At 72.4% G+C, this 113,144-nt stretch carries 110 protein-coding genes and 1 pseudogene (1 of these 111 running past the window's edge); 82 read left to right on the plus strand and 29 right to left on the minus strand.

The genetic code is table 11. The annotated features are described in order from the left end of the window. Positions 1–162 precede the first annotated feature (162 nt). From ACE3QY_RS12845 to ACE3QY_RS12860, 4 genes are read right to left on the minus strand one after another with little or no spacing between them, the layout of a single operon-like run. Complete coding sequence (locus ACE3QY_RS12845; RefSeq protein ID WP_374456422.1) at positions 163–558, minus strand: universal stress protein; 396 nt, start codon at positions 556–558, stop codon at positions 163–165. After that, positions 555–2,123, minus strand: a complete 1,569-nt coding sequence (locus tag ACE3QY_RS12850) for a tripartite tricarboxylate transporter permease (RefSeq protein WP_374456423.1) — start codon at positions 2,121–2,123, stop codon at positions 555–557. Before ACE3QY_RS12850 ends, ACE3QY_RS12845 begins: the two co-directional genes overlap by 4 nt. Then, positions 2,123–2,650 (minus strand): tripartite tricarboxylate transporter TctB family protein, encoded by a 528-nt coding sequence (locus ACE3QY_RS12855; protein WP_374456424.1) that lies wholly within the window; start codon positions 2,648–2,650, stop codon positions 2,123–2,125. The genes ACE3QY_RS12850 and ACE3QY_RS12855 overlap by 1 nt, the downstream gene beginning before the upstream one ends. Then, positions 2,647–3,642 carry a Bug family tripartite tricarboxylate transporter substrate binding protein gene (locus ACE3QY_RS12860; RefSeq protein WP_374456425.1) on the minus strand — a complete coding sequence of 332 codons (996 nt, stop codon included), beginning with the start codon at positions 3,640–3,642 and terminating at the stop codon, positions 2,647–2,649. The genes ACE3QY_RS12855 and ACE3QY_RS12860 overlap by 4 nt, the downstream gene beginning before the upstream one ends. A gap of 115 nt (positions 3,643–3,757) precedes the next feature. On the opposite strand from ACE3QY_RS12860, the gene ACE3QY_RS12865 reads away from it, so the two are divergent. From ACE3QY_RS12865 to ACE3QY_RS12880, 4 genes are all read left to right on the plus strand, one after another. Next, complete coding sequence (locus ACE3QY_RS12865; protein WP_374456426.1) at positions 3,758–5,401, plus strand: ATP-binding protein; 1,644 nt, start codon at positions 3,758–3,760, stop codon at positions 5,399–5,401. Next, positions 5,398–6,072 (plus strand): response regulator, encoded by a 675-nt coding sequence (locus ACE3QY_RS12870; protein ID WP_374456427.1) that lies wholly within the window; start codon positions 5,398–5,400, stop codon positions 6,070–6,072. The genes ACE3QY_RS12865 and ACE3QY_RS12870 overlap by 4 nt, the downstream gene beginning before the upstream one ends. A gap of 78 nt (positions 6,073–6,150) precedes the next feature. Beyond that, a complete protein-coding gene (locus ACE3QY_RS12875) occupies positions 6,151–7,629 on the plus strand; it encodes an AlkA N-terminal domain-containing protein (RefSeq protein ID WP_374456428.1) in 1,479 nt (492 codons plus the stop codon). A 1-nt stretch (position 7,630) separates the two neighbouring features. After that, on the plus strand, positions 7,631–8,113 hold the full coding sequence (locus ACE3QY_RS12880; RefSeq protein ID WP_374456429.1) for a methylated-DNA--[protein]-cysteine S-methyltransferase: 483 nt from the start codon (positions 7,631–7,633) through the stop codon (positions 8,111–8,113). A gap of 7 nt (positions 8,114–8,120) precedes the next feature. On the opposite strand, the gene ACE3QY_RS12885 is transcribed toward ACE3QY_RS12880, so the two are convergent. Next, positions 8,121–8,705 carry a TIGR03086 family metal-binding protein gene (locus tag ACE3QY_RS12885; protein ID WP_374456430.1) on the minus strand — a complete coding sequence of 195 codons (585 nt, stop codon included), beginning with the start codon at positions 8,703–8,705 and terminating at the stop codon, positions 8,121–8,123. A 180-nt stretch (positions 8,706–8,885) separates the two neighbouring features. Beyond that, positions 8,886–9,608, minus strand: coding sequence for an IclR family transcriptional regulator (locus tag ACE3QY_RS12890; protein ID WP_090972091.1), 723 nt, complete (start codon positions 9,606–9,608; stop codon positions 8,886–8,888). A gap of 76 nt (positions 9,609–9,684) precedes the next feature. Between ACE3QY_RS12890 and leuC the strand changes: the two genes are divergently transcribed. The 3 genes from leuC to ACE3QY_RS12905 all read left to right on the plus strand — a co-directional run bounded on the left by leuC (position 9,685) and on the right by ACE3QY_RS12905 (position 12,539). Further along, positions 9,685–11,097: a 3-isopropylmalate dehydratase large subunit gene (leuC, locus tag ACE3QY_RS12895; RefSeq protein WP_374456431.1), complete on the plus strand. Its 1,413-nt coding sequence runs from the start codon at positions 9,685–9,687 to the stop codon at positions 11,095–11,097. Between the two features lie 48 nt (positions 11,098–11,145). Then, positions 11,146–11,745, plus strand: coding sequence for a 3-isopropylmalate dehydratase small subunit (gene leuD, locus ACE3QY_RS12900; RefSeq protein WP_374456432.1), 600 nt, complete (start codon positions 11,146–11,148; stop codon positions 11,743–11,745). A 116-nt stretch (positions 11,746–11,861) separates the two neighbouring features. Beyond that, positions 11,862–12,539 carry an HU family DNA-binding protein gene (locus ACE3QY_RS12905; protein ID WP_374456433.1) on the plus strand — a complete coding sequence of 226 codons (678 nt, stop codon included), beginning with the start codon at positions 11,862–11,864 and terminating at the stop codon, positions 12,537–12,539. Between the two features lie 29 nt (positions 12,540–12,568). Here the strand turns inward: ACE3QY_RS12905 and cofC are convergent, their stop codons facing one another. After that, positions 12,569–13,243, minus strand: coding sequence for a 2-phospho-L-lactate guanylyltransferase (gene cofC, locus ACE3QY_RS12910; protein WP_374456434.1), 675 nt, complete (start codon positions 13,241–13,243; stop codon positions 12,569–12,571). Between the two features lie 133 nt (positions 13,244–13,376). Between cofC and ACE3QY_RS12915 the strand changes: the two genes are divergently transcribed. Further along, positions 13,377–14,162, plus strand: a complete 786-nt coding sequence (locus ACE3QY_RS12915; RefSeq protein WP_374456435.1) for a lysophospholipid acyltransferase family protein — start codon at positions 13,377–13,379, stop codon at positions 14,160–14,162. Then, the gene (locus ACE3QY_RS12920; protein ID WP_374456436.1) at positions 14,159–15,160 is read left to right on the plus strand and encodes an NAD(P)H-dependent glycerol-3-phosphate dehydrogenase; all 1,002 of its coding nucleotides are present in this window, start codon (positions 14,159–14,161) and stop codon (positions 15,158–15,160) included. The genes ACE3QY_RS12915 and ACE3QY_RS12920 overlap by 4 nt, the downstream gene beginning before the upstream one ends. Positions 15,161–15,354: 194 nt before the next feature. Here ACE3QY_RS12920 and ACE3QY_RS12925 read toward each other — a convergent pair whose 3' ends face one another. Continuing rightward, positions 15,355–16,443, minus strand: coding sequence for a PLP-dependent aspartate aminotransferase family protein (locus ACE3QY_RS12925; protein ID WP_374456437.1), 1,089 nt, complete (start codon positions 16,441–16,443; stop codon positions 15,355–15,357). A gap of 32 nt (positions 16,444–16,475) precedes the next feature. Between ACE3QY_RS12925 and ACE3QY_RS12930 the strand changes: the two genes are divergently transcribed. Beyond that, positions 16,476–17,621, plus strand: coding sequence for a D-alanine--D-alanine ligase family protein (locus ACE3QY_RS12930; RefSeq protein WP_374456438.1), 1,146 nt, complete (start codon positions 16,476–16,478; stop codon positions 17,619–17,621). A gap of 13 nt (positions 17,622–17,634) precedes the next feature. On the opposite strand, the gene ACE3QY_RS12935 is transcribed toward ACE3QY_RS12930, so the two are convergent. Together ACE3QY_RS12935 and ACE3QY_RS12940 are read right to left on the minus strand one after the other, a co-directional pair. Continuing rightward, a complete protein-coding gene (locus tag ACE3QY_RS12935; RefSeq protein WP_374456439.1) occupies positions 17,635–18,147 on the minus strand; it encodes a DUF3515 domain-containing protein in 513 nt (170 codons plus the stop codon). A 20-nt stretch (positions 18,148–18,167) separates the two neighbouring features. Then, positions 18,168–18,404, minus strand: a complete 237-nt coding sequence (locus ACE3QY_RS12940; protein WP_091196254.1) for an Lrp/AsnC family transcriptional regulator — start codon at positions 18,402–18,404, stop codon at positions 18,168–18,170. Between the two features lie 118 nt (positions 18,405–18,522). On the opposite strand from ACE3QY_RS12940, the gene ACE3QY_RS12945 reads away from it, so the two are divergent. After that, positions 18,523–19,485, plus strand: coding sequence for a thiamine-phosphate kinase (locus ACE3QY_RS12945; RefSeq protein ID WP_374456440.1), 963 nt, complete (start codon positions 18,523–18,525; stop codon positions 19,483–19,485). 54 nt (positions 19,486–19,539) lie between these two features. Here the strand turns inward: ACE3QY_RS12945 and rpmB are convergent, their stop codons facing one another. Continuing rightward, on the minus strand, positions 19,540–19,725 hold the full coding sequence (gene rpmB, locus ACE3QY_RS12950) for a 50S ribosomal protein L28 (RefSeq protein ID WP_056602600.1): 186 nt from the start codon (positions 19,723–19,725) through the stop codon (positions 19,540–19,542). Between the two features lie 234 nt (positions 19,726–19,959). On the opposite strand from rpmB, the gene ACE3QY_RS12955 reads away from it, so the two are divergent. From ACE3QY_RS12955 to ACE3QY_RS13015, 13 genes are all read left to right on the plus strand, one after another. Beyond that, the gene (locus tag ACE3QY_RS12955) at positions 19,960–21,609 is read left to right on the plus strand and encodes a DAK2 domain-containing protein (protein WP_374456441.1); all 1,650 of its coding nucleotides are present in this window, start codon (positions 19,960–19,962) and stop codon (positions 21,607–21,609) included. Positions 21,610–21,625: 16 nt separating this feature from the next. Further along, the gene (locus tag ACE3QY_RS12960) at positions 21,626–23,833 is read left to right on the plus strand and encodes an ATP-dependent DNA helicase RecG (protein WP_374456442.1); all 2,208 of its coding nucleotides are present in this window, start codon (positions 21,626–21,628) and stop codon (positions 23,831–23,833) included. 10 nt (positions 23,834–23,843) lie between these two features. After that, positions 23,844–24,413: a 16S rRNA (guanine(966)-N(2))-methyltransferase RsmD gene (gene rsmD / locus ACE3QY_RS12965; RefSeq protein WP_374456443.1), complete on the plus strand. Its 570-nt coding sequence runs from the start codon at positions 23,844–23,846 to the stop codon at positions 24,411–24,413. A gap of 42 nt (positions 24,414–24,455) precedes the next feature. Further along, positions 24,456–24,941 (plus strand): pantetheine-phosphate adenylyltransferase, encoded by a 486-nt coding sequence (gene coaD / locus ACE3QY_RS12970; protein ID WP_374456444.1) that lies wholly within the window; start codon positions 24,456–24,458, stop codon positions 24,939–24,941. Positions 24,942–25,050: 109 nt separating this feature from the next. Continuing rightward, entirely contained in the window at positions 25,051–25,617 is a 567-nt protein-coding gene (locus ACE3QY_RS12975; RefSeq protein WP_374456445.1) for a DUF177 domain-containing protein, read from the plus strand. 48 nt (positions 25,618–25,665) lie between these two features. Then, positions 25,666–25,851, plus strand: a complete 186-nt coding sequence (rpmF, locus tag ACE3QY_RS12980; RefSeq protein WP_056906555.1) for a 50S ribosomal protein L32 — start codon at positions 25,666–25,668, stop codon at positions 25,849–25,851. Beyond that, the gene (rnc, locus tag ACE3QY_RS12985) at positions 25,806–26,582 is read left to right on the plus strand and encodes a ribonuclease III (RefSeq protein ID WP_374456446.1); all 777 of its coding nucleotides are present in this window, start codon (positions 25,806–25,808) and stop codon (positions 26,580–26,582) included. Before rpmF ends, rnc begins: the two co-directional genes overlap by 46 nt. Before the next feature lie 4 nt (positions 26,583–26,586). Then, entirely contained in the window at positions 26,587–27,444 is an 858-nt protein-coding gene (mutM, locus tag ACE3QY_RS12990) for a bifunctional DNA-formamidopyrimidine glycosylase/DNA-(apurinic or apyrimidinic site) lyase (RefSeq protein WP_374456447.1), read from the plus strand. Between the two features lie 103 nt (positions 27,445–27,547). Then, a complete protein-coding gene (locus ACE3QY_RS12995; protein ID WP_374456448.1) occupies positions 27,548–27,739 on the plus strand; it encodes a hypothetical protein in 192 nt (63 codons plus the stop codon). A gap of 57 nt (positions 27,740–27,796) precedes the next feature. After that, positions 27,797–29,038: an MFS transporter gene (locus ACE3QY_RS13000; RefSeq protein ID WP_374456449.1), complete on the plus strand. Its 1,242-nt coding sequence runs from the start codon at positions 27,797–27,799 to the stop codon at positions 29,036–29,038. A gap of 39 nt (positions 29,039–29,077) precedes the next feature. Continuing rightward, a complete protein-coding gene (locus ACE3QY_RS13005; RefSeq protein ID WP_374456450.1) occupies positions 29,078–30,439 on the plus strand; it encodes an FAD-binding oxidoreductase in 1,362 nt (453 codons plus the stop codon). A gap of 26 nt (positions 30,440–30,465) precedes the next feature. Further along, a complete protein-coding gene (locus ACE3QY_RS13010; RefSeq protein ID WP_374456451.1) occupies positions 30,466–31,566 on the plus strand; it encodes an alanine--glyoxylate aminotransferase family protein in 1,101 nt (366 codons plus the stop codon). A gap of 50 nt (positions 31,567–31,616) precedes the next feature. Further along, positions 31,617–33,140 carry a hypothetical protein gene (locus tag ACE3QY_RS13015; RefSeq protein WP_374456452.1) on the plus strand — a complete coding sequence of 508 codons (1,524 nt, stop codon included), beginning with the start codon at positions 31,617–31,619 and terminating at the stop codon, positions 33,138–33,140. Positions 33,141–33,168: 28 nt separating this feature from the next. Here the strand turns inward: ACE3QY_RS13015 and ACE3QY_RS13020 are convergent, their stop codons facing one another. Continuing rightward, positions 33,169–33,798, minus strand: a complete 630-nt coding sequence (locus tag ACE3QY_RS13020) for a hypothetical protein (RefSeq protein ID WP_374456453.1) — start codon at positions 33,796–33,798, stop codon at positions 33,169–33,171. Positions 33,799–33,923: 125 nt separating this feature from the next. Here ACE3QY_RS13020 and smc point away from each other — a divergent pair, with 125 nt between their 5' ends. The 5 genes from smc to ftsY all read left to right on the plus strand — a co-directional run bounded on the left by smc (position 33,924) and on the right by ftsY (position 40,398). Then, positions 33,924–37,478 carry a chromosome segregation protein SMC gene (gene smc, locus ACE3QY_RS13025; RefSeq protein ID WP_374456454.1) on the plus strand — a complete coding sequence of 1,185 codons (3,555 nt, stop codon included), beginning with the start codon at positions 33,924–33,926 and terminating at the stop codon, positions 37,476–37,478. 65 nt (positions 37,479–37,543) lie between these two features. Further along, positions 37,544–37,975 carry an acyl-CoA thioesterase gene (locus ACE3QY_RS13030; protein WP_374456455.1) on the plus strand — a complete coding sequence of 144 codons (432 nt, stop codon included), beginning with the start codon at positions 37,544–37,546 and terminating at the stop codon, positions 37,973–37,975. A gap of 103 nt (positions 37,976–38,078) precedes the next feature. Further along, positions 38,079–38,255, plus strand: a complete 177-nt coding sequence (locus tag ACE3QY_RS13035) for a hypothetical protein (protein ID WP_374456456.1) — start codon at positions 38,079–38,081, stop codon at positions 38,253–38,255. Between the two features lie 70 nt (positions 38,256–38,325). After that, the gene (locus tag ACE3QY_RS13040; protein WP_374456457.1) at positions 38,326–39,249 is read left to right on the plus strand and encodes a class I SAM-dependent methyltransferase; all 924 of its coding nucleotides are present in this window, start codon (positions 38,326–38,328) and stop codon (positions 39,247–39,249) included. Between the two features lie 12 nt (positions 39,250–39,261). Further along, positions 39,262–40,398 (plus strand): signal recognition particle-docking protein FtsY, encoded by a 1,137-nt coding sequence (ftsY, locus tag ACE3QY_RS13045; RefSeq protein ID WP_374456458.1) that lies wholly within the window; start codon positions 39,262–39,264, stop codon positions 40,396–40,398. Between the two features lie 15 nt (positions 40,399–40,413). Here the strand turns inward: ftsY and ACE3QY_RS13050 are convergent, their stop codons facing one another. Together ACE3QY_RS13050 and ACE3QY_RS13055 are read right to left on the minus strand one after the other, a co-directional pair. After that, positions 40,414–43,392, minus strand: a complete 2,979-nt coding sequence (locus tag ACE3QY_RS13050; protein ID WP_374456459.1) for a glycosyltransferase — start codon at positions 43,390–43,392, stop codon at positions 40,414–40,416. Beyond that, the gene (locus ACE3QY_RS13055) at positions 43,382–44,326 is read right to left on the minus strand and encodes a rhamnan synthesis F family protein (protein WP_374456460.1); all 945 of its coding nucleotides are present in this window, start codon (positions 44,324–44,326) and stop codon (positions 43,382–43,384) included. Before ACE3QY_RS13055 ends, ACE3QY_RS13050 begins: the two co-directional genes overlap by 11 nt. Positions 44,327–44,529: 203 nt before the next feature. Here ACE3QY_RS13055 and ACE3QY_RS13060 point away from each other — a divergent pair, with 203 nt between their 5' ends. The 6 genes and pseudogenes from ACE3QY_RS13060 to ACE3QY_RS13085 all read left to right on the plus strand — a co-directional run bounded on the left by ACE3QY_RS13060 (position 44,530) and on the right by ACE3QY_RS13085 (position 51,778). Then, on the plus strand, positions 44,530–45,846 hold the full coding sequence (locus ACE3QY_RS13060) for an ammonium transporter (protein WP_374456461.1): 1,317 nt from the start codon (positions 44,530–44,532) through the stop codon (positions 45,844–45,846). Beyond that, positions 45,843–46,181, plus strand: a complete 339-nt coding sequence (locus tag ACE3QY_RS13065; protein ID WP_056906540.1) for a P-II family nitrogen regulator — start codon at positions 45,843–45,845, stop codon at positions 46,179–46,181. Before ACE3QY_RS13060 ends, ACE3QY_RS13065 begins: the two co-directional genes overlap by 4 nt. 81 nt (positions 46,182–46,262) lie before the next feature. Beyond that, a pseudogene (locus ACE3QY_RS13070) lies at positions 46,263–48,497 on the plus strand ([protein-PII] uridylyltransferase); the annotation flags it as partial. A 96-nt stretch (positions 48,498–48,593) separates the two neighbouring features. Beyond that, a complete protein-coding gene (ffh, locus tag ACE3QY_RS13075) occupies positions 48,594–50,159 on the plus strand; it encodes a signal recognition particle protein (protein ID WP_374456462.1) in 1,566 nt (521 codons plus the stop codon). Between the two features lie 14 nt (positions 50,160–50,173). Beyond that, entirely contained in the window at positions 50,174–51,403 is a 1,230-nt protein-coding gene (locus ACE3QY_RS13080) for an aminopeptidase (protein WP_374456463.1), read from the plus strand. A 12-nt stretch (positions 51,404–51,415) separates the two neighbouring features. Further along, positions 51,416–51,778 carry a hypothetical protein gene (locus ACE3QY_RS13085; RefSeq protein WP_374456464.1) on the plus strand — a complete coding sequence of 121 codons (363 nt, stop codon included), beginning with the start codon at positions 51,416–51,418 and terminating at the stop codon, positions 51,776–51,778. A 65-nt stretch (positions 51,779–51,843) separates the two neighbouring features. On the opposite strand, the gene ACE3QY_RS13090 is transcribed toward ACE3QY_RS13085, so the two are convergent. After that, positions 51,844–52,479, minus strand: coding sequence for a hypothetical protein (locus ACE3QY_RS13090; protein ID WP_374456465.1), 636 nt, complete (start codon positions 52,477–52,479; stop codon positions 51,844–51,846). A 167-nt stretch (positions 52,480–52,646) separates the two neighbouring features. On the opposite strand from ACE3QY_RS13090, the gene ACE3QY_RS13095 reads away from it, so the two are divergent. Next, positions 52,647–53,738, plus strand: coding sequence for an amidohydrolase family protein (locus ACE3QY_RS13095; protein ID WP_374456466.1), 1,092 nt, complete (start codon positions 52,647–52,649; stop codon positions 53,736–53,738). A 52-nt stretch (positions 53,739–53,790) separates the two neighbouring features. Here the strand turns inward: ACE3QY_RS13095 and ACE3QY_RS13100 are convergent, their stop codons facing one another. Continuing rightward, positions 53,791–54,321 carry a hypothetical protein gene (locus ACE3QY_RS13100; RefSeq protein ID WP_374456467.1) on the minus strand — a complete coding sequence of 177 codons (531 nt, stop codon included), beginning with the start codon at positions 54,319–54,321 and terminating at the stop codon, positions 53,791–53,793. A 142-nt stretch (positions 54,322–54,463) separates the two neighbouring features. After that, entirely contained in the window at positions 54,464–55,363 is a 900-nt protein-coding gene (locus tag ACE3QY_RS13105) for a VanW family protein (protein ID WP_374456468.1), read from the minus strand. An 80-nt stretch (positions 55,364–55,443) separates the two neighbouring features. Between ACE3QY_RS13105 and ACE3QY_RS13110 the strand changes: the two genes are divergently transcribed. The 15 genes from ACE3QY_RS13110 to ACE3QY_RS13180 all read left to right on the plus strand — a co-directional run bounded on the left by ACE3QY_RS13110 (position 55,444) and on the right by ACE3QY_RS13180 (position 67,039). Next, positions 55,444–56,103 (plus strand): GNAT family N-acetyltransferase, encoded by a 660-nt coding sequence (locus ACE3QY_RS13110; protein ID WP_374456469.1) that lies wholly within the window; start codon positions 55,444–55,446, stop codon positions 56,101–56,103. Between the two features lie 73 nt (positions 56,104–56,176). Continuing rightward, on the plus strand, positions 56,177–56,668 hold the full coding sequence (locus ACE3QY_RS13115; protein WP_374456470.1) for an RNA polymerase sigma factor: 492 nt from the start codon (positions 56,177–56,179) through the stop codon (positions 56,666–56,668). Next, positions 56,658–57,314: a hypothetical protein gene (locus ACE3QY_RS13120; protein ID WP_374456471.1), complete on the plus strand. Its 657-nt coding sequence runs from the start codon at positions 56,658–56,660 to the stop codon at positions 57,312–57,314. The genes ACE3QY_RS13115 and ACE3QY_RS13120 overlap by 11 nt, the downstream gene beginning before the upstream one ends. A gap of 170 nt (positions 57,315–57,484) precedes the next feature. Then, positions 57,485–58,003: a 30S ribosomal protein S16 gene (rpsP, locus tag ACE3QY_RS13125; RefSeq protein WP_374456472.1), complete on the plus strand. Its 519-nt coding sequence runs from the start codon at positions 57,485–57,487 to the stop codon at positions 58,001–58,003. Positions 58,004–58,008: 5 nt separating this feature from the next. Next, positions 58,009–58,251, plus strand: coding sequence for an RNA-binding protein (locus tag ACE3QY_RS13130; RefSeq protein ID WP_090973096.1), 243 nt, complete (start codon positions 58,009–58,011; stop codon positions 58,249–58,251). Positions 58,252–58,483: 232 nt separating this feature from the next. Further along, a complete protein-coding gene (rimM, locus tag ACE3QY_RS13135) occupies positions 58,484–59,056 on the plus strand; it encodes a ribosome maturation factor RimM (protein WP_374456473.1) in 573 nt (190 codons plus the stop codon). Further along, the gene (gene trmD / locus ACE3QY_RS13140; RefSeq protein ID WP_374456474.1) at positions 59,053–60,243 is read left to right on the plus strand and encodes a tRNA (guanosine(37)-N1)-methyltransferase TrmD; all 1,191 of its coding nucleotides are present in this window, start codon (positions 59,053–59,055) and stop codon (positions 60,241–60,243) included. The genes rimM and trmD overlap by 4 nt, the downstream gene beginning before the upstream one ends. 199 nt (positions 60,244–60,442) lie before the next feature. Further along, entirely contained in the window at positions 60,443–60,793 is a 351-nt protein-coding gene (gene rplS / locus ACE3QY_RS13145) for a 50S ribosomal protein L19 (RefSeq protein ID WP_374456475.1), read from the plus strand. 136 nt (positions 60,794–60,929) lie between these two features. Then, on the plus strand, positions 60,930–61,664 hold the full coding sequence (gene lepB, locus ACE3QY_RS13150) for a signal peptidase I (RefSeq protein ID WP_374456476.1): 735 nt from the start codon (positions 60,930–60,932) through the stop codon (positions 61,662–61,664). Positions 61,665–61,726: 62 nt separating this feature from the next. After that, on the plus strand, positions 61,727–62,440 hold the full coding sequence (locus tag ACE3QY_RS13155; RefSeq protein ID WP_374456786.1) for a ribonuclease HII: 714 nt from the start codon (positions 61,727–61,729) through the stop codon (positions 62,438–62,440). After that, the gene (locus ACE3QY_RS13160; protein ID WP_374456477.1) at positions 62,437–62,745 is read left to right on the plus strand and encodes a DUF2469 domain-containing protein; all 309 of its coding nucleotides are present in this window, start codon (positions 62,437–62,439) and stop codon (positions 62,743–62,745) included. The genes ACE3QY_RS13155 and ACE3QY_RS13160 overlap by 4 nt, the downstream gene beginning before the upstream one ends. Positions 62,746–62,885: 140 nt before the next feature. Further along, positions 62,886–63,287, plus strand: a complete 402-nt coding sequence (locus ACE3QY_RS13165) for a YraN family protein (RefSeq protein WP_374456478.1) — start codon at positions 62,886–62,888, stop codon at positions 63,285–63,287. Beyond that, positions 63,287–64,888, plus strand: a complete 1,602-nt coding sequence (locus ACE3QY_RS13170; protein ID WP_374456479.1) for a YifB family Mg chelatase-like AAA ATPase — start codon at positions 63,287–63,289, stop codon at positions 64,886–64,888. The genes ACE3QY_RS13165 and ACE3QY_RS13170 overlap by 1 nt, the downstream gene beginning before the upstream one ends. After that, entirely contained in the window at positions 64,885–66,051 is a 1,167-nt protein-coding gene (gene dprA, locus ACE3QY_RS13175; protein WP_374456480.1) for a DNA-processing protein DprA, read from the plus strand. The genes ACE3QY_RS13170 and dprA overlap by 4 nt, the downstream gene beginning before the upstream one ends. 88 nt (positions 66,052–66,139) lie before the next feature. Next, positions 66,140–67,039, plus strand: coding sequence for a tyrosine recombinase XerC (locus ACE3QY_RS13180; RefSeq protein WP_374456787.1), 900 nt, complete (start codon positions 66,140–66,142; stop codon positions 67,037–67,039). Positions 67,040–67,137: 98 nt separating this feature from the next. Here the strand turns inward: ACE3QY_RS13180 and ACE3QY_RS13185 are convergent, their stop codons facing one another. Further along, complete coding sequence (locus tag ACE3QY_RS13185) at positions 67,138–67,710, minus strand: M23 family metallopeptidase (RefSeq protein ID WP_374456481.1); 573 nt, start codon at positions 67,708–67,710, stop codon at positions 67,138–67,140. Between the two features lie 443 nt (positions 67,711–68,153). Here ACE3QY_RS13185 and rpsB point away from each other — a divergent pair, with 443 nt between their 5' ends. After that, a complete protein-coding gene (gene rpsB, locus ACE3QY_RS13190; protein ID WP_374456482.1) occupies positions 68,154–69,155 on the plus strand; it encodes a 30S ribosomal protein S2 in 1,002 nt (333 codons plus the stop codon). Positions 69,156–69,267: 112 nt separating this feature from the next. After that, the gene (gene tsf / locus ACE3QY_RS13195; protein WP_374456483.1) at positions 69,268–70,080 is read left to right on the plus strand and encodes a translation elongation factor Ts; all 813 of its coding nucleotides are present in this window, start codon (positions 69,268–69,270) and stop codon (positions 70,078–70,080) included. A gap of 77 nt (positions 70,081–70,157) precedes the next feature. On the opposite strand, the gene ACE3QY_RS13200 is transcribed toward tsf, so the two are convergent. After that, the gene (locus ACE3QY_RS13200) at positions 70,158–70,706 is read right to left on the minus strand and encodes a hypothetical protein (RefSeq protein ID WP_374456484.1); all 549 of its coding nucleotides are present in this window, start codon (positions 70,704–70,706) and stop codon (positions 70,158–70,160) included. A gap of 82 nt (positions 70,707–70,788) precedes the next feature. Between ACE3QY_RS13200 and pyrH the strand changes: the two genes are divergently transcribed. The 8 genes from pyrH (at position 70,789) to ACE3QY_RS13240 (ending at position 77,381) form a co-directional block, all read left to right on the plus strand. Then, entirely contained in the window at positions 70,789–71,511 is a 723-nt protein-coding gene (gene pyrH, locus ACE3QY_RS13205; RefSeq protein ID WP_374456788.1) for a UMP kinase, read from the plus strand. A 65-nt stretch (positions 71,512–71,576) separates the two neighbouring features. Further along, complete coding sequence (gene frr, locus ACE3QY_RS13210; protein ID WP_374456789.1) at positions 71,577–72,131, plus strand: ribosome recycling factor; 555 nt, start codon at positions 71,577–71,579, stop codon at positions 72,129–72,131. Between the two features lie 10 nt (positions 72,132–72,141). Then, positions 72,142–73,041, plus strand: a complete 900-nt coding sequence (locus ACE3QY_RS13215) for a phosphatidate cytidylyltransferase (RefSeq protein ID WP_374456485.1) — start codon at positions 72,142–72,144, stop codon at positions 73,039–73,041. Between the two features lies 1 nt (position 73,042). After that, on the plus strand, positions 73,043–73,819 hold the full coding sequence (locus ACE3QY_RS13220) for an NAD(P)-dependent oxidoreductase (protein ID WP_374456486.1): 777 nt from the start codon (positions 73,043–73,045) through the stop codon (positions 73,817–73,819). Continuing rightward, positions 73,816–74,319, plus strand: coding sequence for a histidine phosphatase family protein (locus tag ACE3QY_RS13225; protein ID WP_374456487.1), 504 nt, complete (start codon positions 73,816–73,818; stop codon positions 74,317–74,319). Before ACE3QY_RS13220 ends, ACE3QY_RS13225 begins: the two co-directional genes overlap by 4 nt. A gap of 219 nt (positions 74,320–74,538) precedes the next feature. Then, positions 74,539–74,886, plus strand: a complete 348-nt coding sequence (locus ACE3QY_RS13230) for a hypothetical protein (protein WP_374456488.1) — start codon at positions 74,539–74,541, stop codon at positions 74,884–74,886. A 46-nt stretch (positions 74,887–74,932) separates the two neighbouring features. Then, complete coding sequence (gene rlmN, locus ACE3QY_RS13235) at positions 74,933–76,066, plus strand: 23S rRNA (adenine(2503)-C(2))-methyltransferase RlmN (RefSeq protein WP_374456489.1); 1,134 nt, start codon at positions 74,933–74,935, stop codon at positions 76,064–76,066. Between the two features lie 103 nt (positions 76,067–76,169). Further along, positions 76,170–77,381, plus strand: a complete 1,212-nt coding sequence (locus tag ACE3QY_RS13240; protein ID WP_374456490.1) for a glycosyltransferase family 4 protein — start codon at positions 76,170–76,172, stop codon at positions 77,379–77,381. On the opposite strand, the gene ACE3QY_RS13245 is transcribed toward ACE3QY_RS13240, so the two are convergent. Continuing rightward, complete coding sequence (locus ACE3QY_RS13245) at positions 77,359–78,468, minus strand: LOG family protein (protein WP_374456491.1); 1,110 nt, start codon at positions 78,466–78,468, stop codon at positions 77,359–77,361. The two genes, ACE3QY_RS13240 and ACE3QY_RS13245, sit on opposite strands and share 23 nt — an antisense overlap. A gap of 67 nt (positions 78,469–78,535) precedes the next feature. On the opposite strand from ACE3QY_RS13245, the gene ACE3QY_RS13250 reads away from it, so the two are divergent. Then, on the plus strand, positions 78,536–79,123 hold the full coding sequence (locus ACE3QY_RS13250) for a GNAT family N-acetyltransferase (protein ID WP_374456492.1): 588 nt from the start codon (positions 78,536–78,538) through the stop codon (positions 79,121–79,123). Between the two features lie 10 nt (positions 79,124–79,133). On the opposite strand, the gene ACE3QY_RS13255 is transcribed toward ACE3QY_RS13250, so the two are convergent. Further along, the gene (locus tag ACE3QY_RS13255; RefSeq protein WP_374456493.1) at positions 79,134–80,015 is read right to left on the minus strand and encodes a serine protein kinase RIO; all 882 of its coding nucleotides are present in this window, start codon (positions 80,013–80,015) and stop codon (positions 79,134–79,136) included. 207 nt (positions 80,016–80,222) lie between these two features. Here ACE3QY_RS13255 and ACE3QY_RS13260 point away from each other — a divergent pair, with 207 nt between their 5' ends. From ACE3QY_RS13260 to ACE3QY_RS13295, 8 genes are all read left to right on the plus strand, one after another. Then, positions 80,223–81,683: a M1 family metallopeptidase gene (locus tag ACE3QY_RS13260; protein ID WP_374456494.1), complete on the plus strand. Its 1,461-nt coding sequence runs from the start codon at positions 80,223–80,225 to the stop codon at positions 81,681–81,683. After that, complete coding sequence (locus ACE3QY_RS13265) at positions 81,683–82,273, plus strand: AMP-binding protein (RefSeq protein WP_374456495.1); 591 nt, start codon at positions 81,683–81,685, stop codon at positions 82,271–82,273. Before ACE3QY_RS13260 ends, ACE3QY_RS13265 begins: the two co-directional genes overlap by 1 nt. A gap of 32 nt (positions 82,274–82,305) precedes the next feature. Continuing rightward, positions 82,306–83,391 carry a 1-deoxy-D-xylulose-5-phosphate reductoisomerase gene (gene dxr / locus ACE3QY_RS13270; RefSeq protein ID WP_374456496.1) on the plus strand — a complete coding sequence of 362 codons (1,086 nt, stop codon included), beginning with the start codon at positions 82,306–82,308 and terminating at the stop codon, positions 83,389–83,391. Positions 83,392–83,418: 27 nt separating this feature from the next. After that, the gene (locus ACE3QY_RS13275; RefSeq protein WP_374456497.1) at positions 83,419–84,765 is read left to right on the plus strand and encodes an RIP metalloprotease; all 1,347 of its coding nucleotides are present in this window, start codon (positions 83,419–83,421) and stop codon (positions 84,763–84,765) included. A gap of 208 nt (positions 84,766–84,973) precedes the next feature. Then, positions 84,974–86,122, plus strand: a complete 1,149-nt coding sequence (ispG, locus tag ACE3QY_RS13280) for a flavodoxin-dependent (E)-4-hydroxy-3-methylbut-2-enyl-diphosphate synthase (protein ID WP_374456498.1) — start codon at positions 84,974–84,976, stop codon at positions 86,120–86,122. A 76-nt stretch (positions 86,123–86,198) separates the two neighbouring features. Beyond that, complete coding sequence (locus ACE3QY_RS13285; protein ID WP_374456499.1) at positions 86,199–87,050, plus strand: GNAT family N-acetyltransferase; 852 nt, start codon at positions 86,199–86,201, stop codon at positions 87,048–87,050. Positions 87,051–87,245: 195 nt separating this feature from the next. Then, a complete protein-coding gene (locus ACE3QY_RS13290; protein ID WP_374456500.1) occupies positions 87,246–87,743 on the plus strand; it encodes an RNA polymerase sigma factor in 498 nt (165 codons plus the stop codon). Next, positions 87,740–88,198: a hypothetical protein gene (locus tag ACE3QY_RS13295; protein WP_374456501.1), complete on the plus strand. Its 459-nt coding sequence runs from the start codon at positions 87,740–87,742 to the stop codon at positions 88,196–88,198. Before ACE3QY_RS13290 ends, ACE3QY_RS13295 begins: the two co-directional genes overlap by 4 nt. A gap of 5 nt (positions 88,199–88,203) precedes the next feature. On the opposite strand, the gene ACE3QY_RS13300 is transcribed toward ACE3QY_RS13295, so the two are convergent. Beyond that, the gene (locus tag ACE3QY_RS13300; protein WP_374456502.1) at positions 88,204–89,475 is read right to left on the minus strand and encodes a S8 family serine peptidase; all 1,272 of its coding nucleotides are present in this window, start codon (positions 89,473–89,475) and stop codon (positions 88,204–88,206) included. An 82-nt stretch (positions 89,476–89,557) separates the two neighbouring features. Between ACE3QY_RS13300 and ACE3QY_RS13305 the strand changes: the two genes are divergently transcribed. Beyond that, on the plus strand, positions 89,558–92,143 hold the full coding sequence (locus ACE3QY_RS13305; RefSeq protein ID WP_374456503.1) for a CHAT domain-containing protein: 2,586 nt from the start codon (positions 89,558–89,560) through the stop codon (positions 92,141–92,143). 167 nt (positions 92,144–92,310) lie between these two features. On the opposite strand, the gene ACE3QY_RS13310 is transcribed toward ACE3QY_RS13305, so the two are convergent. Next, a complete protein-coding gene (locus ACE3QY_RS13310) occupies positions 92,311–93,291 on the minus strand; it encodes a hypothetical protein (protein ID WP_374456504.1) in 981 nt (326 codons plus the stop codon). Between the two features lie 122 nt (positions 93,292–93,413). Between ACE3QY_RS13310 and ACE3QY_RS13315 the strand changes: the two genes are divergently transcribed. Further along, positions 93,414–95,192, plus strand: a complete 1,779-nt coding sequence (locus tag ACE3QY_RS13315) for a proline--tRNA ligase (RefSeq protein WP_374456505.1) — start codon at positions 93,414–93,416, stop codon at positions 95,190–95,192. A gap of 2 nt (positions 95,193–95,194) precedes the next feature. Next, positions 95,195–95,911, plus strand: coding sequence for an HAD family hydrolase (locus tag ACE3QY_RS13320; RefSeq protein ID WP_374456506.1), 717 nt, complete (start codon positions 95,195–95,197; stop codon positions 95,909–95,911). A 453-nt stretch (positions 95,912–96,364) separates the two neighbouring features. On the opposite strand, the gene ACE3QY_RS13325 is transcribed toward ACE3QY_RS13320, so the two are convergent. Both ACE3QY_RS13325 and ACE3QY_RS13330 read right to left on the minus strand, forming a co-directional pair. Continuing rightward, complete coding sequence (locus tag ACE3QY_RS13325; protein WP_374456507.1) at positions 96,365–96,793, minus strand: ferritin-like domain-containing protein; 429 nt, start codon at positions 96,791–96,793, stop codon at positions 96,365–96,367. Continuing rightward, entirely contained in the window at positions 96,790–97,293 is a 504-nt protein-coding gene (locus tag ACE3QY_RS13330; protein WP_374456508.1) for a hypothetical protein, read from the minus strand. Before ACE3QY_RS13330 ends, ACE3QY_RS13325 begins: the two co-directional genes overlap by 4 nt. Positions 97,294–97,376: 83 nt before the next feature. On the opposite strand from ACE3QY_RS13330, the gene ACE3QY_RS13335 reads away from it, so the two are divergent. From ACE3QY_RS13335 to ACE3QY_RS13375, 9 genes are all read left to right on the plus strand, one after another. Further along, positions 97,377–100,958 (plus strand): fibronectin type III domain-containing protein, encoded by a 3,582-nt coding sequence (locus tag ACE3QY_RS13335; RefSeq protein WP_374456509.1) that lies wholly within the window; start codon positions 97,377–97,379, stop codon positions 100,956–100,958. 79 nt (positions 100,959–101,037) lie between these two features. Then, the gene (rimP, locus tag ACE3QY_RS13340; protein WP_374456510.1) at positions 101,038–101,526 is read left to right on the plus strand and encodes a ribosome maturation factor RimP; all 489 of its coding nucleotides are present in this window, start codon (positions 101,038–101,040) and stop codon (positions 101,524–101,526) included. Then, complete coding sequence (nusA, locus tag ACE3QY_RS13345) at positions 101,526–102,500, plus strand: transcription termination factor NusA (protein ID WP_374456511.1); 975 nt, start codon at positions 101,526–101,528, stop codon at positions 102,498–102,500. Before rimP ends, nusA begins: the two co-directional genes overlap by 1 nt. 119 nt (positions 102,501–102,619) lie before the next feature. Next, positions 102,620–102,910, plus strand: coding sequence for a YlxR family protein (locus tag ACE3QY_RS13350; protein ID WP_374456790.1), 291 nt, complete (start codon positions 102,620–102,622; stop codon positions 102,908–102,910). Between the two features lie 99 nt (positions 102,911–103,009). Continuing rightward, complete coding sequence (infB, locus tag ACE3QY_RS13355) at positions 103,010–105,793, plus strand: translation initiation factor IF-2 (protein ID WP_374456512.1); 2,784 nt, start codon at positions 103,010–103,012, stop codon at positions 105,791–105,793. Positions 105,794–105,926: 133 nt separating this feature from the next. Continuing rightward, on the plus strand, positions 105,927–106,388 hold the full coding sequence (gene rbfA / locus ACE3QY_RS13360) for a 30S ribosome-binding factor RbfA (protein ID WP_374456513.1): 462 nt from the start codon (positions 105,927–105,929) through the stop codon (positions 106,386–106,388). Beyond that, positions 106,388–107,254, plus strand: a complete 867-nt coding sequence (gene truB, locus ACE3QY_RS13365; protein WP_374456514.1) for a tRNA pseudouridine(55) synthase TruB — start codon at positions 106,388–106,390, stop codon at positions 107,252–107,254. Before rbfA ends, truB begins: the two co-directional genes overlap by 1 nt. Before the next feature lie 46 nt (positions 107,255–107,300). Continuing rightward, on the plus strand, positions 107,301–108,239 hold the full coding sequence (locus ACE3QY_RS13370) for a bifunctional riboflavin kinase/FAD synthetase (protein ID WP_374456515.1): 939 nt from the start codon (positions 107,301–107,303) through the stop codon (positions 108,237–108,239). Next, positions 108,232–109,206: a hypothetical protein gene (locus tag ACE3QY_RS13375; protein WP_374456516.1), complete on the plus strand. Its 975-nt coding sequence runs from the start codon at positions 108,232–108,234 to the stop codon at positions 109,204–109,206. Before ACE3QY_RS13370 ends, ACE3QY_RS13375 begins: the two co-directional genes overlap by 8 nt. 98 nt (positions 109,207–109,304) lie before the next feature. Here ACE3QY_RS13375 and ACE3QY_RS13380 read toward each other — a convergent pair whose 3' ends face one another. The 4 genes in view from ACE3QY_RS13380 to ACE3QY_RS13395 are tightly spaced (at most 54 nt apart) and all read right to left on the minus strand, a layout consistent with a single transcriptional unit that may run on beyond the window. Then, a complete protein-coding gene (locus ACE3QY_RS13380) occupies positions 109,305–109,547 on the minus strand; it encodes an HPr family phosphocarrier protein (RefSeq protein WP_135840713.1) in 243 nt (80 codons plus the stop codon). Positions 109,548–109,601: 54 nt separating this feature from the next. Then, positions 109,602–111,668, minus strand: coding sequence for a fructose-specific PTS transporter subunit EIIC (locus ACE3QY_RS13385; protein WP_374456517.1), 2,067 nt, complete (start codon positions 111,666–111,668; stop codon positions 109,602–109,604). Next, on the minus strand, positions 111,665–112,618 hold the full coding sequence (locus ACE3QY_RS13390; RefSeq protein ID WP_374456518.1) for a 1-phosphofructokinase family hexose kinase: 954 nt from the start codon (positions 112,616–112,618) through the stop codon (positions 111,665–111,667). The genes ACE3QY_RS13385 and ACE3QY_RS13390 overlap by 4 nt, the downstream gene beginning before the upstream one ends. Next, on the minus strand, positions 112,615–113,144 hold the 3' portion of the coding sequence (locus ACE3QY_RS13395; protein WP_374456519.1) for a DeoR/GlpR family DNA-binding transcription regulator. 211 nt of this gene lie beyond the right edge of the window; 530 of the gene's 741 nt are visible here — the last part of the coding sequence; the start codon falls outside the window, past its right edge; the stop codon is at positions 112,615–112,617. The genes ACE3QY_RS13390 and ACE3QY_RS13395 overlap by 4 nt, the downstream gene beginning before the upstream one ends.

A 113,144-nucleotide genomic window follows, 5' to 3' on the forward strand; every position in this document is an offset into this window, starting at 1 on the left:
CCCCAGGTGGGGCCAGCCCTGGGCCCAGCTCCTCCGCGCCCCCTCGACCGCCCGCGTCCACCGGCTCCCACTGAACGCTAGAGCGCGGGGGCCGCACCGTCCTCACCCGTGACGGGCGAGGCGGTACGGCCCCGGCGCTGCGCCTGCTAGGGGCGGACCCGCTCAGGTCTTCGGCTTCACCGCCGTCACCGCACACTCGGCGCCGAGCAGGATCCGCTGGGCGACGCTGCCCATCAGCAGCTTGCCCACCGGCGAGCGGCGGCGCAGGCCGATCACGATGAGGTCGGCGGCAACCTCATCGGCCACCGCCAGCACCTGGTCGCCGACGTCGGCGCCCATCGAGCGGCGTACGTCGACGGTGATCCCGGTGTCGGCGAGCTCCTGGGACAGCCGCGCCAGCTGGTCGCTGTCGGCGTAGCGCTCGTCGACGAGGGCGTCACCGCGGGTGGCGTTGACCACCACGATGCCGCCCTCGCGCAGCCTGGCCTCCTCGACCGCCCGCGCCAGCGCGGCCTCGCCGTACTCGTCGGGCGTCCACCCGACCACGATCGTCGTCATCGCCGTGCCTCCTCGTTGCCCGGGTTGTCGGCTGCGTCGTCCTCGACCCTGCCAGATGCGTCGACGGAGGGCACCACCCCGGCGGGTCGCACCGCGCGGAGCACGATCGGGACGACGACCACGACGGCGACCACGACGTAGATCACCACGCCGAGCGGCTCGCTCCACAGCGCGGAGACGTCGCCACGGGACAGCGTCATCGCCTCCCGCAGCTTCGTCTCCATCAGCGGCCCGAGGATCACGCCGAGGATGAGCGGCAGCACCGGCAGCCCGAACCGCCTCATCATCAGGCCCAGCAGGCCGAGCAGGAGCAGCAGGAACAGGTCGAACGGCTCGATGTTCGCGGCGTACGAGCCCAGGGCCGCGAAGAAGAGGATGCCCGCGTAGAGCTGGGGCCGCGGGATCCGCAGCAGCTTGGCCCAGAGCGGCGCCAGCGGCAGGTTGAGCACGAGGAGCAGGACGTTGCCGATCAGCAGGCTGGCCAGCAGCGCCCACACCAGCTCGGGCTGGTCGGTCATCAGGCTCGGCCCGGGCTCGATGCCGTAGCCCTGGAGCGCGGCGAGCATGACCGCCGACGTCGCCGTCACCGGGAGGCCGAGGGCGAGCAGGGGCACGAAGGTGCCGGCTGCGGAGGCGTTGTTGGCCGCCTCCGGGCCCGCGACGCCCTCGATGGCACCCTGCCCGAACTCGTCGCGGCCCTTGCGGGCGGCCAGTCGCTTCTCGGTGATGTACGACAGGAACGTCGGGATCTCGGCGCCGCCGGCCGGCAGCGCGCCGAACGGGAAGCCGTACGCCGTGCCGCGCAGCCACGGCCCCCACGACCGCCGGAGGTCCTGGCCGTTCATCCACGGACGGCCGACCGGGATGACGTGCGCCGGGTTGCGGCGCAGGTGCGCGGCGACCCACAGCGCCTCGCCCAGGGCGAAGATGCCGACGGCCACGACGACCACGTCGATGCGACCGGCGAGCAGCGGCTGGTCGAAGCTCAGCCGCGTCTGCCCGGTGTTGAGGTCGAGCCCGACCAGGCCGATGGTGAGGCCGAGGAACAGCGAGATGAAGCCCCGCAGGGCAGAGCCGCCGAGCACGCTGGTCACCATGATCATCGCGAGCACCATCAGCGCGAAGTACGACGGTGCGCCGATGTCGACGGCGACCGACGCAAGAGCCGGGGCGAAGAAGACCACCAGCAGGGTGCCGATCGTGCCGGCGATGAACGAGCCGATGGCCGCCGTCGCCAGGGCCTGCGCCGCCCGGCCGGCGCGTGCCATGAGGTTGCCCTCGAGGGCGGTCATCACGGAGGCGGACTCGCCGGGCGTGTTGAGCAGGATCGCCGTCGTCGAGCCGCCGTACATGCCGCCGTAGTAGATGCCGGCGAACATGATGAAGGCCGAGATCGGGTCGAGGCCGTACGTCACCGGCAGCAGCAGCGCGACCGCCATGGCCGGGCCGATGCCGGGCAGGACGCCGACGAACGTGCCGAGGAGCACGCCGATGGCGGCGTAGAGGAGGTTCTCCGGGGTGAGGACGGCGCCGAAGCCGTCCACGAGCAGGCCGAGGTTGTCCATCAGAGCACCCCGTCCAGGATCCCGGCCGGGAGGATCACGCCCAGGCCCTCGTGGAAGAAGTACCAGGTGCCCACCGAGAGCACGAAGCCGACGATGACGTCGCGGACCAGGGTGCGGCTGCCGAGCGACCAGGCCGCCCCGACGAACAGCACCGCTCCGCTGACCGCCCAGCCGAGGAAGGAGACGGTCAGCACGGTGAAGAGCAGCACGCCGGCCAGCTTGGCCACGGTGAGCCAGTCGGCCGGGTGGCGCAGGTCGACGTCCTCGCCGCCCTCGGCCTCCGGCACGTCACCACGGAGCGTGGCCACCACGAGGAGCAGGCCCAGGGCGACCGTGACCGCGCCGATGACGTAGGGGAACAGGCGCGGTCCGACCGGGTCGGCGAAGCCGACCCGCAGCGTGGTGGCGTCGTAGAAGGTGTAGCCGCCCACCACGACCAGCAGTGCCGCGAGGCCGAGCTGCGCGAGGTCCCGGCGTCCGGGCTCCGTGGCGGTGGGGGTGTCGGGGGTGTCGAGTGGTGTGCTCACAGCAGGTCCAGCTCCTCGAGGGTGGTGGCGACGCGCTCGTCCTGCTCCTGCAGGAAGGCGGTGAAGTCGTCGCCGGTCTTGAACTCGTCGATCCAGCCGTTGTCCTCGAGGGCCTGCTGCCACTCGGGGGTCTCGTGCATCTCCTCGAGCATCCCGATGAGCTCCTCGCGTCGCTCGTCGCTGATGCCCGGGGGCGCGAAGACGCCGCGCCAGTTGGTGAAGACCAGGTCGATGCCGGCCTCGGTCAGGGTGGGCGCCTCGCTGATGCCCTCGCCCTCGAGCCTCTCCTCGCCGGACACCGCGAGCAGCCGCAGCTCACCCGAGGACAGCTGGCCCTCGAACTCGCCGACGCCCGAGAAGCCGACGTCGATCTTGTTGCCGAGCAGGGCGGTGGTCAGCGGGCCGCCGCCGTCGTACGGCGCGTAGGTCAGCTCGCGCGGGTCCACGTCGACCGCCGAGGCGAGCTGCATCGGGAAGAGGTGGTCGGGTCCGCCGGGGGAGGAGCCGCCACCGAGGATGACGGCGCCCGGGTCGTCCTGCCAGGCCTCCACGAGGTCGTCGATGGTCTTGAACGGCGAGTCCGCCGGGACCAGCACGCCCTCCTGGTCCTCGATCAGCTGCGCGAGCGGCGTCGCGTCGTCGAGCTTGTAGGGGACGGCGAAGGAGTAGAGCGACCCGACCACGCCGAGGCCGGCGGTCATCATGGTGCGCTCGTCGCCCTCGGCGTTCATCAGCCGCGTCATCGCGACCGAGCCGCCGGCGCCGATCACGTTGGTCACCTCGAACGAGCCACCGGTGATGTCGCCGTCCTCCAGCACCGCGACCGCGGCCCGACCCGTCTGGTCGTAGCCGCCGCCGGGGCTGTTGGGGATCAGCATCGTCATGTTGCTGCTCTGCGGGCCGCGGGTCACCCCGCAACCGGTCGCCAGCACCAGCGCGCTGGCGAGGGCCACGACGGTGGCGAGCGTTCGCCTCGTCCTCTGGCGCACCATGTGCACTCCCATCTCTCAGGTCTGCGGACGGCCACCGACGGGTGGCCGACCAGACGATGGTGGAGACTTCGTGTGGCGGCCGTCACTCTTGGGAAAGCAATGGAGGTTGTGGAACTTGTGGTCACGCTCGCGCTGGTGGCCGGCAACCCTCGCCGGCCAGTTCCTGGTGCTCCAGCTGACGGTGCTGCTCGCCGTCGTCGCAGCGGCGAGCGTGGTCTCGCTGCAGCAGAGCGACGCCGACTTCCAGAACACGCGCGGCGCCCGGCTCCGGGCGGCGGCGGAGGCGATGGCGAACACCGAGCCCGTCCGTGACCCGTTCGTCGACGGCACCGTCGCGAGCCGGCGGGTGTCGCTGATCTCCTACACCCAGCGGGTGCGCAACAACCTCCAGGCCAGCGGGGTCTACCTCGCCGACCCCGACGGCGTCGTCATCGCGAGCAGCGACTTCGTGGGCCGGAACCGTCGCATCGACCTCGACGGCAGCACGGTCCAGCAGGGGCGCCCCTGGACGGGCGACGTCGACGACTTCGGCGAGCCCGCGATCGCGGCCCAGGTGCCGATCATCGACGACGACCTCCAGCTGGTGGGGATCGCGATGGTGGCGCAGACCTACCCGACGTGGGGCGAGCGGATCCGTGGTGTGCTGCCCGACCTGCTGACCTTCGCGGGGCTGGGTCTCGGCCTGGGCGTGGCAGGCTCGCTGCTGCTCTCGCGCCTCATCCGGCGGCGTACGCGGGGGCTGGAGCCCGCCGCCATCGCCGCCCTCGCAGACCAGCGCGAGGCCTTGCTCCACGCGATCCGCGAAGGGGTCGTGGCGGTGGCCACCGACGGCACGGTGACGGTCTTCAGCGACAGCGCCCGCGAGCTCGTCGGCCTCGACGGTCCGGTCGAGGGGCGACGCGTGGACGAGCTCGACCTCGACCCCGCGCTGCGCGGCCTGCTGACCGACGACGCGGAGATCCGCGACCACGTCGTGGTCCTCGGCGACCGGGTGCTGGTGGTGAACCGCAACGCCGTCCACGAGGGCGGCCGGCGGGTGGCCTCGGTGACGACGCTGCGCGACCGCACCGAGCTGCTCGCGCTCCAGAGCGAGCTCAGCGCGCGCGAGTCGATCACCAACACGCTGCGCGCGCAGACGCACGAGTTCCACAACCAGCTCCACACGATCTCCGGCCTCGTCCAGCTCGGGGAGTACGACGAGGTGTCGAGGCTCGTCGGCACCCTGAGCCGGCGTCGCGCCCAGATCACCGACGCGGTCACCGCCCACGTCGAGGACCCGACCGTCGCGGCGTTGCTGATCGCCAAGACCAGCCTCGCCTCCGAGCGGGGGGTCGACCTGGTCGTCACGCCCGACAGCGACCTGCCCCGTCTCGACCCGGAGGCGTCGACCGACGTCGGCACGGTCCTGGGCAACCTGGTCGACAACGCCGTGGACGCCTCGGTCGGTGCCGGCGGGAGCTCCGTCGAGGTCACCCTGCACCACGACGGCGACGTCGCGCAGCTGGCCGTCGCCGACACCGGTCCGGGTGTGCCGCCCGAGCTGGTGGGGGAGATCTTCCGCCGCGGCTGGAGCTCCAAGGCGCCGACCGTCGGCGGGCGGGGTGTCGGGCTGGCGCTCGTGCAGGTGGTCTGCGAGCGTCGGGGCGGCTCCGTCACCGTGCGTGCCGGAGCCGACGGGACAGGAGCCGTCTTCGAGGCGGAGCTGCCCGGTGCCCGGGTCGACGTCGATGCAGGAGCGGATGCAGGGGTGGACGCATGAGCGACCTCGCGGTGCTCGTGGTCGACGACGACTTCATGGTGGCACGGATCCACACGCAGTTCGTCGAGCGCACGCCCGGCTTCAGCGTCGTCGGGGTCGCGAGCACCGGCCAGGCTGCACTCGACGACGTGGCCCGGCTGCGACCCGACCTCGTGCTGCTCGACGTGCACCTGCCTGACATGACCGGCATCGAGGTGCTGCGCCGGCTGCGCGCCGGTGGGGACGACGTCGGCGTGCTGGTCGTGACGGCGGCCCGCGAGGCCGACACGGTGCGCGCGGCCGCCGCCGGGGGAGCGGTCCACTACCTCGTCAAGCCCTTCGACTACGACGACCTCCGCGTGCGGCTGGAGTCCTTCCGCACCGCGCTGCTCGCCCTGAAGGGCGCCTCGGCTCCGGGCCAGGACGACATCGACGCGGTCTTCGGTGCGGCCGCACCTGCTCCCGCGGCCTCGCTGCCCAAGGGCCTCAGCCCGGAGACCGCCGACGCGGTGGAGGCCGCCCTGCGCGACGCCGGCGAGCTCTCGGCTGCCGAGTGCGCCGACGCCGTGGGCATCTCGCGCGTCTCCGCGCGGCGCTACCTCGAGCACTTCGTGGCGCGGGGCGTGGTCGTCGTACGCCTGCAGTACGGCGGGGGCGGACGCCCCGAGCGGCGCTTCCGGGTCACCACCTGACGCACGTGTCCGGAAGACGCGCGTCGTCGTGTCCGTTTTCCGCTGGTACGACGACGCGGCCGGGGTCAGGATTGACCCATGACGCCGACCGGACACCTCGACACCGAGGCCTGCTACCGCGCGGTCCAGAGCCGGGACCGCCGCTTCGACGGGGTGTTCTACACGGCGGTGCGCACGACCGGGATCTACTGCCGCCCCTCCTGCCCGGCGCGGACGCCCGCAGCCGCCAACGTCACCTTCCACGCGACGGCCGCCAGCGCCCACGCGGCCGGCTACCGCGCCTGCAAGCGCTGCCTGCCCGACGCGACACCGGGCAGCCCGGAGTGGGACGTGGCCGCCGACGTGGCCGGCCGGGCGATGCGGCTGATCGCCGACGGCCTGGTCGACCGTGAGGGCGTCGACGGCCTCGCCCGCCGCGTCGGCTACACGCCCCGCCACCTCGGCCGGCTGCTCACCCAGGAGCTCGGTGCGACACCGCTGTCGCTGGCCCGCGCCCGGCGTGCCCAGAGCGCGCGCGTGCTGATCGAGACCACCGACCTCCCGCTCACCGACGTGGCCTTCGCCGCGGGCTTCGCGAGCGTGCGCCAGTTCAACGAGACCCTGCGCGAGATCTACGCCGCCTCGCCCACCGAGCTGCGTGGACGGCGTGGCCGCGTGCCGACCCGTGGCACCGTCACCATGCGGCTGCCGGTCCGCACTCCCTACGACGGCCGCGCGCTCTTCGACTTCCTCGCCGTCCGTGCGGTGCCGGGCGTCGAGGTGGTCCGGGACGGCTTCTACGCCAGGACGCTGCGGCTGCCGCACGGCCACGGCACGGTCGAGCTGCGGCTCCCCGACTCCGACACCGTCGGCGAGACGGCGACGGCCGAGGCGACGTTCGCGCTGAGCGACCTGCGCGACCTGAGCGCCGCCTCCGAGCGCACCCGCCGGCTGCTCGACGCCGACTGCGACCCGGTCGCCGTCGCCGCGGCCCTGGGCGACGACGACGTGCTCGGTCCGGTGGTGCGCAGCGCGCCCGGCCTCCGCGTCCCCGGCCACGTCGACGGCGAGGAGGTGGCGGTCCGCGCGGTGCTCGGCCAGCAGGTCAGCGTCGCGGGCGCCCGCACGGTGGCCGGCCGGTTCGTCGAGCAGTGGGGCGAGCCCGTGGAGACGGACGTGCCCGGGTTGACGCACCTGTTCCCGTCGAGCGCGGCCCTCGCGGCGCAGGACCCCGAGGCGCTGCCGATGCCGCGGGCGCGCGGCCGGGCGCTCGTCGGGATGTGCGCCGCCCTCGCGGCCGGCGACATCGTGCTGGACCGCGGCGCCGACCGCGACGTCGTACGCACCGCGCTGCTGGCCCTGCCAGGGATCGGCCCGTGGACGGCCGACTACATCGCCCTGCGGGCGCTCGGCCACCCCGACGTCTTCCTGCCGACCGACATCGGCATCCGCGACGCACTCCGCGCGCTCGGGCAGGACCCGGGCCGCGCCGCCGACCTCGGCGACCAGTGGCGGCCCTGGCGCTCCTACGCGCAGGTGCACCTCTGGAACACTCTGACCCGGACCAAGGAGAACTGACATGTGGACCGTGATGCCCTCGCCCGTGGGCGACCTGCGGATCGTCGAGCGCGACGGCTCGATCGTGGCGATCGAGTTCTCCCCGTTCCGGCCGCCTGCTGACGGCCGCCCCCTCGGCGAGCGCTCCGACAGCGAGCCGGTGCTCGTGGAGGCAGCGCGCCAGCTGACGGCGTACTTCGCCCGGGAGCTCACCCACTTCGACCTCCCGCTCGCCCCTGCCGGCACCGACTTCCAGCGTCGGGTCTGGCAGCAGCTGGAGAAGATCGAATACGGCGAGACCGCGTCCTACGGCGAGATCGCCGGCCGCCTCGGCATGACCAACGCGGCCTCCCGCGCCGTCGGCCTGGCCAACGGCCGCAACCCGATCCCGATCGTGGTGCCCTGCCACCGCGTCATCGGCGCCAACGGCACCCTCACCGGCTACGCCGGCGGGCTGCCGCGCAAGCAGCAGCTCCTCGAGCTGGAGCAGGACGCCCTGTTCTGACGGCGTTCTAGTCCGCGGACCACTGCGGGTCGCGGCCCGACCTCGCGAGCACCTGCTCGAACGCCGATGCGTCGGGGCCAACGGTCACCGACGGCCCGAACAGGCCGGGGGTGCCGCCCTCGTCGAAGCCACCGACGAACGCCATGCAGGCGCCGGCCGTCGCGTCGTCGCAGTCGTAGGCCTGGCCGGTGGCCCGGGCGAGGTCCCACCCGTGCAGCACGATCTCGTCCAGCGCCACCAGCCCGCCGACCTGTCCCGGCAGGTCGACACCACCGGCGCGGGTCATCCCCTCCCACGCGCCCGGCTCACGCCACGCGGCGACCAGCGCCGGGACGTGCTCGCCCAACGCCTCGCGCCAGCCGGGCGGCGCCTTCGGCCACCCGTCGCCGTCCGGGTTGGTGTCGGTGAGCGGACCAAGGTCCTTCTCGGCGGCCGCCCGGAAGGCCACGACCAGCCCGGTGAGGTGTCCGATCAGCTGGCCGACGGTCCGCCCCTCGCACGGCGTCGGCGCCCCGAGCTGGTCGTCGCCGACGTTGGCGGAGACGGCGAGCAGCCGCTCGCCTGCGGGCCCGAGATCCACGAGGTCTGCCATGCCTCCACCCTGCCCGAGATCCCCGGCCGCCGGAAGGTGGCGGCAGATTGCGACGGAAGCGTGCCTGTGGCTGCGATGTGCCGCCACCCCGGGGTGGTCCGCCGTCAGGGGGTGGCGGCAGATTGCGTCGGAAGTGTGCCTGGGGCTGCGATGTGCCGCCACCTTCCGGCAGCAGGAGGCCTACTCGGACGCCGCGCGACGGAGGGACTCGGAGAGGCGGTCGGCGGCGGCGAGCACGGCGGGTGCGTGCATCCGGCCGGGCTGGCGGGAGAGGCGCTCGAGCGGGCCGGAGACCGACACGGCGGCGATCACCTTGCCGCCGGGGGAGCGGACCGGGGCGGAGACGGAGGCGACGCCCTGCTCGCGCTCGCCGACCGACTGCGACCAGCCGCGGCGGCGGATGCCGGACAGCGCGGTGGCGGAGAAGGCGGCGTTCTGGAGGCCGCGGTGCATCCGCTCCGGGTCCTCCCACGCGAGCAGGATCTGGGCGGCGGAGCCGGCGTTCATGGTGAGCTGCGAGCCGACCGGGATGGTGTCGCGCAGTCCGGAGGGGCGCTCGGCCGCGGCCACGCAGACGCGGTGCTCACCCTGGCGGCGCCACAGCTGGGCGGACTCGCCGGTGATGTCCCGCAGCCGGGCCAGGACGGGGCCGGCGGCGGCGAGCAGCCGGTCCTCGCCGGCGGCGGCGGACAGCTCGGCGAGGCGGGGTCCGAGGACGAACCGTCCCTGCATGTCGCGGGCGACCAGCCGGTGGTGCTCGAGGGCGACGGCGAGACGGTGGGCGGTGGGTCGGGCCAGGCCCGTCCCGGCGACGAGCCCGGCCAGGGTGGCCGGTCCTGCCTCGAGGGCAGCAAGCACGAGGGCGGCCTTGTCGAGTACGCCGACGCCAGATCCGTTGTCCATATGCCGATATTCTCATCTCAGGGAGTGGGATGCAAGCCTAGAGTCGTACCACCGCCTGACCAGAAGGAGATTCGTCGTGGGCAAGACCCTGTCCGAGAAAGTGTGGGACGAGCACGTCGTCCGCAGCGCGGCCGGAGAGCCCGACCTCCTCTTCATCGACCTCCACCTCCTCCACGAGGTGACCTCGCCGCAGGCCTTCGACGGCCTCCGCCTCGCCAACCGCACCGTCCGCCGTCCCGACCTGACCCTCGCCACCGAGGACCACAACGTGCCGACGGTCGACTGGGACAAGCCGATCGCCGACCCGGTGAGCCGCACCCAGGTCGAGACGCTGCGCAAGAACGCCGCCGACTTCGGCGTACGCCTCCACCCGCTCGGCGACGTCGAGCAGGGCATCGTCCACGTCGTCGGTCCGCAGCTCGGGCTCACGCAGCCCGGCATGACGATCGTCTGCGGCGACTCGCACACCTCCACCCACGGTGCCTTCGGCGCCATCGCGTTCGGCATCGGCACGTCGGAGGTCGAGCACGTGCTCGCGACCCAGACGCTGACCCAGGCGCGCCCGAAGACCATGGCCGTGACGGTCAACGGCAGCCTGCCCGAGGGTGTCACCGCCAAGGACCTCGTCCTCACGCTCATCACGCACACCGGCACCGGTGGCGGCCAGGGCTACATCGTGGAGTACCGCGGCCAGGCCATCGAGGAGCTCTCGATGGAGGGCCGGATGACGGTCTGCAACATGTCGATCGAGTGGGGCGCCAAGGCCGGCCTGATCGCGCCCGACCAGACGACCTTCGACTACATCGAGGGCAAGCCCGAGGCGCCGAAGGGCGCCGACTGGGACGCCGCGGTCGCGCACTGGCGGACGCTGCGCACCGACGACGACGCGGTCTTCGACGCGGAGATCGTGCTCGACGCGTCGACGATGACGCCTTTCGTCACGTGGGGCACCAACCCCGGTCAGGGCGCTCCGCTCGGCGCGACCGTCCCGAGCCCCGACGACTTCGACGAGCCCAACGACAAGGTCGCGACCGAGAAGGCCCTGCAGTACATGGGCCTCGAGGCCGGCACCCCGCTGCGCGAGGTCAAGGTCGACACCGTGTTCGTCGGCTCGTGCACCAACGGCCGCATCGAGGACCTGCGCCTCGCGGCGTCGATCCTGGAGGGCCGCCACGTGGCCGCCGACACCCGCTTGCTCGTCGTGCCGGGCTCGGTGCGCGTACGCCTGCAGGCCGAGGCCGAGGGTCTCGACAAGGTCTTCACCGCCGCCGGCGCCGAGTGGCGCGGCGCGGGGTGCTCGATGTGCCTCGGCATGAACCCCGACCAGCTCGCGCCGGGGGAGCGCAGCGCCTCCACCTCCAACCGCAACTTCGAGGGCCGGCAGGGCAAGGGTGGACGTACGCACCTGGTGTCCGTCCCGGTCGCCGCCGCCACCGCGGTCCGCGGCACCCTCTCGTCGCCCGCAGACCTCCCCGCCCTCGGCGGTTGAGGTGCGAGCGCAGCGAGCCTCGAAACCACGTCTGACCAGGAGCAGCTGATGGACAAGTTCACGACCCACACCGGCGTCGGCGTGCCGCTGCGGCGCAGCAACGTCGACACCGACCAGATCATCCCGGCGGTGTACCTCAAGCGGGTCACCCGCACCGGCTTCGAGGACGGCCTGTTCGCGGCCTGGCGCAACGACCCCGACTTCGTGCTCAACGACCCGACGTACGCCACCGGCTCGGTGCTCGTCGCCGGCCCCGACTTCGGCACCGGCAGCTCGCGCGAGCACGCCGTGTGGGCGCTGCAGAACTACGGCTTCAAGGTCGTCATCTCCTCCCGCTTCGCCGACATCTTCCGCGGCAACTCCGGCAAGGCCGGCCTGCTCGCGGCCCAGGTCGACGAGAAGGTCGTGCAGCGCCTGTGGGACTGGCTCGACGACAACCCGGGCGGCGAGATCACCGTCGACCTCGAGAGCCGGACCGTCCGCGCCGGCGCCGGTGAGGACGCGATCGAGGACTCCTTCGACATCGACGACTACACCCGCTGGCGGCTGCTCGAGGGCCTCGACGACATCGGCATCACCCTCGGCCACGAGGAGGACATCGCGTCCTTCGAGGCGGCTCGACCGAGCTGGAAGCCCGCCACACTCTGAAAAAACCCCGGAAAATAAGGGCGATGGTGATTGTCCTCACCCTTCCATGTGCCTAGCGTGCCCAGCAGAGGGTCGAGCACGAGCTCGGCATCCATGGTTCATTGGAAGGGAAGCTAGTGAACAAGTCAGAGCTCATCGACGCGCTCGCGGCGCGTTACGAGGGGAACCGCAAGCAGGCGGCCCACGCACTGGAGTCGGTCCTCGACACCATCACGCGCGAGGTCGCCAAGGGCGAGAAGGTGGCGATCACCGGCTTCGGCTCCTTCGAGAAGGCCGTGCGCAACGCCCGTTGGGTCCGCAACCCGCAGACGGGTGAGCGGATCAAGTCCAAGAAGAAGTCCGTGCCGAAGTTCTCCGCAGGCAAGGAGCTCAAGGACGTCATCTCCGGCGCGAAGAAGCTGCCGAAGCTGACCGCGGCCACCATGCCCAAGCCGCCGAGCGTGCGCGCCGTCGCCGGTGCCGTCACCGGTGCGACCGCCAAGAAGTCCGCGCCGGCCAAGACGGCTCCCCCCGCCAAGACCGCTGCGGCCAAGAAGTCGGCGCCCGCCAAGAAGGCCGCTCCGGCCAAGAAGACCGCGACTGCCTCGAAGAGCACGGCCTCCAAGAGCACCGCGTCGAAGACCGCCGCCAAGAAGGCTCCGGCCAAGAAGGCCACGCCCGCCAAGAAGGCGCCGGCCAAGAAGACCGCCGCTGCCAAGGCCCCCGCCAAGAAGGCGGCCCCGGCCAAGAAGACCGCTGCGAAGAAGGCTCCCGCGAAGAAGGCGCCGGCCAAGAAGACCGCGAAGAAGTCCTGACCCGCAGCTCTCTGCGATCCGTGGGCGGGTCACCCCGAGGGGGTGGCCCGCCTTTCGCTTGCCCGCGAGGTGTGCGGGCCGACCCCGGTGACGAGGGCGGCGCCCAGGTCGGCGAAGTCGTCGACGTCCGTGCGCACGCTGCTCGCGTCGGCGCCGACCTCGACGGCGCCCGCCTCGGCGTGCAGCGCCGCCGAGTCGACCCCGAAGCTCGGCGTGAAGCGGTCGGCTGGCGCGGCGTAGAGCGTCGTCCCCACTCCGGCCCGGTCCCGCACGAACGCCGATCGACCGTCGATGACCAGGCCGACAACGTCGGCGAGCACGACGGCGAGCTCGTCGGGGCGCAGCGCCGGGAGGTCCGCGCACAGCGCGACCGGCACGGCGTGCGGCCAGCGTCGTACGACCTCGGCGGCTCCCTGCACGAGGGTCGCGTTGAGGTCCTCGCTGGCACCGTCGGGCACCACCTCGCAGCCGAGCTCGCGCACCGTCCCGGCCAGCCGGAAGTCGTCGGTGACGACGAGGACGGCCTCGACGCCGGGCGTCGCAAGCGCTGCCTCGACGGTGTCGAGGGCGAACGCCTGGGCCAGCTCGCGGCGTTGGTCGTCGGTGAGCCCGACCAGCCGGGACTTGCCGAACGCGGGCGGCTTGACGGGTACGACGACCACGCAGGGTGGGCGCTCGGCTGCAGGGGTCTGGGGGCTGGACATCACGCCGATCCTCCCATCCGAGACCAGCGCGCCGCTGCGGTCCCCGGGCACGTGGGAGCGAGTAGCCTGCTCGCGACGCAGGGAGCGTCCCGGGCCCGGGGGGGCCCGACGGGAGCAACGGGAGAGGTGACGGGTGCGCGTCAGGAAGCTGGAGCGGAAGCGCGGCTGGGCCTTCACGGTCGCGGCGTCGATCCTCAAGCCGACGTTGCTGACCGCCACCTCCCGCACCTGGATCGACGGCGAGAAGATCCCGGCCACCGGCGGCTGCATCATCGCGATCAACCACATCTCGCACGTCGACCCGCTGTTGTCCGCGCACTTCGTCTACGACCACGGCCGGCTGCCGCGCTACCTCGCGAAGTCCGGCCTCTTCAAGAACAAGTACCTCGGCGGCTTCCTCACCTCCGCAGGCCAGATCCCGGTGGAGCGGCTCACCCGCAACGCGATCGGGGCGTACGACGCCGCGGTGCGCGCGATCGGCGACGGCGAGTGCATCATCATCTACCCCGAGGGCACGCTGACCCGCGACCCCGACCTGTGGCCGATGAAGGGCAAGACCGGCGCCGCCCGGATCGCCCTCGCCACCGGCTGTCCGGTGATCCCGGTCGGGCAGTGGGGTGCGCAGGAGGTCCTGCCGCCCTACACCAAGACACCGCACCTGGTGCCGCGCAAGAACATCGTGATGAAGGCCGGCGACCCCGTGCAGCTCGACGACCTCGTCGCCGGTCCGCACACCCCGGAGGCGACCGCCCGGGCGACTGAGCGGATCATGGCCGCCATCACCGAGCTCGTGGAGGACCTGCGCGGAGGCACCGCGCCGGCCGAGCGCTTCGACCCGCGGCAGCGCGGCGTACGAGAGACCGGGAACCCCAACGATCCGGGGACGTCCAGCAAGACCAGGAGGAAGCGCACCCGATGACGAAGATCGCAGTGTTCAGCGCAGGCTCGTGGGGCACCGCCTTCTCGCTGGTCCTCGCAGACGCCGGCAACGACGTCTCGCTGTGGGCGCGACGCGACGAGGTGGTCGAGGCGATCAACGGTCGCCGCGAGAACACCGACTACCTCCCCGGCATCGAGCTGCCGCCCTCCATCAGCGCGTCGTCCGATCCCGAGCAGGTCGCGAAGGACGCCGACGTCGTGGTGCTCACCGTCCCGTCGCAGAGCCTCCGGGAGAACCTCACCAGCTGGGCGCCGATCATCCCGGAGAAGGCGACGCTGGTCTCGCTGATGAAGGGCGTCGAGCTCGGCACCCTGATGCGGATGAGCGAGGTGATCCACGAGGTGACCGACGCCGATCCCGACCGGATCGCCGTGGTCAGCGGCCCCAACCTCGCCCGTGAGATCGCCCGCCGCGAGCCCGCTGCGTCGGTCGTCGCCTGCACCGACGAGGAGCGCGCCAAGCAGATCCAGGCGATCACCCACGGTCCGTCCTGGCGTCCCTACACCTCCGTCGACGTGCTGGGCTGCGAGATCGGCGGCGCCTACAAGAACGTCGTCGGCCTCGCCGTCGGCATGGCCGTCGGGCTGGGCTTCGGCGACAACACGACCGCCTCGGTGATCACCCGCGGGCTCGCCGAGACCGCCCGCCTTGCCACCGCGCAGGGCGCCAACCCGCTCACCCTCATGGGCCTCGCCGGCCTCGGCGACCTCGTCGCGACCTGCTCCTCGCCCCTCTCGCGCAACCGCACCTTCGGCGAGCGCCTCGGCCAGGGCATGACCACCGAGGAGATCTACGCCTCCACCCGCCAGGTCGCCGAGGGCGCCAAGTCCTGCAAGTCCCTCCTCGCCCTCGCCCAGCAGACCGGCATCGACGCCCCCATCGCCGAGGCGGTCGACGCCGTCGTCGACGGCCGGATGACCGCGCAGGACATGATGAACTCCTTCATCGCCCGCGACACCAAGGCCGAGACGGACTGAAAGGGGCCGCACCGGCCCGGCCTCCCCAGCCCACGCGCTCGGCGCCCGACGTCGTCTGGACTGAGGAGCGAGCGAGTGCGACGAGCGCAGCGAGGCAGCTCGGGAGCGACGAGGGAAGACGACGTCTTCAGGGGCGCCGAGCACGCGCGAGCGGAGCGAGCGCCAAAAAGCACCGTCCCCAGCGCGAAGCAGCCCTAACCCACGCAACCGTCCAACGCGGTGCGGAGGTCGTCCCAGAGGTCTTCCACGTCCTCGACGCCGACGGAGAGGCGGACCAGGCCGTCGGGGATGGTGGCGGCCTCGGCCTTCCAGCGGCGGCGGCGCTCGAGGGTCGACTCGACGCCGCCGAGCGAGGTGGCGTGCACCCAGAGACGCGTCTTGCGGCTGAGGAGGTCGGCGGCCATCTCGCCCTGGGCGAGCACGATGCTGACGATGCCGCCGAAGCCGGGGTAGCGGACCTCGGACAGCGCGGGGTGCTCGGCGAGGCGTCGTACGAGCTCCTGGGCGTTGGCCTGCGCCCGCTCGACCCGGAGGTGGAGGGTGCGCAGGCCGCGGAGGGTCAGCCACGCCTCGAACGGCCCGGGGATGGCGCCGATGAGGTCGCGGCGGCCCTTGAGCACGCCGTACAGCTCGTCGTCGCGGGTGACGATCGCGCCCATCTGCACGTCGGAGTGGCCGGCGAGGTACTTCGTGGCCGAGTGGACGACGAGGTCGACGTCGTCCTCGAGTGGCCGCTGCAGCAGGGGAGTGGCGAAGGTGTTGTCGACGACGACGTAGGCCCCTGCCTCGTGGGCGGCGGCGGTGATCGTCGCGATGTCCGCGACCTCGAGGGCGGGGTTGGTCGGCGACTCCAGCCAGACCAGCGCGGCGTCGGCACACGCGGCCACGACGGCGTCGGTGTCGGTGATGTCGACCAGCTCGGCCCGCAGCCGGCCGCGCGCCTCGAGGTCGGCCAGCTGCATGATCGTGCCGGTGTAGGCGTGCCGGGGCACGACGACCTTGCCGTCGGCGCCGACGAGGTCGAGGACCGTCGCGGCCGCCGCGAGGCCCGAGGCGAACGTGAGGCACCGGCCGCCCTCGAGCGCCCCCAGCGCGTCCTCGAGCGCCGTCCAGGTCGGGTTGCCGTAGCGGCCGTACTCGACGTCCCCACCCGCGACGTAGGTCGCGGCCATCGTGATGGGCGCGTTGAGCGGTGCGTCGGGCGTCTTGTCCGGGCGGCCGGCCGTGACGGCCAACGTGGAGAGGGCCAGCGTCGCGGGCCGGGGCGGAGAGTCTGCAGCCATGCGCGCCAGCGTAGGTGGATAGGGTCGAGGCGATGAACCACACCTCCCCTGACAAGACCCCTGGCCCAACCGCGCGGAAGCCGCGCGTCGCGGTCGTCTTCGGCGGACGCTCGTCCGAGCACGGCATCTCGTGCGTCACTGCGGGCAGCGTGCTGGCCGCGATCGACCGCGACGTGTACGACGTGGTGCCGGTCGGGATCGCCACCGACGGCCGGTGGGTGCTGGAGGCCGACGAGCCCACCCGCCTCGCCATCCGGGGCAGCGAGCTCCCCGAGGTCGACGCGGACCGCTCGCCGGTCGCCCTCATGGGCGCGACGACCGGGACCGACCTGGTGGTCACCGAGCCGTCGAGCGTGCCGTCGGTGATCGGTGAGGTCGACGTGGTCTTCCCGCTGCTGCACGGGCCCTGGGGTGAGGACGGCACGCTCCAGGGGATGCTCGAGATGGCGGCCGTCCGCTACGTCGGGTCCGGTGTGCTCGCCTCGGCCATCGGCATGGACAAGGCCTACATGAAGGTCGTCCTGCAGGCCGCCGGGCTCCCGGTGACGCCCGGCATCGTGGTCACCCGCTCGGAGCTCGAGCAGGACCCCATCGGCGTACGGGCGCGGGTCGAGGAGCTCGGCTTCCCGTCGTTCGCCAAGCCCGCGCGCGCCGGGTCGAGCATGGGGATCAGCAAGGTCCACGACGCCTCGGAGATCGAGGAGGCGCTCGAGGAGGCCTTCCGTCACGACCCCAAGGTGCTCGTCGAGCAGTCGATGGAGGGCGCCCGCGAGGTGGAGTGCGGCGTCCTCGGCACCCTCGAGGGCCCGCCGGAGACCTCCCGCCCCGGTGAGGTGCGCACGGGCGGCGACCACGAGTTCTACGACTTCGAGGCCAAGTACCTCGCCGACCAGCACACCGAGATCGACATCCCCGCCGACCTCCCGGCGGAGACCGAGCAGGAGCTGCGGGCCATGGCGGTCCGCGCGTTCGAGGCGCTCTCCTGCGAGGGCCTTGCGCGCGTCGACTTCTTCGTGATGCCCGATGGGTCGCTGGTGATCAACGAGCTCAACACCATGCCGGGCTTCACGCCGACCTCGATGTACCCCCAGCTCTGGGCCGCTACGGGGATGGCCTACCCCGAGCTCGTCGACCGGCTCGTGCAGCTCGCGCTGAAGCGCGACACCGGGCTCCGCTGAGCCCGAGAAGGGGTCAGAGGCAGGAGAGGCCCTCGCCGAGGTGCTTCTTCAGCACCGGGGCCAGCTCGGCGAGGGCTCGGTCGATGCCCTCGGTGCGGTGGTCCTCGGGCACCAGCACCTCGACGTACGGCGTGCGGCTCAGGGCGATGGCCGTGGCGTCCTCGGTCAGGTCGGAGAGCTGGTCGTCCGGGACGTACCACCCGACTCCCTCGACCACGTTGCACTCCGCGGTCGGCTCGTAGCCCGACGGCTCGGGCACCCCGCACGTGAGGACGTACGCCGGATCGCCCCAGGCCGCGCCCAGTGCGTCGTCCGGGTCGACCGAGCGGCGCACCTCGCCGGCCAGGGTGTCGGGCAGGTCGTCGACCAGCGCCTCGCAGGCCGCGCCGTCGGCGCGGGAGAGGTCCTGCTCCTGGATCGGCACCCGTCCGGGGGAGCAGGCGGCGAGCAGCGCGGTGCCGACGACGGTCGCAGACACGACGACGCCCCGGCCCCAGGAGGAGCCGAGGCGTCGTCGCAGGTGCACGTGTGTCAGATGAGGCGCGCTCAGATGTGGACGACGGGGCAGGTCAGCGTGCGGGTGATGCCGTCGAGGTTCTGCACCTTCGACACCACGAGCTTGCCCAGCTCGTCGACGTTCTTGGCCTCGGCGCGGACGATCACGTCGTAGGGACCGGTGACGTCCTCGGCGAGGGTGACGCCGCTGACCTGGGCGATGGCCTTGGCCACCTCGGCGGCCTTGCCGACGTCGGTCTGGATCAGGATGTAGGCCTGGACGACCATCGTGGACTCCTCGGTCTCGTTTCAGCGGGTGTGACCGGGCCAACCTACCGCGCGACGCGGGCGACCCGACAGGGGCCGGGTGACTGTGGTCACCGGCCCGGTCTGGTGGGATGGACCCATGGCCCTCACACCTGACGCAACCCTTGGTGAGGTCGGCGAGTTCGGCCTGATCTCGGAGCTCATCTCCCAGTTCGGCGAGATCTTCGAGGGCGACGAGCACGTGCTGGTCGGACCCGGCGACGACGCTGCCGTGCTGCGGATCAAGCACGGCCACGTGGTCGTCTCGAGCGACCTCATGGTCGAGGGTCGTCACTTCCGCCGCGACTGGGCGAGCGCGGCCGACGTCGGCCACCGCGCGGCCGCGCAGAACCTCTCCGACATCAACGCCATGGGCGGCACCGCGCGCCACCTCACGATCGGACTCGCCGCCCCCGCCGACCTGCCCGCGGCCTGGGCGCTCGACTTCGCGCGCGGCTTCGCCGAGGAGTGCGCGAGCGTCGGTGCGACCGTGGTCGGGGGCGACCTCACCCGGGCCGACCAGGTGATGATCGCGGTCACCGTGCTCGGCCAATGCTTCCAGTCGCCGGTGCTGCGCTCGGGGGCCCAGCCCGGCGACGTGCTCGCACTCACCGGCCGGCAGGGCTGGGCCGCGGGCGGGCTCGCCGTCCTCGGTCGCGGCTTCCGCTCGCCGCGGGTCCTGGTCGAGGCCTACCGCCGCCCCGAGCCGCCGTACGCCGCAGGCAAGGTGGCCGCCGAGGCCGGTGCCACCGCCCTGATCGACGTCTCCGACGGCCTCGTCTCCGAGGCCGGGCACCTCGCCGAGGCGAGCGGCGTCGCCATCGACGTACGTCGAGACGCCTTCGAGATCCCGGAGCCGCTGCAGGCGGTGGGGGCCGCGCTCGGCGCCGACCCGATGCAGTTCATCCTCTCCGGCGGCGACGACCACGCCCTCCTCGCCACCTTCCCCGACACCGCGTCGGTCCCCGCGGGCTGGCAGGTCGTGGGCGAGGTGCGCGCGGGGGAGGGCGTCACCGTCGACGGCGCGGAGTACGACGGCCCCACCGGCTGGACCCACTTCTGAACGACGAAGCCCCCGCCGCAGAGCGACGGGGGCTTCGACGAAGAATCTGTCAGGTCAGCGCGAGACCTTGCCGGCCTTGAGGCAGCCGGTGCAGACGTTCAGGCGCTTGGGCGTGCCGTTGACGGTCGCCCGGACGCGCTGGATGTTGGGGTTGAAACGACGCTTGGTGATCTTGCGCGACCAGGGACGGTTGTTTCCGAAGCCCGGCTTCTTGGCGCAGATGTCGCAGACGGCAGCCACCGTGCACTCCGATCCGTTCGAGGTTGATAGATGTTCAAGGTCCGTCGCCGCTGGAGGCGGCAACAGGCAACCGCGCAAGAGTAGCCGAGGACCCGCGGCGAGATGAAATCGCAGCAGCGTCGGATCCGGGCACTACCCTGTGGCGCGCACCACAGTGGCGCGAGCGCCACCGCAGTGCAGATCCCATACTGCCCCAGATCCTGCCCAGACCACACCCGGGAGCACACCGACTCGATGGAGCCCGTCACCCACGGCATCACCCTGGAGGGGGTCGCCCGGTTCGTCGACATCGCGACCGACGCCCTGTCCTCGGCGCGTGAGGAGATCGACGCCCTCAACGTCTACCCGGTCCCCGACGGCGACACCGGCACCAACATGTTCCTGACCGTCTCGGCCGCCCGCGACGGGCTGCGCGCGGCTCGCGCGGGCGACCCCGACCTCGGGCTGGGGGAGGCGATGGCGGTCCTGGCCCGCGCGGCGCTGCTGGGGGCGCGCGGCAACTCCGGGGTGATCCTGAGCCAGATGTTCCGCGCCTACGTCCACCACCTCGCCAGTGCCGGGATGCAGGACCGGCCCGCGCAGACCATCGCGGCTGCGATGGCCGAGGCCACCGACGCGAGCTACGCCGCGGTCGGCACGCCGGTCGAGGGCACCATCCTCACCGTCTCGCGGGCGGCCTCCGACGCCGCCGTCGCCGCCGCCGGGCGGCCCGGCGCCCGCACGCGTGACGTGTTCACCGCCGCCGCCGCGGCTGCGCGGGCCGCGCTGGCGAAGACCCCCGAGCAGCTGCCGGTCCTCGCCCAGGCCGGCGTCGTCGACGCCGGCGGGCGTGGGCTGTGCGTGGTGCTCGACGCCGTCGAGACCGCCTCGACCGGTCGCCGGCCGATGCCCTACACGCCGCCCATCGGCACCCACCACATCCCGGTGGTCACGCCTGCGACCTCTCCCGGTGAGGACCTCACCGAGGACGGCCCCTCCTACGAGGTGATGTACCTCCTCGACGCCGACGACGCGGCCGTCGACACCCTCAGGCACACCCTCGCCGGGCTCGGCGACAGCCTGGTGGTCGTCGGCGGCGACGGCCTGTGGAACGTCCACGTCCACGTCGACGACGTCGGTGCCGCCATCGAGGCCGGCATCACCGCCGGCCGCCCGCACCGCATCCGGGTCACGCACTTCGCCGAGCAGGTCGCCGCCGCCCGCCAGCGGGTCTCGACCCGCGCGGGTCGCAAGGTCGTCGCGGTCGCCGCCGGGCAGGGCCTCGCCGAGCTCTTCGAGTCCGCGGGCGCGGTCGTCGTCGCCGGCGGCCCCGGCCAGCGGCCCTCGACCGGGCAGCTGCTCGAGGCGATCACCGCCTGCGGTGCCGCCGAGGTCGTGGTGCTCCCCAACGACGGCGACACCGTGCGCGCGGCCGAGATCGCCGCGCGGACCGCGGAGGCCGAGCACGACGTGTCGGTCGAGGTCATCCCGACCCACGCCCAGGTGCAGGGCCTGGCCGCGATCTCGGTCCACGAGCCGGGCCGCACCTTCGACGCCGACGTGCGCGAGATGACCGCGACCGCGCGCCACGTACGCCATGGAGCCGTCACCATCGCGGCCCGCCAGGCCATCACGATGGCCGGCCCGTGCGAGGCCGGTGACGCGCTCGGCGTCATCGCGGGCGACTTCGCGGTCGTCGGGTCCGACCTCGAGGAGGTCGCCCGCGACGTGCTGGAGCGCCTCCTCGCCGGAGGTGGGGAGCTGGTCACGATCGTGTCCGGCGAGGACGGCGTCGAGCTCGCCGACCGGGTCGCCGCCCACGTCGAGGAGCGCCACCCCACCGTCGACGTCGCGGTGCACGAGGGCGGCCAGCCGCGCTACCCGCTGCTCGTCAGCGTCGAGTGACCGGCAGGATTTCTGCATGGTCGCGATCACTCCGGACAGCCCGATCGGGGCGGTCTTCGGCAACCACCACAAGAAGCGCAAGCTCGCCGAGGAGGGCCTCGGGCTCAAGACCGTCGGCGACCTGCTGCGCCACTTCCCGCGCCGCTACGTCGCGGCCACCGAGCTGTCCGAGGTGGCCACGCCGGTCGTCGGCGAGCAGCTGACGATCGTCGGCGAGGTCCGGTCCTGCGACAGCGCGCCCTTCTTCTCCGGCAACCGCCGCCAGTTCCGTACGACGGTGCGGTTGCGCACCGACGGCCCGGACTTCTCCGTGACGCTGTTCAGCCCCTACCAGGGCCAGGCCGACCGCCACGAGGCCGAGTTCCGGCCGGGCAGCCGCGCGGTCTTCACCGGCAAGGCCAAGCAGTTCCGCGGCTCGTGGCAGCTCGACCAGCCCCACGGCTTCGCGATGGACGGCCCGGAAGGCGCCACCCTGAGCAAGCTGATGCCGGTCTACCCGCTCACCGCCAAGCTCTACACCTGGGACCTCCAGAAGGTCGTCTCCACCGCGCTCGACCTGGTCACCGGCGTCCCCGACGTGTTCACCCCCGAGCTGCGCGAGCGGTTCGAGGTGCTGAGCATCATGCAGGCGCTGCGCTGGATCCACGCACCCGACGAGTGGAGCGAGCTCGGCGCGGCCCAGAAGCGGTTCCGCTTCGAGGAGGCGCTGGTCCTCCAGCTCGTGCTCGCCCGTCGCCGCGCGGCCCACCGCCAGCAGGGGGCCCGGTCCCGGGCGCTGCGGACCGACGGCGTGCTCGCCGCCTTCGACGCGCGGCTGCCCTTCGAGCTGACGCAGGGGCAGCGCGAGATCGGCGACCTCGTCGCCGAGGAGCTCGGGCGCGACCACCCGATGAACCGCCTCCTCCAGGGCGAGGTCGGCTCCGGCAAGACCCTCGTCGCGCTGCGCGCGATGCTCCAGGTCGTCGACGCCGGTGGCCAGGCGGCGCTGCTCGCGCCCACCGAGGTGCTCGCCCAGCAGCACCACCGCTCGATCACGGCGATGCTCGGCGACCTGGCGCAGGGCGGGATGCTCGGCGGCGCCGCCGAGGCGACCACGGTCGTGCTGCTCACCGGCTCGATGGGCAAGGCCGCGCGCCAGGAGGCGATGCTCCGGATCGTCACCGGTGAGGCCGGCATCGTCATCGGCACCCACGCCCTCCTGGAGGACAAGGTCGAGTTCGCCGACCTCGGCCTGGTCGTGGTCGACGAGCAGCACCGCTTCGGCGTCGAGCAGCGCGCAGCGCTCACCGACAAGGCCGGCACCCCGCCCCACGTCCTCGTCATGACCGCGACACCGATCCCGCGCACGGTCGCGATGACGGTGTTCGGCGACCTCGAGACCTCGGTGCTCTCCGAGCTCCCCGCCGGTCGCGCCCCGATCCAGACCAACGTCGTCCCGCTGGCGGAGCAGCCCGCGTGGATCGAGCGGGTCTGGCAACGCGTGCGGGAGGAGGTCGAGAAGGGCCACCAGGTCTACGTCGTGTGCCCCCGCATCTCGGGTGACTCCGGTGAGGAGGGGGAGTCCGACCAGGTCGACCTCGACGAGAGCGGCGCCGAGATCGCGCCGAAGCGTGCCCTGGCCGCGGTCGAGGAGGTGCACGCCGATCTCACCGCCGGTCCGCTGGCCGGGCTGCGCACCGCGATCCTGCACGGCAAGCTCCCGCCGGAGGAGAAGGACCGCACGATGCGTGCCTTCGCCGCCGGCGACGTCGACGTGCTCGTCTCCACGACGGTCATCGAGGTCGGTGTCGACGTGCACAACGCGACCACGATGGTGCTCCTCGACGCCGACCGCTTCGGCGTCTCCCAGCTCCACCAGCTGCGTGGTCGCGTCGGCCGCGGTGGACTCCCCGGGCTGTGCCTCCTGGTCTCCCACGCCGAGGCCGGGTCGCCGGCCCGCGAGCGCCTCGACGCCGTCGCGGCCACCACCGACGGCTTCGAGCTGAGCCGCGTCGACCTCGAGCAGCGGCGCGAGGGCGACGTCCTCGGCGCCAGCCAGTCCGGTTTCCGGTCGGGCCTTGTCTCACTTCGGGTATTGCGCGACGAGAAGACCATCGTCCGTGCCCGCGAGGCCGCGGAGGCGCTACTCTCCGAGGACCCCGGGCTCGCGCAGGCGCCCGACCTTGCCGCGGCGGTCGTCGAGGTCGAACGGTCTGCAGCCTCGGGATTCATGGAGAAGGGCTGAGCGCGACGACATGACTCGGATCATCGGGGGAGCGGCGGGGGGTCGCCGTCTGGAGACGCCCCGCGGCCAGACCACGCGGCCCACGAGCGACCGGGTCCGCGAGGCGCTGTTCTCCGCCGTGGAGTCCCGCACCGGCTCCCTCGACGGGCTGCGCTTCCTCGACCTCTACGCCGGCTCCGGCGCGGTCGGCCTCGAGGCCTGGTCGCGCGGCGCGGGCGTCGTCACGATGGTCGAGCAGGACCGCCGCACGGCCGCCCTGATCTCCCGCAACGCCGCCACCCTGGGGTTCGGCCGGGCCAAGGTCGTCGCCACGTCCGTCGCCACGTTCCTCCAGGCGTCGCCAGCCGCCCCCTACGACGTCGTCTTCTCCGACCCGCCCTACCCGATGTCCGACGCCGACGTCTCCGCCGACCTGGCGGCCCTCGTGGCGCACGGGTGGCTCGTCCCGGGCGCGCTGGTCGTGGTGGAGCGGGCCGCGAAGCGCAGCGAGGTCACCTGGCCCGCGGGCATCGAGGAGGACCGCACGAAGCGCTACGGCGAGACCGCGCTTTGGTACGGTCACGCCACCCCGGCACCCTGACCTTCAGGCGCCCACCCGAGTGCACATCGAAGGGAGACCCGCGTGCGTCGCGCTGTCTGCCCCGGGTCCTTCGACCCCGTGACCAACGGCCACCTCGACATCGTCGGCCGCGCCGCGAAGCTCTTCGACGAGGTCGTCGTCGCCATCGGCGTGAACATGTCGAAGAACCGGCTGTTCACGCCCGACGAGCGCATCGCGATGCTGGAGGAGGCCACCGCCGGCATCCCCAACGTGCGGGTCTCCGGCTTCGACGGGCTGATCGTGGACTTCTGCCGCGAGATCGACGCCGTGGCCATCGTCAAGGGCCTGCGCGGCGCGGGCGACTACGAGTACGAGCTCCCGATGGCCCAGATGAACTCCCACCTCACCGACGTGGAGACCGTCTTCCTGCCGGGCGCCGTCGGCAACGCGTTCGTCTCCTCCAGCCTGATCAAGGAGGTCGCCGCCCTCGGCGGCGACGTCAGCGGGCTGGTCCCGGAGTCGGTGCGGGAGGCGCTCGTACGCCGCCTCGCCGAGCGCCGCGGCTGACCCGGTTCCTGGCCCCACCTGTCACCCCGGACCCACTCGTTTTGCCCCGTCACCCGGGCGGCGGATACGATTCCGAGGTTGTGTTGGTGTCCAGATACGGGAGTTCGACGTGAGCAGCCTGGACCCGAGGGCGCCGCTCGTGCTTGACACGCGCGAGCTCGGGCGCCGCCCGGGGTCCCAGCGTGAGCTCGAGCTCTCCGTTCCGGCACCAGCAGAACTTGGTATCGAAGTCCTCTCTGTCCCCGAAGGATCGCCGGTCGAGCTCGACCTGCGGCTGGAGGCGGTCATGGAGGGAGTGCTGCTCACGGGCACGGCCACGGCCGCGCTCGAGGGGGAGTGCGTACGGTGCCTGGAGCCGATCGAGGACGAGATCCACGCGACGCTGCAGGAGCTCTACGTCTACCCCGACCAGCACGACAAGGCCACGGAGCACGACGACCGTGACCTCGACGACGAGACCAGCCTCCTCGAGGACGACCTGCTCGACCTCGAGCCCCTGCTGCGGGACGCGGTGGTGCTCGCACTGCCGTTCCAGCCGCTGTGCATGGACGATTGCCCCGGGTTGTGCACCGAGTGTGGTGCGCGGCTCGCGGACGACCCGGACCACTCGCACGAGGCACCGATCGACCCGCGCTGGGCAGGACTCGCAGAACTCAAGCAGGATCCCCAGGACTGACCGATTCACCGGGACACCCCCGGCTGAAGCAAGCAACAGGAGACAACCATGGCTGTTCCGAAGCGGAAGATGTCGCGCAGCAACACGCGTCACCGCCGTTCGCAGTGGAAGGCCGTCGCGCCGACCCTCGTGACGTGCGCCAACCCCGCCTGCGGCGCCAAGCACCTCCCGCACCGCGCGTGCGGCCAGTGCGGCCAGTACGGCGCCCGTGCCGACCGTCGCCAGGTCCTCTGACCACCGACGAGCTCCGCGCAGCGCTCGGTGATCCGGTCCTGGATCCCGAGCTGCTGCAGCGTGCGCTGACGCATCGCTCGTTCGCCTACGAGAACGGGCAGATCCCGACCAACGAGCGCCTCGAGTTCCTCGGGGACTCGGTGCTCGGGGTCGTGGTCACCGAGACGCTCTACCGCGCGCACCCGGACTTCTCCGAGGGGCGCCTGGCCAAGCTGCGGGCGGCGGTCGTCAACGCGCGCGCCCTGGCCGAGGTGGCGCGCCGCATCGACCTCGGCCGGCACATCATGCTCGGCCGCGGCGAGGAGACCACGGGCGGCCGCGACAAGGCATCGATCCTCTCCGACACCGTCGAGGCGGTGATCGGTGCCATCCACCTCAGCGGCGGGATGAGCGAGGCCGCCAAGGTCGTCCACCGGCTCTTCGACCCGGTGATGGAGGCCGCCGCGTCCATGGGCGCCGGCCTGGACTGGAAGACCTCCCTCCAGGAGCTCTCCGCCGAGATCGGCCTCGGGGTGCCGGAATACCTCATCGAGGACGACGGGCCCGACCACATGAAGACCTTCGTCGCGCGGGTCCGCGTCGGCGAGCTGGTCCTCGGCAACGGCACCGGCCGCTCCAAGAAGGAGGCCGAGCAGGGCGCCGCCGAGACGGCCTACCACGAGATCCAGGCCTCCCACGGCCGCCCGGCCGAGGCCGTCGAGACGGCCACGCCTGTCGACGCCGACGCCTGAGCCGGTGCCCGAGCTCCCCGAGGTCGAGGTCGTCCGCGCCGGCCTCGAGCGCCACGTCCTCGGCAGCACCATCGAGTCCGTCGAGGTGCTCCACCCGCGGCCCGTGCGCCGCGACCACCGCGGCTCCACCGGCTTCGTGGCCGCGCTCGTCGGCCAGCGCATCGACGCGGTCCGCCGCCGCGGCAAGTACTTCTGGCTCGCCCTCGCCAACGGCGACGCGCTGCTCGGCCACCTCGGCATGAGCGGCCAGATGCTGCTGCACGAGCCCGGCGCGCCCGACGAGCGCCACCTGCGGGTGCGCTTCACGCTCCGCACGCCCGACGGCGGCCGGCTCGAGATGCGGTTCGTGGACCAGCGGATGTTCGGCGGCCTCGCCGTCTCGACCGGCGGCGCCGAGCTGCCCACCGAGATCGTGCACATCGCCCGCGACCCGATCGACCCGGAGTTCGACGACGCCGAGTTCGTGCGTCGCGCCCGGCGGCGTACGTCCGCGGTGAAGCGGCTGCTGCTCGACCAGGGGCTCATCTCCGGCGTGGGCAACATCTACGCCGACGAGGCGCTGTGGCGGTCCCGGCTGCACGGCGAGCGTCCCGGCGACCGGCTCACCGGGCCGGTGCTCCGCGGGCTGCTCGGGCACGTGCGCGAGGTGATGGGGGAGGCGCTCGCCCAGGGCGGCACCTCCTTCGACGCGCTCTACGTCAACGTCAACGGCGAGTCGGGATACTTCGACCGGTCGCTCGACGCCTACGGCCGCGAGGGCGAGCCGTGCCGGCGCTGCGGCGCGCCGATCCGTCGGGTCGCCTTCATGAACCGGTCGTCGTACTTCTGCCCGCGCTGCCAGCGGCCGCCGCGCTCGCGATGAGCCCCGATCGCCCCGCCTGGCCATTGACCGGACCCCGGTGGGGTGCGACTCTTGGAGACGGCCGCTTCGCGGCCCCGAACCCCCTTTTCTCGAAAGGCTCCCCATGGCCAAGGCGCTGATGGGTCATGTGAACAACGACGTACGGACCGCCTCGGTCCTGGCCGTCGAGAACAGCCGGCTCCGGCGCCGGGTCGGGGACCTGGAGACCCTGGTCCTCCGCCTGCAGGCCGAGAACGACCGACTGGCCGCGGCCGCCCGGGACGAGCTCGCGGTCGAGGACCTCCAGCCGGCCTGAGGCCACGCGCATATTCGTGTGCGGCCGCCGAGGCTCGCACCGTAGGCTCACGACCTTGTGAGCACCCTCGTCGAGACCGTCTTCCCGACGCGGCTCGGCACCGGTTTCCGCTGGCTCGTCGCGAGCTCGTGGGCCAGCAACCTCGGGGACGGCCTGATGATGGCGGCCGGTCCCCTCCTGGTCGCGTCTCAGACACGCAACCCGGTCCTGGTCGCCCTCGCCATGATGGCCTCGCAGCTCCCGTGGCTGCTCTTCGGGCTCGTCGCCGGCGCGATCGCCGACAGACTGGACCGCCGCGTCGTCATCATGACGATGAACACCGTGCGTGCCCTGCTCCTCGCCGGCCTGGTCGCGGTCGTGTGGACCGGCCACGTCAACATCTGGCTGGTGCTCGCCGCGCTCTTCGCGATGGGCACGGCGGAGGTCTTCGCCGACACCACGGCCTCGACCCTCGTCCCGATGCTGGTCGACAAGCCCGACCTCGGCATCGCCAACGCGCGGATCATGGCCGGGCTCATCACTGCCAACCAGCTGATCGGACCGGCCATCGGTGCGGTGCTCTTCGCGGTCGGGATGGCTGTCCCGTTCACGCTCCAGGCCGTCTGCGTGGCCCTCGGCGTCCTGCTCGTCTCGCGCATCGGCACGCCGCCGGGCGCCGTGCGCGAGGACGTCGACTCCCACATCCGCCAGGACATCGCCGAGGGCATGCGCTGGCTGATGGGCAACCGCCCGGTCCGCACGCTCGCCCTGGTCATCATCACCTTCAACGTCACCTTCGCGGCGCCGATGTCGGTCCTGGTGCTGTGGGCGCAGGAGCGCGTGGGCGTCGACGAGGCCGGCTTCGGCCTGCTCACCACGGCCAGCGCCCTCGGCGGCATCATCGCGACGGTCAGCTACGGCCGTCTGGAGAAGCGCGTGCCCCTGGCCACGCTGATGCGCGTGGCGCTGCTGTGCGAGGTCGTGTTCCACGTGTCGATGGCGTTCACCACGGCATTCCCGGTCGCGCTGGGGCTGATGGTCTTCTTCGGCGTGTACGCCTTCGTGTGGGGCACGCTGAGCAACGCCGTCCGCCAGCGGGCGGTGCCCACAGAGCTCCAGGGCCGGGTCTCGTCGGTCTACATGATCTGCGTGATGGGCGGGATGCTGCTCGGTGCGCTGCTCGGCGGGCTGATCGCCCGCCAGTGGGGCCTCACGGCGCCGTGGTGGTTCGCGTTCGCGGGTGCGGGGATCACGCTGGCGCTGGTGTGGCGCGAGCTCGGGCACATCGCGCACGCCGACGAGGCCGCGGCCGCCGCTTGATCCGGAGCACGTGGCTGACGTGTCTGGTTCGATGGGCGGATGGATGCCCTCGCCGAGCTCGTCGGCTCCCTGCCCCCTGGTGTCGTCGCCACCGATCCGTCGACCGTGGCGAACTACCGCTTCGACTGGTCCAAGGACACCGGTGCCGGCACGCCTGCCGCGGTCGTCAGGGCGGAGGACGCCGGCCAGGTGCAGACCGCGGTCCGGTGGGCGGCTGCCCACGGCGTGCCCGTGGTCCCACGGGGCGCCGGATCGGGGCTGTCCGGCGGGTCGAGTGCGGTCGACGGCGGCATCGTGCTCAGCCTCGAGCGGATGCGCGCGATCGAGGTCGACACCGACTGCCAGGTCGCGGTCGTCGAGCCGGGCGCCTTCAACGCCGAGGTGAAGCTCGCCGCCCGGGAGCACGGGCTGTGGTACCCGCCCGACCCGTCGTCGTACGAGATCTGCTCGATCGGCGGCAACGTCGCGACCAACGCCGGTGGGCTGTGCTGCGTGAAGTACGGCGTCACCACCGACTACGTCCTCGGCCTCGACGTGGTGCTGGCCGACGGCACGCTGATCACGCTCGGCGGCAAGCGGATCAAGGACGTCGCCGGGCTCTCGCTGCTCAAGCTCTTCGTGGGATCTGAAGGCACCCTCGGCGTCGTCACGCGGGCGATCCTGCGCCTGGTCCCGCTGCCGCTGCCGCCCGCGACGCTGGTGGCGTCGTTCCCGACGGTGGCCGCCGCTGCACAGGCCGTGGTGTCCGTACGCCGCACGATGCGGCCCTCGATGATGGAGCTGATGGACCAGGCCTCCATCAACGCGGTCGAGGACTACTCGCCCCGGGGCCTCGACCGGTCGGCCGGCGCGCTGCTCGTCGTGCAGTCCGACGCGCCGGGCGAGGCGCGCGTCGCGGAGATCACGACCGTCGAGGCGGCCTGCGCGGCTGCCGGCGCGACCGAGGTCGTGGTGACCGACGACCCCGACGAGGGGGAGATGTTCGTCGAGGCCCGGCGGGCGGCGTTCCCGGCGGTCGAGGCCCGCGGCGCCCTGCTGCTCGAGGACGTCGGTGCGCCCGTGCCGCTGCTGCCCGACCTGCTCGCCGCCGTCGCCGACATCGCCCGGCAGCACGACGTCGAGATCCCGACCGTCGCCCACGCCGGCGACGGCAACACCCACCCGATCATCGTCTACGACGCGGCCGACCCCGGCTCGGAGGCGCGGGCCAGGGCCGCCTTCGACGACATCCTCCAGGCCGCGATCAGGCTGGGCGGCACGATCACGGGCGAGCACGGGGTCGGGCGCACCAAGAAGGCGGCCCTGCCCGACCAGCTCGGCGACGACGTGATGGCGCTGAGCCGGCGGATCAAGGACGCGCTCGACCCCGACGGCATCCTCAACCCGGGCGCCGTGCTCTGACCGCTCGCGTTCGTTACGGTCGGACCATGATCCGCGAGCGCCACCTCTTCGGTCCCGGTCCGTCCAACCCCTACCCGGAGGCCACCCGCGCCCTGGCCGAGCCGCTGCTGGGCCACCTCGACCCGGAGTTCCTCCGGATCATGGACGAGACCTGCGAGATGCTCCGCACCGCCTGGGGCACCACCAACGCCCGGACGCTGCCGCTCAGCGCGACCGGGTCCGCCGGCATGGAGGCCGCCTTCGTCAACACGGTGCACCCCGGTGACGTCGTCGTCGTCGCGGTCAACGGCCTCTTCGGCCAGCGGATGACCGACGTCGCCGCCCGCTGCGGAGCCGAGGTGGTCGCGGTCGAGCACGAGTGGGGCCAGCCGGTCGACGTGGACCGCGTCCTCTCCGCCCACCCGAGCCCGGCGATCATCGCCGCGGTCCACGCAGAGACCTCGACCGGCGTCCGGTCCGACATCGCGGCGCTCGGCGCGGGCAAGGGCGACGCGCTGCTGCTGGTCGACGCCGTCACCTCCATCGCCGGCATCGAGCTGCGCGCCGACGACTGGGGCGTCGACCTCGGCTACGCCGGCACGCAGAAGTGCCTCGGCGTGGCTCCGGGCCTCGCGCCCTTCACGATCAACGACCGGGCGTTCGAGCGCCGGGTCGAGAAGCCGCGGTCGTGGTACCTCGACCTCGGCATGCTCGGCGGCTACGTCGGTGAGGCGGGACTGAAGGAGGGTGGCAAGGGGCAGCGGACCTACCACCACACCGCCCCGACTGCGATGGTCGCCAGCCTCCACGCTGGACTGACCCGCATCCTGGAGGAGGGGCTGGAGGCGGTCTGGGCACGCCACCAGGCGGCCGGCAACGCGTTGCAGGCGGGGCTCGAGGACCTCGGCCTCGAGCTGTTCGCCGCCGAGGGGCACCGGCTGCCCGAGCTGACGACCGTCCGAGTGCCCGAGGGGGTCGACTCGGCCGCTGTCCGCGCGGAGCTGCTGGAGAAGCACGGCATCGAGATCGGCGCGGGCGCCGGACCGTACGCCGCCAGCGTGTGGCGGATCGGCCTGATGGGCCGCAACGCCCGCCCCGACGCCGTGCTGCTGGTGCTGGCAGCGCTGCGGGACGTGCTCGGCCGCTGACCCACGACGCCCGGACATAACCGCGGGTGCCGTCCCGTCGTTGCACCGGCATGCGCCTCACTCCCGCACGCCTGGCCGCCGCCGGCCTGATCGCCCTCGCACCCGTCCTGACTGCGGGGGCGGCGCACGCCCACGGCGACCGGGACCGGGCCGAGGAGATGGCCCGCACCTACGACGCCGGGCTGGCCGTGCCCTTCGTCAGCTCGCCCAACGTCCGGCTGGCGGCCGTGCGCCCCGGCAGCGCCGGCATCTCCGGCTGCTTCCTGCAGTCGGCGCCGTACTTCGTGATGTCCGGCCTCGACGACGTGACCGTCTACGACGTCAGCGACCCGGTCGCTCCCCGCGAGGTCGGGTCGATGCCGAGCGCGCAGTTCGAGAACGAGGCGATGAACTGCGGCGAGCGCAAGGTCTCGCGGGAGCGCACCGACCGCTTCGCGATGATCGGCGTCGACCTCTTCCAGGCCTCGCCGGACGACCTCGAGCACGTCAACGACCCGGCCACCGGTGACTACGAGCTGGTCATCGTCGACGTCAGCGACCCGACCTCGCCCCACGTCAGGTCACGCGTCCGGGCCACGACCAGCACCCACACGGTGACCTGCATCGACGGCACCGACTGCCGCTACGCCTACTCCGCCGGAGACGACTCCGAGGTGCCGGGCCAGGGCAGCTTCTCCGTCTTCGACCTCACCGACCTCGACGCCCCGGTCGAGGTCGACAGCGACCCCGCCACGCCCGGCACCCAGCCGTTCCGCTCGGACGCCGTCGGCTGGGGTGGTCACAAGTGGAACGTCGACGCCGCCGGCTACGCCACGCACACCGGGGCGGGTGGCTCCTACATCTACGACGTCCGCGACCCGCTCCACCCGCGCGAGGTCGCCAACACGGGCGCGGCCGGCGACTCGGCCCGCGACGGCGCGGTCAACCACTACAACGACTTCATCCACCACAACAGCTACCGCCCCAACGCCCGGGCGTTCCGCCCCGACGCGGCGCCGTCCCTGGCCAACGGCAACGTCCTGCTCGTCACCGAGGAGGACTACGAGGACCCCGACTGCGCCACCGCCGGCTCGTTCCAGACCTGGCACGTGAAGCGCCTCGACGGGTCGGACGGCTCGATCGTGCCGCTCGCCAAGGTCGAGCTGGCCGACCTCGGCACGTACCCGGTCCCGGCGGGCGCGTTCTGCTCCTCCCACTGGTTCGACGTCCACCCCAGCGGCATCGTGGCCGTCGGGTTCTACGGGGGCGGCACCCAGCTGATCGACGTCACGGACCCGGCCCACCCGGTCAGCCACGGCTTCGCGACGTGGGGTGCGTCCGAGGTCTGGGACGCGATGTGGGCCCCGGTCTACGACCGCAGGGGCGTGGTCACCTCGCGGCGCACCAACCTGGTCTACTCCGTCGACCTCGTCCGCGGCCTCGACGTGTACGTCGTCGACGTGCCCGGCGACGGCATCGGCACCCTGCCCTCGGTCGAGCCGTCCCGGCCCAGCCTCGCGGTCGTGCCCGGCGTGCTCCTCGGTGGCAGCGTCGTCGTCGCCCTGGCGCTGCACCGCCGGCGGCGCCGGGCCTGAGGACGGGCGCCGGCCCCTCGCCGGCGGGTCAGCCCAGGCGCTCGACGGCCAGCGTGCCGAGCGCGACGAGGTCGGCCTCGGGCGGACGGACCTCGGTGAAGCTCACGTCGAGCACGGAGACGGTGCGACCGACGCGCGTGGCGAGGACCCGGCGCCACGTGATGCTGCCGTCCTGGAGCCAGCCGATCAGCATCCCGGCGGCCTCGTCGCCGACGCGCGGCGGGATCCAGGCACGGTTCTTCAGGGTGACCTTGCCGCCCTCACCGTCGTCGGTGCGCACGTTGCCCACGCACTGCTTGGTGAAGAACCGGTAGCGCTGGACCAGCAAACGGGCGGCTTTCTTCGACTCGAAGCGGACGACGTTCTGGTCGATGAGCGCGACCGACCGCCGACGGCTGGCGGGGGAGACGCTGCCGAGGATCCGGCTGCTGCCACGCACCACCGCTCCCTGGTCCTCGCAGCCGCGCGGCGCGAACACGGGGGACCGCATCACCACCCGGAGCGGGTCGTCCATGTCGGGGTAGACCGTCGCGTAGTCGGCGAGCGTGAGCAGGTGCGCACGGCCGACCGGAGCCGGCGCGGCCGTGCCCGGGGGCGCGACGACCAGACCGACCAGGACCGCCACGAGCGCTGCCAGCGAGATCATCGTCCTCCGCATGGCGTCCAGCATGGCGGCGAGGCACGCGGGTGTGCAACGGGTGCGGCGCCGCCCCGTGTCGTAGGGTGAGCGGCGCTGAGCTTCCCCAGTTATCAGTCTCCATTCCTGACGGCGAGGAGCCCGCGTTGTACCTGAAGAGCCTGACCCTCAAGGGGTTCAAGTCCTTCGCGTCCTCGACGACCATGCAGCTCGAGCCCGGCATCACCTGCATCGTCGGCCCGAACGGCTCCGGCAAGTCCAACGTCGTCGACGCGCTCGCGTGGGTGATGGGCGAGCAGGGCGCCAAGAGCCTGCGCGGCGGCAAGATGGAGGACGTCATCTTCGCCGGCACCTCCGGCCGCCCGCCGCTGGGCCGCGCCGAGGTGCAGCTGACCATCGACAACTCCGACGGCGCGCTGCCGATCGACTACGCCGAGGTCACGATCAGCCGCACGATGTTCCGCAACGGCGGCTCGGAGTACGCCATCAACGGCAACGGGTGCCGCCTGCTCGACGTGCAGGAGCTGCTCAGCGACTCCGGCATCGGCCGCGAGATGCACGTGATCGTCGGGCAGGGCCAGCTCGACTCGATCCTCCACGCGACCCCCGAGGACCGTCGCGGCTTCATCGAGGAAGCCGCCGGCGTCCTCAAGCACCGCAAGCGCAAGGAGAAGGCGCTCCGCAAGCTCGACGCCACCGACGGCAACCTGACCCGGCTGGCCGACCTGCTCTCCGAGATCCGGCGCCAGCTCAAGCCGCTCGGCCGGCAGGCCGAGGTGGCGCGCCAGGCGCAGACCGTGCAGATGGACGTCCGCGACGCCCGCGCCCGGCTGCTCGCCGACGACCTCGTGACCGCACGCACGTCCCTCGACCAGGAGATGGCCGACGAGACGCTGCTCAAGGAGCGCCGCGAGCAGGTCGAGGCCGAGATCGCCACCGGCCGCGAGACCGAGGCGCGCCTCGAGGCCGCGCTGCGCGACGACCTGCCCCGGCTGGCCGCCGCCCAGGAGACCTGGTTCGCCCTGTCCGGGCTCAAGGAGCGGTTGCGGGGCACCGCCTCGCTGGCCGACGAGCGCATCCGCAACGCCGCGGGTGCGGCCGAGGGTGACACGGTCGACTCCGGACGCGACCCCGACGAGCTCGAGGCACAGGCCGAGCGCGTGCGGGCGCAGGAGGCGGAGATCGCCGAGCAGGTCGAGCAGCAGCGCACCGCGCTCGACGCCGCGGTGGTCGCCAAGCGCGCCGCGGAGGAGGCCGCGGCCGAGGAGGACAAGCGGATCGCCGGCCTCCAGCGCGCCGCCGCCGACCGCCGCGAGGGCCTGGCCCGGCTCACCGGCCAGGTCAACGCCCTGAAGTCCCGATCGGAGGCCGCCGACGCCGAGATCCAGCGCCTCACCGACGCTCGTGAGGACGCCGTGACCCGCGCCGAGCGCGCCCAGCGCGACTTCACCGCGTTGGAGACCCGGGTCGCCGGCCTCGACGCCGGTGAGGAGGGCCTCGACTCCGAGCACGAGGAGGCCGTCGCCTCGCTCGACGAGGTCGAGGAGCAGCTCGCCCGAGCCCGCGAGGACGCCCAGCAGGCCGAGCGCGACCGCGCCGGCCTGATCGCCCGCCGCGACGCCCTCGAGATCGGCCTCAACCGCAAGGACGGCGCCGGAGCGCTGCTCGCCGCCACCGACACGGTCGGCGGCCTGCTCGGCTCGGTCGCCGCGCTGCTCGACGTCGACCACGGCTACGAGGCCGCCGTCGCCGCGGCCCTCGGCACCGCCGCTGATGCCGTGGTCGTCGCCGACTCCCACGCCGCCGTGGAGGCGATCGGCCACCTGAAGGTCGACGACCTCGGCCGCGCCGGCCTGCTGCTCGGTGGCGCGCCGCTCGACGACCGTGACTGGCCCGGCCTCCCCGACGGCACGACGTACGCCGTCGACGTGGTGACCGCGCCCGACGACGTACGCCCGGCGCTGGTGCGGCTGCTCCACAAGGTCGCCGTGGTCGACGACCTCGACGCGGCCCGGCGCCTCGTGTCCGACCTGCCCGACGTCGTCGCGGTGACCCGCGAGGGCGACCTGCTCGGCGCGCACTTCGCCGCGGGCGGCTCGAGCAGCCAGCCGAGCCTGATCGAGATCCAGGCCGCTGTCGACGAGGCCACCACGAAGCTGGCCGAGGCCACGGCGTCGACCGAGCGCCTCGGCTTCGAGATCTCGCGGCTCGAGGCGGCGCGCCACGACGCCCTCAAGCGGGTCGACGTGGCGCTGGCCAAGCTGCACGAGTCCGACGCCACGCTCGCCGCGGTCGCCGAGGAGCTCGGCCAGCACGGCTCCCAGGCCCGGGCCGCCAAGGGCGAGGCCGAGCGGCTCGAGCGCGCCATCGCGACCGCCCGGGAGGCGCGCGAGGCCGACCTCGCCGGGCTGGTCGAGCTCGAGGCCCGCCTCGCCGCCGCCCAGGACGTCACCGACGTGGAGCCCGACACCTCCGACCGCGAGAAGCTCGCCGAGTCCGCTCGCGAGGCGCGCCAGGGCGAGATGGACGCCCGCCTCGCGCTGCGCACCGCCGAGGAGCGCGCCCGCGCCCTGCACGGCCGTGCCGACTCCCTCCTCCGCGCCGCGCAGGCCGAGCGCGAGTCCCGCGCCCGCGACGCCGAGCGCCGCGAGCGCCTGATCCGGGAGGGCCGGGCCGCGCAGGCCGTCTCCGTCGCCGTCCGGATCGTGCTCCACCAGCTCGAGCGCTCCGTCATGCAGGCCGCCGACGAGCGCGCCGCGGTCGAGGAGTCGCGCCAGGGCAGCGAGCAGCGGCTGATGGCCGTGCGCACGCAGCTGCGCGACCTCGGCCGCGAGCACGACGAGCTGGTCAACTCCGTCCACCGCGACGAGATGGCCCGCACCCAGCAGAAGATGCGCATCGAGCAGCTCGAGGAGCGCGCGCTCGAGGAGCTCGGGCTCGACCCCGACGGCCTGGTCGACGACTACGGTCCGACGACCCTCATCCCGTTCACGGGCGAGGTGCCCGAGGGAGAGGAGGCGCCCGAGCCGACGGCGTTCGTGCGCGAGGAGCAGGTCAAGCGGCTCCGCGCCGCCGAGCGGGCGCTCTCCATGCTCGGGCGGGTCAACCCGCTGGCGCTGGAGGAGTTCTCCGCGATGGAGGAGCGCCACAAGTTCCTCACCGAGCAGCTCGAGGACCTCAAGCGCACCCGCAAGGACCTCCTCGACATCGTGCGCGAGGTCGACGCCCGCGTCGAGCAGGTCTTCACCGAGGCCTACGCCGACGTGGAGAAGGCCTTCGACCAGACGTTCGCCCGGCTGTTCCCCGGCGGCGAGGGCCGGCTGGTGCTCACCGACCCCTCCGACATGCTGACGACCGGCGTCGAGGTCGAGGCCCGCCCGCCCGGCAAGAAGGTCAAGCGGCTCTCGCTGCTCTCCGGCGGCGAGCGCTCGCTCGTGGCCGTGGCGTTCCTGGTCGCACTGTTCAAGGCCCGGCCGTCGCCGTTCTACATCCTCGACGAGGTCGAGGCGGCGCTCGACGACACCAACCTGGGCCGCCTGCTGGAGATCTACGAGGAGCTGCGCGAGAACTCCCAGCTGCTCGTGATCACCCACCAGAAGCGCACCATGGAGGTCGGTGACGCGCTCTACGGCGTCACCATGCGCGGTGACGGCGTCTCGGCCGTGATCAGCCAGCGGCTGCGCGACGCCGAGCCCGCATGAGTGAGGAGTCGAGTGCCCCCGCGGCACCAGTCGGCACGCGGGCGCGCACTCGACCCGCGAGGCCGGTGCGTGAGGACTACGTCACCTGGCGCACCGCGACCACGCGCTGGCGCGACGACGACGCCTACGGCCACCTGAACAACGCGACCTACTACGAGCTCTTCGACACCGCGGTCAACGCCTACCTCTACGACGCCACGGGCGTCGATGTGCGCGCGCTGCCGCAGATCGGCGTCGTCGCGGAGACCGGGTGCCGCTACTTCCGCGAGATCGGCTTCCCCGAGCCCATCGAGATGGGCCTGGTCGTCGACAAGGTCGGGACGAGCTCGATCGTCTACCGGATCGGCCTGTTCCAGGGCGAGTCCGACGAAGCTGCTGCCGAGGGGCGCTTCGTGCACGTCTACGTCGACAACTCCCGCGGCGCCGGCGACCGGCCGGTGGTCCCGATGCCCGACGTGGTGCGGCAGGCCGTCGTACCCCTCCTGCGCGAGGCGTGACGGGGGCCACGGGCGACTCGCCGGTAACCGCGCCGGTGTGCCTGTGCTCGCCCCGGTGTGTCATGTTGGAGGTCCACGGACGCAACCACCTCGGAGGAACCCCGTGCTCGCGATCATCCTGATGATGACCCTCGGCGTGCTCGTCGCCGCCGCCGTCGGTGTCTACGTCGCCTACCCCCACCGCGGCGAGAAGATGCCCGTCGCCCCCCAGCTCGGCAACGCCATGCGCAAGGGCGTCGACGCGCTCCCCACGCTGGAGGACTCCGAGTCCCGGGTCTGAGTCCCGTCAACTGGTGACGTCCCGGCGCGGCGCCTCGCGCCCGCCGAGCGGCGCACCTAGCGTGCCAGACGTGACCGGCGCACGCCACGACGCCCCGAAGGGCTACTGCGCGGCCTGCGGGGCGATGGTGTCCCGGCAGTTTCGCCCCGGTCCCGACGGTCGCCCCGACGCGGTCTGCCCACGCTGCCGGAGCCTGGAGCGGCACCGCTTCCTGTCCCTGCTCCTGGGCGTGCTCGGGCCGGACCTGCGCGACCTCGACACCGTGGTGGAGATCGCGCCCTCACGGCAGTCGAAGGCCCTCCTCGACCGGCTCGACGCCCGCCGGCGGATCAGCTTCGACGCGGGCTACGACGCGCGCGAGGTCGACGCGCTGGCCAGCCTCACCGCGCTGCCCCTGCGCGACGCCTCGGTCGACCTGCTCGTCTGCTACCACGTGCTCGAGCACGTCCCGGACGACTGCGCGGCGATGCGCGAGATCGCCCGCGTGCTCAGCCCGCGCGGCATCGCGCTCCTCGAGGTGCCGATCAAGGTGGGGGTGGACACCGAGGAGGACCCGTCGGCGACCCCGGAGGAGCGCACCCGGCGGTTCGGCCAGAAGGACCACGTGCGGTGGTACGGCGACGACTTCGACGCGCGGCTCTCCGAGGCCGGCCTGGCCTCGCTGCGCGTCACACCGCCGGCGCTGGTGGGGGAGGCGGCCGTGCGGTGGTTCCGGCTGATGCCCCACGAGGTGGTGTGGATCGTGCACCCGGGACGCGAGACGTCCTCCCCGATGCTCGCCGGGGGCACCGGCTCCGGCCTGACGGCAGCCTTCGACGCCGTGCTGGCCGACCTCGAGCGGGCGCAGGACCGGCTCGCGCGGGCCCGCGGACGTGCCGACCGGCTGGCCGCGGAGCGTGACGCGCTGCGGCTCCGGGTCTCGGAGCTCGCCGCGCAGCAGCGGGCGCGCGAGCGCGGGGTGCTCACCCGCCTGCGGCGTGCCGTGCACCTCTGATTGGATTGAGCCATGGGTGACTGGCTCTATCTGATCATCGGCATCGCGGTCGTCGGCGCGCTCACGCTCGTCGGGCTGCTGACCTCCGGCCGCCGCCGCAAGGCCGCGCCGCCGTCGGGCGGGACCGACGTCATCGTCCCGCCGCCGACAGAGACGGACACCGCGACCGAGGCCCCGCCGGAGCCGCCGGTCCTCACCGAGGAGCCGGCCGCACCGACCATCGAGAAGCCGGAGCGTGCGTCCACCCGCATGCAGCGGCTGCGCGAGCGGCTCTCGCGCTCGCAGGGTGGCCTCGGCAAGGGCCTGCTCGCCCTGCTGAGCCGCGACCGGCTCGACGAGGACACCTGGGAGGCGATCGAGGACACCCTCCTGACCGCCGACATCGGAGTGGCGCCGACGCAGGCGCTGGTGGAGAAGCTCCGCACCCGCCTGCGGGTGGAGGGTGGCCAGACCCCCGACGCGCGCACCGTGCTGCGCGAGGAGCTGATCGAGCTCGTCGGCACCGACCTCGACCGCCGTGTCCAGGTCACCGGCACCGACGGCAAGCCCGGCGTCGTGCTCGTGGTCGGCGTCAACGGCGCCGGAAAGACCACCTCGGTCGGCAAGATTGCCCGGATCCTGGTCGCCGAGGACCTCACCGTCACGCTCGGCGCCGCCGACACCTTCCGTGCCGCTGCCGTCGACCAGCTCGCCACGTGGGGCGAGCGCGTCGGCGTCGAGGTCGTGCGCGGTCCCGAGGGTGGCGACCCCGCCAGCGTGGCGTTCGAGGCGGTCAAGCACGGCGTCGACAACGGCGTGGACACCGTCCTCGTCGACACCGCCGGCCGCCTGCAGAACAAGGCGGGCCTGATGGACGAGCTCGGCAAGGTCAAGCGGGTCATCGAGAAGCAGGCCCCGGTGACCGAGGTGCTGCTCGTCCTCGACGCCACCACCGGCCAGAACGGCCTGATCCAGGCCCGCGTCTTCAGCGAGATCGTCGACGTCACCGGCATCGTGCTGACCAAGCTCGACGGCTCCGCCAAGGGCGGCATCGTGGTGCAGGTCCAGCGCGAGCTCGGCGTGCCGGTCAAGCTCGTCGGCCTCGGCGAGGGCCCCGACGACATGGCGCCGTTCGACGCCGCCGCGTTCGTCGACGCCTTGCTCGGCTGACCCGGCCGCGCGCCCTCAGCCGCGGGCGAGCAGGCGGCGCACGGCGTCGTCGATCAGCGTCTCGGCCCGCTTGTCGAAGCTGTGCTCGGCGATGATCCGGGTGGCGATGCTGCGACGCGTCTCGTTGTCGGGGAACGCGTCGTACGGCGGCGCCACCAGGCGGGCGAGCTCGTGCTCGTTGTCGAAGGGCAGCACCAGCCCGGAGAAGATCTCCTCGAGCCCGTCGATGCGGTCGCTGAGGATCCGCGCCCCGCAGGCGGCAGCGTCGAAGAGCCGGTTGGAGGCGAAGCTGTCGCGGCGCATGTCGAGGTGGTGGTCGTTGAGGACGACGCCGGCCGAGGCGTAGAGCGCGCCGACCTCCTCGTTGGCCACGCCGCCGGAGGCGATCTGCTCGCGGTCGACGAACTCGGTCCAGTCGTTGCCGTGGAGCGTCAGGTCGGCACCGATGGCCAGGGCGCTGCGCACGGCGTAGCGGTAGACGCCGCGGGAGTTGCCGACGAACAGGACAGCCGGACCGGTGTCGGGCGCGGCCCGGTCGGGGTGGAACCAGCGCGTGTCGGTGCACTGCAGCAGGGGCTCGATCCGGGTGCCCCACTCGCGGGTCATCCGGGCAGACCAGCTGGTGCTGGCGGCGTACACGAGGTCGTAGGCCGCCACCTCGTCGGGCGTGATCATGTCGGGGTGGCTGATGATCCACTCGACGTTGAGCAGGCCGGGTCGTGGGGTCACGCGGTCGAGGCCGCGCAGGACCAGGAGGACGTCGTCGTGGTCGCGGGAGTCGCGGTCGCGGGCGTCGCGCCGGTCGATCGCGACGTGCTGGCCACGCTGCTCGAGGGCGTCGGCGAGCGAGCGGGCGAAGTAGGTGTCGCCCCAGCGGTCGCCCCGGTTGGCGGCGGGGGCGGCGATGTCGATGGCCCACCGCAGCCGGGGCGGTGACTCGTGGATGCCGCGCACCGGCCGGAGGACGAGCTCGGGCACCAGCACCGCGGGCGCCTGCCGGTCCTCGGGGTCCGCGCTGATCCGCCGGTTGCGCTGGTCGGTGACCTCCAGGCCCGCGGCGCGGAGCAGGTCGGGAGCCCCGTCGAGCGGCGTCGCCAGCCCGCCGCCCTGCAGCGAGCCCATCGCCCCGATGAGCTCCTCGGGCCGGGCGTAGTCGGTGCGCGAGGTGATGACGGTGTCGGGCACCACGACCGAGTCGCCGAGGCCGGCCCGACGGGCGCGCAGACCGAGGTCGGTCTCGGCGAGGACCGAGTGGAACCGCCCGTTGAGGCCGCGCAGGGCGATGGCGGTCTCGGTGCGCAACGCCACCAGCGGGGCGGCCGGGGCGGCCACGGCGCACTGGCCGATGCGCACCGCGTCGCTGGTGGGGAGGCCGGCGAGGAACAGGTCCGGGTTGGGGTTGTCCGCGCTGAAGCGGGCGCCGGCGCTCAGGACCACGCCGTCGAGGTCGACGACCAACGGCTGGGCGAGCGCGACGCCGGGCTCGCGGAGCACCTCGGCGAGCCTCTCGGCGATCGGCTGGCGCGGCGGCATCGCCTCGGGGCGGATCAGCAGCACGGTGCTGCCCCCGGCCTGCGAGATGCCGACGTTGGTCGCAGCCGAGGTGGACACCGCGGTCGGGACCGACACGAAGCGGGCGCCGGAGATGATCGCCGCCAGCGACGCCGCCAGGACGTGGTGCGCCCGGCGGAGGCGTACGCCGATGAGGATCAGCTCGGAGCCCTCGCGCGGCAGGGAGCTGAGCCACTCGACCGTGCGGCGCGGCTCGGGGCCGACCGGCAGGACGTGGCTGACGAGGTCCTCCGCACGCGGTCGTTCGGCCGCGGCGTCCCAGTCGACGAGCTGGCGCTCGAGCACGACCGAGTCCCAGTCGTCGCCGTGGCCGACGACCGGGGCGTCGGGCCGCTTCAGGACGGGTACGTCGACGGGGACGGGCTCGTGGTCGCGGGTGAGCCGCAGGACCAGGTCACGCTCGGACGACCCGCCGAGGGACTCGTCGAAGCCGCCGACGTCCTTGATGGCGGTGCGGCGCAGCAGGGCCGTGGTGAGGTCGACGGGCCGGCCACCGACCAGCTCCTGCCGGGACCGGCCGACGGCCCCGGCACCGGCGAGGACCGCGGCCGCGCCGGACTCGTGCGCGTGGGCGAGGAGCTCGGCGAGCATGCCGGGCAGCCACTCGCGACCCGGCGGGAGGAAGGCCACGTGGTCGGCGGTGCTGTGCTCGAGGGCGGTGTTGAGCGCCCGCGCGTGCCCGCAGCGCGACTCCCGGACGAGCGTGATCCGGTCGTCGAAGGCCGCCAGGCCCTGGAGCACCCAGGCCGTGTCGTCGAGCGAGCCGCGGTCGACCGCGACCAGGTGCCAGTCGGTGAAGGTCTGCGCCTGCAGCGTCGCGACGGTCTGCCGGACGAGCGGGCCGGAGTCCTGGGCCGCCATCACGACCGTGACCGCGGGTGAGGTGCCGAGCCGCTGCGGCAGCTCGGGGGAGGGGCCCAGCAGCTGGGGGCGCTCGAGCACGACCTCCTCGCGCCACGCGGTCGCCGCCTCGATCGCGGCGGCCCGGTAGGTCCCCCACGAGACCTTCCGCGGCAGGATCCGGGTGGGCAGCGAGGCGCCCGGCCCGGACACCGACAGCCAGTAGGACAGCGCGCCGTAGGGGTGGTGGCGGGCCTCGGGCATCGCCGCGAAGATGATGCGCGGGTCGACCAGCGGGTGCGGGGCGATCCGGTTGCGGCGGCGGCGCTCGGAGACGTACCAGAGCACCGGGTGCTGCCCCGAGCGCTGCCAGGAGCGCCGGCGCCCGATCCACTGGGCCTCGAAGAGCGGGTGCGGTGACACCTCGCCGGCCTGCACCGCGGCCCGTGCCGCGTCGTAGGCCGACCCGAAGCGGGTGCCGAGCTGGGCGGCGACGAAGTCGACGTCGACCAGTCCCGAGTCGACGAGGACCTCGGCCGGGTCGTCGAGCCTCACCTGGTGCTGCCGGCGCTCACCGCGCATCGGAGTACCTCACGCGCGGGAACAGCGGCTCCAGCGCGAGCGGGGTCGGCAGCAGGCGCTCGCTGTCGCGCAGGGGGTAGTACTGCGCGGTGTCGGCGAGGAACTGGCGTACGCCGTCGAAGCGCTGGGGGAAGCGGCGCTCGCACAGCTCGAGCAGCCGGTCGGCGTCGAGGTTGTAGGGGTCGTAGCGCAGGGTGTCGATCTTGACGTAGGGGAGCCGGGCGTTGTCGAGCACCCGGTCGGCCAGGCTCCGGGCGGGGTTCCACGGCTCGTTGGCGCGCTCGCGCCACTCCCGGACCTCCGCGCGCGTGCGCGGGAAGGAGGAGCGGTGCGCGGCCCACCACCGCATGCGCTCGCGGGCGATGCGACGGTCCTCAGGGGTCTCCACGAAGTAGGTGTCGGAGCAGAAGCCGGCCTCGTAGAGCCGGCGTGACATGCCGATCTCGTAGCGCCGGATCACCTGACGGCGCTTGGAGATGGGCTCCATCTCCTCCCAGAACTCCGTGAAGGCGTGCGAGGCGACCACCCAGGGCCGGAAGGCGACGAAGAACGACTGGATGTGCGGCGCGAGGCGCTCCGCGGCGGTGAGGCCCCAGAAGTCGCACGGGCGGGTGGCCATCTCGTCGAAGACGGGGGCGTAGGAGTCGAGCGCGAAGACGTAGGTGTCGTTGCAGACCACCACCTCGTCGTACGCCGTCAGGTCGCCCGCCGCGTCGAGGCCGACCTTGTAGCTGAAGAAGTCGTAGCCGTAGTTGGCGCGCTCGACGACCTGCGAGCGCTCGTTGAGCCAGTCGCGCGCGGAGTCCTGCAGGTGGGCGGTGGTGCAGACGAGCAGCTTGTCCACCGACGCGGCCAGCGCCTCGACCTGACCACGCACGTGCGGCCGAAGATCTCCGGCGACGTCGTAGTGCGCCATCACGGCCAGTCTGGACACGGCCGAACACTAACAAGGCGGCTCCGGCGCCCGTTCCGTTCACACACCTGTAACACGAGCGGGGATTCCGTTGCCTGCCCGCAACATGTGCCGCGGCCCGGCGAAACCTCGTCCGCACAGGCTTCGGACGAACGCGTGGACCCCCGCATGACAGCGGCGTCATGACCCGGCGGACCACACCCCGTACGTTTCCTGGAGGTTCTGTGGACGGCTATTACGCCTTCATGCTGGTGGCGACTGCCTTCGTCCTGATGATGACGGTGCCCGCACTGGCCCTGTTCTACGGCGGCATGTCTCGGTCGAAGTCCGTGCTCAACATGATGATGATGTCGTTCATCGCGGCGGCCATCGTCGGCATCCTGTACGTCGCCGTCGGCTGGTCGATGGGCTTCGGCGGCGACGGCACGCTCTTCGCCAACCCGTTCGAGCTGCTGTGGCTCGACGGCGTCACCACCGACAACTACATCTACGTGATGTTCCAGATGACCTTCGCGATCATCACCGCGGCCCTCATCAGCGGTGCGGTCGCCGACCGCCTGAAGTTCTCCGCGTGGGTGGTCTTCCTCCCGCTGTGGGCGATCATCGTCTACTTCCCGATGGCCCACATGGTCTTCAGCTGCACCGACGACTCGCTCATCTGCGGCCGCATCGGCGCCCAGGACTACGCCGGCGGCACCGCGGTGCACATCAACGCCGGTGTCGCGGCCCTCGTCCTGGTCCTGCTGCTCGGCAAGCGCATCGGCTGGCCCAAGGAGCAGATGCGTCCGCACAACCTGACGCTGACGATGCTCGGCGCGGGCATGCTCTGGCTCGGGTGGTACGGCTTCAACGTCGGCTCGATCGTCTTCGGCACCACCTTCGACGAGGACCCGGACGCCTTCCTGGCGCAGTTCTACTCCGAGACCGGGCGCACCTTCGCCAACACGACCCTCGCGACCTTCGCCGCGATCCTCGGCTGGCTGCTCATCGAGCGGCTGCTGCACGGCAAGGCCACCTCGCTCGGTGCCGCCTCCGGCATCGTTGCCGGCCTCGTCGCCATCACCCCGGCCGCCGGAGCGGTCAACGTGAGCGGTGCGGTCGCCATCGGCGCCGTCGCCGGTGCGGTCTGCGCCTGGGCCGTCGGACTGAAGTACAAGCTGGGCTACGACGACTCGCTCGACGTGGTCGGCGTGCACCTCGTCGGTGGCATCATCGGCACCGTGCTGATCGGGGTGTTCTCCACAGCAGACGGCGCCGGCGGCGTCGACGGCCTGCTCTACGGCGGCGGCTTCGGCTCGCTCGGCGACCAGACCCTGGGCGTCCTCGTGGCCGTCGTCTACTCCGGCATCCTCACCGCCGTCATCGCCCTGGCCATCAAGTACACGATCGGCCTGCGCCTCGACGAGGAGGACGAGGTCAACGGCATCGACCTCGCGGCCCACGGCGAGTCGGCGTACGACCTGCACAGCGGCACCAGCGGCGGCTCGTCGAGCGTCCTCGCCGCCAGCACCGCCACCCGCACGGAAGGAGTCAACGCATGAAGCTCGTGACCGCGGTCATCAAGCCGCACAAGTGGGAGGACGTCCGCGAGGCCCTCGAGACCTTCGGCGTCGCCGGGATGACGGTCTCCGAGGTCAGCGGCTACGGCCGCCAGAAGGGCCACACCGAGGTCTACCGCGGTGCCGAGTACGACATCGCGCTCGTGCCCAAGATCCGCCTCGAGATCGTCGTGGACGACGCGGACGCCGACGACATCGTCGGCATCATCGTCAAGACTGCGCAGACCGGTCGCATCGGCGACGGCAAGGTCTGGGTCAGCCCGGTCGAGACCGTCGTACGGGTCCGCACCGGCGAGCAGGACGCGTCCGCGCTCTGATGGTCACCGCCCTCTCGGGACCGAACGCATGAGCACCCCACGTCGTTCCTCTCCTCCGCTGCGCTCCTCCGAGCAACGACGCAGGGACCCCGCATGACCGCAGCACAACGCCAGACCAGGGCCACCTCGGCCGACGAGCTCTGCCGGCAGGCATACGCTGCCGCCGACGGGCCCGCCTCCGGGGTGGCCCTGGTCGCGGTCGGGGGCTACGGGCGCGGCGAGCTCGCCCCGCACTCCGACCTCGACGTGGTGCTCGTCCACGAGGACGACACCGAGCTGGGCGAGCTCGGCGGGTCGCTGTGGTACCCGCTGTGGGACTCCGGCAAGCGGCTCGACCACTCGGTCCGGTCGATGAGCCAGATGCTCGACGCCGCAGGCGACCTGCGGGTGGCCCTCGGGCTGCTCGACGCCCGGCACCTGGCCGGTGACCCGGGGCTCAGCCTGCGCCTGCGGACGACCATGCTGGCCGACTGGCGGCGTCAGGCGCGCTCGCGGTTGCCCGAGCTGAAGGCGCTCACCCACAAGCGGCACGAGGTGACCGGGGAGCTGGCGCACGCCTCGGTGCCCGACGTGAAGGAGGCCGAGGGCGGGCTGCGCGACGCCGGCGTGCTCAAGGCCATCGAGGCCAGCTGGCTCGTCGACGCGTCCACGCCGGCGCTCGAGGCGGCCCGGCTGCTGCTCCTCGACGTCCGTGACGAGGTGCAGGAGCTGGCCGGGCGGTCCGGTGACCGGATCGCCCCCGAGATGTGGGCGCCGCTCGCCGAGCGCCTCGACCTCCCCGACGCCGAGGCCGCGCAGCGCCACGTGCGCTCGCTCGGGCGCCGGATCGCGCACCTGTCGCGCCTGGCGTGGCGGCGTACGGACGCGGTGATGGCGCGGCCGACGGGGGAGAAGGGGCGTCGGACGCCCGCCCTCGAGCGGATCGCCCCCGGCATCGCGCTGTCGCGCGGCGAGGTGGTCCTCGACGCCGGGACCAAGCCGGGCGACGACCCGACGCTCCTGCTCCGCGCGGCGGCCGAGGCGGCGAGCCGCGACGCCGTGCTCGCGCCGACCACCGCCGCCCGCCTGGTCCGCGAGGGCGCCGAGCTGCCGACGCCGTGGCCGGCGCCGGCCCGCGACGCGCTCGTCCGGCTGCTCGCCAGCGGCAGCGGCCTGCTGCCGGTGTGGGAGACCCTCGACGAGGTCGAGGGGATCGAGACCTTCCTGCCGGAGTGGGAGCAGATCCGGCTGCTGCCGCACGCCTCGGCGATCCACCGCTTCACCGTCGACCGGCACGTCGTGGAGACGTGCGCCGAGGCCGGGTCCCTGATCCGCGGCGTCCGGCGCCCCGACCTGCTCCTGGTCGCCGCCCTGCTCCACGACATCGGCAAGGGCTCGCTCCACGACCACTCCGTGGCCGGGGAGCCGCTGGCCCGCAAGATCGTCACCCGGATGGGCTTCACCGACCTCGACGCCGAGGTGGTCGCCTCACTCGTCCGGTGGCACCTGCTGCTGGCCAACCTCGGCACCACCCGCGACCCGGACGACCCGGCGACCACGGCCGAGCTGCTCACCCACGTCCCCGACGCCGCCAGCCTGGAGCTGCTGCGCGCCCTCACCGAGGCGGACGCCCGGGCGACCTCGTCGGCGGCCTGGACGTCCTGGCGCGAGTCGCTCATCGACCGGCTCGTCTCCCGCGCCGGTCACGCGCTGGGTGCGGAGATCACGCACGCGACGCCGGTGGAGTCGCTCCCTGTCCCCGACGCCGTACGCCGTGACCCCGGGGCGGTCTCGGTCGAGATCACCCCGCACGAGGTCGGCGCCACGGTCACCGTGATCGCCGCCGACCGGGTGGGCCTGCTCGCCGACGTGGCCGGAGGCCTGGCGGCCCTGCGGGTGCCGGTGAAGGCCGCCCGCGCCTGGGCGCAGGTCGACGCCGAGGGCGAGTGGGGCGTGAGTGCCTGGGAGGTGCCAGACGCCTACCTCGACGCGTCCGTGGTCCGCGAGCGGATCCGGCGGGTCGTCGAGGGCAGCCAGCGCCTCCCGGAGCTGGCCGCGCGGCCCGACGACGAGCTTCCGCCGATCGTGGAGGTACGCCCGGACGCCTCCCGTGCCTCGCTGGTGCTGGAGATCCGGACGTCCGACCGCCCGGGCGTGGTGCACCGCGTGCTCACCACGCTCGCCGGGCTCGGCCTCACCGTCGCCTCGGCCCACGTCTCCACGCTCGGCCCGCAGGCGGTGGACGTCTTCTACGTCCAGGAGGTCGGCGGGGTCCGCCCCACGGAGGAGCGGGCCGCGGCAGCCGCCCACGCCGTACGCACTGCGCTGGGCGGCTGATCCCTCGTCGAGGCGGTCCGACGCGGGCGCGGCCGTTAGGCTTGAGCGTCGTACCACCCTGACTTCCGCCACCGATGCGAGGGACTGACCCACACCGTGTTCGCCACACTCTCCGACCGCCTTGCCGACACCTTCAAGAACCTGCGGGGCAAGGGTCGGCTCTCCGAGGCCGACATCGACGCCACCGCACGCGAGATCCGGATCGCGCTGCTCGAGGCCGACGTCGCGCTGCCGGTCGTCAAGGAGTTCGTCGGTGCGGTGAAGGAGCGGGCGCGCGGCGAGGAGGTCAGCGGCGCCCTCAACCCGGCCCAGCAGATCATCAAGATCGTCCACGAGGAGCTCGTGACGATCCTCGGCGGGGAGACCCGTCGCCTGCGCTACGCCAAGAGTGGCCCGACGGTCATCATGCTCGCCGGCCTCCAGGGCGCCGGCAAGACGACGCTCGCCGCCAAGCTCGCGCTGTGGCTCAAGGAGCAGGACAAGACCCCGATGCTGGTCGCCGCCGACCTGCAGCGCCCCAACGCGGTGCAGCAGCTCCAGGTCAACGGCGAGCGCGTCGGCGTGCCCGTCTTCGCCCCGGAGCCGGGCAACGGCACGGGCGACCCCGTCGACGTCGCCCGGGCGTCCATCGACGAGGCGAAGCGCACGCTGCACGACGTGGTCATCATCGACACCGCGGGCCGCCTCGGTGTCGACGAGACGCTGATGAAGCAGGCCGCCGACATCCGCGACGCGGTGCAGCCCGACGAGGTCCTCTTCGTCGTCGACGCGATGATCGGCCAGGACGCGGTCACGACCGCCCAGGCCTTCCTCGACGGCGTCGGCTACGACGGCGTGGTGCTCACCAAGCTCGACGGCGACGCCCGCGGTGGTGCGGCCCTGTCGATCCGCTCGATCACCGGCAAGCCGGTCATGTTCGCCTCCAGCGGCGAGAAGATGACCGACTTCGACCTGTTCCACCCCGACCGGATGGCCTCGCGCATCCTCGACATGGGCGACATGCTCACCCTGATCGAGCAGGCCGAGAAGGCCTTCGACTCCGACCAGGCGATGAAGGCCGCGGAGAAGCTCGGCACCAAGGGTGGCTTCACGCTGGAGGACTTCCTCCAGCAGATGATGCAGATCCGCAAGCTCGGCTCGATGACGAAGATCATGGGGATGCTCCCGGGCATGGGGCAGTTCCGCGACCAGCTCGAGAACTTCGACGAGCGCGAGATCGACCGCATCCAGGCGATCATCCAGTCGATGACACCCGCCGAGCGGGAGAACCCCAAGATCATCGACGGCTCCCGCCGCGCCCGCATCGCCAAGGGCTCGGGCCGTCAGGTCTCCGACGTCAACCAGCTCGTCGACCGCTTCTTCGAGGCGCGCAAGATGATGGAGCAGATGGCGCGCGGGGGCGGGATGCCCGGGATGCCCGGCCTGCCCGGTGCGGGCGGCAAGCGTGCCGGTGCCCGCCAGCAGCCGCAGAAGGGCAAGAAGGGCAAGAAGCGCGTCTCCGGCAACCCCGCGAAGGCCGCCCAGCAGAAGGCCGCCGAGAAGGCCGCCGCCGCTGAGAAGGCCGGCAACCCCTTCGGCAACCCCGACGGCGCGGAGATCGACTACGAGAAGGCCGCCGAGCAGCTCAACCTCCCCAAGGACTTCTCCCAGTTCCTGAAATAGCGTTGAGTGACGGCATGACCGAGCCGTTCGACCACCTGCTGGAGAAGTACGCCCGTCTCGTCGTGCGCGTGGGCGTCAACGTCCAGCCCGGGCAGGAGGTGGTCATCAACGCCCTGCCGGAGCAGGCCGACGCTGCGCGGGCCGTGGCCGACGAGGCCTACCGGGTGGGGGCGTCCCGGGTCCGCATCGACTACGGCGACCCCCACGTGAAGCGGGCCGCCGTCGAGCACGGCCCCGAGGACCAGCTCGGCGTCTCGCAGGAGCACGAGCTCGCCCAGGTGCGGGCGTGGAAGGACAGCAAGCCCGCGCTGATCAGCCTCACCGGCAACCCCCACCCGACGCTGATGGAGGGCCTGGACCCGGCGCGGCTGGCGAAGTCGACGCCCCTCGACCTGATCCAGCAGGTCATGCCGCTGATCCTGTCCAACAAGGTCGCCTGGACCGTCGTCGGCGCCCCGACGAAGGGATGGGCGGACAGCGTCGGCGTCGCCGACCTCGCGCAGCTCTGGGACGCGGTGGCCGTGGCCATGCGCCTCGACCAGGCCGACCCGGTCGCCGCGTGGCAGGCCCACGTCGCGAAGCTGCGCACCCGGGCCGCGATCCTCAACGGCCACCGCTTCGACCGGATCCGCTACCGCGGCCCGGGCACCGACCTCACGCTCGGCATGGCGGCCGGCTCGACGTGGGTCGGCGGGGCGCTGGAGAACGAGGACGGCGTCGAGTTCGTGCCCAACATGCCCACCGAGGAGGTCTTCATCTCCCCGGACTGGCGTCGCGCCGAGGGGCACGTCCGGACGTCCGCCCCGTTCTTCCTGGCGTCGATGGGGACGTTGGTGGAGGACCTCGCCCTCGAGATCAGCGACGGCACCATCACCGGTGCCACGGCCGCCCGCGGCGAGGAGGAGGTCCGCGCCCAGTTCGACCTGATCCCGCGCTCGAAGCACTTCGGCGAGGTCGCCATCGTCGACTCCGACTCGGCGGTCGCGACCACCGGGCTGGTCTACAAGGACATGCTCTTCGACGAGAACGTCGGGTCGCACGTCGCGTGGGGCATGGGCTACACGACGGCGATGGACGGCACGCTGCCCCTCTCACCGGACCAGCGGGTCGACCAGGGCCTCAACCAGTCCGACACGCACGTCGACATCGTCATCGGCAGCCCGGAGGTGCAGATCGACGGCATCCACGCCGACGGCACGGTCGTGCCGGTCACCCGCGGCGACGAGTTCGTGCTGCGCGACTGACACACTGGCGGTGTGGTCTCGTTCCTGGTCGTCGACGGCGCCAACGTCGTCGGCTCGGTGCCGGACGGCTGGTGGAAGGACCGTGCGGGTGCCGCCCGCCGGCTCCACGAGCGGCTGCTCGTCGCCGACACGTCGTACGACGAGATCGTGCTGGTGCTCGAGGGCCAGGCCAAGGCGGGCGTCCGGGCCGGCCGGGACGGCCACGTCACGACCGTCCACGCCGCGCGCGATGGCGACAGCGAGATCCGGGCACAGGCGCGGCGAGCCGCGGAGTCGGGCAACCCGGTCGTGGTGGTGACCGCCGACCGGATGCTCGCGGCCAACGTGGCTCCGGCGCAGGTGCTCAGCCCGTCCTGGTTGCTCGACCGGATCTGAGCCGCGTCGGCTTCCCGCTGCGGAGGCGGCGCCGCCCGTCGTGGGACGGCGCCACCTCGTGGGGATCAGACGCCCAGGTTCAGCGCGCCGAGGATCTGGTTGAGCAGCGTGACGAGCTGGCCGAGCAGTCCGGCCAGCGGGGTGCCGTCGAGCAGCCCGGCGACCGCGCAGAGCAGGTTGCCCAGGAGCTGGCCGGCTCCGGCCACCGCGACGACGTCGAGGACGACGCGCTGCAGGTGCACCTCGAGGCCGAGGACGTTGAGGTCCAGCGGGCCGAGCACCAGGTTGAGGATGTCGCACGCGGCAGCACGGGTGCTGGTGCGCGCGTCGGTCGCAGACTGGCCGTTGATCTTCTTCACCGGCATCTTCTTGATGCCCGAGAACTTCGTCACCGTGCCGTTGTCGTGGTGGATCTTGCCCTCCAGGAAGCCCTTGGCCCAGAGGGTGCCGTCGCGCTGGACGAAGCGGGTCGGCGTGAACGTGCCGGAGACCTTGTCGCCCTCCGACGTACGTCCGACCACGGTGCTCTTCATCCGGCCCTGGTCGGACTTGCCGACGACCGTGCGGTCCGAGGACGTGCTCGGGGCGGCGGAGGCCGCGCTGATGCCCACCGAGGTGAGGCCGACGGCCATCACGAGGCCGAGGACCGCGGTCGTGAGTGTCGCGGAGAGCCGGCGGGCGAGGTGTGGGGTGATGCTCATGCTGATCATTCCTCCCAGGTCGTGCCCGTCGCGGCCGGCGGTAGCCGGGCCGTCGTGGCCGGGGACCACCCGTTCGGGGAGGGCCCGCCCTCAGGCATCCGTTCGACGCTAAGTGGTCTGGACCACACGTCCCACACCCCAACGGAGGCAGGTCCTAGGGTCGGTCCATGCCCCACCCGACTGTCCACCGCTACCGCGGCCCGGTCCTGCCCGACGGCGAGGTACGCGACCTGTACGTCGTCGACGGACGCATCACGTTCGAGCCCCAGGCCGGCGCCGACACCGTCGCCGAGGGATGGATCGTCCCGGGCCTGGTCGACGCGCACTGCCACCTCGGCCTCGACGACTTCGGGGCGACCGACGACGAGGCCACCGAGCAGCAGGCGATCGACGACCGTGACGGGGGCGCGCTGCTCATCCGCGACGCCGGGTCCGCGGCCGACACCCGGTGGATCCACGACCGCGACGACCTGCCGCGGCTGATCCGCTGCGGTCGCCACATCGCCGCGACGAAGCGCTACATCCGCAACTACGCCCACGAGGTCGAGCCGGCCGAGCTCGCCGCGGTGGCCGCGCAGGAGGCCCGCAACGGCGACGGCTGGATCAAGCTCGTCGGGGACTGGATCTCGCGCGACGAGGGTGACCTGGCCCCCTCGTTCCCGGCCGAGGCGTTCGCCGCGGCGATCGAGGCCGCGCACGCCCACGGGGCGAAGGTCACCGCCCACTGCTTCGGCCACGGGGTGCTCCCGGGCCTGATCGAGGCCGGCATCGACTGCATCGAGCACGGCACCGGGCTGACCGAGGACCTGATCGACGCGATGGTCGCGCGCGGCACGCGGCTGGTCCCGACGGTCATGCAGCTCGACAAGTTCCCCGAGCACGCCGCCGCGGGACAGGACCGCTTCCCCGACTACGCCGCCACCATGACCGACCTCTACGACCGGATGCCGGCCACGATCATGGCGGCCTTCGAGGCCGGCGTACCCATCTATGCCGGGTCGGACGGCGGTGGCATCAGCCGCCACGGCAACATCACCGGCGAGATCGAGGCGCTGGTGCGGATCGGGATGCCCGCCCACGACGCCCTGGGCGCCGCGAGCTGGCGAGCCCGCGAGTGGCTCGGGGTCGACGGCCTCACCGAGGGCGCCTCGGCCGACTTCGTCGTCTACGACCGCAACCCGGTGGAGGACCTGTCCGTGCTCCGCACACCGTCGGCGATCGTGCTGCGCGGGGTCGTGGTCGGCGACCGCGCCCGATGACGAAGGGCGGCCACCCGACCGGGTGACCGCCCTCCTGAGGACCGTGGGTGCGTCAGCCGAGCTCGGCGCGCGCGTCCTTGAGGTGGGCCCGCGCGGCGCGGAGGTCGGCCTTCGTGCTGGTCGCGGTGATCGCGAGGGCGGCCTCCTCGGCGGCGGCGAGGTGCTCGGTGGCCTCGGGGTCACCCGCGGCGGCGGCCTCGATGCGCTCGGCCTTGCTGAGGACGTTCGCGACGATCCGGAAGTTCTCGATGCGGAAGGAGCGCAGCTCCTTGCGGGCCGCTCGGGTGTCGACGGTGCTGTCGGCGGCCTCGACCGAGGTCTTGATCTCGCCGAGGTCGGTGCGCGCCGCGCCGATGTTCGAGACCAGCGTCGCCTCGGTGTCGTCGGCGAGGCGGGTGACGGCGTCGCTGGTGGACAGCCGGTCCAGGCGCGCGTCCTTGCCGGCGATGTCCTTGAGCAGCTGCTTGGTCTGCCCCTTGACGGAGTGGTCCGGCTTGGCGGCCTGGGCCGTGGCGAGCGTGGACGGAGCCACGAGCGCGGCGGTGGCCACGAGGCCGGCGGCGAGACGGGTGGTGCGCTTCATCGGAGGGTGCTCCTCTGTGGTGGGGATGCGTGTGCTGCCCGCCGAGCTTGCCCCGACGAACTGGTCCAGACAACTCGACACCCGGTCGGACGTCCATCACCCTTTCGGGCCATCGACGCGTCGACGAGCCTGTGCTCCCCGCTCAGCCCGCGGCGTCGAGGTCGACGACGACCACGTCCGGACCGGGCACGTAGACCACGAGCGCGCAGTTGCTCCTCACCAGCTCCTCCGCGACCTCCTCACCGGTGCGCCGGTCGATGACCCGCCGCCAGATCTGGTTGCGGCGGAAGATCCGGCCCTCGCGCCGCAGGAACTGCTCGCCGCGCGCCTCCACTCGGTAGGACACCTCGGGCCGCACGTCGGCGCGCAGCTGGCCGTGGAGGTAGCGGTCCCCGACCCAGGCCCGGAGCTGGAAGGTGTGCGCGGTGTCGTTGCGGACCACGAGGTCGACGTAGTTGTAGACGATCGAGCAGCCCACACCCCACGGCAGCACCCGGCCGCGGTCGGGGAACGGGTCGAAGGAGTGCTCCGAGCGCTCCACGACGGTCAAGGGGGAGTGCAGCACCATCCAGTGGACGAGGTTCGCCAGCTGGCAGATCCCGCCGCCGACGCCCGCCTCGGCCGAGCCGTTGGAGAGCTTCATCCCGTCGAGGTAGCCCTTGCGCCGCGTGCAGTTGCCCACCACGCGGTTGAACGACAGGGTCTCGCCCGGCCGGACCACCAGGCCGTCGAGGCGGGCGGCGGCCAGCCGCAGGTTGGTGACCTTGTTGTGCTGCAGGTGCATCTGCGCCGGGTCCAGCTCGCGCAGCAGCAGCGAGCCGTGCTGCTTGAGCCGCACCGGCAGGTCGGCCTCGGCGCGGGTCCGCGCCCAGACGACCCGTCCGGACCACGCGTCCAGCACCCACTGCGCACGCCGTCGCGCCCGGTGCACCGCCACCGCGGCGGGCAGCAGCCACGGGTGCCGCTGGGTCAGGCGCGGGGGAGTGGTGAGCCGGGCCGGGAGCTCGAAGGGCTCCGGCCGTCCGGCGTGCGCGGTGGTCATGACCGGTAGACGCACCGGCGGTCGGCGTGGTTGCCGATATCGATTTGTGGGGCTTCGTCGCCCTCGATGAGGATGGCGCCATGACGACGCCGGCCGACCTCTACCCACCCTTCGGCCTGCACGTCGTCGCGGGATCCCTCGAGCTGCGCGGGATGACCGACGAGCTTCTCTTCGAGCTGTGCGCGGTCGCCGAGGCCGGCATCCACGACCCCGACGAGATGCCGTTCTACTTCCCGTGGAGCACCGCGCCTGCTGGGCAGCTCGGCCGCAACACCGCGGCGTACCACTGGGGCAAGCGCTCGACCTTCTCGCCCGAGGACTTCTGCCTCGACCTCGTCGTGCTGCTCGACGGCCGGGTCATCGGCGCGCAGGGCGTCGCGGCGAAGCACTTCCCGGTCACGCGGACCGGGGAGACCGGGTCGTGGCTGGGACGCGGGTTCCAGGGGCGCGGCCTGGGCACCGAGATGCGCCGCGCGATGTGCGCGCTGCTCTTCGACCACCTCGGCTTCGAGGAGATCACCTCGGCGGCGTTCCTCGACAACCCCGCCTCGCTCGCGGTCTCGCGCAAGGTCGGCTACCAGCCGACGGTGGTCAACCGCATCAAGCGTCGCGAGGGCGAGCTGGCGCTCAACCAGGGCCTGGTGCTCACGCCGGACACGTTCGTGCGCGGCGACGTGCCGGTGCAGGTGACCGGGGCCGAGGCGGTCCGGTCCTTCATCGGTCTCGACGCGGCGGCCTAGCCCGGGAGAAACTTTCCCGGACGGGTCAACCACCCGGGCGCTTCGTGGCTGTCACCTGTCATGGAGGCGCACGATGAGGGCCGTTGAGCAGCGGGAGTACGACTGGTACTTCCGCGCCTGCTTCCCGCCGGTCTCGCGGACGGTGTTCCTGATGGTGCACGACCGCGAGCTGGCCGAGGACATCACGCAGGAGGCGCTCTACCGCATGCTCCGGCACTGGCGCACGGTGTCGGAGTACGAGCGCCCCGAGGCCTGGGTGCGCCGCGTCGCGATCCGCATCGCGGTGCGCGAGCTGCAGCGGCGCGCCGCCCGGGTGAGCAAGGAGCGCCTGGCGCAGCCGACGGCGTACGACGAGCTGCCCGATCCCGACGTCGCCCGTGCGGTGGCTGAGCTGGCACCGATGCAGCGCGCTGCCGTCGTGCTCTTCTACTGGGAGGACCGTCCGGTGCACGAGATCGCCGAGGCGCTGGCCGTCTCGGAGTCGACCGTCAAGCAGCACCTGTTCCGGGCCCGGCAGCGCCTGGCCACCGTGCTCGGAGAAGGAGTGGACGACCATGCTCGTTGAGGACAGGCTCCGCCAGGGCCTCGAGGCGAACGCCACGTCGTTCACCCCGGCCACGGAGTGGCGGCTCGCGCAGGTGCACCGACGCCGGCGCAGGCGTCGTACGACGAACGCGGTGGCGTCCCTCGGCTCCGTCGCGGCAGCGGCAGCGGCGGTTGCCGCCGTCCAGCTCGGTGGCGGCTCGCTCCCGGTGCCCTCCCCCGATCCGGGGCCTGCGGCCCCCGGACCGGGCCTGATGCCACCGGCCTCCTCGCAGCCGACCGTGATCCCCGAGATGGGCGGCTACGGCCGGCAGGCCACCGAGGCGGAGGGCCTGGCGAGCGGGGTGCCACGCGGTGACGTCGAGCAGCTGGTCGGCAAGGACGGCGTGGTGCCGTTGGGCTTCAGGCTCGAGCAGGGCATCTACACGATCTGGACCAATGACGACCGGTTCTCCCCGACCGCGCACGACTACGGCACGTACGCCTTCGAGGACGGTGGACGGCTCGTGCTGACCTCGATGACGGACACCTGCCCGGGATGCACGACCACCCTCTCCTGGCGGTGGAAGGGGCGGGACCTGGTGTTCGGCTCGGTGGAGAGGGAGACCGACGGGGACGTCGCTTGGTGGCTCTGGTCGGGACGCTGGTACTACTCGGCCCCGGGCTGAGCGACCGGATTGGTCGTGCGCGGCCGACGTCTGGCAGAATCTTCCCTCGTGTCCTGCGCGCCCGGACCCTCTCATCCGAGCGACGCAGAGCCCTTCGAGTGACCTGACCCGGTGGCCCCACCTGGTGAAGGTCCCTCACCCACGACAATTTCTGAGGAGACACCACAAACGTGGCCGTCAAGATTCGCTTGAAGCGCCTGGGCAAGATCCGGGTGCCGCAGTACCGCATCGTCGTCGTTGACTCCCGCAAGAAGCGCGACGGCAAGGTCCTCGAGGAGATCGGCAAGTACCACCCCAAGGAGGAGCCGTCGCTCATCGACGTCGTCTCCGACCGGGCGCAGTACTGGCTCGGCGTGGGCGCCCAGCCCTCCGAGGCCGTCGAGGCCCTGCTCAAGGTGACTGGTGACTGGCAGAAGTTCAAGGGCCTGCCGGGCGCCGAGGGCACCCTCAAGGTGAAGGAGCCCAAGCGCTCCAAGCTCGACATCTTCAACGAGGCCCTCAAGGAGGCCGCCGCCGAGCCCAAGGGTGCCGCGGTGACCACCAAGAAGAAGGCCGAGAAGAAGACCGAGGAGCCCGCCGCCGAGGCGCCTGCCGAGGTGCCCGCCGACGAGACCCCCGAGGGTGCTGCCGAGGCCGCTGAGGCTGCCGAGACGGTCACCGCCGAGGACGCCGGCAAGAGCGAGGCGTGAGCGTCGTGCTGGCCGAGGCTCTCGAGCACCTGGTGCGTGGCATCGTCGACCACCCCGACGACGTCACGGTCCGCGACAAGCAGCTGCGTCGTGGCTCGATCCTCGAGGTCCGGGTCCACCCCGACGACCTCGGCAAGGTGATCGGCCGCAACGGCCGCACCGCGACGGCCTTCCGCACCGTGGTCTCGGCCCTCGCCGGCCGCGGCGGTGCGCGCGTCGACTTCGTCGACACCGACCGCCGTCGCTGAACCACCGCACAGCCTGTACGACGGGCGCCACCCCAACCGGGGTGGCGCCCGTCGTCGCATGTGCGGCCGGCCCCGCGAAGGTGGCGGCGCACGACATCCCAGCGGGTGTTCGACGTGTCGTCCGCCGCCACCCTCGGCGTTGAGTCGCTGGGAGACTCAACGCCCAGTGGCGGGCGCGCTGGCCCTTGAGTCGCTGGGAGACTCAACGCCCAGTCCCTCTACCCTTGGCCGCGTGAGCGAGGAGAGCGAGGCCGGCATCGAGGTCGTGGTCGGTCGCATCGGCAAGCCCCATGGCATCCGCGGCGAGGTCACCCTCGACGTACGCACCGACGAGCCCGAGCGGCGCTTCGCCCCGGGCGCCGTGCTGCGGGCGGAGGCCCCGGCGGGCGCCGACCGGCGTCCGGCCGCGCTCACCGTCGCGCGGGCCCGCTGGCACCAGAGCACCCTCCTCGTCACGTTCGAGGAGCTGCCCGACCGCAACGCCGCCGAGGCCGCCCGCGGCACCGTCCTGCACGCCACGATCGCCCACGACGAGGTGCCCGAGGACCCCGAGGAGTTCTACGACCACCAGCTCGTCGGCCTCGACGTGGTCGACCTCGACGGCACCCACCTCGGCTCGGTCAAGGGACTCGTGCACGGCTCCGCGCAGGACCTGCTCACCGTCCGCACCACCGACGGTCGCGACGCCCTCGTTCCGTTCGTCGCCGCGCTGGTGCCGGAGGTCGACCTCGCCGGCGGCCGCCTGGTCGTCGCCGACCGCCCCGGCCTGGTCTCGCCCTTCCCGGACGAGGAACCAGGCGCATGAGGATCGACGTCGTCACGATCTTCCCCGACTACCTAGCCCCGCTCGAGCTGAGCCTGCCCGGCAAGGCCCGCGACAAGGGGCTGCTCGACCTCCACGTCCACGACCTGCGTGACTGGACGACCGACCGGCACCGCACCGTCGACGACACGCCGTACGGCGGTGGCGCGGGCATGGTGATGAAGCCCGAGCCGTGGGGCCAGGCGCTCGACGCCGTGGCGAGCGGCGCCACCATCATCTTCACCACCCCGAGCGGCGAGCCGTTCACCCAGCGGCTCGCCGAGGAGCTGAGCGGGCACGACCACCTCGTCTTCGCCTGCGGGCGCTACGAGGGCATCGACCAGCGGGTCATCGAGCACGCCGCGACGGTCGGCACCGTGCGCGAGGTCAGCCTCGGAGACTACGTCCTCAACGGCGGCGAGGTCGCCGCGCTGGCGATCACCGAAGCCGTCGTCCGGCTGCTGCCCGGGTTCATGGGCAACGCCGACTCGCTGGTCGAGGAGTCGCACGCCGACGGCCTGCTGGAGTACCCCGTCTACACCAAGCCCGCCTCCTGGGAGGGCCGCGAGGTGCCCGGGGTGCTGCTCTCCGGCGACCACGCCCGGATCGCCGCCTGGCGGCGCGAGCAGGCGCAGCGCCGCACCGCCGAGCGCCGGCCCGACCTGCTGCCGGCGGCGGGCGCGGTCGGCGGCCTCGCCGACCTCGACGTACGTCCTGCGGTGCCCGCCGACGCCGGCGAGCTATACACCCTCCAGCGTGCTTGCTGGCTCCAGGAGATGGAGGCCAACCCGGGCGTGGAGATCCCGGCGCTGCGCGAGTCGCTCGACGACGTACGCCGCGGGTTGGGGGAGTGGACCGTCATGGTGGCGCGCGAGCCGTCCTCCGGGCGCCTGGTCGGAGCCGTGCGGGGCCGGCTGGACCGCCATGGCGAGTGGGACATCGGCCGGATCATGGTCGCGCCCGACCTGCAGGGCGGGGGCCTCGGGCGTGGGTTGCTCGAGCTCGTCGAGGACCTGGCGCCGGCCGGCGTCGAGACCTTCGTGCTCTTCACGGGCGCCGGCTCGACCGACAACATCCGGATGTACAAGAAGGCGGGGTTCCGGATGCGGCCGGATCGCAAGGCCCCGCCGGGCGCGGTCGTGCTCACCAAGACAGCAGGCAAGCGGGTCGGTCGGCGGATTTCACGCTGACGGCACGCTCTGGCAGACTTCTCCACTGGTCACTCGAGGCCAGGGTCGCCCGGACGCATCCACCGGATGCATCGCCCCGGGGTCCCGCCGGGAAGCACCTGCCACAGGGGGCGCACCGGCCGGCCAGGTCGAGGACCGACCGACACCACCAGCACTTCTGATACCGCGGCTGACCTGTGGCACTCGCGAGGAGCATGACATGAGCAACCTGATTGCCGACCTCGGCAACACCATCAAGCGTGACGACGTCCCGGACTTCCGCGCCGGTGACACCGTCAAGGTCCACGTCAAGGTCATCGAGGGCAGCCGCTCGCGTGTCCAGGTCTTCCAGGGCGTCGTGATCCGCGTCCACGGCTCGGGCATCGGCCGCACCTTCACCGTCCGCAAGGTCTCGTTCGGCGTCGGCGTCGAGCGCACCTTCCCGCTGAACTCCCCGATCTTCGAGAAGATCGAGGTCGTGACCCGCGGTGACGTCCGTCGCGCCAAGCTCTACTACCTGCGCAACCTGCGCGGCAAGGCTGCCAAGATCAAGGAGCGCCGCGAGGCCTGAGCCGGCGAGCGCGCGCCGCGAGGCGTGGGTTCGACCAGTGACTGGTTAGTCTCTGCGCGTGACTTCTGATGACCGCGGTTCCACGTCCCTCTCGGCGGGCGAGGAACCGCGGTCGTCGCGTTCGGGGGACGACCGCGTGAGGAAGAACGGCAAGCCCAGGCGCAAGCAGCTCCCGCTGTGGCAGGAGACGATCCTGCTGCTCGGCGTGGCGCTGGTGCTCGCCATCGTCATCAAGACGTTCTTCGTCCAGGCGTTCTACATCCCGTCCGAGTCGATGGAGCCGGGGCTGATCCTCAACGACCGGATCCTGGTCGAGAAGCCCTCCTACTGGGGCGACAGCGGTCCCGAGCGAGGCGACGTCGTGGTCTTCAAGGACCCGGGTGGCTGGCTGCCGCCGACGGAGGCCGCAGGCCCGACCAGCCCGATCGCCAAGGCGATGGCCAAGATCGGGCTCTACCCGACCGGCGGCCACCTCGTGAAGCGCGTCATCGGCGTCGCCGGCGACACCATCGTCTGCTGCGACGACAAGGGTCGCCTCGAGGTCAACGGGAAGGCCCTCGACGAGGACGACTACGTCAAGCGCAGCGGCGCCTCGTGCAACGGGCCGATGCCGAACAAGTGCGCCTCCGACTGGCAGGTCGGTCCGATCCCCGAGGGCCACATCTTCGTCATGGGCGACAACCGGTCCCGCTCGGCTGACTCGTCCTTCCACATGTGCCAGTCCGACGAGACCGAGTGCGTCCCTGGCGACGAGTTCGTGCCGGTCGACCTGGTCGTCGGGAAGGTCTTCGTGCTGCTCTGGCCGGCCGACCGGTTCCGCTGGAACCACCGCCCGGACAGCTTCGAGGACGTGCCCGCCCCGACCTCGTGAGGTCCGCGGTGAGCCACCCGTCCGACCTGTCCGCCCCGGTCCCGGCACCCTCGTCCGGGGCGGTGACCGTACGCCGTGACGCCGGGCTCTACGGCTACGAGCGAGCGCTCCGCCGCGCGGGCCTCGAGCCGATCGCCGGCGTCGACGAGGCGGGCCGCGGCGCCTGTGCCGGCCCCCTGGTCGCCGGCGCCGTCGTGCTTCCGCCGGGCAAGGCGGGCATCGTGCCGGGCCTGGCCGACTCCAAGCTGCTGACCGAGGCCGCCCGCGAACGCGTCTACGCCCAGGTCGTGCGGCGCGCCTTGTCCTGGTCGGTGGTGGTCATCGACTCCGAGGAGTGCGACCGCCTCGGCATGCACGTCGCCAACCTCGAGGCGCTGCGCCGCGCGGTCGCCCGGCTCGGGACCAGGCCGTCGTACGTCCTCACCGACGGCTTCCCCGTGGACGGGCTGGGTGTCCCCGGGCTGGCGGTGTGGAAGGGCGACCGGGTTGCCGCCTGCATCGCCGCTGCGTCCGTGATCGCCAAGGTCACACGCGACCGGCTGATGGTCGGCCTCGACCAGGAGTGGCCGTCGTACGACTTCAAGACGCACAAGGGCTACTGCACGTCCGAGCACGACGCCGCGCTCATGGAGCACGGGCCGTCGCCGGTGCACCGGATGCGGTTCGTCAACGTCCGCCGCGCCGCCGGGCTCGAGCCGATCCCCGCACCCGACGAGGGCCCGGCCACTAGTGTCGGTCCGGACGGGCCGGGGGACATCACGGAGGAGGACGCATGAGCGCGGAGGATCTCGAGAAGTACGAGACCGAGATGGAGCTCACCCTCTATCGCGAGTACCGCGACGTGGTGGGGATCTTCAAGTACGTCGTGGAGACCGACCGCCGCTTCTACCTCTGCAACCAGGTCGACGTGAAGGCACGCTCCGAGAGCGGGGACGTGTTCTTCGAGGTCTCGATGAGCGACGCGTGGGTCTGGGACATGTACCGCCCCGCCCGCTTCGCCAAGAACGTCAAGGTGCTGACGTTCAAGGACGTCAACGTCGAGGAGCTCGCCTCGCAGGAGATCGACCCGCCCAAGGACTGAGGGCACCCGGGCCACCAATCGTCCACAGCCCGGCCCGCTGACGCCTTCTCCACAGGGTCTGCGTCGTGCCCGCCGACACCGTCGGTGCGCCGCGGTGTGCTGGAGCCTCCCGAACCGGCCCACCTCGGAAGGCACCCACGATGGCCCGACCCGCTGCCACCTCACCCCTCGCGCCCGACCCGCTCGCCGCGCACAACCGCCTGCTCGGCAGGCGCGGCGAGACCATCGCCGCCCGCCACCTGGCCGGGCTCGGGATGGTGCTCCTCGACCGCAACTGGCGGTGCGACGCGGGTGAGATCGACCTGGTCCTGCGCGACGGCAGCGTCCTGGTGATCTGCGAGGTGAAGACCCGCACGTCGACCGACTACGGCGATCCCCTCGAGGCGGTCGACCAGCGCAAGGCCGATCGGCTCCGGCGGCTCGGGGCGCGATGGCTGCGCGTCCACGACTGCCACCCCGACGACGTCCGCATCGACCTGGTGGGGGTGCTGGTGCGCGCCGGCCGACCGGTCGAGGTCGAGCACGTCGAGGGGATCGGCTGATGGCGTTCGCGACGGCCCGGTCACTGGCCCTGAAGGGCGCGGACGGCCACGTGATCGACGTCCAGGTCGACGTCTCCCCGGGGCTGGTCAACACCACGATCGTCGGCCGCGTCGACAAGAGTCTCTCCGAGGCACGTGACCGGGTGCGGATGGCGATCAACAACGACTGCGGGCGCTGGCCGGCCACCAAGCGGGTGACGATCCTGCTCGCTCCGGCCGATCTCCCCAAGGGCGGCACCCACTACGACCTCGCCATCGCGATCGCGGTGATGGCGGCGGACAAGAAGCACGAGGAGCTGACGCCCGACCTGCTCGAGGGGTGGGCGTTCATCGGGGAGCTCTCCGTCTCGGGGGCCCTGCGGCCGGTGCCGGGGGTGCTGCCCATGGTGATCGCCGCGGCCGCGCACGGGATCACCCGGGTCTTCGTGCCCGAGCCGCAGGCCGTGGAGGCGGGACTCGTGCCGGGGATGACCGTGTTCGGGGTGCGCTCGCTGGCCCAGGTGTCCGCGGTCCTGCGCGACGTCGAGGTCCCGGAGGCCGATCCGGTGGTCGGGCCGTCGGCAAGTCCACTCGCGACGTGGCGGGGCGACGACCGGCTGGCCGACCTCGACCTGCGCGACCTCGACGGCCTCGAGGACGTCCGCTACGCCGTCGAGGTGGCAGCCGCGGGTGGCCACCCGCTGATGCTCATCGGCCCGCGCGGCACCGGGAAGACCTCGATCGCCGAGCGGATCCCGACGATCCTGCCCGACCTGACGACCGAGCAGTCGCTCGAGGTCACGGCGCTCCACTCCGTGGCCGGCACGCTGCCGCAGGGCAGCGGGCTGCTGAGCCGGCCGCCGTGGTTCGCGCCCCACCACTCCGCCACCGCGGCCAGCGTGCTGGGCGGCGGCACGGGCCGCGTGCGACCCGGCCAGGTGAGCCTGGCGCACCACGGGGTCCTGTTCCTCGACGAGTTCCCGCACTTCCGCTCCGACGTGATCGAGGCGATGCGGCAGCCGCTGGAGTCGGGTGAGGTGACGATCGCCCGCGGGGAGGAGTCGGCCACCTTCCCCGCCCGGTCCCTCGTCGTGCTGGCCGCCAATCCGTGCCCCTGCGGCAACTTCCACGGGCTCTCGGGCGGCGCCTGCGAGTGCACGGAGGTCCAGCGCACCCACTACCGCCGCAAGCTCTCCGGGCCGATCCTCGACCGGGTCGACATCTGGATGGAGGTCCGTCCTCAAGGCAGGCGCAGTGGTTCCTGGCGGTCGGGTCCGGAGTCGTCGGCCGACGTCCGGGCGCGCGTGGTCGAGGCCCGCCAGCGGCAGGCCCGCCGCTACCGCGACTGCTCCTGGCAGCTCAACGCAGGCTGCCCGGGCCCGGTGCTGGTCGAGCGCTGGCCGCTCGACCCCGAGGGCCAGCGCCAGATCGACCTCGAGCTGTCCGCGGGCCGACTGACCCGCCGCGGCCTCACCCGCGTGCAGCGGCTCGCCTGGACCGTGGCCGACTGCGCCGGCGTGTCCCGCCCCGGCCCGCGCGAGGCAGACATCGCCCTGGCCCTCCGCTCCGACGACCCGGCCCGGAGCCTTCCCGCCCACGTCACCTCGGTAGTGGCCTCGTGACCGCCGCAGGCACGGGGGAGGTGCCGGCGTTCCCCGGCCCGCCCGGCAGCGTCCCGGAGGCGGAGCGGCTGGCCCGCGTCGTGCTCAGCTGCGGGGTCGAGCCCGGCGACGGCAAGACCTCGTCGCTGATCCGCCAGATCGGCGCCGAGAGGACGCTCGAGCAGTCGCTCGTCCCCAAGCCCGACAGCGGGCTTCCCGAGCGGCTCGCCGAGGTCGACCCCGTCCGCCAGCTCGAGCAGGCAGCACGCTGCGGCATCCGCTTCCTCGTCCCGGGGGACCCGGAGTGGCCACGCGGGCTCGGCGGGCTCGACGACGTGATCACCCTCCAGGGTGTCGGCGGCACCCCGCCGGGCCTCTGGGTCAGGGGGCCGATGCCGCTCACCGAGCTCGCCGAGTCGGTGGCCGTGGTCGGGTCGCGGGCGGCATCGGTCTACGGCGTGGAGATGACTCGCGCGATCTGCGACCACCTCGCCCTGGCGCGGGTGCCGGTGGTGTCCGGCGGAGCGCTGGGGATCGACTTCGAGGCTCACGACGCGACCCTCGTCTCGGGCGGCGCCACGGTGGCCGTCCTCGCCTGCGGCGTGGACCGCGTCTACCCCGCCGCCAACCGGCGCCTCCTGCAGCACCTCGCGGCCGAGTTCGCCGTGGTGTCCGAACAGCCTCCGGGCTCGATCCCGACCCGGCCGCGGTTCCTCGCCCGCAACCGCCTGATCGCGGCCATCACCCGCGGCACGGTGGTGGTGGAGGCGGCCCTGCGCAGCGGTGCCCTCAACACGACTGCCTGGGCCGAGGCGCTGAACCGCCACGTCATGTGCGTCCCCGGGCCGGTCACCAGCTACACCTCCCGCGGCGTCAACCACTGGCTGCGCGAGGGGAGGGGCACGGTCGTCACCCACGGCGCCGAGGTGCTCGAGCTGCTCGGCAGCGCGGGGGAGCGCCTCGTCGAGGAGCCCCGCGGGGAGGAGCGGCCGCGCGACTCGCTGACGTCGGTCGAGCAGCACGTGCTGGAGTGGGTGCCGGTCAGCACCCCGGCAGCCGTGGACTCGATCGCTCGCCTGTCGTCGCGCCACGTCCGCGACACGGACAGCACCCTGCGGCGCCTGCACGCCAAGGGGTTCGTCCGGTTCGAGGCCGGCGGGTGGCGGCTCGCGCCTGACGTGTGACGGGCCCCGGCGCGCCTAGGCTGCGAGGGTGAGCGACGCAGAGGTGCGTGGGGAGGCCCCCGAGGAGCAGCGCGGCCTGCCTGAGCCGATGGTGCGCCTGCTCGGCGACTACGAGCGCCACCTCGTCTCCGAGCGCGACCTCGCGCCGCACACGGTCCGCGCCTACCTCGGTGACCTCTCCAGCCTCCTCGACCACTGTGTGCGCCTCGGCCTCGACGACGTGACGGAGCTCGACCTCCGCACCCTGCGCAGCTGGCTGGCCCGGCTGCAGACGACCGGCCGCAGCCGGACGACGATCGCCCGCCGCGCGACCGCGGCCCGGGTCTTCACGGCCTGGCTGCACCGCACCGGCCGCCTGCCCACCGACCCGGGTGCTGCGCTTGGCTCCCCGAAGAAGCACAAGACGCTGCCCCCGGTGCTGCGTGCCGACGAGGCCGAGGCGCTGATCCGCGCCGCCGCCGAGCTCGCCGACGACGGCACGCCGGTCGGCGTCCGCGACGTGGCGATGCTCGAGCTGCTCTACGCAACCGGCGTACGCGTCGGGGAGATGGTGGGGCTCGACATCGACGACGTCGACGCCGAGCGGCGCGTGGTGCGGGTGTTCGGCAAGGGGCGCAAGGAGCGCTCGGTGCCCTACGGCACGCCCGCCGGGCGCGCCCTCGACCGCTGGCTCGCTGTCGGGCGCCCGGCGCTGCGGATCGAGGCGTCGGGACCTGCGCTGTTCCTGGGGGCGCGGGGACGCCGGATCGACCAGCGGGCGGTCCGCGACCTCGTGCACCGGCGGATCGCCGACGTGCCCGGCGCTCCCGACATCGGCCCGCACGGCCTGCGGCACACCGCGGCCACGCACCTGCTCGAGGGCGGTGCCGACCTGCGGTCCGTCCAGGAGCTGCTCGGCCACGCCTCCCTCGCGACCACCCAGCTCTACACCCACGTCACGACCGACCGGCTGCGTCGCGCCTACCAGCAGGCCCACCCCCGGGCCTGACGCCCCGCTCGCTGGTCCGTCATCCCGATCCGAACGCATCGGGTCGGATTCGGATGACGGACCGTGCGGCGGACCGCGCGGCGGACCGAGCGACGTGCTCACGCCAGCCAGTCCACCGGCCGCCGCCAGCCGTCCAGCGGGGGAGTCCACGGCAGGCGCAGGGTGGCCGGGTCGTCGCGCCACAACGGCAGGAGGCGCACCGGCCCGGACCCGACGAGGGTCAGCGGATCGAGGTACTCCTCGCTGTCGCCGGACCCGCGGATGAGGCCCCAGTGCAGGCAGGCAGCGGGGAAGCAGTGGCTGTCGGAGGTCGTGAGGCGGCCCAGCACGTCGCCCGCGACGACCTGCTGGCCGCGCTCGACCACGGCCACGACCGGCTCGTACGTCGTACGTCGCCCGCCGTGGAGCACCGTGACGACCGGCTTGCCGGCGATCGACCCCGCGAAGCCAACCGTGCCCGGCAGCGATGCCAGCACGACCTGACCCGGACGGCCGGCCAGGTCCACGCCGCGGTGGCCGGCGGCCCACGGGTGGGGAGGTGGCTCGAAGCCCCGGACGACCTCGGGCTCCGGAGAGAGCGGCCAGACGCCTCCGGGTTCGCCGGCGCCGGCGTACGCCACGCCGGGGACGACGAGCAGGGCGAGGAGGACGGCTCCGACGACGGATCTCATCCCGCGATCCTCGGCAGGTCCGGGCCGCCCGGCGACCCACGGCGGGCGGGCCTGTGGACGACCGCTCCGCCACACGGGGTGTGGACGCCTCGCGGCCCCGGATCCACGCTCAGCCCACGCTCGACCGGGGTAGCGCCCAGCGATTCGCCCCGCGCGGAGGCTCTGGCCTACGATGTGCGGAGCAGTCCACCCGGACTGACTTCGCACGCTCGCTGACCGCGGCGGAATGCTCCTCGGTTCCGCACCGCCCGTGGGCGTCGGCCCTCAGTTCCGCACCAGCTCCGATCTGTCGGAGTGGGCGTGGATCGGACCGGCGCGTGAGCGTCAGGGCACCCGGCACCCGCCGGGCGCAGCAACTGAAAACAACAGGAGTCACGCTCCCGGCACGGCCTGGTTCAAGGTCGGGCACATCGGTGAGCGCCTCCGCGAAAACAGGAGAACCCATGGCAGTCGTCACCATGCGCCAGCTGCTCGAGAGCGGCGTCCACTTCGGTCACCAGACCCGTCGCTGGAACCCCAAGATGAAGCGCTTCATCATGACCGAGCGCAACGGCATCTACATCATCGACCTGCAGCAGTCGCTGGCCTACATCGACCGCTCGTACGCCTTCGTCAAGGAGACCGTCGCCAAGGGCGGCGTCATCATGTTCGTCGGCACCAAGAAGCAGGCCCAGGAGGCCATCGCCGAGCAGGCCACCCGCGTCGGCATGCCCTACGTCAACCAGCGCTGGCTCGGCGGCATGCTCACCAACTTCTCGACCGTGCACCAGCGGATCAACCGCCTCAAGGAGCTCGACGAGATCGACTTCGAGAACGTCGCCGGCTCGGGTCGCACCAAGAAGGAGCTCCTGCAGATGAAGCGGGAGCGCGACAAGCTCGACAAGACCCTCGGCGGCATCCGCGAGATGTCCAAGGTCCCCTCCGCGGTGTGGATCGTCGACACCAACAAGGAGCACCTGGCCGTCGAGGAGGCGCGCAAGCTGCGGATCCCGATCATCGGCATCCTCGACTCCAACTGCGACCCCGACGTCGTCGACTTCCCGATCCCGGGCAACGACGACGCCATCCGCGCCGTCGGCCTGCTGACCCGCGTGGTCGCCGACGCCGTGGCCGAGGGCCTCATCGCCCGCTCCGGCGCGAAGGCCGGCGACGCTGACGAGACCGTCGGCGCCGAGGAGCCGCTGGCCGAGTGGGAGCGCGAGCTCCTCCAGGGCGACGCCGACCAGGCCGCTGCCGCCGCCACTGGCGACGCCGCTGCCGAGACCCCGGCCTCCGAGGCCACGGGTGCCGCGTCCGAGGCCCCGCAGGCCGAGGCCGCCGCCGATGCTGCGACCGAGGCTCCGGCCGCCGAGTCGACCGACGCCGCGACCGAGGCCCCCGCCGAGGCCGAGGCTGCCACCGACGCTGCCGAGGCCCCCGCCGAGGCCGAGGCCAAGCAGGACTGATCGCCCGACGCCGGTCGCTCGCCCTCGCGGCGGGCGACCGGCGGACGCGCGTCACGTCCCACCCACCCCCTGGCTCTGCCGAGCCAGCCCCCTGAGTCAAGGAAGAAGGACCATGGCCAACTTCACCGCCGCCGACGTCAAGAAGCTCCGTGAGCTCACCCAGGCCGGGATGATGGACTGCAAGAAGGCGCTGACCGAGACGGACGGCGACTTCGACAAGGCTGTCGAGCTGCTCCGCGTCAAGGGTGCCGCCAAGGCCGCCGCCCGCGGTGCCGAGCGCGAGACCGCCGCCGGCCTCGTCGCCACCGCCGGCAACGCGCTGGTCGAGCTCAAGAGCGAGACCGACTTCGTCGCCAAGAACGACGACTTCATCGCCAAGGCGCAGCAGATCGCCGAGGTCGCCAACACCGTCAAGGCTGCCGACACCGCCGCCCTCAAGGCCGCCGAGCTCGACGGCAAGACCGTCGGCGAGGTCGTCGAGGACCTGGCCATCACCATCGGCGAGAAGATCGAGCTGGGCGACGTCGCCTACTTCGAGGGCAACACCGTCACCTACATGCACAAGCGTGCCGCCGACCTGCCGCCCGCCGTGGGCGTGCTCGTCGAGTTCGAGGGTGACGAGACCGCTGCCCGTGGCGCCGCGATGCAGATCGCCGCGATGAAGGCGCAGTACCTCACCCGCGACGAGGTCCCGGCCGACGTCGTCGAGTCCGAGCGCTCCATCGCCGAGCAGAAGACCCGCGAGGAGGGCAAGCCCGAGCAGGCGATCGCCAAGATCGTCGAGGGTCGCCTCGGTGGCTTCTTCAAGGAGATCGTCCTGCTGGAGCAGGAGTCGGTCACCGAGTCCAAGAAGTCGGTCAAGGCCGTCCTGGACGAGGCCGGCACCACCGTGAAGCGGTTCGCCCGCTTCGAGGTCGGCGCCTGAGCCACGCCTCACCCGCAGCACAGCCCGGGGCCCGTACGACGACGTCGTACGGGCTCCGGCGCATTTCTGCCCTCGGGTCAGGTGCCCTCGCCGCGAGCCACCCGGTGCCAGTAGGCAGCGATCTCGCTGCCCTCGCGCACCAGGGCCTCGGGCGACTCGGGCGCGGGCCAGAGCTGGAGGAGGTAGCGGTCGGGGGCCTGCTCGTCCTCGTCGGTCGTGTCGACCTCGCGTCCCGCGTCCATCCCGGCCGCGCAGTAGCGCGCCCGGTGCCACCCGGCGCGCGGCACCGTCGCGGTATAGTCGTCCTCGAAGGTCTGCAGGTCGAGCGCCGGTCCGAGGAGCTGCCACGACACCTCGACGGCGTCGGTCCACACGTCGTCGAGCGGCGGCTCCTCCTCGTCCCAGGTCACCGTCAGGGGCACGTCACCGGTGTGCAGGCCCGTCATCAGCGAGAGCTGGTGGGGGACGCGCGCACCGGCCAGCCCGACCGTCTGACCCCGGCTCGCCTGCACCGGGTCGCCGTCGAACTCCCCGGTCTCAGTCGGGGCGCCGTCGGCGTCGTCGGCCAGGGAGAACACGTGGATGAAGCCGTAGTGGACGGACACCTGTTCGTCGAAGATGATCACCGGCCCACCCTAGGGATCGGCCGGTTCGTCGGGGCCTCCCCGTTCCGGTAGGTTTCTCGGGACCACCAAGCCGTGTGAAGGGATCCCAGTGACGGCCTACAACCGTGTCCTCCTCAAGCTCTCGGGTGAAGTGTTCGGCGGGGGTGAGGTGGGGCTCGACCTCGACGTCATCAATGCGCTGGCGAGCGAGGTCGCCGAGGTCGCCAAGTCGGGCGTGCAGATCGCGATCGTGGTCGGCGGCGGCAACTTCTTCCGCGGGGCCGAGCTCCAGCAGCGCGGCATGGAGCGCGCCCGTGCCGACTACATGGGCATGCTCGGCACCGTCATGAACTGCCTGGCCCTCCAGGACCTGATCGAGAAGCACGGCGTCGAGACCCGCGTCCAGACCGCGATCACCATGGGCCAGGTCGCCGAGCCCTATATCCCGCGCCGCGCCATCCGGCACATGGAGAAGGGCCGCGTCGTCATCTTCGGCGCCGGCGCCGGCATGCCGTTCTTCTCGACCGACACCGTCGCGGCCCAGCGTGCGCTCGAGACCCGCTGCGAGGTGATCCTGATGGGCAAGCAGGGCGTCGACGGGGTCTACGACTCCGACCCCAAGACCAACCCCGACGCGGTGAAGTTCGACCACCTCACCTACGACGAGTACCTCGCCCGCGACCTCAAGGTCGCCGACGCCACCGGCATCGCCATGGCGCGCGACAACAAGATGGACATCGTGTTCTTCAACCTCTCCACCCCGGGCACCATCGGGCGTGCCGTGCGGGGTGAGAGGATTGGCACGCTGGTGAGCAGCACGGCCTGACCCGGCCCGCCGACCAGGTCCGGCGACCCCAGCACCCCGACGTACGACGAGAGAGAGCAACCGTGATCAACGACGTCATGAACGATGCCGACGCCAAGATGGGCAAGTCCGTGGAGGCGACCCGCGAGGAGTTCGCCGCGATCCGGGCCGGCCGCGCCAACCCGGCGATGTTCGCCAAGATCACGGCCGACTACTACGGCACCCAGACCCCGCTGCAGCAGCTGGCGAGCTTCACCTCCCAGGACGCCCGCACGATCCTGATCCAGCCCTTCGACATCGGGGCGATGGGCAACATCGAGCGGGCGATCCGCGACTCCGACCTCGGCGTGAACCCCGCCAACGACGGGAAGGTGCTGCGCTGCGTGTTCCCGGAGCTGACCGAGGAGCGCCGCAAGGAGTTCATCAAGCTCGCCAAGGCGAAGGCCGAGGACGGACGGGTGTCGGTGCGCAACGTGCGCCGCACCGCCAAGCAGGCGCTGGAGAAGCTCGAGAAGGACGGCGAGGTCGGCAAGGACGACGTCACCGGTGCCGAGAAGCGCCTCGACGCGGTCACCAAGACCCACACCGACAAGATCGACGAGCTGCTCAAGCACAAGGAAGCCGAGCTGCTCGAGGTCTGAGCGTCCCTCCATGACGACCCCTGACAGTCCGGCGGCGCCGGAGGCCCCCCAGCCCGCGCAGAAGGACCATGGCCGCGCCGGCCGGGACCTGCCGGCCGCCATCACCTCGGCGGTGGTGCTGGTCGCGGCGATCCTGCTCTCGCTCTTCTTCTGGAAGACCGCGTTCATGGGCATCGTCGCCGCGGCGGTGGCCGTCGCGGTGTGGGAGCTGCACCGTGGCCTGTCGGCCAAGGACATCGACATCCCCGAGCAGCCGCTGATGCTCGGCGGCGTCGTGATGGTCGTCGTCGCCTACTTCTGGGGAGCCCCGGCGCTCGTCACCGCGACCGCGGTGACGGCGCTGGTGATCATGCTGTGGCTGCTGCGCCGCGGGGTGGCGGGCTACGTCAAGAACGCCACCGCTTCGGTGTTCACGCTCGTCTACGTCCCGTTCCTCGCCTCGTTCGTGGCGCTGCTGCTGGGCGAGGGCGGCACCAACCCGGCGTTCGGGCTGGACCTCGACGACCACGGCGTGCGCGGCGTCATCACGTTCATCGCCATCACCGTCGCCTCCGACACGGGCGGCTACGTCGCCGGGGTGCTCTTCGGCAAGCACCCGATGGCCCCCGTGATCTCCCCGAAGAAGTCCTGGGAGGGCTTCGCCGGGTCCGTGGTCGCCACCATCGCGGTCGGCGTCTGGCTGGTCACCTCCTTCCTGGGCGGCGACTGGTGGGTCGGCGTCGTCCTCGGCGTCATCGCGGCCGTGATGGCCACCCTCGGCGACCTGTGCGAGTCGGTGATCAAGCGCGACCTCGGCATCAAGGACATGAGCCAGGTGATTCCCGGCCACGGCGGCCTGATGGACCGGCTCGACTCGCTGCTCGCCACGGTGGCGCCGATCTGGCTGGTCCTCTACTACCTGGTCTTCTGACGTGCGGATCCTCGTCACGGGTGGCCGGACCGGCTACCTCGGCCGCCACGTCGTCGCCGCGGCCGCGGGACACGAGGTGGTCGCCGTCGGCTCGGCCGACTGTGACGTCCGCGACCGCGCCGCGGTCGACGAGCTGCTCGCGACGCACCGGCCCGACGCCGTGATCCACACGGCCTACGTCCAGTCCGATTGGGCCGTCACCGCCACGGGAGCCGCCCACGTCGCCCTCGCCGCGCAGGCGTACGGCGCACGGCTCGTGCTGGTGTCGAGCGACGTCGTCTTCTCGGGTGTGGCCATCCACTACGACGAGTCGATGCCGCCCGACCCCATCACGGCCTATGGCGGCGCGAAGGCGGCCGCGGAGACGACGGCGCTGGCCGTGTGCCCCGACGTCGTCGTCGCCCGCACCTCGCTGATCCTCGGTGACGGCGCCTCGCAGCACGAAGAGCTCGTGCACGCCCTCGCCGGGGGAGCCGACGGCGCCCTGTTCGACGACGAGGGACGCTGCCCGGTCCACGTCGGCGACCTCGCCGCCGCTCTCGTCGAGCTCGCGCAGGGCGACCACCGCGGCGTGCTGCACGTCGCGGGTGCCGAAGCCATGAGTCGGCTCGAGCTCGGCCGCCTCATCGCCCGCCGTGACGGCCTGGACCCCGCCGTGCTGCGGGGCACCAGCCGGGCCGGCCTCCCCGGCCCGGTCGACGTACGCCTCGACTCCTCGCAGGCCGGCCGCCTGCTCACGACGCGGCTGCGCGGCGCGCGTGAGTTCCTGGCGCCATGACCCTCCACCTCGTCCGGCACGGACGCCCCGCCATCACCCCGGGCACGCCCGCTGCGACGTGGGACCTCGACCCGGCGTCGTACGACGACGTGTGGGCGCTCCGCGACCGGCTTCCGGCCAGGGCCGCGTGGTTCACCTCCCCGGAGCCCAAGGCGGTGCAGACCGCACAGCTGTTGACCGACGGCGACGTCGGCGTGCTGCCCGACCTGCGCGAGCACGAGCGGTCGGGGGAGTGGGTCGAGGACTTCCCGGGCGCCGTGCGCCGCGCCTTCGAGCACCCGGACCGGCCCGCGCTCGACGGGTGGGAGCCGCTGGACGCCTGCCGCGAGCGGGTCGTCCGCGCCGTGCGCCGGGTGCTCGACGTGCACGCCGGGGAGGACGTCGTCCTCGTCGGGCACGGCACCGCCTGGACGCTCGTGGCGGCCGACCTGACCGGACAGCCGCCGGACCTCGACCGCTGGGCGGCGCTGGCGATGCCCGACCTCATCACCGTCGACTGAACCCCCGGCAGCTGACAGTCGCTCGGTGTTGCGTCGCGGCGCGCCCGGGAGTGCAGGAGGAGCGGCAAAGCCGGAGGAGCGGAGCGGGGGAGGGTGCGGGCGCGACGACGAACGAGCGGGTTACGAGCGCCGCGACACGCGCCGAAGCGGAGCGGAGGCGCCAAACAAACACCGCGTGCCGGGGGCGGGGTCGGCGGTCGGACGGCCTACGCTGGGAGGGTGGAGACGGAACAGGTCGACCAGGTCGAGGACCAGCGTGACCGCAGCTTCGAGTGGTGGCACCACAGCCACCCGACGTTCGCCGGCATCACGGGCTTCTTCGCCGGCATGCTCTACGTCACCGCCGTGCCGGGTGCCTTCGTCGGCATCCTGCGCCTGCTCTTCAGCTACGAGACGGCCGAGAAGCTCTTCCCCTTCGTGCTCATCGCCCTGGCGCTGCCGATCGCGATGCTGGTCAAGCGCAAGACGCGTCGTTTCGCGCAGTTCATGTTCGTCGGCATGATCGTGACCGCGATGGTCGTCCTGGGTGTGGCCTCGCTGGTGCTCTACTTCATGGTCGACGCCTGATCCGCTGAATCGCCCGAGCGACCGTCCGGATGGGACAATCGCCGTGATGTCCGATCCCACGCACGAGCCGATCAAGACCCTGCCCCTCGTCCTGAGCGAGCCCCGTGGCCGCAAGAAGCCGCCGCGGCACCTCGCCGACCTCGACGAGCCCGGTCGCAAGGCGCTGCTCGAGGAGATGGGTCTGCCCGGCTTCCGCGCCAAGCAGCTCTCCACCCACTACTTCTCCCGCCTGGTCGACGACCCGGCCCAGATGACCGACCTGCCGGGCGGCCAGCGCGACGACCTCGTCTCGGCGCTGCTGCCCGAGCTGATGACGCCGCTGCGGACCATGGAGGCCGACAAGGGCACCACCCGCAAGACCCTGTGGAAGCTCTTCGACGGCGCCCTCGTCGAGTCGGTGCTGATGCGCTACCCCGACCGCGCCACGATGTGCGTCTCCAGCCAGGCCGGCTGTGGCATGGCCTGCCCCTTCTGCGCCACCGGCATGGGCGGCCTCCAGCGCAACATGTCGACCGCCGAGATCGTCGAGCAGGTCGTCGCCGGTGCGCGGTCGCTCGCCCGCGGGGAGGTCCCCGGCGGGCCCGGCCGGGTCTCCAACGTGGTCTTCATGGGCATGGGGGAGCCGCTGGCCAACTACAAGGCCGTCGTCGGCGCCGTACGCCGCCTCACCGACCCGGCGCCCGCCGGACTCGGGATGAGCGCCCGCGGCGTCACCGTCTCCACCGTCGGGCTGGTCCCGCGGATCCTGCAGCTCGCCGACGAGGGCATCCCCGTCACGCTGGCGCTGAGCCTCCACGCCCCCGACGACGAGCTGCGCAACGAGCTGGTGCCGATCAACACTCGCTTCTCCGTCGCCGAGACCGTCGACGCGGCCCACACCTACTTCGAGAAGACCCACCGTCGCGTCTCCATCGAGTACGCCATGATGCGCGGCATCAACGACCAGGCGCACCGGGCCGACCTGCTCGCCGACGTGCTCAACGAGCGCGGCCACGGCTGGGTGCACGTCAACCTGATCCCGCTGAACCCGATCGAGGGCTCGAAGTGGACCGCCTCCGACCCTGCCGACGAGCGCGAGTTCGTCCGCCGGCTGGAGGCCAAGGGCGTCCCGACGACGGTCCGCGACACCCGCGGCCGCGAGATCGACGGCGCCTGCGGCCAGCTCGCCGCCAAGGAGTAGCCAAGGAGTTGCGGGGGAGCAGAACCGGTCCGTCGGGGACCGTTCACGTGTCGTCTGCCCGGCGCGGGGTGTCCGTTGCGACGCGCTTCCTAGCGTCCGTGGCATGGACCTGCTCGAGAGGCGGCGTCGCAGCCGCACCGTCCCGGCGAACCTCGTCCCCCTCCCCGTCAGCCCGTCCGTCACCCCGCGGCGCCTGCGCGTCCTGGTCGTGACCGAGTCGTTCCTGCCGCAGGTCAACGGCGTGACCAACTCGGTCCGCCGGGTGCTCGAGCACCTGGCCGCGGAGGGCCACGAGGCCGAGCTGGTCGCCCCGACCGGCCCGGCGAGGTACGCCGGCTTCCCGGTCACCCACGCCCGCGGCGCGAGCCTGCCGTTCTACTCCGAGTTCCGCATCGGCCTCGAGACCCGCCGCCGGCTGCGCGCCACCATGGAGCGCTTCCGCCCCGACGTCGTCCACATCGCCTCGCCGGCGACCCTCGGTTACCAGGCCGCGAGGGCCGCCCGCTCGCTCGGGATCCCGACCGTCGCGATCTACCAGACCGACCTCGTCGGCTTCGCGGACCGCTACGCCATCCCGGGCGGCGCACGAGCCATGGAGTCGCTCACCCGCCGGATCCACCTCGGCGTGGACCGGACGCTCGCCCCCTCGAGCGCGAGCATCGAGCAGCTCGACCGTCTCGGCGTCACCGACGTGGCCCGCTGGCCGAGGGGAGTGGACCAGGTGCTCTTCGAGCCGGCGAAGCGCGACGAGGCCCTGCACGCCGGGCTCGCACCGCACGGCGAGCTCCTCGTCGGGTACGTCGGCCGGCTGGCGCCCGAGAAGGAGCTCGAGCTGCTGGCCCACGTCGACCGGCTCCCGGGCGTGCGCCTCGTGCTGGTGGGCGGCGGTCCGGAGGAGGCGCGGCTGAGGGCCCTGCTCCCCGACGCGGCGTTCCTTGGCGTGCTGCACGGCGACGAGCTCGCGCGCGCCTACGCGACGCTCGACGTGTTCGTGCACACAGGCCGCCACGAGACGTACTGCCAGTCCGCCCAGGAGGCGCTCGCGAGCGGCGTGCCGGTCGTCGCGCCCCGCGCCGGCGGGCCGATCGACGTGGTCGACGACACCGTGGCCGGCTACCTCTACGAGCCCGGCGACGCTGCCGAGCTGGTGGCCCACGTCGAGCGGCTGGTCTCCCAGCCGGTGCTGCGGCTGCGCATGTCGCACGCGGCCCGCGCCAGCGTGCGCACCCGGACCTGGCAGGCCGTCAACGAGCTGCTGGTGAGCCACTACCGCGACGTGTGCGCCCCCGCGGTCAGCCGTCGTCGCGCCGGTTGACCACCGGGTCCACCACGGCGTGCACGACCTCCACGGCCTCGTCGATGCTGTCGACGAGGTGGATGTGGGGCTCCATCGGGCGGCCGCGGGCGAGGGCCTCCAGCAGCGGCCACGCGGGGAGCTCCTCGGTCCAGTGGCGACGGCCCACGAGCACCATCGGTGCGACGGCGGTCTCGTCGGCGTAGTAGTTCTCGCACGCGTCCTGGAAGACCTCCTGGACCGTGCCGCCGGCGCCGGGCAGGAAGACGATGCCGGCGTCGCAGACCTCGAGCAGCACCGCCTCCCGGGGCGCGTTGCGGAAGAACTTGGCGATGGCGGTGGCGAAGACGTTGGGGGGCTCGTGGCCGTAGTGCCAGGTGGGGATGCCCAGCGACTCCCGGCCGGCTCGACCGACCCGGTCGACCACGTCGAAGCCCGCCCGCGCCCACGCACCGACGTCGGGCCGGAACGACGGCACCCCGGCGACCGCCGCCAGTGCGTCGTCGAGGCCGTCGGGGACGAACGCCCCCAGGTTCGCCGCCTCCATGGCACCCGGCCCGCCCCCGGTCGCGACGGTGAGTCGCCCGCCGAGCGCGTGCCCGAGGCGGGCGGCGTCGGCGTAGCCCTCGGTCCCGCGGTCGAGGGCATGCCCGCCCATCACGCCGACGACGGCGCGCCCCGCGACCCATCCCTCGAGCGCCTCGTCGACGTGGTGGTCGTGCAGCGCCTGCGCGAGGGCGTCCTCGTGGTCGCGGCGGCTGCGCGACCAGGCGTACGCCCGCGCGTCGAGGCTGTCGGCGTAGCGCCGGGTGTCGTAGAGCTCCTGCGGGGAGTAGAGGCTCGAGCGGTAGGGGTCGACCGGGATGCCGGGGATCTCGTGCAGCACCACGCCGCCCGCGCGGCGTACGGCCTCGTCGTCACCGTCAGCGAACTCGCAGCCGAGGAAGAGCGACTGCGCCAGCGAACGCTCCAGCAGGGCCGGTCCCCGGGCGGTGAGGTCCAGGCCGAGCACCCGCCAGCCGGCGAGCGAGCGGGCGCCGGCGGCCAGCCGCCGGTCGAGGTCGGCGAGCGTGGTGATGTCGAGGACACGTCCGCGGGAGTGCTTCACCCGGCCAACCTAGAGGGCTGGGCGAACAGGTCGCCGAACGTCCGCAACCGCTCCTAGGCTGCCGGGCATGAGGCACACGATCGACGGCCACGAGGTCGTCGCCCTGACGCCGGACACCTGGCACCTGTTCGCGGGCCTCGCGGACCGCAAGGGACTCTTCAGCAGCTGCTGGTGCGTGCACTTCCACTGCCACCCCGACCCGCCGGAGCGCGAGGAGATGGGCAACCAGGCGTTCAAGCAGAAGCTGGTCGACGACGGGATCGCGCACGCCGCGCTCGTCGTCGAGGACGACCGCGCGGTCGCTTGGGCGGAGTACGGCACCGTGGCCGAGCTGCCCAACATCCACCACCGCAAGCAGTGGGAGGCCGAGACCGAGCAGCCGCCGGACTACCGGATCACCTGCCTGTTCGTCGCCAAGGACCGGCGCCGCTCGGGCCTCGCCGAGGTCGCGGTGAAGGGCGCGCTCGCGCTGATCGCCGAGGCCGGCGGGGGCCGTGTGGAGTCCTATCCCCACGACCTCCCGCCGGACAAGAAGACGTCCGCCTCGTGGCTCTACAACGCCACCCGGACGATGTACGAGCGCATCGGCTTCACCTACGTCCGCCCCAAGGGCCAGGGCAACTGCGTGATGGTGCTGGACGTGCCACCCGCCTGATCCGCCCGTCTCAGAACGCGTGGGCCATGAGGTCGGCGAACAGGTCCTGCTCGTCGACCTCGAGCCCGCGCGAGCGGAACCAGGCGCACATGTTGGCGCAGTCGCGCAGCAGGAAGTCCATGCCCTGCGGGTTGCCCACCAGGTCCACGACCTGCGGCAGGTCGATGATGACCAGCCGCTCGCCGGCGGCGAGGGTGTTGTACGGCGACAGGTCGCCGTGCACGATCCCCGCCTGGACCATCGTGGCCAAGGCGTCGCGCAGCTGCTCGTAGAAGCCCTCCACGACGGACCGCTCGGGCCTGACCTGGGCCACCCGCGGAGCCGTCTCCCCGTCCCAGGTGATCCACTCCATCATGATCTCGGTGTCGTCGATCTGGACCGGGTAGGGGACCGGCAGGCCGAGCTCCCAGCACCGGCGCAGCGCGTTCCACTCCGAGATCGCCCACTCGCCGGCGGCGACCTGGCGGCCCCAGGTGGACTTCCGCTTCAGCGCGCGCTCGTCGCGCGAGCGCTTCATCGAGCGGCCCTCGGTGTAGGCGGCCGCGCGGTGGAAGGTGCGGTGGTCGGTGTCGCGGTAGCGCTTGGCCGCCATGACCACCGCGGTCTCGGGTCGGTGCGGGTCCTCGCGCTCGACGAGGAAGACGTCGGCCTCCTTGCCGGTCTTCAGGACGCCGAGCTCGGTGTCGATGGCTCCGCTCGAGGTGACGACCCAGTCGGGACGCGGCTCAGGACCCTTCATCAGGGCCTCGAGGTCCTCCCAGCGGGACCATCGTTGACCTGCGCCGAGCTCGTCGGCGTAGGTGTCGTAGGTGAAGACGAACGACTCGTCGATGCCCTCGAGGGGCGAACGGTCGTCAGGCCGGAGGAAGTCCTCCGGAAATGTGTGAGTCAACGGTGCTCCGTGTGTGCGAAAGGTGGTCGGCGGGCAGGCCGAGGACAGTGATGGACATGTCACGGCTCCTTTCGGACGGGGCACCGGAGCGGGAGCAGCACCCGGTGTGGCGGAACGCCGGGACCATGGTCGGCGACGGTCCGGACGCGGCGCAACCGAATTCCCGGGCAAGCCCGAGCGGTGACCGGCACGCGCTAGGTTCGGGTGGTGACCACGCGAGCTGTCTCCCGGCCCCTGATCTCCACCGCCCTCTGCGCGACCCTGGCCGTCGCGCTGACGAGTGCCACGGCGATCGGCCCCGCCACCAGCATCGCGACCGCTGAGGCGCCGGCGGCCGCCGCCGACGGGGCGGCCGGCATCGGGGACGCCTACTGGCCGCTCGACGGCAACGGCGGCATCGACGTGGCCCGCTACGAGATCGCCAACCGCTACGCCTTCGACACCAAGCGGCTCGCCGGGCGCACCCGCGTCGAGCTGACGGCCACGACCGACCTCAGCAGCTTCTCCCTCGACTTCCTCCTCGACGTCGACAAGGTCACCGTCGACGGCGAGAAGGCCGCCTTCACCAGGTCCGACGGCGGCCACGAGCTGCGCATCACACCGGCCGCCCCGCTGACCGCGGGCAGCAGGCACGCCGTCGTGGTGACGTACGCCGACAAGCCCGGGAAGTACGCCTACGCCGGCGAGCGCAACTGGCTCGCCGACGCCCACGAGGTCGTGACCATGAACGAGCCGCACATGGCGCCGTGGTGGTTCCCCGCCAACGACCACCCGCTCGACAAGGCGATCGTCGACGTGAAGATCCGGGTGCCCAACGGTCGCGAGGTGGTCTCCAACGGCAAGCTGCGCGGCCGCACGGTCGGGAAGGCGGCCACGACCTGGCACTGGCGCGCCGACGAGCCGATGGCCCCCTACCTCGCCTTCTTCGCCGCCGGCGACTTCACCCTCGCCCAGGGCAAGCACCGCGGCCTGCCGTGGCTGGTCGCGGTGTCGGAGGGCCTGAGCGCCAACGACCAGAAGGCCAGCATGCGGCTGATGAAGCGCACCCCCGCCGTCGTCGCGTGGCTCGAGAAGGACCTCGGCGACTACCCGTTCTCCGTCGTCGGCGGTCTGACGACCTCGCTCGACCCCGGCTTCGCGCTGGAGAACCAGACCCGCCCGACCTACCCCGCCGTCGGCGGCAGCTACACCAGCCTGGTCGTGCACGAGCTCGCCCACCAGTGGTTCGGCGACGACATCGCCGTGCAGCAGTGGCGCGACATCTGGCTCAACGAGGGCTTCGCCAGCTTCATGGAGTGGCGCTACAGCGAGACCCACGGCGAGCGCAGCGGCAAGGCGATCCTGAAGTCCTACTACGACACCATGGCGGCGGGCTCGGAGTTCTGGAAGGTCACCGTCGCCGACCCCGGCGCCGACAAGGTCTTCGACGGGGCCATCTACGGCCGCGGCGCGATGACGCTGCAGGCGCTGCGCAACCGCGTCGGCGACGACACGTTCTGGCGGATCCTCCGCACCTGGATCCACGAGCAGCGCGGCGGCAACGGCGCCACCGAGGAGTTCGAGGAGGTCGCGGGCAGGGTCAGCGGCCAGGACCTCCGCGGGTTCTTCACCGCGTGGCTGCGGACCCCGTCCAAGCCCGCCGCGACCGCGGACAACGGCCTGGCCTGATGGCGGAGGTCACCTGGTTCCGGCCGCCCAGCGGCGACGACCCCGGCACCCTCAACGCCTGCTACAACGCCCTCGACCTCCACGTCATCCGCGGGCGGGCCGACGACATCGCGCTGTCCCTCGACGGCGGCGGCCGCACCTACGCCTGGCTGCTGACCGAGGTGGCGGCCTGCGCCGGCGTGCTGCGGGCCTTCGGCATCGGGGTGGGGGACCGGGTCGTGCTCGGCTCGCTGCCCGCGGAGTCCGGCGTGGTCGCGGTCCTCGCCGTGGCCCGGGTCGGTGCGGTGGCGGCGTACGACAACTCGCCCGGCGCGGAGGGCCACGTGCAGGTCCGGAGCGTCGATGACGCGGCCGTGTTCACCGTCGACGGCGAGGACCTGCCCTGGGACGTCGCGATGCGTGCCGGTCGCACGGACCCCGCCCCGTCCGCCGACGTGCCGGGAGACGCGATCCTCTCGCGCCACGGCGACGACGAGCTCTCGGTCCTGGCCGCCGTCGGCGCGTCGGACGACCAGGAGCTGCCCGTCCCGGCCGGAGCGGGCGTGGTGGAGGTCGGCGGCGTGCGGTTGTGGTCGTTCGACACGCCGTAGGGCGTGGGACGGCACCTGACACACTGGCGCCCGTGAGTGCGCGCGACATCGTCATCCTCGGCTCGACCGGCTCCATCGGCACCCAGGCCCTCGACCTCGTCCGCGCCCACCCCGACCGGTTCCGCGTGGTCGGGCTCACGGCCGGCGGGTCCAACCCCGAGCTGTTCGAGGCGCAGGTCGCGGAGTTCGCCCCGGCGTTCTCCGGGCTGGGGGAGGAGGCCTCGACCGAGGCCGCGGGCCGCGCGTGCGACGTCGTGCTCAACGGCATCACCGGCGCGGTCGGGCTGCGGCCCACGCTGGCCGCGCTCGACGCCGGCAACACGCTCGCGCTGGCCAACAAGGAGTCGCTGATCATCGGCGGCCCGCTGGTAAGGGAGCGCGCGCGACCGGGCCAGATCGTGCCCGTGGACTCCGAGCACAGCGCCATCGCGCAGAGCCTGCGGGCGGGCTCGGCCGCGGAGGTACGCCGCCTGGTCCTGACCGCGTCCGGCGGGCCGTTCCGCGGGCGGAGCGCCGCCGAGCTGGCCGACGTCACCCCCGAGCAGGCCTTGGCGCACCCGAACTTCGCGATGGGGCGGGTGATCACCACCAACTCCGCGACGCTGGTCAACAAGGGCCTCGAGGTGATCGAGGCGCACCTGCTCTTCGACATCCCCTTCGACCGCATCGACGTCGTCGTCCACCCGCAGCAGCTGATCCACTCGATGGTCGAGTTCGTCGACGGGGCCGTGGTCGCCCAGCTCGGCCTGCCGACGATGCTGGTGCCCATCGCGCTCGGCATGGGCTGGCCTGACCGGGTGCCCGACGCGGAGACCCCGATCGACTGGACGCAGGCCTCGGACTGGCGCTTCGAGCCGCTCGACGACGACGTCTTCCCGGCCGTGACCCTCGCCCGGGCGGCGGGGGAGCGCGGCGGCACGGCCGCGGCGGTCTACAACGCGGCCAACGAGGTCGCGGTCGACGCCTTCCACGAGGGCCGACTGCGGTTCACCGACATCGTGGCCACGATTTCACGGGTCCTGGACCTCCACGACGTACCATCGAGGGAGCACTTCACCGTGGACGACGTCCTCGCCGCCGACGCCTGGGCGCGCGCGGAGGCGTCGGCCCTCATCTGACGCCGCACCCGAGAAGGATCCCCCTGCATGACCGCCCTGCTCTACACCCTGGGCGTCGTCACGTTCGTCGTGGCGATCCTGGCGTCGATCGGCCTCCACGAGTTCGGCCACCTCATCCCGGCCAAGAAGTTCGGGTGCAAGGTGCCGCAGTGGTTCATCGGCTTCGGGCCGACCGTGTGGAGCAAGCAGATCGGCGAGACCGAGTACGGCGTCAAGGCGATCCCGCTCGGCGGCTACGTCAAGATCGTCGGGATGCTGCCCCCGGGCGCCGAGAGCCTCGTCGAGGAGACGACGTACGACGAGGACGGGGAGCCGGTGCACAAGGTGCGCCGCTCCAACACCGGCCTGTTCACGCAGCTGATCTCCGACGCCCGCGCCGCGGAGTGGGAGTACGTCAAGCAGCACGACACCGACCGGCTCTTCTACCGCCTGCCGTGGTGGAAGAAGGTGATCGTCATGGCGGGCGGCCCGATGGTCAACATCGCCATCGCCTTCTCGCTGTTCGTGATCCTCTTCGCGACCTACGGCAACCCGCGCGACCAGGTCGTCGAGCCGACGGTCGCCGCGGTGCCCGAGTGCGTGATCCCGGCCGCCGAGGAGCGCACCGCCTGCCGCTCCACCGACCCCGCGACGCCGGCCCTCGAGGCGGGCATCGAGCCCGGTGACGAGATCGTCAGCTTCAACGGCACGCCGTTCGAGGACTGGGAGTCCTTCCAGGCGCTGATCCGCGCCAACGCCGACGGCGACGCGGTGATCGAGGTGCGGCGCGACGGCGAGCTGCTGACGCTGGAGACCAACACGACCGTCACCCTGCGCCAGACCTCGCTCGAGGACGAGACCCTCACCGAGGTCGGCTTCCTCGGCGTCCAGCCCGAGACCCACCTGGCGACCGGCGGCCCGATCTACACCGCGATCCAGATGGAGTCGATGACCGTCGAGACGGTCAAGGCGCTCGGCCAGCTGCCGGTGAAGGTCTACGAGGTCGGGCGAGCCATCGTCGGGCTCGAGGAGCGTGCCGCCGACAGCCCGGTGTCCATCGTCGGCGGTGGCCGGTTCGCCGGCGAGGCCGCGTCCAGCGACGCGTTCCCGCTCGTCGACAAGCTGGTGACGCTGCTCTTCCTGATCGCGAGCTTCAACTTCTTCATCGGCATGTTCAACTTCGTGCCGCTGCTCCCGCTCGACGGCGGCCACATCGCCGGCGCGCTCTACGAAGGCCTCAAGCGCGGCATCGCCCGCCTCCGCGGCCGCCCGGACCCCGGCCACGTCGACGTCGCCAAGCTGCTCCCCGTGGCGTACGTCGTGGGGCTCGCGATGCTGGTGATGGGCGTGGTGCTGATCGTCGCCGACCTCGTGGTGCCCCTCCACCTCAGCTGAGCTCCTGGTGCGCCGCTGAGCGGTGGTGGAGGGGGATTCCGAGGGCGCAAGATCCTCCTCGGCCACCGCTGGATCGCGTGTCGGCGTTGGCGCGCCGGTTGGGCGGTGTTCCACGGGCAAACGGCGCCGGTGGAATCCTCCTCCACCACCGCCCAGCGGCACTCCCGCCGGCGCGGGGATCCGACGACCCGGCCCGTACGATGACGCCATGACGTCCGTCGGCCTCGGCATGCCCGCCCTCCCGCCCCCCGTCCTGGCCCCCCGCCGCAAGACCCGCCAGATCAAGGTCGGCTCCGTGGGCGTCGGCAGCGACTCGCCGATCTCAGTCCAGTCGATGACCACGACCCTGACCTCCGACGTCAACGCCACGCTGCAGCAGATCGCCGAGCTCACCGCCACCGGCTGCGACATCGTGCGCGTGGCGTGCCCGAGCCAGGACGACGCCGACGCGCTGCCGGAGATCGCGCAGCACTCCCAGATCCCGGTGATCGCCGACATCCACTTCCAGCCGAAGTACGTCTTCGCGGCCATCGACGCCGGCTGCGCGGCCGTCCGGGTCAACCCGGGCAACATCCGCAAGTTCGACGACCAGGTCAAGGAGATCGCCAAGGCCGCCAAGGACCGCGGCACCTCGATCCGGATCGGCGTCAACGCCGGCTCGCTCGACAAGCGGCTGCTCGAGAAGTACGGCAAGGCCACGCCCGAGGCGCTCGTCGAGTCCGCCGTGTGGGAGGCCAGCCTCTTCGAGGAGCACGACTTCCACGACTTCAAGATCTCGGTCAAGCACAACGACCCGGTCGTCATGGTGCGGGCCTACGAGCTGCTCGCCGAGGCCGGCGACTGGCCGCTGCACCTCGGTGTCACCGAGGCCGGCCCCGCCTTCCAGGGCACCATCAAGTCCGCGGTCGCCTTCGGTCACCTGCTGTCGCAGGGCATCGGCGACACCATCCGGGTCTCGCTGTCCGCGCCCCCGGTCGAGGAGGTCAAGGTCGGCCTCCAGATCCTGGAGTCGCTCAACCTCAAGCCGCGCCGGCTCGAGATCGTCTCCTGCCCGTCCTGTGGCCGCGCCCAGGTCGACGTCTACAAGCTCGCCGAGGAGGTCACCGCCGGCCTCGACGGGCTCGAGGTGCCGCTGCGCGTCGCCGTCATGGGCTGCGTCGTCAACGGCCCCGGCGAGGCCCGCGAGGCCGACCTCGGCGTCGCCTCCGGCAACGGCAAGGGCCAGATCTTCGTCAAGGGCGAGGTCGTCAAGACCGTGCCCGAGTCGCAGATCGTGGAGACCCTCATCGAGGAGGCCATGCGCATCGCCGAGGGCATGGAGCTTGGAGAGGGAGCACCTCAGGTCAGCGTCAGCTGACCGAGGTGCTCCTTCTCCTGAGCACGAAGAATCACTAAAGAGCCTTTCGGGAGGTTGTCCTGAGTAGGCTCCCAGCGTGCTGAGGACTCGCGAGCAGGTGCGTGTGCTGGGCCCGGGCGACCGGGACCAGTTCATCGCGCTCGCCGAGCAGGACCCGGTGGTCAACGTGTTCGCCGACTACCGCGCCCGCCTCACCAACCTCGACGAGCGCTGGCTCGGCGGCCAGGTGTGGGGCCGGTTCGTCGGCGAGGAGCTGGTCGCGGGCTGCCACCTCGGCGCCAACCTCGTCCCCGTCCAGTGCACGCCCGACGACGTGCTCGCGTTCGCCGACGTCGCGCTGCGCCGCCGGAGCACGGTCGGCACCATCGTCGGCCCCTACGACGTCGTCGCGTCCCTCTGGGACGCCCTCGAGCCGCGCTGGCAGCGACCGCGGGAGTTCCGGGCGCGGCAGCCGCACCTCGAGATGGGCCAGGTGCCCTCGATGCCGGGCGACCCCGACGTGCGCGTCACCACGCCGCGCGACCTCGAGCAGCTCTACCCGGCGTGCGTGGCGATGTACACCGAGGAGGTCGGCGTCTCCCCCGAGAGCGACGCAGGCGGCGGCGACCTCTACCGCGCCCGCGTGCAGCAGCTGATCGGGCGCGGGTGGTCGATGGCGAGCTTCGACGACCACGGCGTGGTGTTCAAGGCCGAGGTCGCCTGCGTGACGCCGTACGCCGCCCAGGTGCAGGGCGTGTGGGTCCGTCCCGACCGGCGGGGGCAGGGGCTCGCGGCGGCCGGCATGGCTGCCGTCGTCTCGCACGTGATCGGCTCCGGGGTCGCCCCGGTGGTCTCCCTCTACGTCAACGAGTGGAACGCGCCGGCGCGCGCGACGTACGCCCGCGTGGGGTTCGAGCAGACCGCCACGTTCGCCACGCTGATGTTCTGAGCGACTCGTCGGCGCAGAACGCGAGAAAATGTTTGCGCCCGGTGTATCAGCACGTCGGTGACCCCTACCTGAGAGGACATGGGGACAATGGTCACCATGTCAGAACACCGCAGAGCTGAGGGGGAGCTCGACCCGTCACCGTGGGAAACAGCCAGTGGGGCGTTCACGGCGTGGCGTGCAGGGGACGCCGCCGCCGTGGACGATCTGGTCACCGCGATGACACCGGTCCTCTGGCACGTGGTGAGGGCCTACGGACACGACCGCCAGTCGGCCGAAGACGTCATCGCGACGACCTGGCTCGGTTTCGTCCGTCTGCACCAGACCATCAAGGACCCCAGGGCCGTCGCGTCCTGGCTGATCACCTCAGCCAGGCGCGGCGCCGCAGAACATGCCAGGAAGGCACGACGTGCCTCCCCGGTGGAGGACGAGAAGCTCGCCGCAGTGCTCCCCGACGTGGAGTCCGCGGAGGCCCTCGCCGTGCTCGACGACGACGCCGCTCGGTTGTGGCGGGCCGTTGCGAGCGTCGACGAGCGCTGCCGCAAGCTGCTGCGGGTCATCGCCTTCATGGAACGACCCGACTACCAGTCACTCAGCCAGGAGCTCGACATGCCCGTCGGCAGCATCGGACCCACCCGGGCCCGCTGCCTGGCCAAGGTGAGGATCGCACTGACGAACGAAGGAGGGGGACGATGAACGCCTCGGACGACAGCCTGCTCGACGACCTGCGCGAGATGTGGCTCCTCGCCGACCCGCCCCCTCCGGGCCTGACGGCGAGCATGATCGCGACCGTCGCCGCCGCCGACCTCGACCAGGAGTGGGAGCTCCTCGTCCTGGTCCGCGACTCCGCCGACGAGCCGGCGGCCCAGGTGCGGGGGCTCGCCTCCGCCCGCATCCTCTACTTCACCGCCGCCGAGGGCTGGTCGCTCGACGCCGAGATCGACGGCGACCAGGTGCGCGGCCAGCTGCTGGACTTCGACGGAGACATGGGGTCCGTCGAGGTTGCGCTGGAGAGTCGCGACGGCGAGCGCTGGACCTCCGGCCTCGACGAGGTGGGCTTCTTCGCCATCACCGCCGAGGCGAGCGGCGAGGTCCGGTTCACCGTCAGCAACGGCACCGGCTCCGCCAGCAGCCGGTGGATCGAGGTCTGAACCGATCAGACGTAGGGCTGGCGCAGCTCCTTGTGCGGGCCGATGACGGGGTCGGAGTCGTAGACCGCGCGGGACAGCACCGCGTGGCGGGCGTCAGCCGCCGACGATCCGGTCTCGGAGATCTCCCGGGCGATGAGGCCCGCCACGACCGGGGCCGCGAACGACGTACCGCTCCAGCGGGCCATGCCGGTGCTGAACACGCGCACGTCGCCCTTGTTCGGTGTCTCGTGGCACACGAACGTCCCGTCGGGGAACGCGTTGACGAGGTTGCGGCCGAGCGCGTAGACGTCGGCGGAGACGCCGTAGTTGGAGAACTCCGAGATGCGGCCGTCGCGGTCGAGGGAGCCAACGCCGACGCACCACTTGAAGGCGGCCGGCCAGAACGGCGCCGCCCACGAGTCGTTGCCCGCAGCAGCCACGAGTACGCAGTCCTGTCCTCTCATGCGCGTGTTGTAGAAGGTCTCGAAGGCAATGGAGGGCAGGTCGTCACGGGTGCGGCAGCCAGCCGAGAGGTTGATGACCTGAGGGTCGTGGGTCAGCGCCTCCTCGAGCTGCACGACCAGGTCGGACTCGAGGATCCCGCCCCCGCCGACCCCGCCGATGGCGAAGCCCTCCACGAAGATCTCCGTGGCTGGCGCCACGCACCGCACGACCCCCGCGATGAACGTGCCGTGCCCGGCGTACGGCCGCAGGTCCGGACCGTTGAGCTCGTCATCACCCTCGATGTCGTGCATCCACGGCGTCCGCGGGTCGGTGGCGGCCGGCGGGTGCCAGCCGGTGTCGACGACCACGACACTCACGTCGCGGACAGCCTTCTCCTGTGTGGTCTGCGGGGGCCACGGCTCCTTGAGCCCGGTCTCCTCGGGCTCGACGGCAGGGCAGGCGCTGCCGCCGCCGGGTGAGACGTGGACCCAGTGGTCGGGCGACGCGGCCCCGCGGCGCAGGTCACGCTCCTCGAGAAGGTCGAGGATCTCGGGGACCGACTGGCCGCCCGGTCGCTCCGGGAGCAGGTAGCGCACCAGCTCACCGTCCAGGAGTCGTACGTCGTCACGCATGGGCTCGCCGCGGAGGACCCCCTTGTCGAGCCGGGCCACCGCCTCGTCGAACAGGCCGGCGTCCTCGGCGCGAACGAGCACCCGGTCGGGGTGGTAGAGGTAGGTGAAGTCGGCGGGTGCCTCGGTGTCCCACTCGAGCTGCCCGTCGTTCGCCTCCCTGAGGTTCCTCAGCTGGTCCGTGGTGCGCCGCCGTCGGTCGTCGCCGATCTTCCAGTCGCTCATGGCCCGACGCTAGACCGTCAAGCCAGCACTGACGAGAGGATCCGCACATCTTCACCATGAGATCCGCAAGGATGGAGCCACCATGGTGACGAGGACTGACGCCGAAGAGGTTCTCCGTACCCTCTTCGCCGACCCCGCGGCCGCCCGAGACAGGGCTGTCGAGGAGCTGATTCCGGACCCGGACCCGGGGATCGCGTCGATCGGTCACCAGATCGTCGGGATCGTCCTGCGCGACACCGGCGAGACCGACGACGCACTACGGCACCTGCGCCAGGCTCTGGCGCTCGCGCGGCGTGCGGACCGCGAGCGAGAGGGTGACGTCAGGGCCACGCTCGGCACGACGCTCGTGTTCGCTGGACGCACCCGTCAGGGTCTGGCTCATCTCGACCGCGCGACCGAGGAGCTCACGGGCGTCCCCCTCGCACGAGCGCTGGTGCTGCGCGCCAGGGTGCTGAGCATCAACCTCGAGCGCGACGAAGCGGGCTCGCACGACCTGCGGCACGCACTCCAGCTCCTCGACCGCTCGGTCGACGACGTGTGGCGTGCACGCGCCCTCAACCTCGACGGAGTCACGAAGGTGCGGCTCGGCGACATCGAAGGTGCGCGGCGGGCATTCGCTGAGTCGCTCGACCTCTACACCGAGCTCGGGATCGGCTGGGACGCAGCGGTGGGCGTCCAGAACCAAGGGTGGGTCGCGTCGCTTGAGGGTGACCTGCCGATCGCGCTCGAGCGCTACGCCGAGGCGAGCCGCCGGTGGGACGCCATGGGTGTCACCAGCGTGGACCTCGTCTACGACCAGTGCAGGGCCCTCCTCGCCGGCGGGCTTGCCACCGACGCCCTCGAAGTCGTCGAGCGCGCGCTCGTGGCCCGTCCGCTGGCCGAGGTCGAGCGGGCCGACTTGCTGCTGGCCCTGGCAGGGGCAGCGCTGGCCGCCGACGCCCCCGCCCGCGCCCGAGCGGCGGCTGACGAGGCGCGCCTCCTTTTCCATCGTCAGGGCCAGGAGCAACACTGGATCAGGGCCGAGCTGATCGCGATCTGGGCGCGGTCGAGGTCGACAGACCGGCCGGCCCGGCTGCTGCCCCGTGTCGAGTCGCTCATCGACGCGGCTCGACGCCACGATGCGCCGGAGCTCCCGCAGGCGCTGCTCCTCGGCGCTCGGGTCGGCAGCCGTGTGCGAGGCCCGGACGCGCGTCAGCTGGTGGCCGGATGGTTGGACGAAGCCGCATGCTTCCGGAACGCGCCGGTCGGCACCACCCGGGCGTTGGCCTGGCTGGCCGAAGCGCTGCGCCGAGACCACGCCGGGGACACCGGCGGCGTCCTTCGCGCCTGCGAACGCGGACTGTCGGCTCTCGACGAGCACCGGGCGACCTTCGGCAGCCAGGAGCTGCGGGCGCTGTCGTCCGGACACGGGGCGGAGCTGGCGGAGCTCGGCACGCGGACCGCCCTGGCGTCGCGAGATTCCCGGCGGCTGCTGCGCTGGGCCGAGCGGTGGCGGGCCACCGCTCTGGCGGTGCCTCGCGCCACCCAGGAACACGATCCGGAGACCGTGGCCGACCTCGCCGCTCTCCGGGACCAGCGCCGGCGGTTGGCCGAGGCACGTGCGGCGGGCGAGCCGACGGAGCGGATCGAGGCACGCGCCCAGCGGATCGAGCAGGCCGTACGCCGACGGCTGCTCCACGTGCGCGGCAGCGGCGCGGGGGGTGATGCACTCGACGTACGTCGGCTCCTCGACGCCCTCGCCGCGGACGACACCGTGCTGGTCGAGCTCACCGAGATCGACGGTCACCTGCACGCACTCGTGGTCGCGAACGGACGCGTACGCCGTCTCGACGTGGGCGACGCAGCCGCCGCCTCGACCGCGGTCGACTTCGCGCTGTTCGCCCTCCGCGGCGCGGCGCGTGGCCGCCGGTCCCAGCTCGACCTGGCCGGGGCACGGCTCCAGAAGGCGCTGCTCGGATCGGCGCTCGACCACGTGGGGGAGTCGCGAGTCGTGGTGTCGGGCACCAGCGCGCTGCAGGGTGTTCCGTGGGGGCTGCTCCCCGGACTCGCTGGCCGGCCGGTGACGAGCACGCCCTCCGCCCGGCTGTGGCTGCGCGCACGCCAGAGCTCGGCCGAAGCCGACCGACGGGTGATGCTCGTCGGCCCGGGACTGGCCAGCGGCGGTGCCGAGGTGCCCGCGGTGGCCGCCCAGGACCCGTCCGCCGAGGTGCTCGACGGCGACGACGCGACGGTCGAGGCGTCGCTGGCCGCGCTCGACGGCGCGGCGCTCGCCCACGTCGCCGCCCACGGGCACTTCCGCGAGGACAGCCCGCTCTTCTCCTCGCTCGTCATGGCCGACGGGCCGCTGCTCGTGCACGACCTCCAGCGGTTGACGCGTCCGCCGCACCGCGTCGTGCTGTCCGCGTGCGAGTCGGGGGAGATGGCACCCGTCGGGGCGCAGGAGCTGCTCGGCCTGTCTGCCGCCCTCTTGTCGATGGGCACCGCCGGAATCGTCTCCAGCCTCGGCGAGGTAGACGACGCCGCCACCGTGGAGGTGATGGTCGCCCTCCACGCCGCCCTGCGACAGGGCCACGGGCTCGGCGAGGCCATGCTCGCCGCCCGCGAGGTGGCCGCGGGTGACCAGGTCCTGGCCGCCACCGCGGCGTCGTTCACCGCCCTCGGCGTCTGAATTGTTGGCGCTCGCTCCGCTCGCGCGTGCTCGGCGCCCCTGAAGACGTCGTCTTCCCTCCTCGCTCCCGAGCTGTCTCGCTGCGCTCGTCGCGCTCGCTCGCTCGTCAGTCCAGACGACGTCGGGCGCCGAGCGCGTGGGCTGAGGCGGCTAAGCGGTCCGAGCACTCACGGGGTCGAGGCCTTCACGGGGTCGGTGGCGTTCTCGCAAGCGTCGAGGGTGCAGCGCACCGTGGAGGACTTCCGGGTGCCGTTGACGTCGAGCAGCAGGGTGTCGGGCGACTCCCAGTCCCAGCCGCTGAACCAGTTGGTCCGGTAGGTCGCGAGCCTCGTGCCGTCGAGGGTGCGGAGGTGGATGTCGCCCGGGCCGAGGCCGTCGGTGAGCTTGTGGAAGGTCAGCATCTGCGTGCCGTCGGGGGAGACGGCGGCCACGCGGTCGCGGCACGACGTCCAGTGCTTCATTCGCGGGGCGCTGAGCCGCACCAGCTTCGTGCAGCCGCCGAGGTAGGGGTCCTTGGTGGAGAAGCTGAGCAGGTCGTGCTCGATGCTCGCCAGGCCTGCGGACTTCTCCACGATCGTCCTGGTCCGACCGGTCCGGATCCTCCACTCGAAGGTCCGGCCGTCGCGGCTGAGCACGGCGCGGTCGGCGTCGACGTCGAGCAGGGTGACGTACCGGCCCGGGCCCTTGCTGCCCAGCACGGCGCCGTCGGCCGCCGAGGCGGCGTACGTCGTCACCTTCCGGCCGCCTCCGGAGAAGCCCTGCCACGCCAGGGTGCTGCCGTCGGCGGAGAGGATGACGGTCGAGGGGTCGATGTTGCGGAGGACGTCGACGACCGTGCCGTCCGCCTCGACGCGTACGACGCGCCGGTTGCGCTTGACGTCGACGTTGTTCGTGCCGACCAGCCAGGCGTCGCCGGAGCGGCCGATGACCCGCGCGATCCGGCCGGGCAGCTCGACGCTGCGTTCGCCGTCCACGAAGACGTCACCCCACGGTCCGTCCTCGAGGTGCGGGACCGCGACGTCGGCCCCGCGGGTGAGCCGCTGCGGCTGGAGCTCGACGGTCGGTGCAGCCGCGTGGGCGGGCGCGACGAGTGTCAGCGCGGTCGTGATGGCCGCCAGCACGAAGCCGGCGGTGCGTGAGTGACGCATGGTCTTTCCCCCTGGAGTCTGCGGTGTCGTGAGGGAGACGTCCCGCGGTGGGCCGAGGTTGCCTGCGTCCGACGGGGAATCTGGTTCGCGGCCCACGGAGGCGCCCACCTATCCTTGCGCCCATGACTGGCCGCCTCCTCCGCATGTCGACCCTGTTCGTGCGCACCCTGCGCGACGACCCGAACGACGCCGAGGTGCCGAGCCACAAGCTGCTGGTCCGCGCCGGCTACATCCGTCGCAACGCGCCGGGCATCTACACCTGGCTGCCCCTCGGCCTCCGGGTGCTGCGCAAGATCGAGGACATCATCCGCGAGGAGATGGACGAGATGGGCGCCCAGGAGCTGTCGTTCCCCGCGCTGCTGCCCAAGGAGCCCTACGAGGCGACCAACCGCTGGACCGAGTACGGCCCCAACATCTTCCGGCTCCAGGACCGCAAGGGTGCCGACTACCTCCTCGGGCCCACGCACGAGGAGATGTTCACCCTCGTGGTGAAGGACCTGTACTCCTCCTACAAGGACCTGCCGCTCTCGATCTACCAGATCCAGACCAAGTACCGCGACGAGGCGCGTCCCCGCGCGGGCCTGCTGCGCGGGCGCGAGTTCATCATGAAGGACTCCTACTCCTTCGACGTCGACGACGCCGGGCTCGAGGAGTCGTACCAGAAGCACCGCGACGCCTACATCCGGATCTTCGACCGCCTCGGCTTCGAGTACGTCATCGTCAAGGCGACCTCCGGCGCCATGGGCGGCTCGGCGAGCGAGGAGTTCCTCGCCAAGGCCGAGGTCGGTGAGGACACCTACGTCCGCTGCACGCACTGCGACTACGCCGCCAACGTCGAGGCCGTCGCCGTGCCCGCGCCCGCCCCCGTGTCGTACGACGGCGTGCCCGCCGCGCACGCCGAGGACACCCCCGACACGCCCACCATCGGAAGCCTGGTCGACCACCTCAACGCCGCCTTCCCGCGCGAGGACCGGCCCTGGGTCGCCGGCGACACGCTCAAGAACGTGCTCGTGGTGCTCAAGCACCCCGACGGCACCCGCGAGCCCCTCGCCATCGGCGTGCCCGGCGACCGCGAGGTCGACCAGAAGCGCCTCGAGGGCCAGCTCGAGCCGATCGAGGTCGAGCCCATGGACGAGGCGGAGATGGCCAAGCACCCCGCGCTCGTGAAGGGCTACATCGGCCCCGAGGTGCTGGGGGAGGAGGCGAAGTCGGGCATCCGCTTCGTCGTCGACCCGCGCATCTCCGAGGGCACCCGCTGGGTCACCGGCGCCAACGTCCCCGGCTCCCACGTCATCGACATGGTCGTCGGCCGCGACTTCACGCCCGACGGCACCATCGAGGCCGCCGACGTGCGCGACGGCGACGCCTGCCCCAACTGCGCGGAGGGCGTGCTCGAGTCCGCCCGCGGCGTCGAGATGGGCCACATCTTCCAGCTCGGCCGCAAGTACGCCGACGCGCTCGGCCTGCAGGTCCTGGACGAGAACGGCAAGCTCGTCACCGTCACGATGGGCTCCTACGGCATCGGCCCGTCGCGCGCCGTGGCGGCGATCGCCGAGGGCACGCTCGACGAGCTCGGCCTCTGCTGGCCGCGCAACGTCGCGCCCGCCGACGTCCACGTGGTCGCGGCCGGCAAGGACGAGGCGATCCTCGGCGCCGCCGAGCAGCTCGCCCGCGACCTCAAGGACGCCGGGCTCGAGGTGCTGCTCGACGACCGCACCGGCAAGATCACGCCCGGCGTGAAGTTCAAGGACGCCGAGCTCATCGGCGTGCCCACGATCGTCACCGTCGGCCGCGGTCTGGCCGACGGCACCGTCGAGGTCCGCGACCGCAGGTCGGGCGAGCGCGAGGAGGTCGCGGTCGACCGCGCCGCCACCCACATCGTCGACATCGTCCGCAGCTGAGGATGGCCATCGAGGCGGTCATCTTCGACTGGGGTGGCACGCTCACCCGCTGGCACGACATCGACTTCCACGCCGAGTCACTGGCGCTGGCCCTGGCCGTACGTCGTACGCCGACGCCCGAGGACGACCACCACGCGCACGCCGAGCGGCTCCACCGCGCCGGCGACGTGATCTGGGGGCGCAGCCGCGACCACCAGCAGAGCGCGACGATCGCCGACCTCTTCGTCGAGGCTGGTCTGGACCACGACCCCGACCTATTGCAGGCCTACTACGACTTCTGGGAGCCGCACACCCTGACCGATCCCGAGGCACGGCCGATGTTCGAGGAGCTGCGGTCGGCGGACCTGAAGATCGGGGTGCTCTCCAACACGGTCTGGCCCCGGGAGTGGCACGTCGGCTTCTTCGAGCGCGACGGCGTCCACGACCTCATCGACGGCGACGTCTACTCCAGCGAGATCCCGTGGACCAAGCCGTCGCCGCGCGCCTTCGCCGCGGCGATGGAGGCCGTGGGAGTGGGCGATCCGGCGGCGTGCGTCTACGTGGGGGATCGGCTCTTCGACGACGTCTGGGGAGCCCACAACGCCGGCCTCAGGGCGATCCACATCCCGCTGAGCAACATCCCGTCCTCACAGGTCGGGCACACCGAGGGCGACCCCGACGCGACGGTCCACTCGCTGGCCGAGATCCCCGCTGCCGTGCGCGCCCTCGGCGCCCGCTGAGGGCGCCGCCGGGCTCGTTGCCCTCGTGTGGGCGTCGTGTGGATCACCTGCAACTTTGTGCGTTGCACGAACATGCAACCGCGTTACGGTTCTACTCGCCCCGGATCGAATGCATGATTGTGCATGTGGCTCCCCCACCCCCACAGGAGGGGCCACATCGGGTGATGCTGACCAACCCCACAAGGCGGTCCGCGTCCTCGGCCATTGGGAAGGATCTCGGGACTTTCCCAATGGTTGAGGCCGCGGGCCGTTCTTTTTTGCGCTGTGCTTGTTGGCGCTCGCTCCGCTCGCGCGTGCTCGGCGCCCCTGAAGACGTCGTCTTCCCTCGTCGCTCCCGAGCTGCCTCGCTGCGCTCGTCGCACTCGCTCGCTCCTCAGTCCAGACGACGTCGGGCGCCGAGCGCGGTGGCCGGGAGGCCGGTGCCCCCGCCCACCCGCAGATGGCGAGCGCTACTCACTCCAGCTCTGGGGCGCCCGGCCAGGCCTGCGGCTCGCCGCCGAGCTCGAGCTGCCAGGTGGCCGACCAGGTCGCCTCGGTGAGCGCCCACTCGCGGACGGCGCCCGAGGACTGGGCGACCAGCGCGAGGAGGGTCTCGACACCGTCGACCTCGATGGCGAGGGCGGCCGCGCGGATCCGCTCCACTCCCTGCACCGGGAGCTCGACGTCGTACGCCGGTGCCGCCGCCACCGGCTCGCCGCCGGCCTCGGTGACCATCGCGCGCAGCTGGTCGCGGCGCGAGCGGTGTCGCCGGAACGCCGTCGTGAGGGCGTCGTACAGCTGGGGAGCCGCCGCCTGCGAGGTCCGCGCGCCGAGGACGCCGTAGACGTAGAGGGCGGCGTGCTCGTCGGCGAGCGTGGTCTGGAGGGCGTCGAGGACGCTCACGGGGTGACCCCCGGGGTGAGCGCCGCGAGGTGCTGCGACGTCGACGCGGCCATGCTGGCCAGCACGCGGGCCAGGTCTCCGCTGGCGGCGCCCAGGCAGCCCTCGCGGAGGGTCCGGAGCAGCTGCTGCTCGGAGCGGCGGACCGCGCGGAGCGCCGGCTGGGGTCGGGGAGGCACGGTGGCGGGCGCGGCAGTGGGCTGCTCGGCGTCCGGGACGGCTTCGGCGAGGAGCTCGCGGTGCGCGGTGTGGGCGGCGGCGAGCGGCTCGAGCTGCGCGTCGATGGCCGGCACCGCGGCGGTCGCGGCGGCGAGGACGGCCCCTGCGTCGACCAGAGCGGCGACCACGGTCGCGACCAGCTCGGAGTCTTCGGGCGGCGGCGGTGTGGCCGCGGGGGAGTCGGCGTCGCGGGCCGGCGGGTCGATGTCGCAGGCGGCGAGGCCGAGGGGTGCCGCGAGCGCCGAGCCCAGCGTCGTACGACGGGTGAGTGGGCGGGCGGGCACGCCGGAACCTTAACCGTCGGATGGTCTAGACCTACGTAGTACCACCAATGCGCCACTGCCTCCGACGGTGGTCCAGTCTGCTGGTGACCGACCTGCTGCGCGCCCGGTGGCGCACGACGACCCGAGCGATCGCCCTCCTCGCCCTCGTGCTGGCCTCGCTGGCGGCCCAGCCGCCCGGTCCCTCGACCGCGACCGTCGACGACGGCGACGCCAGCTGCGCGTGTCCCGTGACCGGTCCGTACGTCGCCCCGGCGGGCGTGCGCACGATCTTCGTCGACGACGACGGCTCCTCGGCGACCAGCAGCCCGCGCTACCGCGTCAGCGCCACAGGCTCCCTGCCCGCGATCACGCTGACCATCCGGCGCACGGCTGACGACTCGCTGGTCGACACCATCGTCACCGACCTGCCGAGCTGGGGCTTCAGCCCCGACCAGGACCGCTTCGTCGTCACCGGAATCCGCAACGGGCTGCACGAGGTCGAGGTGCACGACCTCACCTCGGCGAACCCGTCCGACGTGCTGGTCTCCGTGTCGACGACGGAGGACGCCGGCCGGCTGGGCTTCAGCCCGCACGGCGAGTTCTTCGCCTACACCGGGCTCGTCGACGGCACCAACAACACCGTTCACCAGCAGATCTGGGACGCCCGCACCGGGACGCGTCGCCTCGACACCCAGTACGCCTTCGCGGTCGGCCCGTCCGGCGGCACGTTCGGCGAGGCCGGCTTCGGGTTCAGCCCGGACGACGACGAGTTCTTCCTGGCCTACCGGATGGACGCCCAGGCGGTCGCGTGGAGCGTGCACGACCTCGACTCCGGCACGCAGCGCAGCAGCGGCACCATGACCGGCACCGGGTTCTGGCAGTTCAGCCCGTGCGGCGAGATGCTCGCGATCGTCTCGCAGAACAACCAGACGGCGATGGACGTGGTCCTCCGCGCCACCGACGACGGCTCGATCGCCGCCAGCACGTCGTACTCCGTCGCGTCGATCTCCTTCGCCCGCACCGCCACGCACCACAGTGCCGTGGTCGACGGGGTGCCCCACGACCTCGTCGCCGTGAGCCCGCCCGTACCCGATGTCTGCGCGCCGACCTGGCCGGCCGACGCCGTGCTCGAGCACGAGGCACCTGAGGCGGACCGGGTCGTGCTGAGCTGGCCCGCCGCGGCTGACGGCACCGCCGTCACCGCGTACCGGGTCTACCGCGGCACCACGCTGGTCGGATCCACGGACGCCGACACGCGGCAGCTCGCCGCGACCGGCCTGGCCCCGTGGACGACGTACACCTTCCGGGTCGAGGCCGGGGACGCCGCAGGTCACTGGAGCGAGGACGGGCCGACCCGGCAGGTCACGACCGCGGGGGCCGGCCCGACCTGGCCGTCGGGGGCGACGCTGACCGCGACGGACGTCGCCCCGACCTCGCTCACCCTCACCTGGCCGGCCGCCCAGGACGGGGGGAGCATCCAGCACTACCGGATCTACCGCGACGGCGTGCAGGTCGCGGAGCGCGCCGGTTCGGTGCGGACCCACAACGTGACCGGGTTGGCGCGCGGGACGTCGTACGAGTTCACGGTGCAGGCGGTCGACGACGACGGGATCGAGTCCACCGACGGTCCGAGGCTGACGACCGCCACCGATGCGCGCGAGCCGCTCGACCGCAACGCGATCACGGGCCGCGTCTTCCACGACGGCAACGCCAACGGCATCGTCGACGGCGGTGACGTCGGGCTGCCGACGCCGCCGAGCAGCGACTGGACCGCGATGCTCTCCGTCTTCGCCTACCGCATCGGCCCCGACGGACGGATCCTCGGTGAGGCCGGCTCCGCCACCGCCGCCGACGGCAGCTACGCCCTGGAGAACCTCAGCCCGGGCACGTGGCTGGTCGGGGAGGCGAACTTCGACGTCCTGCCCTACGGCATGCGCCTGCAGACCCGGCCCGGAGACCTCCAGCCACACGTCGTGCAGGTGGGGGCCGCCAGCGGGTGGGCCCACGTGGACTTCGGCATGACGCTCCCGACCAGCCTCACCGGCCAGCCGGTCCCGGACTTCCCCGACGGTGCGGGCAGCATCACGCAGGTCGTCTTCGAGGACGTCGACCGCGACGGCACGCGGGACCCGGGGGAAGCAGGCGTGGCGGGGGTGCCCACGAGCTGCTACCGCATCACCACCGCGGGCGGTGGCGGTTGCGGCAGGACGCAGGAGCTGCCCGACCGGGGCGTCACCGGTGCCGACGGGGTGGCGGTGCTCGACCACCTCGGCTCCGGGGTCTACCAGGCGATGCCGCCCCAGGCGAGGGCCGAGGGCATCTACCCGACGAGTCCGCAGACGCGGTACGCCGTCGCGGCCGGCGTCGGCGGTCCCAGCGCCCGGCCCGAGTTCGGTGTCCTCGTCGGGCGCTCGGCGATCGTCGGCGAGGTCTTCGACGACGTGGACGCCGACGGCGTGCGAGACCCGGGGGAGGGCACCGTGCCAGGTGTCAGGCCGTGCGTCGAGGGACCGCTCGCCTACGGCTGCGGTGAGGCGGACGGTGCGGGCTACCGCATCCCGCGGCTGGTCGACGAGACCTACAGCTTCAGCATCCAGCCGCCCGAGGGCACGCGGGTGACGACCGGTGGCCAGCAGCAGGTGGTCGTGACGGTCAACGGCTCGACGGTCCAGGCCGCGCCCATCGGCCTGCACGACACCCGCGGCACCATCAGCGGGACGGTGTTCGAGGACGCCGACCGCGACGGCGTACGCGACGCGGGGGAGCCCGGGATGGCCGGGGTCGAGGTGTGTGAGCGCTCGCCCGGCGAGGAGGGCGCACGCTGCACCGACACCGGTCCCGAGGGAGACTACGAGCTCATGGGCGTGCTGCCCGGCGACGTCGAGGTCACGCCCGGCTACTTCGGACCGCTGGTGCCGACGTACGACGTCAGGCCGGGCACCGAGCGCACCCGCGAGGTCGAACTCCCCGAGGCCACCGAGGTCACGGTCGACCTCGGGTTCGGCCCCGCACCCGGCGCGCCCGGCGCGCCCCGCAACGTGTCCCTCACGCCCGGCCCCGGCAGCGTGGACGTCACCTGGGAGCCGCCGAGCGACCTCGGTGACGACCCCGACGTGACCTACCAGGTCCGGTACGCCGTCGACGGGGCGACGTTGTCCTGGCTCGACGGGCCGAGCACGAGCGGGCTCGATGCGACGCTGTCGGGGCTCGCGGGCGCGACCGCGCACTGGGTGGTGGTGGAGGCCTCGAGCAGCGCAGGTGTCGGACCGGCCTCGGCGCCGGTGCGCGTGGTGACGGGGGCCACGACCTCCCCACCGCCGAGCCCGTCGCCCAGCCCGACGCCGACGTCCACACCGACCCCGACGGCGCCCCCCACGCCGCCCCCCACCCAGGCGCCCGACGTGGCCCCGTCCGCGCCGCGGGCCGTGACGGGCGCGTCCGAGAGGAGGGGCGTCCGTCTCACGTGGAAGGCGCCGAGCCGCACCGGGAGCGCACCCGTCACGCGCTACGTCGTCCAGCTCGCGACCGCGCGCAGCGGACCGTGGCAGGTCCGGGGGAGGACGTCGAGGAGGTTCCTCGTGCTCACCGGGCTGCGCCCCGGTCGGACGTACTTCGTGCGTGTCCGCGCGGTCAGCGCAGCCGGGGACGGTCCGTGGAGCAGTCGCGTCAGGGTGCGGTGGAGGTGACGGCTGCCCGGGACTGACTCGGCGCTCGGTCGGCCGCTAGGGTGTTCCTTCGACAACAGCACAAGGAGGTCGCAGCCTTATGAGCTCCCACCAGGACGCCACCCGGGACCGCATCGAAGCGGAGCTGATCGACCCCTTGAGCGTGATGGGCCTCGACGTCGAGGCCGTCGAGATCACCCCGGCCGGCAAGCGCCGCGTGCTGCGCGTCGCGGTCGACAAGGACGGCGGCGTCACCCTCGACGACGTCGCCGACGCGACCCGCGAGGTCTCCCGGGTGCTCGACGAGTCCGACGTGATGGGCGAGATGCCCTACACGCTCGAGGTCACCTCCCGCGGCGTCGACCGGCCGCTGACCCTGCCGCGCCACTGGCGCCGCAACGAGGACCGCCTGGTCAAGGCGACGCTGGCCGACGGCTCGGCCCTCACCGGTCGCATCCTCGACACGTCCGAGGAGTCGGTCACGCTCGACGTGTCCGGCACGAAGCGCGAGGTCGCCTACGCCGACGTGGCGAAGGCACTCGTGCAGATCGAGTTCAACCGCAAGAGCGAGAAGAAGAAGGACGACTGATGGACATCGATCTGAGCATCCTGCGGATGCTGGAGCGCGAGAAGGAGATCTCCTTCGAGGTGCTGGCCGAGGCCATCGAGCAGGCCCTGCTGACGGCCTACCAGCGTGCGACGGAGTCGCACCACCCCGCCCGGGTCGAGCTCGACCGCAAGACCGGGCACGTGACCGTGTGGGCACGCGAGGTCGAGGACGGCGTCGCCGGTCCGGAGTACGACGACACCCCCGAGGGCTTCGGCCGCATCGCCGCCACCACCGCCAAGCAGGTGATGCTGCAGCGGCTGCGCGACGCCGAGGACGAGATCAAGTTCGGCGAGTTCTCCGGCAAGGAGGGCGACATCATCTCCGGCGTCATCCAGCAGGGCCGCAACCCCGACGACGTGATGGTCGACCTCGGCAAGCTCGAGGCGATCCTGCCCGTCAGCGAGCGGGTGCCGGGCGAGAAGTACGTCCACGGCGAGCGCATCAAGTGCCTGGTGACCTCGGTCCGCAAGGGCATGCGCGGTCCGCAGATCACGCTCTCGCGCTCGCACCCCACGCTGGTCAAGAAGCTCTTCGCCCTCGAGGTGCCCGAGATCGCCGACGGCACCGTGGAGATCGCGGGCATCGCGCGCGAGGCCGGCCACCGCACCAAGATCGCGGTCCACTCCACCGTCCCGGGCGTCAACGCCAAGGGCGCCTGCATCGGCCCGATGGGCCAGCGCGTGCGCAACGTGATGAGCGAGCTGCACGGCGAGAAGATCGACATCGTCGACTGGGCCGAGGACCCGGCCGAGCTGGTCGCCCACGCGCTCTCCCCGGCCCGCGTGACCTCGGTGGAGATCGTCGACCTCGCCGCGCGCTCCTGCCGCGTCGTCGTACCCGACTTCCAGCTCTCCCTCGCCATCGGCAAGGAGGGCCAGAACGCCCGCCTCGCCGCGCGCCTCACCGGCTGGCGGATCGACATCCGGTCCGACGAGGCTCCCCGCGAGGACTGAGCGAGGACTGAGGGACCCGGCGGGGCGCCCGGTTCGTAAACCACTGGCCCGAACCGGTAGAGTGGAGGTCAGTGGCCACCACGTCTGACACCCCTGCGCCCGGACCTGTCCGGACCTGTGTGGGTTGCCGGACCAGGGCCGCTGCGAGCGAGCTGCTGCGTGTGGTCGCAGGCTCGGACGCTGAGGGCCGACCGGCCCTGGTGCCCGATCCGGACCGCCGGGCACCCGGCCGCGGGGCGCACGTCCACCCCACGCAGGAGTGTTGGCAGCTCGCCGTGCGACGCCGAGCGTTTCACCGGGCCCTCCGCTCGGGAGAGAATCTCAGCGGCGCGCCGGTGGAGGAACACCTCGCCGCGCACCAGTCCGAATCACAGCAGCACCGACCAGAAACTGGAGCACGCAGCTCATGAGCACTCGATGAGTAACTCGCGATGAGTTTGCACACCCACTAGCTGTTCCGTTTCCCCTGTCCTTCTGGGGTCACGGACCAGAAGGAGCGAAAAACAACCGTGGCAAAGACCCGAGTCCACGAACTCGCCAAGGAGTTCGGAGTCGAGAGCAAGTTCGTTCTCGAGAAGCTCAAGGAGATGGGGGAGTTCGTCAAGTCGGCGTCGTCGACTGTCGAGCCGCCCGTCGAGATGCGCTTCAAGAAGCAGTACGGCGATGAGCTGAAGGCCGCTGCGGCCGCCGCCCCCGCCGACACCGCGACCGAGGCCCCGGCCAAGCCGGCTGCCAAGAAGGCCGCGCCCAAGCCCGGCCCGAAGCAGGCGCCCGCCGCCGAGGCCCCTGTCGAGACGCCCGCCGAGGCCCCTGCGGAGGCCCCGGCCGCCGCGCCCGTCGAGGAGGCCGCCCCGGCCGCCAAGCCCGGCCCGAAGCCCGGTCCCAAGGCGCCCGCCGCCGAGCCCGAGGCTCCGGCCGCGGAGCCCGAGCCGCCGGCCGCCCCGGCCGCCCGGTCCTCGGCCCCCGCGCCGCGTCCGGTAGGCCGCCCCGGTGCACCGCGTCCCGGCAACAACCCGTTCGCGCCCAGCCAGGGCATGGGCTCGCGCCCGGCCCCGCGCACCCCGGGCGACGACACCCGTCCGCCGCGCCCGCCGGCCGGCGGCGACGCCCGCCCCGGCATGCCGCGCCCCAACCCGGCGATGATGCCGAAGTCGCCCGCCGCCTTCGGCAACGGTCCCGGTGGCCGTCCCGCGCGCGGTGGCCCCGGTGGCGGCCCCGGCCGTCCGGGTGCCCCCGGTCGCGGTGGCGCTCCGGGTCGTCCCGGCGCCGGCGCCGGTGCCCCGGGTCGTCCCGGTGGTGCGCCCGGCGGCTTCGGCCCCTCCGGTGGCGGTCGCCCCGGTGGCGGTCGTCCCGGCCAGCGTGGCCAGACCCAGGGTGCCTTCGGTCGCCCGGGCGGCCCGTCGCGTCGTGGTCGCAAGTCCAAGCGCGCCCGTCGCCAGGAGTTCGAGGCCATGGAGGCCCCGACGATCGGTGGCGTGCGCGTCCGCAAGGGCAACGGCGAGACCGTGCGTCTCCCGCGTGGCGCCTCGCTGACCGACTTCGCCGAGAAGATCAACGTCGACGCCGCTGCGCTCGTGCAGATGCTCTTCTCGCTCGGCGAGATGGTCACCTCCACGCAGTCCGTCGGTGACGAGACGTTCGAGCTGCTCGCCGAGGAGCTCAACTACGTCGTCCAGATCGTCTCCCCCGAGGACGAGGACCGTGAGCTCCTCGAGACGTTCGACCTCGAGTTCGGTGCCGACGAGGGCGACGAGTCCGACCTGGTGGTCCGTCCGCCGGTCGTGACCGTCATGGGTCACGTCGACCACGGAAAGACCAAGCTCCTCGACGCGCTGCGCAACGCCAACGTCGTCGACAAGGAGGCCGGTGGCATCACCCAACACATCGGTGCCTACCAGGTCCACACCGAGGTCGACGGCGACGACCGTCGCATCACCCTGATCGACACCCCCGGTCACGAGGCGTTCACCGCCATGCGTGCCCGTGGTGCCCAGGCCACCGACATCGCGATCCTGGTCGTCGCGGCCGACGACGGCGTCATGCCGCAGACGGTCGAGGCGCTCAACCACGCCAAGGCGGCCGACGTGCCGATCGTGGTCGCGGTCAACAAGATCGACAAGCCGGAGGCCGACGCGACCAAGGTCCGCGGCCAGCTCACCGAGTACGGCCTGATCCCCGAGGAGTACGGCGGCGACGCGATGTTCGTCGACGTCTCCGCCAAGGCGGGTCTCAACCTCGACAAGCTGCTCGAGGCCGTCGTCCTCACCGCCGACGCGTCGCTCGACCTGCGCGCCAACCCCGACCAGGACGCCCAGGGCCTCGTGGTCGAGGCGCACCTCGACCGCGGTCGCGGTCCGGTGGCGACCGTGCTGGTCCAGCGCGGCACGCTGCGCGTGGGTGACTCCATCGTCGCCGGTCCGGCCCACGGCCGCGTCCGCGCGATGCTCGACGAGCACGGCAACGAGATCACCGAGGCCGACCCGTCGCGTCCGGCGATGGTGCTGGGTCTCTCGGCGGTGCCGGGTGCGGGGCAGAACTTCATCGTGGTCGAGGACGACCGGATGGCCCGCCAGATCGCGGAGAAGCGTGAGGCGCGCGAGCGTGCGGCCATGCAGGCCAAGCGTCGTGTCCGCCGCAGCCTCGAGGACTTCATGGCCTCCATGGAGAAGGGCGAGAGCCAGGAGCTCAACCTCATCCTCAAGGGCGACGTGTCCGGCTCGGTCGAGGCGCTCGAGGACGCCCTGTCGCAGATCGACGTCGGCGACGAGGTCTCGCTGCGCGTGATCGACCGCGGTGTCGGTGCGATCACCGAGACCAACGTCGACCTGGCCGCTGCCTCCGACGCGATCATCATCGGCTTCAACGTCCGCCCGCAGGGCAAGGCGACCGAGATGGCCGACCGCGAGGGCGTGGAGATCCGCTACTACACGGTGATCTACCAGGCCATCGAGGAGATCGAGGCCGCGCTCAAGGGCATGCTCAAGCCGGAGTACGAGGAGGCCACCCTCGGTCAGGCGGAGATCCGCGAGATCTTCCGCTCGTCCAGGGCGGGCAACATCGCCGGCTGCATGGTCACCTCGGGTGTCATCCGCCGCAACGCCAAGGTGCGCGTCATCCGCGACGGCGCGGTCGTCCAGGACAACCTGGACCTGGCCTCGCTCCGCCGCGAGAAGGACGACGCCTCCGAGGTCCGCGAGGGCTTCGAGTGCGGTCTGGTGCTCCGCAACTTCCAGGACATCAAGATCGGCGACATCGTCGAGTCCTTCGAGATGCGCGAGATCCCCCGCAGCTGATCACCGAGCGGGCACTTCGTGCCCGTCCGCGTCATCGACCGGGCGCTTCGTTCCTCCTGACGGGTACGAAGCGCCCGGTCACCGTCTGTGACGGGCACGAAGTGCCCGGTCACGAGTAGGAGAGACTGGAGCCATGAGCAACCCCCGCGTCCGCAAGATCGCCGACCGCATCCAGGTGGTCGTCGCCGAGATGCTCGAGCGACGCATCAAGGACCCGCGGCTGGGCTTCGTCACCATCACCGACGTCCGCGTCACCGGCGACTCGCAGCAGGCCTCGATCTTCTACACCGTGCTCGGTGCCGAGGACGAGCTGGCCAGCACGGCGGCGGCGCTGGAGTCGGCCAAGGGCGTGATCCGCTCCGAGGTCGCCAAGCAGCTCGGCATGCGCATCGTGCCGTCGCTGACCTTCATCCCCGACGCCCTCCCCGAGAGCGCCCGTGCGCTCGACGAGGTGCTGGCACGGGCCAAGGAGCAGGACGAGGCCGTCGCCGCGCAGCGCGGTTCGTCGTACGCAGGGGAGGCCGACCCCTACAAGAAGCCCCGCGTGGCCGAGGACGACCTCGACGACGAGCTCGACGAGGACGACCGCCTCTGATGGTCGACCCCGGTCTGGTCGTCGTCGACAAGGCCCCGGGCATGACCTCGCACGACGTCGTGGCCCGGGTCCGCCGGCTCGCCGGCACCCGCAAGGTCGGCCACGCCGGCACGCTCGACCCGATGGCCACCGGCGTGCTGGTCCTGGGCGTCGACCGTGCCACCCGGCTCCTCGGTCACCTGATGCTGACCGAGAAGGCCTACGACGCCACCATCCGGCTCGGGGTCGCCACGACCACCGACGACGCCGAGGGTGAGGTCGTCTCGACCGCCGCGGTCGACGGCGTGACGAAGGACGACGTACGCCGGGAGCTGGCGCGGTTCGTCGGCGACATCGAGCAGGTGCCGACCGCGGTCTCCGCGATCAAGGTCGACGGCCAGCGCGCCTACGCGCGGGTGCGGGCGGGGGAGCAGGTCGAGCTGAAGGCCCGGCCCGTGACGATCCACGAGCTCGAGGTCCACCAGGTCGACCTCCCCGACGTGCGGGTCGCCGTGCGCTGCTCGTCAGGCACCTACATCCGGGCGATCGCGCGCGACCTCGGGGCCGCGCTCGGCGTCGGCGGCCACCTCACCGAGCTGCGGCGCACGGCCGTCGGATCCTTCGACCTCTCCGTCGCGCGGACCCTGGAGGAGCTGGGCGACGACTTCGCGGTGCTGCCGATCGCCGACGCCGCCCGGGCGTCGTTCGCCTCGGTCGACCTCGACGAGGAGCAGGCGGCCCACGTGCGCTTCGGCCGCGCCCTCGCCGTCGCCCTGCCGGGCGAGGGCCCGCACGCGGTGTTCGCCCCCGACGGCACGTTCCTCGCGCTCTACGAGCAGCGCGGCGAGCAGGCGAAGGCCGTCGCGGTCTTCGTCCCGCACGACTGAGCGCCCGGTCGGCGGGTGCCGCGTGCCCCGCCAGTAGGCTGCCGCCGTGCAGATCTGGCGAGACGTCGACGACGTGCCGGCCGACCTCGGCCGCACCGTCGTCAGCATCGGCAACTTCGACGGCGTCCACCTCGGGCACGCCCACGTGCTGCGCGAGGCCCGCGACACCGCGCGCCGGCTCGGCATCGACACCGTCGTCGCGGTCACCTTCGACCCGCACCCGATGGCGGTGCTGCGCCCCGAGCACGCGCCGCCCACCCTGACCTCGATCACGACCCGGGCCCGGCTCCTCGAGGCTGCGGGTGTCGACGCGATCCTGGTGGTGGGCTTCAACCGCGAGATCGCGTCCTGGGCGCCGGAGGAGTTCATCGACCGGATCCTCGTCGGCACCCTCCACGCGGGTGCGGTCGTGGTCGGCTCGAACTTCCGCTTCGGCGCCAAGGCCGCCGGCGAGGTCGCCACCCTCGTCGAGGCGGGCACGACCCGCGACTTCGAGACCGTCGGCGTGCCGCTCGACGGCGGCCCGCAGGTGTGGAGCTCGACCTACGTCCGCCAGTGCCTGGCCACTGGCGACGTCGCCGGCGCCGCCGAGGCGCTGGGCCGCCCCTTCACCGTCCGCGGCACGGTCGTCGAGGGCGACAAGCGCGGCCGCGAGCTCGGCTACCCGACCGCCAACGTGCCGATCCCGCCGGTCGACGCGGCTCCCGCCGACGGGGTGTACGCCGGCTGGCTGACGCGGCTCGACACCGGCGAGCGCTTCCCCGCCGCGATCTCGGTGGGCACCAACCCGACGTTCGACGGCGAGCGCGACCGTCGCGTCGAGTCCTACGTCCTGGACCGCGACGACCTCGAGCTCTACGGCGTCGAGGTCGAGGTCGCCTTCGTCGACCGGCTGCGCGGGATGGTGAAGTTCGAGGGGATCGAGGCGCTCATCGAGACCATGCGCGACGACGTACGCCGGGCGCGCGAGGTCCTGGGTGGGTGAGCCGGAGCGGCCCGACCTCACGGCCGTCGAGCACTGGTTCGTCTCGCACGGCCTGCCCTACTTCGTCGACGACATCCGGGCCGAGGTCCACCGAGGGCTGTCCCGCGCCCGCCTGCTGCGGGTGGCGCTCGTCGCCGTCGTGCTCGCCGCCCTCGTGGTGGTGGCCTTCGCGCTCACCCCGCACCTGGAGTGGGACGACGGCGTCGTGCCGGGCATCAACGTCGGGCTGCTGAGCATGGTGCTCTACGGCCTCTTCACGCTCCGCGCGTGGGTGATCGCGACGTGGGCCGCCCACCGCACGTTCTCCAGCCTGGGACTGCTGTTCCCGCTCGTGACCCGCGCCCTGCCCCTGCTGCTGCTCTTCGTGACGTTCCTCTTCATCAACGCCGAGGTGTGGGAGGTGTCCGCGAGGCTGGACGGCCGCGTGATGTGGCTGACCGTGGCGTTGTTCCTCTTCATCACCATCGGCTTCCTGCTGGCCCGCCTGCCCGAGGAGCTGGCCGTCTTCGACGAGGAGGTCGACCCCGAGGTGATCGCGCGCCGCTGCGCCGGGACCCCGCTCGAGGGCAGCGTCGGGCCGGTCACCGTCACCGAGGAGACCCACCTGGCCGGTCTCCAGAAGGCCAACCTGCTGCTGATGCTGCTGATCACCCAGCTGGTCCAGGTGGTGCTGCTCAGCCTCAGCGTCTTCGTCTTCTTCGTGGTGTTCGGCCTGCTGGTGATGGACCCCGGCGTGGTCGAGGGCTGGACGGGGGAGCCGGTCACCGCGCTGCCCTTCGCCGACCGGGCCAACTGGCAGCTGATCCAGGTCTCGACGTTCCTGGCGGCCTTCAGCGGCCTCTACTTCACCGTGTACGCCGTCACCGACGAGGTCTACCGCACCCAGTTCTTCAGCTCGATCCTGCGCGAGCTCGAGCGGGCGGTCAGCGTGCGGGCCGTCTACCGGTCGTTGCGCAGCACGTCCTGAGGCCGGTCAGACCGGACACACCGATGGGCGGTGGTCCACCTGCATTCGCGGCGCGCGAAATGTGGGTGGACCACCGCCCATCGGCATGAAGGGACCGGTCAGGCGTCGAGGTCCTGCTCGACCAGCGCGGCGATCGTGTCGACCGCGGCCTGGTCGTCTCCGGCGACCTCCACGGTGTCGCCGTTGCCGGCGCCCAGGGTCATGATCATCAGCGACGAGCTCGCGTCGACACCGTTGATGGTGACGTCGGAGCCGAGCTCGGCGGCCTTCTCGGCGATGATCGCGGCGGGACGGGCGTGGAGGCCGACGGCGGAGCCGACGACGACGGACTTGCTGGGCATGGTTCTCCTCTGGGTCTGCGGGTGGTCGTGCGGACGGGTGGGGGACGGGCGTGCTCAGACAGTAGCGAGGTCGGTGTCGCGTCGGCCGACGCTCTTCAGGACGATCACGAGAGCCGCGCTGACCAGGACGCCGGCCACGAGGGCGACGAGGAACCACAGCTTGTTGTCGACCGCGAAGAGCACGAAGATGCCGCCGTGCGGGGCGCGGAGCCCCACGTCGAGGCCCATCGAGAGGGCGCCGGTCACGGCGCTGCCGGCCATGATCGAGGGGATCACGCGCAGCGGGTCGGCCGCGGCGAACGGGATGGCGCCCTCGGTGATGAACGAGGCGCCCATCAGCCAGGCCGCCTTGCCGTTCTCGCGCTCGGGGACCGTGAAGAGTCCCGGACGGACGACGGTGGCGAGCGCCAGGGCCAGCGGCGGCACCATGCCGGCGAGCATGACCGCGGCCATCACCCGGAGCTCCGGCGCGTCGGTCGCGGTGGCGGCGGCGCCGAGGCCGGCGGTCGCGAAGGCGTACGCCGTCTTGTTGAGCGGGCCGCCCATGTCGAAGGCCATCATCAGGCCGAGGATCACGCCGAGCACCACGGCCGAGCCGCCCTGGAGGCTGTTGAGGCCGTCGGCCAGGTTCGACATCAGGCTCGCCAGCGGCTTGCCGAGCACGACCAGCATCACGAAGCCGGACAGCAACGTCGCGAGCAGCGGGATGACGAGGACCGGCATCAGGCCGCGGGCCCAGGTCGGCACCTTCCAGGAAGCGATCCAGTGGGCCGCGATGCCGGCGAGCACACCGCCGACGATGCCGCCGAGGAAGCCCGAGTTGATCGTGCCGGCGATCGCGCCCATCACGAAGCCCGGGGCGATGCCGGGGCGGTCGGCGATGGCGTAGGCGATGTAGCCGGCCAGGGCCGGGACGAGGAACCCGAACGCCGCCGCCCCGAGGGTGAACAGCAGGGCGCCGAGGTAGGCGAAGAACGAGCTGCCGGCCAGGGCGTGGTCGAGGCCGAGCTCGTCGACGTCGGGCAGGTTGAACAGGGTGTTGTCCACGGCGATGGACTGGCCGTCGTTGACGATCTCGTAGCCGCCGAACAGGAAGCCGAGCGCGATCAGCAGACCGCCCGCCGCGACGAACGGGATCATGTACGAGACGCCGGTCATCAGCACCCGGCGGATCCGGCCGCCCCACGACTCGTCGGCGGCGTGGCCCGCACCCGCTGCGCTGGCCTCGCCCTCCACGCGAGGGGCGGCCGTCGGGTCGGCGGCGTATCGCAGCGCCTCGGCGATCATCGCGTCGGCGTCGTCGATCGGCCGCTTCACGCCCGAGCTCACCATCGGCTTGCCGGCGAACCGGGCGCGGTCGCGCACGCCCACGTCGACGGCGAAGATGACGGCGCCGGCGGCGGCGATGGCGTCGGGAGCGAGCGGCGTCGAGCCGGCCGAGCCCTGCGTCTCGACCTGGAGCTGTACGCCGGCGCGCTCCGCGGCGGCCTCGAGGGCCTCGGCGGCCATGTAGGTGTGCGCGATGCCGGTCGGGCAGGCGGTGACCGCGACCAGCGAGGGCGTCCCGCCACCCGCGGCCGGGGCGGCCGGGGCAGCAGCGGATGCCGGGGCCGCGGCAGCAGCGGGGGCGGCAGCGGCTGCGGCAGCCGGCTTGCTCGCCGCGGCGGCGGGCTCGCCGAGCTCGTGGGTCACCAGGTCGACGACCTCCTCGGCCGACTCGGCGGCGCGCAGTGCGTCGGTGAAGGCCGGCTTCACCAGGGCGCGGGCGAGCTTGGTCAGGATGGTGAGGTGGTCGGCGTCGCCACCGGCGGGCGCGGCGATGAGGAACGCGAGGTCGGCGGGGCCGTCCTTGGCGCCGAAGTCGACCGGCGGCTCGAGCCGCGCGAAGGCGAGGGTCGGCGACTCCACGCCGGTCGTGCGGCAGTGGGGGATCGCGATGCCGCCCGGCAGGCCGGTGGCCGAGGTCGACTCGCGGGCGAACGCGTCCTCGACGAGCTGGTCCTTGCTGCTCGCGCGGCCGGCGTCGTCGACGACCGCGGCGAGGGCGCGGATCACGTCGTGCTTGTCGGCACCCCAGTCGGCGCCGAGCCGCACGAGGTCGGTGGTGATCAGGTCGGTCATGCGGTCCCTCCCAGGGGGGTGACGCCCACGAGCTCCGTGCGGAGGTGCGAGGGCTGGGGGATGGTGGTGCCGGGAAGGCCTGCGGCGGCGCTGCCGTAGGCGACTGCGAGGGCCAGGCGGTCGGGGGCGGGCAGCCCCCGGATGTCGCCGAGCAGGTAGCCGAAGAGGCTGGAGTCGCCCGCCCCGACCGTGCTGATCACGGTGGTGGGGGGCGGGGTGGCGTGCCAGGCGCCCTCGCGGGTGACGAGGACCGCGCCGTTGCCGCCGAGGGTGGCGAGCACGGCGCCCACACCGCGCTCGATGAGCTGTCGGGCCGCAGCGGCGGTGGCCTCGGGGTCGGCCTCGAGCTCGTCGGCGTCGCCCCCGGTGAAGGAGGCCAGCTCCTCGCCGTTGGGCTTCATCAGGTCGGGTGCGGCGTCGGGCAGGGCCTCGACCAGCGCCTGGAGCGGCGCCTCGCTGGTGTCGACCGCGACGTGGCCGCCGACCTCGCGGAGTCGGCGTACGAGATCTGCATAGAACCCGGCGGGGGCACCCACAGGAAGGGAGCCTGCCAGCACCGTCCAGTCGGCGCTAGAGGCACGGACGAGCACGGCCTGGGCCATCAGCTCGAGGTGCAGCGGCAGGACGTCGGCGCCGGGGGAGTTGAGCTTGGTGGTGGTGCCGTCGGGCTCGGTGATCGTGAGGTTGACCCGCACGTCGCCCGCCGGCCGCACCGGGCGGCAGTCGATGCCCGCACCGAGCAGCTCGAGGACGAACGGGTCCTCCTTCTCGGCGGGTACGACGGCGATGCTGGGGATGTCGGCGCTGACGGCGGCACGCGAGATGTTGACGCCCTTGCCGCCGGCCTGCGAGGTCACTGAGGCGACCCGGTGGACCTGGCCGCGCACCAGCTCGCCGTCGAGCGCGACCGTGCGGTCGATGCTCGGGTTGGGGGTCAGGGTCAGGATCATGCGATCACCACCTCGATTCCGGCGTGTTCGAGCGCTCGGCGGTCGGCGGACTCGATGCCGCTGTCGGTCACGAGGACGTCGATGCTGTCGAGCGTCGCGAACCGGACGGCGGTCTCCACCCCGAGCTTGGTGGAGTCCGCGAGCACCACGGTGCGTCGCGCGCAGGCGATGACCGCGCGCTTGGTGGAGGCCTCGTCGGTGTCGGGCGTGGTCAGCCCGTGGCCGACGGTGATGCCGTTGGTCGCCACGAAGGCGACGTCGGCCCGCAGCTCGGCCAGCGCCGCGACGGTGTCGGCGCCGACCGCGGCGTGCGTGGTGGGGCGGACCCGGCCGGGGAGCAGGTGGAGCTCGATCTGGGGAAGGCCGGCCAGCCGCGTCGCCACCGGGACGGCGTGGGTGATCACGGTGAGCCGGTGGTCGCGGGGGAGCGCGGCGGCGAAGCGCGCCGTCGTGCTGCCCGCGTCGATCACGACGACCGAGTCCGGCGGTGGCAGCAGCGCGACCGCGGCGGCGGCGATGGCCTCCT

The sequence above is a fragment of the Nocardioides sp. genome, from assembly GCF_041913365.1.
In the GTDB taxonomy this organism is placed as follows: domain Bacteria; phylum Actinomycetota; class Actinomycetes; order Propionibacteriales; family Nocardioidaceae; genus Nocardioides.

Coding starts and splice junctions, on each gene's coding strand:
- ACE3QY_RS12845 (WP_374456422.1), bottom strand. CDS start 558: ATGACGACGATCGTGGTCGGGTGGACGCCCGACGAGTACGGCGAGGCC.
- ACE3QY_RS12850 (WP_374456423.1), bottom strand. CDS start 2,123: ATGGACAACCTCGGCCTGCTCGTGGACGGCTTCGGCGCCGTCCTCACC.
- ACE3QY_RS12860 (WP_374456425.1), bottom strand. CDS start 3,642: ATGGTGCGCCAGAGGACGAGGCGAACGCTCGCCACCGTCGTGGCCCTC.
- ACE3QY_RS12870 (WP_374456427.1), top strand. CDS start 5,398: ATGAGCGACCTCGCGGTGCTCGTGGTCGACGACGACTTCATGGTGGCA.
- ACE3QY_RS12875 (WP_374456428.1), top strand. CDS start 6,151: ATGACGCCGACCGGACACCTCGACACCGAGGCCTGCTACCGCGCGGTC.
- ACE3QY_RS12880 (WP_374456429.1), top strand. CDS start 7,631: ATGTGGACCGTGATGCCCTCGCCCGTGGGCGACCTGCGGATCGTCGAG.
- ACE3QY_RS12885 (WP_374456430.1), bottom strand. CDS start 8,705: ATGGCAGACCTCGTGGATCTCGGGCCCGCAGGCGAGCGGCTGCTCGCC.
- ACE3QY_RS12890 (WP_090972091.1), bottom strand. CDS start 9,608: ATGGACAACGGATCTGGCGTCGGCGTACTCGACAAGGCCGCCCTCGTG.
- leuD (WP_374456432.1), top strand. CDS start 11,146: ATGGACAAGTTCACGACCCACACCGGCGTCGGCGTGCCGCTGCGGCGC.
- cofC (WP_374456434.1), bottom strand. CDS start 13,243: ATGTCCAGCCCCCAGACCCCTGCAGCCGAGCGCCCACCCTGCGTGGTC.
- ACE3QY_RS12920 (WP_374456436.1), top strand. CDS start 14,159: ATGACGAAGATCGCAGTGTTCAGCGCAGGCTCGTGGGGCACCGCCTTC.
- ACE3QY_RS12925 (WP_374456437.1), bottom strand. CDS start 16,443: ATGGCTGCAGACTCTCCGCCCCGGCCCGCGACGCTGGCCCTCTCCACG.
- ACE3QY_RS12930 (WP_374456438.1), top strand. CDS start 16,476: ATGAACCACACCTCCCCTGACAAGACCCCTGGCCCAACCGCGCGGAAG.
- ACE3QY_RS12940 (WP_091196254.1), bottom strand. CDS start 18,404: ATGGTCGTCCAGGCCTACATCCTGATCCAGACCGACGTCGGCAAGGCC.
- ACE3QY_RS12945 (WP_374456440.1), top strand. CDS start 18,523: ATGGCCCTCACACCTGACGCAACCCTTGGTGAGGTCGGCGAGTTCGGC.
- ACE3QY_RS12955 (WP_374456441.1), top strand. CDS start 19,960: ATGGAGCCCGTCACCCACGGCATCACCCTGGAGGGGGTCGCCCGGTTC.
- ACE3QY_RS12960 (WP_374456442.1), top strand. CDS start 21,626: ATGGTCGCGATCACTCCGGACAGCCCGATCGGGGCGGTCTTCGGCAAC.
- rsmD (WP_374456443.1), top strand. CDS start 23,844: ATGACTCGGATCATCGGGGGAGCGGCGGGGGGTCGCCGTCTGGAGACG.
- rpmF (WP_056906555.1), top strand. CDS start 25,666: ATGGCTGTTCCGAAGCGGAAGATGTCGCGCAGCAACACGCGTCACCGC.
- ACE3QY_RS12995 (WP_374456448.1), top strand. CDS start 27,548: ATGGCCAAGGCGCTGATGGGTCATGTGAACAACGACGTACGGACCGCC.
- ACE3QY_RS13005 (WP_374456450.1), top strand. CDS start 29,078: ATGGATGCCCTCGCCGAGCTCGTCGGCTCCCTGCCCCCTGGTGTCGTC.
- ACE3QY_RS13010 (WP_374456451.1), top strand. CDS start 30,466: ATGATCCGCGAGCGCCACCTCTTCGGTCCCGGTCCGTCCAACCCCTAC.
- ACE3QY_RS13015 (WP_374456452.1), top strand. CDS start 31,617: ATGCGCCTCACTCCCGCACGCCTGGCCGCCGCCGGCCTGATCGCCCTC.
- ACE3QY_RS13020 (WP_374456453.1), bottom strand. CDS start 33,798: ATGCGGAGGACGATGATCTCGCTGGCAGCGCTCGTGGCGGTCCTGGTC.
- ftsY (WP_374456458.1), top strand. CDS start 39,262: ATGGGTGACTGGCTCTATCTGATCATCGGCATCGCGGTCGTCGGCGCG.
- ACE3QY_RS13050 (WP_374456459.1), bottom strand. CDS start 43,392: ATGCGCGGTGAGCGCCGGCAGCACCAGGTGAGGCTCGACGACCCGGCC.
- ACE3QY_RS13065 (WP_056906540.1), top strand. CDS start 45,843: ATGAAGCTCGTGACCGCGGTCATCAAGCCGCACAAGTGGGAGGACGTC.
- ACE3QY_RS13080 (WP_374456463.1), top strand. CDS start 50,174: ATGACCGAGCCGTTCGACCACCTGCTGGAGAAGTACGCCCGTCTCGTC.
- ACE3QY_RS13090 (WP_374456465.1), bottom strand. CDS start 52,479: ATGAGCATCACCCCACACCTCGCCCGCCGGCTCTCCGCGACACTCACG.
- ACE3QY_RS13095 (WP_374456466.1), top strand. CDS start 52,647: ATGCCCCACCCGACTGTCCACCGCTACCGCGGCCCGGTCCTGCCCGAC.
- ACE3QY_RS13100 (WP_374456467.1), bottom strand. CDS start 54,321: ATGAAGCGCACCACCCGTCTCGCCGCCGGCCTCGTGGCCACCGCCGCG.
- ACE3QY_RS13105 (WP_374456468.1), bottom strand. CDS start 55,363: ATGACCACCGCGCACGCCGGACGGCCGGAGCCCTTCGAGCTCCCGGCC.
- ACE3QY_RS13110 (WP_374456469.1), top strand. CDS start 55,444: ATGACGACGCCGGCCGACCTCTACCCACCCTTCGGCCTGCACGTCGTC.
- ACE3QY_RS13115 (WP_374456470.1), top strand. CDS start 56,177: ATGAGGGCCGTTGAGCAGCGGGAGTACGACTGGTACTTCCGCGCCTGC.
- ACE3QY_RS13120 (WP_374456471.1), top strand. CDS start 56,658: ATGCTCGTTGAGGACAGGCTCCGCCAGGGCCTCGAGGCGAACGCCACG.
- trmD (WP_374456474.1), top strand. CDS start 59,053: ATGAGGATCGACGTCGTCACGATCTTCCCCGACTACCTAGCCCCGCTC.
- rplS (WP_374456475.1), top strand. CDS start 60,443: ATGAGCAACCTGATTGCCGACCTCGGCAACACCATCAAGCGTGACGAC.
- ACE3QY_RS13160 (WP_374456477.1), top strand. CDS start 62,437: ATGAGCGCGGAGGATCTCGAGAAGTACGAGACCGAGATGGAGCTCACC.
- ACE3QY_RS13165 (WP_374456478.1), top strand. CDS start 62,886: ATGGCCCGACCCGCTGCCACCTCACCCCTCGCGCCCGACCCGCTCGCC.
- ACE3QY_RS13170 (WP_374456479.1), top strand. CDS start 63,287: ATGGCGTTCGCGACGGCCCGGTCACTGGCCCTGAAGGGCGCGGACGGC.
- ACE3QY_RS13180 (WP_374456787.1), top strand. CDS start 66,140: ATGGTGCGCCTGCTCGGCGACTACGAGCGCCACCTCGTCTCCGAGCGC.
- ACE3QY_RS13185 (WP_374456481.1), bottom strand. CDS start 67,710: ATGAGATCCGTCGTCGGAGCCGTCCTCCTCGCCCTGCTCGTCGTCCCC.
- rpsB (WP_374456482.1), top strand. CDS start 68,154: ATGGCAGTCGTCACCATGCGCCAGCTGCTCGAGAGCGGCGTCCACTTC.
- tsf (WP_374456483.1), top strand. CDS start 69,268: ATGGCCAACTTCACCGCCGCCGACGTCAAGAAGCTCCGTGAGCTCACC.
- ACE3QY_RS13215 (WP_374456485.1), top strand. CDS start 72,142: ATGACGACCCCTGACAGTCCGGCGGCGCCGGAGGCCCCCCAGCCCGCG.
- ACE3QY_RS13225 (WP_374456487.1), top strand. CDS start 73,816: ATGACCCTCCACCTCGTCCGGCACGGACGCCCCGCCATCACCCCGGGC.
- rlmN (WP_374456489.1), top strand. CDS start 74,933: ATGTCCGATCCCACGCACGAGCCGATCAAGACCCTGCCCCTCGTCCTG.
- ACE3QY_RS13240 (WP_374456490.1), top strand. CDS start 76,170: ATGGACCTGCTCGAGAGGCGGCGTCGCAGCCGCACCGTCCCGGCGAAC.
- ACE3QY_RS13250 (WP_374456492.1), top strand. CDS start 78,536: ATGAGGCACACGATCGACGGCCACGAGGTCGTCGCCCTGACGCCGGAC.
- ACE3QY_RS13265 (WP_374456495.1), top strand. CDS start 81,683: ATGGCGGAGGTCACCTGGTTCCGGCCGCCCAGCGGCGACGACCCCGGC.
- ACE3QY_RS13275 (WP_374456497.1), top strand. CDS start 83,419: ATGACCGCCCTGCTCTACACCCTGGGCGTCGTCACGTTCGTCGTGGCG.
- ispG (WP_374456498.1), top strand. CDS start 84,974: ATGACGTCCGTCGGCCTCGGCATGCCCGCCCTCCCGCCCCCCGTCCTG.
- ACE3QY_RS13295 (WP_374456501.1), top strand. CDS start 87,740: ATGAACGCCTCGGACGACAGCCTGCTCGACGACCTGCGCGAGATGTGG.
- ACE3QY_RS13300 (WP_374456502.1), bottom strand. CDS start 89,475: ATGAGCGACTGGAAGATCGGCGACGACCGACGGCGGCGCACCACGGAC.
- ACE3QY_RS13305 (WP_374456503.1), top strand. CDS start 89,558: ATGGTGACGAGGACTGACGCCGAAGAGGTTCTCCGTACCCTCTTCGCC.
- ACE3QY_RS13310 (WP_374456504.1), bottom strand. CDS start 93,291: ATGCGTCACTCACGCACCGCCGGCTTCGTGCTGGCGGCCATCACGACC.
- ACE3QY_RS13315 (WP_374456505.1), top strand. CDS start 93,414: ATGACTGGCCGCCTCCTCCGCATGTCGACCCTGTTCGTGCGCACCCTG.
- ACE3QY_RS13320 (WP_374456506.1), top strand. CDS start 95,195: ATGGCCATCGAGGCGGTCATCTTCGACTGGGGTGGCACGCTCACCCGC.
- rimP (WP_374456510.1), top strand. CDS start 101,038: ATGAGCTCCCACCAGGACGCCACCCGGGACCGCATCGAAGCGGAGCTG.
- nusA (WP_374456511.1), top strand. CDS start 101,526: ATGGACATCGATCTGAGCATCCTGCGGATGCTGGAGCGCGAGAAGGAG.
- rbfA (WP_374456513.1), top strand. CDS start 105,927: ATGAGCAACCCCCGCGTCCGCAAGATCGCCGACCGCATCCAGGTGGTC.
- truB (WP_374456514.1), top strand. CDS start 106,388: ATGGTCGACCCCGGTCTGGTCGTCGTCGACAAGGCCCCGGGCATGACC.
- ACE3QY_RS13380 (WP_135840713.1), bottom strand. CDS start 109,547: ATGCCCAGCAAGTCCGTCGTCGTCGGCTCCGCCGTCGGCCTCCACGCC.
- ACE3QY_RS13385 (WP_374456517.1), bottom strand. CDS start 111,668: ATGACCGACCTGATCACCACCGACCTCGTGCGGCTCGGCGCCGACTGG.
- ACE3QY_RS13390 (WP_374456518.1), bottom strand. CDS start 112,618: ATGATCCTGACCCTGACCCCCAACCCGAGCATCGACCGCACGGTCGCG.